The organism is Ammoniphilus resinae (assembly GCF_017873965.1).
Classification (GTDB): Bacteria; Bacillota; Bacilli; order Aneurinibacillales; family RAOX-1; genus Ammoniphilus_A; species Ammoniphilus_A resinae.
In genome coordinates this window covers 57,672-169,696 of the sequence record NZ_JAGGKT010000009.1, presented here as the reverse complement: position 1 = coordinate 169,696, position 112,025 = coordinate 57,672, and the positions used below count along the sequence as shown (strand labels likewise).

The following is a 112,025-nucleotide window of genomic DNA, read 5'->3' as shown; positions in this document are numbered from 1 at the left end:
TCTACCGGCAAGGAAATGACCTTGACTCCCCTTTTTTCCAAGGCCTGGACCTTCGCAGTTTCCTCTGCTGCAGTTGTGGTGGTGTAGATCCAGGTTTCCGCTTCCCCATCTCTGACGACTTTCGCATCGAGGGGTGTCCGTAAGGTCGAATCGAGGACGATCCGAATCGGATTGTTTCCTCCCTGTGGAAGCCGTATGGTTAATTGCGGGTCATCCTTTCGCACCGTTTCCACCCCGACCAAAATGGCTTGGTTGGTATGCCTCATCTGATGCACCTCTTGGCGTGCTTCATCACCCGTGATCCAGCGGCTGCTTCCGGTTTCCGTTGCAATCTTGCCATCTAAGGTCATTGCGGTTTTGAGCGTGACAAAAGGCATTCCAGTGGTAATGAATTTGTTAAAAACCTCGTTCATTAAGTTGGACTGTTGCTCGCAAACCCCTGTCACCACTTCAACCCCGGCGTCACGCAGCATGGCTGCCCCTCTGCCTGCAACGAGGGGATTGGGGTCTAAGGTTGCAATCACAACCTTTGCTACCCCAGCTTTCATTAGCGCTTCCGCACAGGGCGGGGTTCGTCCATAGTGGCTGCAAGGCTCAAGGGTAACATAAACCGTTGCCCCTTTTGCCTTCTCCCCTGCCATTGCGAGGGCATGAACCTCTGCGTGTGGTCCCCCTGCTTTTAGATGGGTGCCGATTCCCACAATTTCGCCATCCTTGACAATGACCGCCCCGACCTTCGGATTCGGTTGAGTCTGTCCTTCGATAGCGCTAGCCCATTGCAAGGCAAGGTCCATATAATATTGGTCGTGTATGTGTACGGTCAAGACCGCTTCAACTCCCTTACAAAATTAAATGCCCTTTCACAATTGTAAAAGGGCATTGATTTTAGCATGGACAAATAAAGTATGGCACATCTCATTTTTGCAGACCCAAATAAACCGGTTAAACTGCAATAAACGGACCGTTCATACTCTCACCATTCACCCTTCTCCCATCCAGACTGTACTGTCGGTTTTGGAATTGCACCAAATCAGCATCGGTTGATCACCTCAGCTCACGGACTAAGGGACTTGTTCTAGCCCCATCACCGCCGGTCGGGAGTTTCACCCTGCCCCGAAGGATTCTATTTAATTGTATCGTCTATCTATTCTACCATGAAAATTTACAGAAAGCCAATACTTGGTCATGCAGATGGAAAGCTTGCTCCTTATGATTAAAAATATTTTTCCAACAATCGGTAAAAACTAAGCAGAGAAAACCCAAATTTTCCAAGCTCCAAGGGAGGTGTTACCAATGATGGAAGAATCCATTGTGGTCTTTGTTCGAGCCGTTATTACTTTTATGACCCTGCTCATCTATACGCGGATTCTTGGTAAACAGCAGATGGGCAATCTATCCTATTTTGATTACATTAACGGGATTGTGATTGGCTCCATCGGAGGAACAGCTGCGACTGACCTCTCTTCCACAGCCTGGGTCCATTGGGTAGGACTTACCACTTTTGTTGGTCTTACCTTCACCTTCCAATACGTAACTTTAAAAAACAGGTTTTTGTCAAAAATGATTGATGCCGAACCAACGGTTGTTGTTCAAGACGGAAAAATTCTTGAGCATAATCTATCAAAAATGAAAATTAAGTATGATGAGCTAACCATGTTGCTGCGGCAAAAAAATATTTTTGACATTACCCAAGTTGCCTACGCGGTGATGGAACCTACGGGAAGTCTGTCTGTTCTACCAAAGGCCCAATACCAACCTGCTACACCACAAGACCTGCAAATCACTGTTAGCCCGGCAAAAATGATGACAGAGGTGATTATTGATGGCTTGTTGATTGAGCAGAATTTACAGCAACGCAAAAAGGATCGCGAGTGGTTAAAGCTGCAACTTCAAGCACAAGGAATTGGTGACGTTAAAGAAGTAGCCTTCGCCGCGATTTTGCCAAATGAGCAGTTGTATGTTGACCGTTTTGAAGATCATATCAAAAAAGAATCGGATATGAGCGATTACAAGGGACCCTTCTAGCCCTAAAGGACACCTACATGGTTTGTAGTGCACAAACCAACAGAAGGAGGAGAAAACATGCCAAGAAAATGGTTAGTATACGCACTCCCGATTTTTATCCTTGTTGTCAGTGTAGCTGTTATGACAGGCGGATATTTTCTGAAAAAACCCTTCGGTGAAGATGATCGCTTAGTGGAGTCTATTCAGCAGTTAGAGAAGGATGTCAGAGAGAAAAAATGGGACCATGCCAAAGAACATGCCGAATACGCCAATAAGGCCTGGCATAAAATCGTCAACCGCATTCAGTTCAGCAGTGAACGGGATTATCTAATTGAAATCAATACGTCTTTGGCGAGAATACGGGGCGGCGTCGAAGCAAAGGATGATAAAGGGATCATGGAGGAGATTTACCTTTTTTATGATCTATGGAAATATTTGGGGAAGTAGCTTGGGTGTTGATTTTCGCGGCTTTTAGCCACTATCCCTTTCTGTCAGAAACAGGAATGATCTGGGAGTTGTCCAAAAGAGACAATTTCTTTTTCGTTCAAAAAAGAAAGGGCGCAAGCACCCTTTCCTGTTTTTCTTACGCATGAACCAATTCGGGCGTCTGCATATGAAGAGGAGGAGGGATCAACCAACCCTTTTCTTTGTTCATGCGAAGTAGTCTTGCCCCAAACTGGACCTTGCTGGCATGGAATTGGACAAACATCGTTGCGATGTCTTCTCGGATGCATTGTCCAATTACGGAGCTACAAGAAACAAGGCCCAAAGCGATGTCTCTTGAGATTGCACCAGCCACTTCCATATCATTAATTCTCGCACCCGGAGGGATATTTTCAATGGAAGCCTCCGGACGGTCAGGTGGGGTAGGCGGTAGAGCGACACCATTTGCCTTTAACAAATTTTCAAGTTGTTCAATTTCTTGTTTGCTACTTCTTAATACATCTTTGATAAAACCCTTGAGATCCGCATCACCCGTATGATTTAGAAATACTTGATAACCTGCATTGAGTGCTTTTGTTGTTAATAAGTACCCCCAGACACCGGACACTTCCCCATAGTGCATTGGCTCATCTTGCGGATTTCCACTTAAAATTCCCATAATCGTCCTCCCAACACTTGATATTGTTTGCATATCCATATGGGTTCACCTTCTTCAATGTTTTCACCCAACAGTAGTATGAGCCGCAAAACAGGAATCCAACGTGACAAAATCCTCCAACACCCTCAAGAAAACGAAAAGGGTACCACTTTAGGCACCCCTTACTTTTTTAAGCGAATCGTTTGTTTTCGTGTCAGCAGTTCGTCCTTTAGGAGGAATCCGCGGAATTCCCAGCTGACGAAAAAGTCTTCCCAGATGACGCAATAGTTGTCTACGCCTATTTGCAGCACAATCCCCCTTGCCCCATCTTTGGAGTAAACGACGCAATCGCCCACATTCAGCATTCGGCTCACCCTAATCGGAAGACAATGCCATGTCCGCCCTTGGGGTATTCCCACTTAATGTTCTCGTGGGGGCAGCCAATCCGACAGCTTCCGCATTCGTGACAGCCTTCATAGCCAACGTGCATGCGTACTTCCTCCCATTTGTAAACCTCGGCCGGGCAAAAGATCGTACAGATCTTATCCGGGCACTGTGTGAGACAGACATCTGAGCTAAGAACATGAAGATGGGATTTCGTATCGGCCTTAAACCTCAGCAAGTACTGCTTTTCCTCAATGGTCACAGCCTTTTTCTCCGCACTCATTACTTCATCACCCTCCAGGCTCGAACTAAATCGCGAGCGATTTTCATTTTTTCACCTGCAGACCCGATGTCCTTCCAAATTTTGTTCTGCTTCTCCTTCTTTGATGATCCATCAACTGTAAACATTTGACTGGCGGCTTGATTCATTAGTGGAATATACTTCTCGAAGTATTGGGGGAACTTATCAAAATGGTGTGTGGCATCTTTGTACTTCTTTAGATCTTTTCCGACAAAGCTGTCCATGAGCTTCATCCGGTAATGGTCAAGCATATTCTCCGAATAATCTCCAGTCATCTTTGCCAATAGAATCGTTTCCGCGGCAAGAATTCCGGATGTCATCGCCATGTTTGATCCCTCGCGATGAATGGCATTGACTAGCTGGGCTGCATCCCCCACTACAATTACACCATTGCCAACGATTTTTGGCATAGAATGGTACCCCCCTTCGGGAATCAAGTGGGCTAAATATTCTTGCGGCTCGCTTCCCTTGATATAGGGCTTGATCATCGGATGGTTTTTCACATATTCGAGAAGTTCATAGGGTTTAATTTTGTGTTTAATCAATCCAGAAAGAAGAGTTCCTACGCCAATACTCAAGGTATCTTTATTGGTATATAAAAAACCTGTGCCTAAAATCCCTTTCGTTGCATCACCGAAAATTTCAATCGTACATCCTTGGTTCGGTTCTAAATTGAAGCGATCCTCGATAATCGCCTTATCTAGTTTCAATATTTCCATCGTAGCCAGCGCGACTTCATTCGGTTTGAATTCCTTATGAAAACCAAGCTGTTTGGCCAACAGTGAATTCACACCATCCGCCAAAACAACGACATCGGCATAGATCTCCCCGTCAGGTCGATCTGTACGTACTCCGATCACACGGCCGTCCTCCACAATACATTCCAATACGACCGTTTCGTTAATGAGCAGCGCCCCTTCTGCTTCGGCCTTCGAAGCGAACCACTGGTCAAACTTAGCCCTTAGCACGGTGAAATTATTGTATGGTTCCTCGGCCCATTCCAACCCCTTATAGCCGAAGGTGAGGGCTGATTCTTTATCAAGCATCATAAACCGCTGCTCTACGATGGGACGCTCTAGTGGGGCCTCTTTATAAAACCCGGGAATAATATCGTCCATCATCTTTCGATAGAGGACACCGCCCATGACGTTTTTCGATCCCGGATATTCGCCGCGTTCAATTAATATAACATTCACACCTGACTTCGCTAGATGATAGGCGCATGATATCCCGGCTGGACCTGCTCCGACGACGATCACATCAAATTTATCAGGCATTCTTAACCTCCTCTGCGGTCAGCACGCGTTTAAACTGTTCAATTAACATCGGCACAATTTCGAAAGCATCTCCGACGATTCCATAGTGACATGAATTAAATATTGGGGCGTCTGGATCTTTATTGATCGCAATAATCAATCCCGAGTTTTGCATCCCAACCAGATGCTGAATCGCTCCAGAAATGCCGATCGCAAAATAGATCTTCGGCGTAACGGTGACACCGGTTTGGCCGACTTGATGATGATGTTCAATCCACCCTGCTTCAACTGCATCCCGGCTGGCACCAACTGTTGCTCCTATCGTTTCGGCAAAGTCATGAATGAGCCCAAAACCCTTGGCATCCCCTAGCCCCTTCCCACCTGCCACAATAATGTCGGCTTCATCAATTCGCACTTGTTTTGTCGCGGATTTAACGATCTCCAACACCTTTGTTCGTACATCCTCTTCCCGAATTGAAATTTTTTCTTCAATAATCTCCCCTTTTCTTCCAGGTATGGGGTTCATTGCTTTCATAATTTTCGGGCGCACCGTGGCCATTTGCGGCCTGTGTTTTTTACAGAGAATTGTAGCCATAATGTTTCCTCCAAAAGCCGGACGGCTTGCCTGTAGTAGTCCAGTATCCGCATCGATATCTAAAATCGTGGTATCTGCCGTCAACCCCGTCGCCAAATCAGTGGCGGCTGCACTAGCCAAGTCCTTACCCGTGGAGGTTGCTCCATACAGAATGATCTCTGGTTTATGTCTGTTTGTGCATTCAATGATCGCACGCATATAGGTTTCAGTTCGGTATAGCTTAAAAATCGGATCATCGTATACATAAACAGCATCTGCCCCATACTCAAAGGCGGTATTTGCCAGTGGTTTCACCCCGTACCCAACCAAAATCCCGGACAATTCCACTCCCCGCTTTTCCGCGAGTCTTTTTCCGGCACCAAGAAGTTCTAATGAAACGGGTACAATCTTCCCATCCTTCACTTCAATAAACACCCAAACACCTGAATACTCTGCAATATTCATGAGGCTCCCCCCTTCACGGCAAAAAGCTCCTTCTTCTGCAGCAGAATGTCCATCAACTGATCGACCTGACTATTTACTGGCCCCTGCAGGATTTCCCCACCTTGTGGCTTTGGCGGAGCCCAGACGGAACCAACAATGGTCGGTGACCCCTTCAGGCCAAGCTGAGTACGATCGACATCTTCCAGGTCGCTCACAGCCCAGATTGTTGGCTGGTAACGGGCTGCCTTAATCAGGTTGGGCATAGGGGAATAGGGAACTTCGTTGATTTCTTTTTCCACGGTTAACAGGCAAGGAAGCGTAGATTTCACCACCTCATACCCGTCCTCAAGCTTCCGATGGACGACTGCCGAACCCCCTTCTTTATCGATCTCCACCACCTTGTTGACCGAGGTTAGAGGCGGGATATCTAATCTTCGGGCGATTCCCGGGCCTACTTGACCTGTATCCCCGTCGATTGTCATTTTTCCACAGATGATCAAGTCAATCGGTCGAATCTGAGAAATCTTATGAAGCGCCTTTGTTAATGCATAACTAGTCGCCAGGGTATCCGCCCCAGCAAAGGCTCGGTCAGATATCATGTACCCTTCATCCGCGCCAATTTCTACACATCTTCGAATCGCTTTTACAGCCGGAGGTGGACCCATCGTTAGAACAGTCACCGTTCCACCGTAGCGCTTTTTCAGTCGCACAGCCTCTTCCACCGCATGGGTATCATACGGATTTAAAATAGCTGGTGCACTTGCCCGGTCAATCGTATTCGTTTTTGGATTCAATTTGGCCACTTTCGTATCTGGTACCTGTTTAATACAAGCAACAACATGAAGCACCCAAGCATCACCCTTTCCCGTTTTCTGTTTCCCAAAGGCTCAGTATGTTTCAATATGAGTTTGTACTTTGGTATTATATAGAAACTTTATTCAACACGGAGTGACTTTAATCACTTTTCTGAATTTATTGATATATTTAATTTTGCCGGTGATTAAAAAGAAGATTTGATGTAAATTTTTAGAAAAGGGGAAATAACATCTTTACAAGATGAATAGTCCGTAATATGATACATCTCATCAGATATAAATTTCTAAACAAGGTCCATAATCGCTTAATCCTGCCTAGGCAGGAACGGGGGAACCAAACAAATGGGGTGAATTTCAATTGAAAGGGGCGACTCTTATCCGTCCTAACCCGTCAGCTAACCTCGTCAGCGTCGTTAAGAGAGGATGATGTCTATTCATTTTGTAAGCTGCCTTAGTTTTAATCTAATAAGGAGGGCGCTTAGCGTGCTAGCGGATGTAAGGAAAGAATTAAAAGAGCTAATGGGGCATTCAGTAGAAGTCCACACCAAACAGGCAACGAAGATTTCTGGAACACTTAGCTGGCTTAGTCCCGATTTTTCAATGGCAGAATTAACATCAAAAGATGGGGAGATTAAAACCGTTACAGATGTACAGATAAAAAGCATAAGAAAAATTAGCTAGAACATAAAAGAAAAAGAGGGACTATCGCCTAGCGTTAGTCCCTCTTTATTTATTTCCCTATTTTAAAAGAGCTTTTTAAAGATACAATGCGGTTAAAGACAATTTTATCCTCTGTTGTATGTTTTGGATCCACATTGAAGTACCCATGTCGGAAAAATTGGAACTTATCCTGCGATTTCGCAGTCTTCATGTTGGGCTCCACAAATCCTTGCAAGACTTCCATCGAATGCTCATTAATATTTTCTAAAAATGACTTTTCCTCATCCTGGTCGTCATCCAAAATGAGCGGTTCATACAATCTAAATTCTGCAGGAATCGACTGCGTAGCCTCTACCCAATGGATGGTTCCTTTTACTTTCCTACCGGTAAAACCTGACCCGCTTTTCGTTTCCGGATCATAGGTACAGTGAATCTCGGTCACCTGACCTAATTCATCCTTGATCACTTCGTTGCATTTCACGAAATAAGCGTGCTTTAAGCGCACCTCATTACCTGGGAATAAACGATGATATCCTTTTGGCGGATCCTCCATAAAATCATCTCGTTCAATATAGATTTCACGAGAAAAAGGAATTTGGCGTGTCCCCATTTCCGGATTTTCCGGGTTGTTTTCGGCCTCCAGCATTTCTACTTGCCCTTCCGGATAATTCGTTATAACAAGCTTCAACGGTTGAATCACACCCATCGTGCGAGGTGCTTTTAGTTTCAAATCCTCACGGATGAAATGCTCAAGCATCTGAGCATCAACCAGACTGTTGCTTTTGGCCACACCAATTTCCCGACAGAATGTACGAATGGCCTCAGGTGTATACCCTTTTCTGCGCAGCCCGGAAATCGTCGGCATCCGTGGGTCATCCCATCCATCTACAACCCCTTCATCAACCAACTGTTTAAGTTTTCTCTTGCTCATTACCATGTTAGTCAAATTCAGACGTGCAAATTCAATTTGCTTTGGTCTGCTTTCCATTTCACATTGTTCAACCACCCAGTTGTAAAATGGGCGTTGATCCTCAAACTCGAGCGTACAAATAGAATGGGTGACCCCTTCAATCGCATCCTCCAAAGGATGTGCAAAAGCATAAAGCGGATAAACACACCATTCATTTCCAGTATTGTGATGGGTCGCATAGGAGATCCGGTAGATCAATGGATCCCGCATATTAATATTAGGTGAAGCCATGTCAATCTTGGCCCTAACTACTTTTTCACCGTCTTTGAACTTGCCCTGTTTCATCTGTTCGAACAATTCCAGGTTTTCTTCAACCGTCCGATTCCGGTAAGGACTCTCTTTTCCTGGTGCTGTTAAAGTCCCGCGATATTCACGAATTTGCTCAGCTGATAGATCGTCCACATAGGCATGTCCCTTTTTAATTAATAAAACCGCACGCTCATATATCTCTGCGAAATAATTGGACGCAAAGCAGAGATTGTCCCAATCATATCCGAGCCATTTTACATCTTCCTTAATCGATTCCACATACTCTGTATCTTCTTTCAAAGGGTTGGTATCATCAAAACGCAAATTCGTTTTCCCTTTAAATTCATCAGCTAATTCAAAGTTTAGAACAATCGACTTGGCATGTCCAATATGCAGATACCCGTTCGGTTCAGGAGGGAACCTCGTAACGATCTGTTGGTAATTTCCGGACTCCAAGTCTTCAACAACTATGTTTTTTATAAAATTTGAGGCAACAGTTTTGTTCTCCATTCCGATTTTCAACCCTCTTTTCATCGAAATCTTAGGCTACTAGTATTTATACCATAATTAAACAGTAATTACCATTTGTCTACTCGCATTGCTGACAGTATCCATAGATTTCAAACTTATGATCTGTAATCGTAAAATCGTCTGGGTCCCCCAGCAATCCATCTAGTGGACACAGTTTTAAGTGCTTTGTCTTCCCGCAGCGAAGGCAAATCAGGTGGTGGTGGTGATCTTTGTGGGCACATGAAAAACGATATTTCCGCTCGTTATTGAATTCTGTTTCTTCGAGAATATGCAGTTCCGTAAAGAGGGAGAGATTGCGATAGATGGTATCAAAACTGATATTGGGATAATCCGGTTTCATATAGTCGAGAATTTCTTTGGCAGACATATACCGCTTTTCCTTGGCAAAAACACGGATCATTTCTTCTCTTTTGCCTGTATACTTATATCCTTGATCCTTCAACAATTCAAGCGCCTGATCCACATCCATGAAACTTCCCCCCTTATGTCACGGTTTATTATTTATTTATATTGAAGGGCAATTTTTAACGTTTCTAGGTTTTTCTGCATTACTGTAAAATAATCCTGCCCTTCGTCCATTTCCTCTTCCGATAAGCTTTCAATAGTATTTAAAGTAAGCGCCTCAGCACCAACCTCACTTTTTACGACCTCAGCAACCTTCCCTGACACGATTGTCTCGAACAATATATAATGAATCTCGCGTTCCTTCGCAAGTTCGACAATCTGCTGCAGCTCTTTTGTGCTTGGCTCATCAGAGGGGGAAAGACCAGAAATAGCAATCTGCTCGAAGCCATAGGCATCAGCAAGATAGCCGAAGGCCGCATGGGAGACCAACATATCTGTTCTATTCGCGTGGGTACGCAGATCCTTGTAGTCCTGATCCAACTCATTGAACTTTATTGTAAGCTCTTCGAAATTCTCTTCGTAATAGGTTTGGTGCGCCGGATCAATTTGAACTAAGGCATTTTTAATTGCCTCGGCCTGCACCTTTGCCCGATTCGGATCAAGCCAAATATGGGGATCGATCCCTTCATGACCATGTTCTGCGGAATGGTCTGATTCATCCCCGAGCACCTTTACCTGCTCACTTGTATTAACGACGATTAGTTTTGATTGGTTCAACGCTGATAAAGCTTTCTCAACCCATCCCTCAAAACCCGCTCCATTATAGATAAAGATTTGTGCCTTATTAAGGTTCATCATGTCCTGGACTGTCGGTTCAAAATCATGCGATTCAACCCCTGGGGGGACAATATTCTCAACATGCGCTTGATTCCCCGCAATTTTTTTTGCAAAATCGTATAACGGATAAATCGTTGTGTAAATTTGGATCGGTTTTTGATCTTGATCCGCGGATACTTGACCTTGCGACGATTCGGGCTCCTCTCCCCCACATCCAGCTAGTAAGAAAATAAATATCGTCGAACAGATCATCAAATTAAAAATTCGAGACATCCGGGTCACCACTCTCCTCAAATCGGAATCATTCCTAAAATAACTATGTGGATTATATCGTAATGATTCCGATTTGTAAACCAGAGGGCCGACAATTCATTATTCCCCGCAACGATGAGGCTTTTCCATGATGAATGCCTTGCATTCTGGACAAACCAGCCCTTCTTCCACCGCTTTTTGATATTCCTCTTTATTTTTTAGAATCTTTTGGCGAGCCTCCTCAGAAAATAACGGAGCATCTGTCAACCGATTAAAACAGTCAATACACAAATAATAATGAGTACGATTTTTCTCGCCGATTTTTTCTATAATGCCCCAACTTTCCAACTCAAAAGAGCTGTAGAAATCACCCTTTTTTTCTTTACAAACCTCACAAATGTGTTCAGTCATCCGTGAAACGCCCCCTCTCATAATTGGTACTATCATTATTCACGAAATACCTGAAGGAAGCAACCAAAGGATCCGCAAAATATTCTCCTACTGTTAGGACAAAATAAAGAAAACTTGTTTATCATTAAAAGGTTGGAAATCACGACCAATAATTAACAAGGGGTTGAGGACATGGACACAATCGGAAGACATCTCGTCATTGATTTATGGGACTGTGATCCGGAACTACTCAAGCGGATTAGCACCGTACAAAAATCCATGGTTGATGCTGCACTGGAAGGTGATGCAGATATTAGGGAAGTGATCTTTCATCAGTTTGAACCAGACGGTGTGAGCGGGGTTGTGGTCATCTCGGAATCCCATTTGACCATTCATACATTTCCAGAGCATGGCTATGCTAGTGTAGATGTTTATACCTGCGGAAATATGGACCCGCATGTTTCAATGAGAGTTGTTGCCGAAAGATTAAAAGCCGGATCCTACGAAATGGTGGAAGTCATTCGCGGCCAAAGACCATTAAAAGTGGAATCCCGGACACCCTTGATCGTGGAAAACGTGCTATCCTAAAAAAAGAGACCTTAAGGCTTACATGGCAAGATTACAGCCATTGGCCTATAGGTCTGTATTTGTTCTAACTGGACTTTTCCAGGTGGAGAACAGGCTATATATGATAAAAAAGTTTGTCATCCATAGAAGAAAAACGGAACTCAGGCTGTCAAACTGAATCGAGCTATACCCGTTCCACTTCATAATTAGCAAGGATTGAAGCCAAATCAGGATAAATCCGAACAAAATAGACAAAGAAAAACGATGCACGGTCAAATTCTCCTTTCCTGTTTATCTTACTTATGTCCATTATACATAATTTCGTCAAAACTAGCACTTGATTTTTGTGGGGTTGCGGGGTTGGGCTTATCCCATTTTGGTCAGAGGGTTGGAGGCTGGGAGTGAGGCTGTACTAGAGAAGGCTTATGAAGATCGATGTGACTCTCCTAATGGGTGGGATCGATCTTCATCGGGCTTATGAAGTTCAATGAGACCCTCCAAATGGGTGGGATCGATCTTCATCGGACTTATGAAGTTCAATGAGACCCTCCAAATGGGTGGGATCGATCTTCATCGGACTTATGAAGTTCAATGAGACCCTCCAAATGGGTGGGATCGACCTTCACCCGACTCACCCTTGCGCCTTCTCAATCTGCCGTGAAGTCTCTCCGCTCTCCTGTGCTCCCCCACTCAAATTCAGTCCAATCACACCAGCGATGATCAGAAGAATAGATATAATTTTCATAAGAGTAACAGGTTCTCTAAACCACCAAATTCCAATTAATGCAATAATCGCTGTCCCTAACCCTGCCCAGATGGCGTAGGCAATGCTTACACTAATATTTTTCAATGCCAAAGTTAATAAGCTTAGGCTTAAACCATAAAAAACAAAGATGAGGACCGTCGGCAGCAGCTTTGAAAAACCTTGTGAAATCTTCATCGCTGTTGTCCCGGATACCTCTGTAAGAATAGCAAGTAATAGATAGACCCAACTCATTGTTTCCCTCCAGAATTTTTAATACCAAAAAGGATAGCATCCTCTGCTACCCCTTTTACAGTATATTCTATGCCTTTTGCGCTAAAACCTTTTCTTTAAATTCGATCCGACGGCGGTGCAGGATTGGCTCGGTGTATCCATTCGGCTGATCATAGCCTTTGAAAACCAAGTCACAAGCTGCCTGGAAAGCAACAGACTGTTCGTAATTTGGAGCCATAGGGCGATAGGCTGCGTCACCAGCGTTTTGCTCATCTACGACTTTGGCCATCCGCTTCATGGTGGCCATGATCTGCTCTTCGGTGCAGATTCCATGATGCAGCCAGTTTGCCATATGCTGACTAGAGATTCGCAGGGTAGCGCGGTCTTCCATAAGTCCGATATTGTTGATATCCGGTACTTTGGAGCAGCCAATGCCTTGCTCTACCCAACGGACAACATAGCCAAGGATTCCTTGTGCATTATTATCCAGTTCCTGCTGAATTTCTTCTGGTCCCCACTGCGGGTTCGCGGCCACTGGAATTTCCAAAATCTCATTCCGGTAATCTTTGATTGCTTCCTTCAGCTTATTTTGTACTTCCACTACATCCACTTGATGATAGTGAAGGGCATGCAGGACAGCTGCTGTTGGGGATGGCACCCATGCTGTATTTCCGCCAGCTTCAAGATGGCCAATTTTCTGCTTCAGCATTTCCTTCATCAAATCAGGCATTGCCCACATTCCTTTACCAATCTGCGCGCGGCCTTGCAACCCACAGTCAAGCCCAATGCTCACGTTGGAACGTTCATAGCTTTGCAACCAAACAGACGACTTCATTTCATTCTTGCGAATCATTGGCCCCGCTTCCATCGAGGTATGCATTTCGTCTCCGGTCCGGTCAAGGAATCCGGTATTAATAAAGACAACTCGGTCTTTAACTTCGCGAATACATGCCTTCAGGTTAAGGGAGGTACGACGTTCTTCATCCATGACCCCGATTTTCAATGTGTTTCTTTCCAATCCGAGCATATCCTCTACACGGTTGAACAGTTCATTGGAGAAGGCGACTTCTGCTGATCCGTGCATTTTCGGTTTTACAATATAGATGGAGCCTTCGGTTGAATTCTGGTAAGGACCATGCTGTAGAATATCATGCTTTCCAATCAAACTAGTAAATACTGCATCCAAGATTCCTTCCGGAACTTCCTGACCATCTTTATCCAAGACGGCATTAATCGTCATCAAATGTCCTACATTACGAACAAACAACAAGGAGCGCCCTGGCAGAGTAATCTCAGATCCATCTACACCTGTATACGTACGATCCGGATTGAGCGTCCTGGTCAACGTTTTGTTTCCCTTAGCAAAGGTAGCGGATAAATCCCCCTTCATCAGTCCGAGCCAGCTTCTATATACAGATACCTTATCCTCAGCATCCACGGCAGCAACAGAATCTTCACAGTCCATAATGGTTGTGATCGCTGCTTCCATCAGGATATCCTTCACACCAGCCGCATCACCCTTTCCAATTGGATGATTGCGGTCAATCTGGATTTCAAAATGCAGTCCGTTATTTTTCAACAAGATAGCTGATGGTGCCTCAGCCTTCCCCTCGTAACCAACGAATTTCGCTGGATCCTGTAATCCTGTTGTTTCTCCACCGCTAAGGGTAACAACTAACTCACCGTTAACGATCGCGTAATTTACTGCATCCTTATGTGAACCCGCAGCTAAAGCTGCCGCTTGATCGAGGAACCCTCTGGCAAACGCAATAACCCTTTCCCCGCGGATCGGGTTATAGCCAGCTCCCCGCTCGGCTCCGTTGTCCTCGTCGATGGCATCTGTTCCATACAACGCATCATAGAGGCTTCCCCAACGGGCATTGGCCGCATTCAAGGCATACCGTGCATTATTAACAGGAACCACCAGCTGTGGTCCAGCTTGTTGGGTTATCGCGTCATCTACATTTTCTGTAGCAATCTGGAAGTCCTCAACGGCTGGCTCCAGATAACCAATCTCTTGCAAAAAGGATTTATATTGATCAAAGTCGAAGTTATTCTTATTATCTTTATGCCATTGGTTTATGGCGTTTTGGATTTCGTCGCGCTTGGCTAATAGCGCCTTGTTTTTTGGTGCCAGTTCATGGATCAGTCGGTCCAAGTCAGCCCAGAATTGCTCCGTTGTCAAACCAGTCCCAGGTATAGCCTCTTGATTGATAAATTGGTAAAGAACAGGAGCAACTTGAAGATGGCCTACTTTTACATAGTCTTTCATTGTATTTCTCCTCTCTCATTTTTCTAATTCTATTATATAATGGATGGAGTTTTAACCAAAATATATATTTCGAATGTGTATTATGCCTTTTGGTTATATCGCTTTAGTTTGATGAAGGGGTCAGACCCCTATGCCGCACTAAAGTACTAAGCGTGACACCATGGCAAGTTAGAAATGGAGGTGGGTAAAGTGGATATTCGGCATTTGGAATACTTCTCTGAGGTGGCGAAACACTTGAGCTTTACAAAAGCAGCAGCAACATTGCATGTTTCCCAACCATCAATCAGTAAAGCAATCAAAAGTATTGAAGAGGAATTAGGGGTTCCATTATTTTATCGATCATCTAGACAACTGGAATTAACAGATGCGGGAAAAGCGGTCTTAATCAATGCCAAGAATGTGTTGGAAACTTTCAACAATCTAACTTCGGAGCTAAACGACATCATGAAATTAAAAAAGGGTGAAATCCGCATCGGTATTCCACCCATTATTGGTGCATCTTTTTTCTCTAAACTAATTAGTCAATATAAAGAATCTTATCCATCCGTCGAGATCACCTTGTCTGAAGTCGGTACAAAAATGATTAAGCAAGGTGTTGAAGAGGGTTCATTGGATATTGGGCTAATCTGTAATTTACCCATTCACGGTGATAGTTTTGAGTTGATTAAATTATTGAAAGATCCACTCCTATTGATTGTCCATAAAGATAACCCATTGGTAAATAAACCACTTCTCGACTTATCTGAATTAAAAAGCGAGTCTTTCATCCTATATCGAAAAGATTTTTCCATTTATGACCGGATTATAGAGGAATGTGCAAAAAGCAACTTTTATCCGAACATTGTTTGCGAAAGCTCGCAAAAAGACCTTATGGTGGAATTGGTAGAAGCTAAAATAGGGGTTGCTTTATTGCCAAGCAAAATTTGCCAGCAATTAAACAACCCTGAGATAAAGGCTATTCCCCTGCATGAATCAAAAATCAACCTGGAGCTAGGAATGATCTGGAAGAAAAATCGGTATCTGCCCTTTACGGTTCGTGAATTTATTGCCGTTGCGGAGCAGTTCTTGTTGCTACAATCATAATCCTTAATTAGAATCCATCCATATAGTTTTTTCAGCAAACGGTTTTCTATGGCGAACAGGTGGTTCGATATCAGGATAGCCCATATAAACAAAGCCAAGTACTTCATCTTCATCGCGCAAACTAAACAATTCTTTCATCTTCGGATGGTAGGCTGGCTTTCCCGTCCGCCAGACTGCCCCTAAACCTAAGGCATGTGCGGTAAGAAGCATATTTTGAATAGCGGCATTGACCGCCGCGAATTCTTCTATTCTTTCAACTCGCGGATTATCGGACGGGGTCACGGCCACGGCAATAATCACTGGGGCACGAAGGGCCTTCTCCTCTTGCTTCCTGATCTTCTCCTGGTTTTCTACTGTTGTCAGATCCTCCATGCCCTCTTCGGCAATCTTACCCAATGTCTTTCCTAAAAGCTTCCTCCCGTCCCCTGTCATAACAAAAAATCTCCACGGTTCTGTAAGATGGTGACAGGGTGCCCATGTTGCAGCCTCTAATACTTTCTCAACCAACTCTATACTAACCGGATCCCGCTTTACCTTCCCGATGCTTCTGCGAGATTTTATGGCATCTATTACGTCCATTGCTGTCACATCCTTTGCAAATGAATCTATTCATAGAATGAATACGATACAGTGAGGCATGATATGCCCCAATTTTTACGTTTCACATTTGGTTTGCTCATGGTAATCTTCTGTGGTTAAATAGGAGGCAAATTCCTTGCTCTCCGCGCGCCGTGCTTTTCGCATCTCTGCCCGTTGTGGCGCTAATTCATGAAGCTTGGTCTCCTCCTTGGTAGTGGGAATAACAGGAGGCACAGGAACCGGTTTATTATTCTCATCTAAAGCTACAAGGGTCAAAAAGGAAGTAGCGGAAATTCGCCGTTCTCCTGTATATAAATTTTCTGCAATGACTTTAACAAAAACCTCCATCGAGGTTCTCCCGGTAGAAACCACGTAGGATTCCAGCATAACGGCATCATTTGGTGTAATCGGGCTTAAAAAATGGACAGAATCTGTTGAAGCCGTGACAACCGTTCGATGACTATGGCGAGTCGCAGAAAGAGAGGCCACATCATCTATGTAGGACATCAATTTGCCGCCAAACAACGTACCATGTGTATTTGTATCCGGTGGTAAAACATGACTCATCTTCACAATACGTGATTCCTTGCAATATTTGGCTTCCATACTTTCTCCTTCAAAATGATGATTATAGGTTAATTTCCCCATTGGCTAGATGTCAAATACATCTTCATTGCAACAGATACAAAAGAACAGAAACCGTCACACTTGAAAATAGCGTGCTAAACATGGCAATCCCAGCAACCATCTCCGGTGTGCGATTGTATTGAAGTGTAATTAGAGTAACCACGACAGCCGTAGGCATTGCCGCTTGAAGAAGCAGGACCTTATGAGCCAGCTCGTTAAAGGGAAACAACATGAGAATAAAATAGGCAAGCAGCGGAGAAATCAAGAGCCTGATACATACTCCCAAGGTGACCCCTTTCATAAATCCGAAGTTTTTGATCATGGCCAACTGCATCCCGAGAATTAACATCAGTAAAGGAATCATTGCTTGGCTGAGCAATTCGATCGGTGTGTAGATTATGGGGTGCAATTCAATTTCCAGAGATTTGCACAGGAACCCAAGGAGGCCCGCGTAAAGAATCGGCATTTTGAACGTTTTCTTTAGGGTTACCCAAATCCCAGAACTATCCTGTGCAGCCAAAAAGACCCCAAAGGAATTTGTCATCATCGATTGAATGACAAAGTAAGCAATCGCCCAATCAAAACCTTCCTGTCCATAAGCCAATAAAATAATCGAGCTGCCGTAATTCCCCCCATTTCCAAAAAGCGAGCCGAGAAGCAACCCGATTTCGGTGCCCTTATCATAACGAAAACACCTCGAAACTAGCAGTGTAAACAAGAGTAAAACAATAATTAAGGCTACCGCAAAAAGAATGATCCATCCAATTTCACGGCTAATATGTGACGTATAAAACGTTTTAAAAACTAGTGCCGGCAGCAGACAATAGAATGCGACATTCGATAAAGAGGCAATATCTGTTTTAAATCTTTTCTTAAGGAAAAATCCGCAGGCAAAAACTATAAAAATAGGCAAAACAATCGATAGAATTTCTAACATGATGTGACCTTCCCGTCGAGCCCTACTACAATCATCGACCTCAATCTGATAAATCAGATTATACGGAAGTGAGTCAATTTGGTCAATTAGCAAAAGAATATCTCCCAGAGAGTTCTTGAATAATCTGTGACAAAAATCACACCTTTCCCTTGAACAATTTGTGACATCTTTCACATTTCATTGTTATTTTTTTTTGCCGGTACTAAGCTAGGGGTAACGACGTCGATCTGAAAGGAAGCTTCTAGAAAAAGAAAGGAGTGGCCTCTATGAAGTGGAATTGGGCTATTTTAAGTTCAATTTTTACTATTATCACCGTGCTTACAGGTTGCAACAATAAATTAATGGTTCTTGACCCCAAAGGGCCTCAGGCTCAAACACAAGCAGATGTGATTATGATATCGATTTGGACGATGTCCATCATCGTTGCTGCGGTTTTTATTCTCCTCGTCATTATGTTGGTTAAATACCGTGCCTCTAAACAGCCGGCAGATTATGAGCCCCCACATATTGAAGGGAGCAAGCTGGTGGAATCCATTTGTATCGGGATTCCGGTGATCATTGTGATTTTTCTCTCTGTGATCACGATCCAATCCAACGAGCAGGTAGAGACCACGCCTAAAGGGTACGAAGGACAAAAACCGCTGGTTGTTTACGCTTCTTCTTCCGACTGGAAATGGCATTTTAGTTACCCTGAAGAAAATATTGAAACTGTCAATTACTTATATATCCCTACCGATCGTCCTTTGGAATTTAAATTATATTCTTACGGACCCATCACTAGTTTTTGGATTCCACAGCTCGGTGGTCAAAAATACGCGATGTCGGATATGGTGAACACCCTCCACCTTGCGGCAGATGTACCGGGCGAATATATGGGAAGAAATGCAAACTTTAGCGGAAAAGGCTTCGCAGAGAATACTTTTGATGTCAAAGCGATGCCGCAGGACGAATTTGAGAAATGGGTAGAAGAAGTCAAGGCAACAGCGAAACCTCTTACTCAAGAAAAATTCGATGAATTATTAGATCCTGGGCACCTGGGACGATTAACGTATACAGGAACCCATTTAGACTTCTCCCCTGCTCCCGAGGGTGAGAATGGGGAACATCATATGATGCCGTCACATACCGAACATTCTGCAATGGCTGAATAAAAATACAGAAAGGAGTCATAACCTATGGAGTTCTTTGAACGTTTTGCCATCCCACATCCAAGTGCACCGATCTATGCCTCAATGGTGGCGATTGGGTTAACTGTGATTGCGATTGTCGCTGGCTTGACCTACTTTAAAAAGTGGGGATATTTATGGCGGGAATGGTTAACAACCGTTGACCATAAACGGATTGGGATTATGTATCTTATTTCTGCTTTGCTGATGCTATTCCGCGGTGGCGTCGATGCGATTATGATGCGTTCGCAAACGGCGATTCCGGAAAACACACTGCTCGATGCACAACACTATAACGAAGTATTCACGACACATGGAATCGTGATGATTATCTTCATGGCGATGCCTTTTATCTACGCCTTAATGAACTTTGTCGTGCCACTGCAAATAGGCGCACGTGACGTAGCTTTCCCTCGGTTGAATGCACTGAGTTTCTGGCTATTCTTTATGGGGGCGATGCTGTTCAACATCTCTTTTGTCATCGGAGGATCTCCTGATGCAGGCTGGACAGCTTATTTTCCTCTAGCGGGTAATGAATTCAGTACTTCTGTTGGAACAAACTATTACGCGCTCGCCCTGCAAATTGCTGGATTGGGTACCTTAATGTCGGGAATTAACTTCATCGTAACGATTTTGAAGATGAGAGCACCCGGGATTACCTTGATGAAAATGCCGATGTTTACCTGGTCTGCCCTAACGGCGAACGTCATTGTTGTTTTCGCTTTCCCGGTATTAACCGTGGCTTTGATCATGATGACCATGGATCGCCTATTCGGCACCCATTTCTTCGCTACCACAAATGGCGGAATGGATATGTTATGGGCAAACCTGTTCTGGGTTTGGGGCCATCCTGAAGTTTACATTCTAATTTTGCCGGCGTTTGGGGTGTATAGTGAGGTTATCTCCACTTTTGCCCGCCGAAACTTGTACGGATATAAATCGATGGTTGCCTCGATGGTAGGGATCTCTTTCCTTTCCTTTCTAGTCTGGACACACCACTTCTTTACCATGGGTCAGGGTGCCTTAACGAACAGCATCTTCTCTGTTACCACCATGGCGATTGCTATCCCAACAGGGATTAAAATATTTAACTGGCTTTTCACGATGTGGAAAGGAAAGATTGAGTTTACGGTTCCGATGCTTTATGCGGTTGGTTTCATTCCGATCTTTACGATCGGTGGGGTAACTGGAGTCATGCTGGCGATGGCAAGTGCAGACTACCAATACCATAACACGATGTTTTTAGTTGCCCACTTCCATTACACGATCATTCCAGGTGTTGTATTTGCGATGATCGCTGGTCTAACCTATTGGTGGCCAAAGATGTTTGGCTTCATGCTCAATGAAAGGATTGGAAAATGGGCGTTCTGGTTTATTGCAATCAGCTTTAATGTAACCTTCTTCCCGATGTTCTTTACCGGGTTGGACGGCCAGGCTCGCCGCATGTATACCTACTCAGAGGCAACTGGATTCGGACCGCTAAATATGCTTTCGTTTATTGGTGCTCTGGGTCTTGCCGTTGGATTTGCTTTAATTGCGTACAACGTCTACTACAGCACACGTTACGCATCAAGAAATATCAGTGCGGATCCATGGGATGCACGTACCCTGGAATGGGCAACACAAAGCCCTGTTCCAGCCTATAACTTTGCGATTACACCACAAGCCAATTCAAGTGAGGCTTTCTGGGATGCAAAGAAAAAGGGGCATGAATTATTTAAAGGGGAAGTTCAAAAGATTCATATGCCAAGTAACAGCGGTGTCCCCTTTATCATGAGTTGTATCTTCTTTATCTGGGGTTTTTCCTTTGTCTTTTCTCTATGGATCCCTGCGATCCTAGCAACGATCGGTATATTTATTTGCATGGCACAGCGTTCCTTTGAAAGGGATCCTGGGTATTACATTTCCGTAAAAGAAATTAAAGAAACTGAATCAAAATTGCGAGGTGCATAAACGATGAAAATAGATCACTCGCTGCCCCTTGAATATGGTACAGATCAAAACCAGCTTAATATTTTAGGTTTTTGGATTTTTCTTGGGGCGGAGATCATGCTCTTCGGTACGCTTTTTGCCTCTTACTTCACCTTGGTGGATCGGACCGGTTCCGGTCCATCGGGGGCAGAGATTTTTGAAATCACGCCTGTTTTAATCGAGACGATCGTCCTGTTAACCAGTAGTTTCGTCATCGGTCTTGGCGTGCATGCCATGCGGATCGGTAGAACCAAAGCGATGATCACCTTCTATGCGATTACTTTACTTCTAGGGCTGACCTTCCTGGGAGTAGAAATTTACGAATTCATGCACTATGTGCATATTGGCGCAGGATTGCAAGTTAGCGCCTTTACTGCGATTCTCTTAACCACCCTCGGGACACACGGTGCACACGTGACATTTGGTTTAGTCTGGGGATTCTTTATTATTCTGCAGGTTAGAAAGCATGGCATTACACCTGAAACAGCGAATAAATCGTTTATTTTCTCATTGTACTGGCATTTCCTAGACGTGGTGTGGATTTTTATCTTCAGCTTCGTCTACTTGAAAGGAATGATGTAATATGATGGAACTATTCCCACGTAAACAGGTTATAGGCTTTGGATTTTCCCTGCTGCTTACGGCCATTGCCCTTGCTGTTTACTTCTTTGATCTATCTTTTACCGCAGGGATGACCATTTTGCTCGTCACCGCTTTCGTGCAGGCAGCCGTTCAGTTGGTTGTATTCATGCATGCTGGGGAAACCGGGGATAAAGGATCTATTTACACGAATATCTATTATTCATTGGCCATCGCGTTAGTTACCGTCTTCGGAACATTACTATGCATGATCTGGGGTTATGTGTAGGGCGATGCATATACAAAGGGTGTCTATCTGAGTATAGGCGCTCTTCTTTTTTTGTTTGGGCTATTTGATCGCGATTGTGGATGATCATCACCATCTCTTCTGAAGCTGAAAAAAATACTCCACATAAAAAAATGAAGACCGAACTCATCACAGTACCTATGCCAATTGCCGCGAAGATGCTGTCATGATATACAAATAAACCGAGGCAAAAAAGGATGATTCCTAGGGTAAGGAGTGAACCACTGATGATCTTCACAATATTCAGGAACTTCTGTTGGAACCCCATTTTACTCACCCTCCTTTTTCTCTATTATTGAGCGTGTTCACAAATTTGTCAAACTTTTTGGCAGACAAAAAAAGAAGGCATCCCCTTTGACCAGGGCGCCTCCTTGATTCACTTATTTATTTGTTACATTACCAGCTGCATCACGATCAACTTTCATACTGGATACAGGAATATAACCAGCTTCGGTTACGACTTCACTTTGGATCTTGTCATCAAGAATGTAATCTAAGAAATCCTTTGTAATTCCAGTAGCTTCACCTTTTGTATACATGTGCTCATATGCCCATACAGGATATTGGTTTGTTTGAATGTTCTCAGGAGTTGGGTCAACACCGTCCAACTTCAGTGCTTTTACGCTATCATTGAGGTAGGAAAGGGCTAAATAGCCAATTGCACCGGGAGTTTCTGCGATAATCTTACGTACCGTACCGGAAGAATCCTCAGTAATTCCTTGTGCTTCTTCATTTTTGTCTAAGGCAAAAGTATAGAATGTTGCACGAGTACCAGAGCTTGAAGGACGGTTAACGAGGGTAATCTTTTGATCTTCTCCCCCAACCTCTTTCCAGTTCGTTACCTTTCCAGTAAATACATCGATTAATTGTTGTTTAGTTAAGTTGTCCACTTTCACGTCTTTACCCACTACTGCTGCCATACCAACGACAGCTACTTTATGATCATTCAATGCTGCCGCATCGATTTCCTTCTTCTCTTCTGCAAAAATATCCGAGTTCCCAATATCTGCCCCACCAGAAGCTACTTGTGATAAACCGGTACCACTTCCGCCACCTTGTACTTGAATGGTAACACCAGTATTCTCACTCATAAAAGATTTTGCAGCCTGCTCAACAAGTGGTTGTAATGCCGTAGAACCAACAGCGGTGATGGATCCACTCTTTGTTTCAGCCTTTGGTTGTTCTGCTTGGCTTGGCGTTTCAGCCGCACCTTGCTGGTTGCTCGCTCCACATCCAGTTAAGGCTGCGCTTAGAATGGTAAGTGCTGTAACAGAAAGTAATGCAAATTTCTTCACTTGTAAATCCCCCTTTAGAAGTTTGTTTCGTATTTGTTGTTCTTAACAATTTTGATTATAAAGAATGGTTGTTGAGATAATATTAATGAACTGTAAACAAATTGTTTAGAGAAATAAACCGCTTTCATTGTGAACGAAGAAAAAAGTGGCTACATGGAGCCACCTTGTTTTACACCTTGAATTTCACGAGAACCTCTTGCAGTCCTTTTGATAAATTGCTTAAATCCTCAGCTGCGGCAGAAATTTCTTCTGTAGACGCACTTTGATTCTGTGCAGCCACTGCTACATATTGCATACTTCCAGCAAATTGCTTTGAAATAGACGCTATATTTTCCATGCTTAGGGCCATGTTTTGTGTTTGTTCACTGACTTTATTAACCACGACTGAAACTCCTGTTGTTTCCACGGTTACCTTCTCGACGGCCTGCACAATCTGCTGAAAGGCATCCCTCGTCTGGTTCACCATGGCTATTCCTTCTGCCAACACACCCGAGCCGCGTGTCATGGATGTCACGGCTTGTTTCGTTTCGTCACGGATTTCTTCAATAATCTCTTGGATTTGATTCGCTGCTTTTTCCGATTGATCAGCTAAACCTCTGATTTCATTGGCAACCACGGCAAACCCCCGACCATTTTCCCCTGCCCGAGCAGCTTCGATGGCCGCATTTAAGGAAAGGAGATTGGTTTGTTTAGCAATCTGACTTATGAGCGCTACAATCTGATCCACACGGTTTGACTTTTCCCCCAACGAGTAAACCATATCCGCTGTTTCTCCAACTGTTTTTTGCACAAGGTTCATTTGTTCAACGGTCTGAATAACAAGTTGATTTCCCGCCGCGGCTCTCTGATTCGCCGTCGTTGTGGAGACCTCAACATGGTCAATAGAAATGGCAGCTTGCTGCATTCCACTCTTAATCTCATCCGAAATATGTGCAGCTTCCGCAGCTGATCTAACTTGTTTCTCGGTTCCACTAGCTACTTCACCCGTAGCAGATTCGATCTCTTCCGATGCCTGTTTGGTTTCATCAGACGTATAGGTTAATTTCCCCGAACATTCGGCAACAAGCTTTGCACTACTATCGATGTGACCGATTAACGTATTCAAACTATCCACCATCTCATTAAATCCCTTTGAAACCGCCTCGATCTCTTTACTGGAATAGCGCAATTGGATTTTGTGCTGCAGGTTCCCCTCAGAAACCCTCTCCATCGCTTGTTTGAGTAGCGCAATCGGCTTCGTCACTTTGCGAATCGTCAAGAATCCCACTAGACATGCGAGAAAAATAGTAATGATCGAAAGTGCGATGGTAAGATTGCGATATTCATTAACGGGTTTTAAATATTCTTGGTCCTTGAGTGCAATGACGTACAAAGCTTCATCTAGTTCAAGCTGATAGGTATAAGAAAGGGTTAATCCATCGATATGCTCAACCCCCTGCTTTTGCTGTGCCATACGGTCGATGATTGCTGGAGGGATAGCTGGCATTTCCGTTTCAAACCCTGCGAACTTTTCAAGCTTCCCATCCTTTGTTATTTTGAATTGCATAGGGTTTAGATCAGTGGTCTTAAATTTGTTTTGGTTTAAGGTTAAGGCATATGAAAGTTTAGAGTTAAACTCTTCGTTAGGTACAGTGGACTTTAAAATCGTGACCTTTTCCTTAATCATTTCAGCAGAAGATTGAAGCTGCTGTTCAATAAAGGATACCGTCAACTGTTTATTCTTCTCGTAGCTTACATAAGCAATGATTGCCGAGGAGGCAATGATCACGAAGATGATCGGTAAGATGAGAATCGTTGACAGGTTAAATTTATGCATAAAGTAGGGTGAAAAATCCTTGAGGCGGTTGGCGTTGAGAAAAAATGACTTGAGCCCCTTGATACGTCTCGGTTTGAGATAGAAAAGCAGTTTTTTATTTTTCATGATTTAACCCCGTTCCCCTGGTGGAAGTTCTTTTTCCTTCATTTAATCCCATAATTGTTAATTTAGTATGTAGATATTGTAAAAAGATGGTGAGGATTTTGGACGATTCGGACTGTAGTGAGTGGGGCTAGCGAGTTTCAGTCCGAATCAGGGGGGTATTCGGACTCTGGGGCGCGGGGCTAGCGAGTTTCAGTCCGAATCAGGGGGGTATTCGGACTCTGGCTGGCGGGGATAGCCGGGTTTAGTCCGAATCAGGGGGGGGATTCGGACTCTGGCTGGCGGGGCCAACCGGGTTCAGTCCGAATCCGGGGGGTATTCGGACTCTAGCAGGCAGGGCCAACCAGGTTCAGTCCGAATCCAAGGGTGATTCGGACTCTGGCAGGCGGGGCCAACCAGGTTCAGTCCGAATCCAAGGGTGATTTGGACTCTGGCAGGCGAGGCCAACCGGGTTCAGTCCGAATCCAAGGGTGATTCGGACTCTGGCAGGCGAGGCCAACCGGGTTCAGTCCGAATCACCCTCATAAAGGCCAGCCCCAAAAAAAAATGTCCTTCACAACTTCCGTGAAGGACATCCCACATTAAAATCGAACTATCTTCCTCTTTTCAAGCGCTCGATCCGATCGTCTAAATCGGGGTGGCTGGCGAAGAGGCTGAGAAATCCTCCCCTTTTCCCGCTGATCTTAAGGGCTGCCACTGACTGTTGTTCTGTATCTACAAACTGAACGGTCTGTTTCAAGGATTGCAGAGCGTGAATCATTTTGTCCTTGCCAGCCAAGTAGGCGCCGCCTGCATCTGCATGGTATTCCCGGTAGCGGGAGAAGGCCATGACAACCATACTGCCTAATATCGAGAACAAAATATCAAAGACGATGACCGCAATAAAATGGACAATGGGTGCAATATCCTCCTTTACGAAGCGAGAAGCAACATATGCGAAAATCCTCGACAAAAACACAACGAAGGTATTAATCACACCTTGCAGCAAAGTCATCGTAACCATGTCGCCGTTGCTAATATGCGCTACCTCGTGGGCTAGTACACCCGAAACGGCATCGCGATCCATTCTTTCCAATAAGCCGCGGGATACTGCTACTAGGGAGCGGTTCTTCGTTGGGCCTGTGGCAAAGGCATTCACCTCAGGAGAATCATAAATCCCCACTTGCGGCATCACCATGATTCCTGCTTTTCGGGAAAGAGCATACACTTCATCAAGCAATTGGCGTTCCGCCGGGTGTAGTGGTCCATTAGGGTCGATCACTTTAACACCCATCACCCATTTTGCCATCATCCTTGACATTGCGAGAGAAATCAACGCACCCGAGAAACCTACAACCGCACTAAAGACTAGTAAAGCACCAAAGTCGATCCCCTGGGAGGTGATATACCCACGCACTCCCAATAGACTGGTAATAATACCAATCGTCACTATGACAAGGATGTTGACTAAGAAAAACAATCCAATTCTTTTAAACATGCTTTTTTCCTCAATTCTTCCTTTTATTGTGCTATCTCTTTTACCTTCTTTGTTTTTACATAACGCCTATTTACAATTGAAATAATAGGTGTACCAATGATCGTTGGCGCAAGCCAAAGAATAAGCGAAGGGATTTCATTAATTAATGGAATTTTTGAGCCATTCACTACGAGCGTTGCCGTAATAATACCAATATAAGAACCCAACATCCCGCTAATGTGTTTCGTCAGCCAATTTTTCCAGCGATACTTTTTTGCTAGATACCCAAAGAGAGCTAACCCGTATGAAAAGAGGGCAATGTAGAATAAATACGCGCTTTCCGACCAATGCATAATGGCCATGACAACGGAGCTAATTAAAATAGCAACATACCCTCCGTGGTAGATTTCCCCCATGATGGTATGCCTTCCTTTTCTTTTTCTTGCAAAGGAAGCGACCGCTCCCGTTATTAAACAGATGGCACCAGAAACTATATGAACAAAAAGAAAAATATTATATAGGCTCATCCCTTTTCCTCCTGCAATGACAATACCAATATTATACAACAGGAAATAGGACAAAAGAACGGGGAAAAAAAGAGTTAGCTATCTTCATGAACATTCTTACACATTTTACCTAGGATTCTTCTCACGTCCTTAAGCTCCTCCTCCGTAATTCCTTTGCAAACTAAACTGTTGAATTCCTCCGTTATCTTTGTAATGGAGTGACCCAGGTTTTCTCCTTCCTCTGTCAAGTACACTTTCAAACTACGCCGGTCGTTCTCCCTGCATTGCCTACGGATAAATCCTTTTTGCTCCAAATTGAACACCATCCGGGCAATGTTTGTTTTATCCTTTTTCAGCTTTTCGGCAATCTCATTTTGCGTAAGCCCATCCTTTTCCCAAAGCAGCATCATAATTAAATTTTGTTCTGGGGCTAGATTGAAAGGGGCAAGTTTGCTTTTAATGTAGTTGGTTAGGGTTAAGTCTGTCTGATGGATAAAAATGCTTATATAATCATAAAAGTTTAATCTCACGTTCGATTCACCTCACATTGGGCTTCCTCTTACAGAATAATGGAAAGGATGCTGTCTTGGCAATTTGAGTTGACAATCTATACATTTCAGTATAATATATTTCCTAAATGGATTGTTGCTATAGCAACGTATTAATAGTGAAAAAGGATTGAAAATTAAACAGAAAAGTTGCTATGACAACTTATTGGAGGGGAACCATAATGGCAAAAGTACTTTTTATCAAAGCAAATAATCGCCCTGTTGAACAGGCTGTTAGTGTAAAGCTATATGAAGCTTTTCTATCTACCTACAAAGAATCTCATTCCGAAGATGAAATTATTGAACTCGACCTATTCAAGGAAAATTTACCCTACTATGACGTTGAAATGATTAATGGAACATTTAAACAAGCACGCGGATTAGAATTAACAGAGAGCGAAAAGAAAGCTGCAGATCTTGTAAATAAATACCTTGATCAGTTCCTAGCTGCAGACAAAATCGTATTCGGTTTTCCGCTCTGGAATTTCACCGTTCCGGCTGTTCTTCACACCTATATTGATTATTTAAGCCAGGCAGGGAAAACTTTCCGCTACACTGCAGAAGGCCCTATTGGTCTGCTGCCAGATAAAAAGATTGCCCTGTTAAATGCACGTGGTGGCGTCTACAGCGAAGGTCCTGCACAATCCTTGGAAATGGCAGTGAACTATGTATCAGCGGCCTTAAATTTCTGGGGTGTAACAGATGTTACAAAAGTGATCGTCGAAGGGCATAATCAGTTCCCTGATCGGGCGGAAGAGATTATTCAAGACGGCATTGAACAAGCAGCAAAAGCGGCAGTAAATTTCTAAAAACCGGGGATTCCCGGTTTTTTTATTTAATAACCCAGCCGATAAATCAAAAAACGCTCATTCGGTTTATCCCCATACAATTCTTTTAAATCGACTTCATTTTTTAGCGAAAATGGGGTGTTACTTTCCAAAAAGTAGATATAGTCCTCTGATGGATAATATAAAATAAGCTCCAATTCTCTTGATGCCTTTTCATAGGAAAGCAAAATATTGTTAATAATCGTCATGAAGATTTGGATTGAAAAGGGATTAAAAAAATAAAAACGATTGTCCGCTGGATGAATAGGATATTCCTCCGCAAGAGAGCAATAAAACTGGATTTCCCCTTTGTTTGTTCTGTGCTTTTTAATATAGCCTTTGTAATTCTCTTCTGCTGCCCGGCAAAATTCCTCATTCATTTCGACACCCACTACAGATGCCTTAAAAAAGTAATGGATATAAAAGTTAAGCCGCCCTTTTCCACATCCAAAGTCAACGACCCGATCTCCAGGTTTAACATCATACTTTTCAAAAAGCTTCTCGAGTGCACTATATGGCGTTGGTTCATAACGGTAATAATGAAGGGACGTTGGAAATCCTATTTGTTCCCCTCTCGTTTTTATGTTGAGCAATTTATCATAGTAATGTTCTTTCATTATGCATTCACCTATCTACATTATACGTTGTAATCGATATCACTTACCAATGAAAAGATGGCGTTTAGAATAAGGTGAAAATAAGGGGAGGCGAATTCAATGTCGCAAGCATTAATGTATAGTGATGGAATCCAAATTATTGTTGATGAGCATGCACCTCTACGGAAACAAATGGGTGAAATCCGTGAGATGGCACTGCAATTAGAAAAGGAGCCCGAACAGCTTAAACAGCTCCATTCTGCTGTAAGTACTTTCACCCAGCAGGTAGAAATCCATTCTAAAGCAGAAGACGAAATCCTTTCTCCACTGCTTGGCAAATATCTCGGGATGGACGCCCCTCCGGTTGCAGGGAATGCAGCGCAGCATCAGGGAGCAAGACGCCTGCTTAAACAATACCAGGATGAATTCAGCAGGTATAGTTCTGGGGATCAATCCCGTCTTTCCTCTATTTCTGAATCTCTAGTTGAAGCAGTAAAGGTTCTTACCGAGCATTTCGATTTTGAAGAGGCTAATTTATTCCCGCTCGCTGAGAGAACTTTATCATCTGTTGATAAAGAAGAGTTATTGGCGAAATTAAAATCCCGCGGTTAAAATGTGTATTGAAGGTGCTTAGGAGTTATTAAGCACCTTTTTTTATTCCTGCCTCCACCAACTCTTTACTTCCTGCAAGGAAAAATCCTTGAATGAACATCAATAATCCAGTTATGATCAGCAGCCATTCAATTTTTACCATATCCGACAGAGGTCCAAACAACAGCATCCCGATAGGCATCATAGAACTTGCAATCATTCCGTAAACGCTAAACACCCTTCCTAAGTAGTCTTCTTCCACTTTTTCCTGTAGCAGAACCATTGAAGGAGTATTAAAAAAAGGCATCGCTAGGCCTGTCAAGCCCATGAAAATGAGGTAGATCCAAAACACAGGGATAATCCCTAGGGCAAAAATACAACCTCCAATTGCAAGAAAAGCCAGGGTCATGGTATGAATTTTATTTTCCAGCCCACCCCAGGAAGCCATGATGACTCCACCGACCATCATTCCCGCGGAAAAAAACACTTCAATTGCTGTCAGCCGCCAAACCTCATCACCAAAGCTGCGTGCGACTTGGAGGGGAGTAAGAATTGCAGCTGGTGAAATGAGAAAGAAGAAAAAGGCGCAAAACAGGAAAAACCGTTTTACATAGGGGTGATTTTTAATATAGGTAAAACCTTGGCGCATATCGTTGAAATAGCTGGTTGTTTGTTTTTGCATGGCTTTTGCATGAACGGGGATTGGCAAAAAGGCAAGCAATGTGAACACGGCAATCGCGGCAGTAATCACGTCGATGAAAAAGATGCTTTCGATAGTAGCCATGGTCATCAATGCCCCGCTCACCATGGGGGAAACCAGCGAAACGAGCGCCTGCATACTTCCATTGAATGCATTCACTTTTGTTAATTTATCTTCGGGCACCAACTGAGGGAGAACCGCCCCCACTGCTGGGGTTTGTACCCCCGTCCCCATTGCACGCACCGCGGACATTACAAAAAGCAGCCAAATATTATCGTACCCCATCAAAAAGAGGATGGCTAACAGTAGCGTGGAAAGCGCAATCGCAGAATCGGATAGGATAATCAGCGTCTTCCGATTGAATCGATCCGCCCAAACTCCAGCAAATGGGGATAAAAAGAAGGCAGGCAAAAAGCCGAAGATGATGTAAATCGTCATCATCGCGCCGGACTGCGTTTGTAACGTGATATACCATAAAATCGCATATTGGACGAGCGAAGAACCAAAAAGCGAGATGGTCTGACTGCCCAAAAAGAGAATCATGTTCTTTTTCCAATCTTTCATCTTCAATCTCCTCATAGATGCACAGAGGGATTCTTCATTGGGTCTTATGAAGACCAATGTGACCCTCGGATTTCGCGAGAATGGTCTTCATCGGGGCTATGATGACCAAACTAACCCTCGGATTCCGCTAGAATGGTCTTCATCGAGCTTGTGATGACCAAACTGACCCTGAGAATCCGTGAGAATGGTCTTCATCGAGCTTGTGATGACCAAACTGACCCTGAGAATTCGTGAGAATGGTCTTCATCGAGCTTATGATGACCAACTGACCCTCGGACTCCGTGAGAACGGTCTTCATCGAGCTTATGATGACCAAACTGACCCTTGGATTCCGTGAGAATGGTCTTCATCGAGCTTATGATGACCAAACTGACCCTTGGATTTCCGTGAGAATGGTCTTCATCCGCGAAATCCGCCTTTTTCATCTTACAGAGTTTGCCAATGCCTAGCCTGTAGCCTTCTTATGAGCAAATCCCGTTATCATCAAACAAGAAAGAAAGGCAACTGTCGTAACAATAATACCTAATACTAGCCCAATCGCATCCATAAAACAATCTTCATCTGGATAAGAAGGTTCCAGTGTCACCAACCAGTAAGCAAACAGAAGGGTCAAAGCACCATAAAAACTGCTTCCGACGAACCCCATTTTCAGACGGTTTCTGTTCGTCCCCTGCCAAGCTTGATTAATAGTGATCCAAAGAAAGATACTCCCGATCACAGCTAAAATTATGATAAGCAAATGAATAAAAGGAATGCTAAGATACGTTACCCCATAAAGGATCAATCCTGTTAAGAAAAACAGGGCGGCATTCATGACGAATAAGAAAACACCCGATAGCCAGTGATTTTGGAACCAATTGGCATTATGTAATTTATGTACTAATGTGTTTTCTCCTAGCGTGTCTATGAGTGGTCTTTTGAACAGCAAAGTGAAAAATACTGTTAGAAGCCCGACGAATAAAAACAAGGTCAAAGTCACGATCATCCCCTCCATCCATCTTGATATTCCAGGATATCCCCTGGTTGGCAGTCCAAAGCCTTACAGATCGCTTCCAACGTTGAAAACCGAATTGCTTTTGCCTTGCCGTTTTTCAAGATCGAAAGATTGGCCATGGTGATTCCTACTCTCTCCGAAAGTTCAGTCACACTCATCTTTCGTTTCGCGAGCATCACATCGATATTTATAATAATTGGCATGTTATCACCTCAAACGGTCAAATCATTTTCTTCTTTTATGTCTAATGCACTTTTTAATAATTTTTGTAGAACAGCAGCAAATACAGCGATCACAAGGGTGGCAAAAAGAATGATAACACCGGCCACCGCTATTCCAGGATGTAACGCGTTGTTTATAGCCAACAATAGAATTCCTGCGACGTATAAGAATATGATGGAACCCGCGCAATTTTTGATATGTCTTAAAAAGATGACTGACCGTTCCGAAAAGGCATTTCCACTCTCAATATCGTTCAGAAGCCTCCATGCTCTGTTAAGTGCTAGAAAAAATGGGATAGCAGTAAGATACAGGCCTATGAGTACTGGTAGTTTCAAGTAGGCATACTCTGGATTCATCGCTGCAGCTTCACTCGCCAACCCGGGAAGCCAAAACGAACAAAAGACAATAACCAGTAAACCAATAATGAAAACGGCGATTTTTAAAAAGGTTGTTGTCCCTTTCTTCATGGGGAGCACCTCACTTGTTGATTTTGATACCTCCTATCTTACCTGTTTTTTTATCGAATATCAATAAATTTTTGTTGTTAATTAGTCGTGGAAATAAAAAAACCCGTTCACCTAGTTGACGAGAACTTCAACTTGATAACGGGAATTTTGTTAATCCAAACATCTTTTTAATATAAAAAGACTGCCTCCAAGGGTTAAGATGGATACAAACTTGCTTGCAAGGATGAGATAAGATGCGGTTTGATGATCTAGGGTGATGTGTGGAAGGATGATGAGGCAATATACGACAAGCAGTCCTACGATGAGGATTGAATAGGCATTCTGAAAAGCCCTGCTTATAATTTCCTCACTTTTCTCCTCTTCCATGTTGGAAAAAATCGTGAATCCATAAGCAGAAACTAAGATTAATAAATAAGTTAATGCAGCAATGAAGAGATGCATGAGTAACAGGCCTCCCTTATTTCACATACATAAAACTCACGTCCTACTTATATTATAGGATGATTTACAAAACAGAACAATGTGCAGGGTAATTATTCACAGATGATTCATAATGTGGGCAGAAGGACTTCTCCTACCAGGTTAATGAAGAGGTCCTTCTTTTTCGATCCACCATCAATCATTTAAACTTCTCTAACTGCCAAAACATCTTTTCTTCTTTCAGAATTTGTTCTTGTCTTTCCCCTAATAAATCAAAATGTGGAAATCCTTCCTGACGATGAATCCACTCTGGTCTGAGTTGATATTTTTCTCCCCATTGAATTAATTTTTGAAGGTTAGAACAGCCTACTTTTGTTACGGTCTTACATCCTGGGAATCGATCATCAATCCAGTAATGTGTTAAAAATGCAATTTCACCTTTTGCAACTTTTTCTTTCCATGCCAAGAGTTCTTTTCTTCTGATTCCAAACGCCATTATCTCTGCTCCTACCTTAAATTCCACTGGCTTATTATCTGAGTTATTTTGATTTGATTCCCGCACCACAAAGAGGGATGATCATTTTTTCTCCTGGTTCCTTTTTATATTTTAGGTAACCTGCGTAATTAGCTGCTGTGGTCACTTCAACATAAAACCCTTTATCAGCAAGTATTTCTCGAGAATTGAGAATCTCCTCCTCTTTTATATCAATAAATGTACCCTTCGTTTCACGTACCGCTTCTAAAATTTGTTTGGAACGAGCTGGTGCGGCAATGGCAATCCCTTCTGCTAAAGTCCCTTGATTTGTAACTGGATCCGCAATCGCATCGTCTTTTTCGTATGCCTTCACAAGAGGTGCACAGTTTGCTGCTTGGATAGCAATGATTTTCGGCATTTTTTCTATTAACTTGTTTTCAAACAACTCTTTGAAACCGTAGTATGCACCCAACACAAGTGTACCATTTCCAACGGGTATAATTAATGAATCTGGGGCTCCTTGTAATTGCTCGTATATTTCATAAGCATATGTTTTTGTTCCTTCATAGAAGTAGGGATTATACACATGACTTGCGTAAAAAACTTTCTCTTCATCTACTGCCTTCTGCGCCGCAGCTGCAATGTCCTCTCGCGTACCATGAATCTCTTTAATCGTTGCACCATGTGCTTTTATTTGAGCGATCTTTTTCGGCGAAGTTTCATCACTTAGATAAATATCGCATGCAATGTTACAACGTGCTGCATACGCGGCAATCGCAGTTCCTGCATTCCCGCTGCTATCTGCAATAACCTTGGATACCCCTAATTCTTTTGCTTTTGTCATTAAAACAGCGGCTCCTCGATCTTTAAAAGATAATGTCGGCATCATATAATCCACTTTTACGTACGTAGTGGGCTCTAGCGGATCGAGAACAATTAAAGGTGACCCACCTTCACCCATTGTCACAGATTCCCACGTTCTAGAATCCTTTGCGAACGGCATGGTTTCAAAATAACGCCATACCGAGTTCGGATAATTATTCCAAGCTGCAACATCAATTTCCGGTGTATCTTTTACTAGATCTAATACGCCGCTACATTCACATCTCCAGATCGTTGGTGTAATATCGTATTTTTTCCCGCAACGGTTACAAATATATTGTTCCATTTTACTATCGATCCCTTCAATCAAATTTTTTCGCAACTAAATATAGGCAATAGCCTCCATTTCAACTTTGAACCCAAAATGCAATTCGTTTGTTGGTACGACAGTACGTGCCGGTTTATGCTCCCCGAAGAATTCTTTATAGACAGCGTCTACTTTGCCCCATAAGCTCGCATCCGGAATGTATAATGTCATCCGTAAGATTTGCTCTTTTTTACTTCCTGCTGCTTTTAAAATCATTTCCACATTTTTTAATGCTTGTAGTGTTTCTTCTTCAATGGTGCCAAATTTCTTTTCACAGGTTATTGGATCAATAGCAAATTGCCCTGAAACATAGACTGTATGATTATGGATGGTTGCTAAAGCATAATGTCCATTTGACTTTAAATTCCCGACTTCAAAAATACTTTTCATAAAATTCTCCTCATAAGACGTATTTTAGATTTCATCCGAAACATTTTTCTTGATTTCATCTAAATAGCTATACACAGTAACTTTGGAAATCCCGAGCTTTTCTGCCACTTTATCTACAGATCCCTTAATTAAAAATATACCTTTTTCATCCATAAACTTGATTAATTTAACTTTCTCTTTTCTTTTTAGATCCTCATTTTCGTAAAGGGCAATGATCCGATCAATTAAATCGTCTGCAATTTCAGCTACATTTTCCATTAACTCGACATCCTCTACTTTTACTGTTTCCTCTTGCTCAACAGATATAAATTCATCTAAAAATCCCTTAAAATGAATCATGCTTTCCAAATTGTAATTCACACAAAGTGCACCGATTACTTTTTCATTGGAATCTCGAATTAATGCAGTAGAGGATTTTATTTCCCTGCCACCCTCGGTAACCGTTTTATAGCCTGCCATATAATCGTCCTCGAATTTAGGCGATAACAGCACCTGCTTCACCAGGTGATCAAAAGCCTGTCCGACTTTTCTTCCCGTTACATGATTATTGATAGCGTAAATAACTGAGTTTTGAGGAACGGTTAAGTCATGAATAACCACTTCGCAGTCCCGCCCAAACGTCTTAGCGATTAGGTTAGCGATTGGAATATATTTTTTTAATTCTTTATTGCTGATGTCCATGATGCTTACACCTTCTTAGATTTTTTTATGAAAAATTCCGAGTCATATTGACTTATATATAAATTTTTATATAATTTAACTAAATAACAGCTTTATTTTTCTATTTTATATATTTTTTTATATGTTTTCAACATGGAATATATACAGATTTATTTTTAAAGATATAAAAAAGGGGCTGAACTGATGAATTTTTTTGAGTTAGACACTCCAGCGCTTTTAATTGATCGAGAAATTATGATGGATAATCTTCGTTCTATGCAAAATTATGCTAATAAATATCAAGTCCTCTTACGTCCGCATACAAAAACCCATAAAATGCCCAGGCTTGCTAAATTGCAAGAAAAACTAGGAGCCACGGGAATTACCGTTGCAAAAGTAGGAGAAGCGGAAGTAATGGCCCAAAACGGTTTGAAAAACATTTTTATTGCCAATGAGATTGTAGGAAAATCCAAAATCGAGCGAATTAGAAACTTAGCGAAGACGATTGATATTTCGTTCGGTATCGATAATATCTATCAAGTATATGAGATTGAAGAAGTGTTTGAAGGAGCAGAAAAGAAAGCTCAAGTTCTGGTTGAAATTGAGGTGGGTGAACAACGCTCCGGCATTATTGAAGAAAGTGATTTCCACACATTATTGGAAGCAGTTAAAGCTTGTAAAAATGTAGAGCTTAGAGGGGTTTTTTCCCATGACGGGCACACTTATAAGGCAGAAAACTGGGATGAATGCAGAAAGCTTTATATGGAAAGTGTTCACCAAACCTTGCACTTTGCAACACTAGCAGAAGAAATGGGACTTAAGCCCAAAGTAGTCAGTATAGGGTCTACCCCACCCTTCATGCTAAATTTTGAAATTCCAAAGGGCATTACTGAAATCAGGCCAGGTACCTATATATTCATGGATTCCTCACAGGCAAACGTGATCGGCACATATAAACGTTGTGCGGCGTCGGTCCTTACAACAGTCATCAGCAAACCTACGAAAGAACGGGTGATTACAGATGTAGGGGCAAAAGGCATCACAGCCCAAACGCGAAGCAAAGGCCTTACAACAACCAAAGGTCTCGGCCGTATTAAGGGATTTGAGGATGTCTATATTCACGGTGTCTTCGATGAACATGCGATCATTTACAATGAAGAATTCCGCAATCAAGTGAATATTGGAGATAAAGTGCAGATTATCCCCAACCATATTTGTCCCGTTTGTAATTTATATGAAAAAGCTTACTTGATATCAGCTGGTGAGGTCGTTGATGAACTAGCAGTTGAATGTCGAGGGAAACTGCAGTAAGTTTTTTGGGTCCAAGTTACAGGTGTTTGCTAGTAAACCAAACCCTTTAACGTGGGGAAACACTCTCCCCTATGATCAGAAGCAAAAATCCCACTCTGTTTAGAGTGGGATTATGATTAACTTTTTACTTTAATCCTCGAAAACCATGTCCATTCTGTTCAAATTGAGCCTTTAGCTCATCAACTGTGATTCCTTTTTCTTCGGCCAGTTTAGTCAATTTTTCCTCGCGTTGTTCTTCCATCTGAGTTTTTAATTCATCAACAGATATCCCTTTCTTGGCAGCCAACTTCTCTAATCTTTCTTGTTGCTTTGCTTCACGTTTCTGCTCCATCTGTGCTTTCAATTCATCGACGGTAATCCCTTGTTCTTGTGCCAACGCTTCTAGTTTAGCCTGTTGATGTGCTTCTCTTTCTTGCTTCATTTGCGAAATAAGTTCGTCAACTGTTATCCCTTTTTCTTCTGCTTGCTTTTCTAACTGGGCTTGGCGTTCTTCTTTCATCTGGGATTTTAGTTCATCAACCGTAATTCCTTTATCCTCAGCAATCTGTTCCAGATTCTTTCCACGGTTCTGCTCCATCTCAGCTTTTAATTGTTCAATAGTAATCCCTTTTGATTTTGCCAACTCTTCCAATTTAGCAGTTCTTTTTTGCTCCATTTGAGCTTTTAACTCGTCAACGGAAATTCCTTGTTCGGCAGCTCGTTCCGCTAATTTAGTCTCACGTTCTTGTTCCCTCTGAGCCTTTAATTCTTCCACGCTAATTCCTTTTTCCTTTGCTACTTCTTCAAGGTTTGCTCCTTTTTTTCCAAAATGTTTTCCGCCATCGAAGTGCTTTTCAATATGTGTTGGAGTTAGTGTGGTTGTTTCTGCAGCAAACGCAGATCCAAATGCACCAAGCGCGAATGCAGCTCCTAAAGTTGTAGCCAAAATTTTCTTTTTGTTAAGCATGTTCATTACCTCCATTATTTTTGATTTGTTGTTGCTTTCGATAATTTTATTCTAGGCGAGCTTAGTGAAAATACAGTGAAAATGAAATAAGAAATTAAAAGAGCAATTCACCCCTTTGGATAAACTGCTCTATACTCTCCTAATCATTTAGCTCTTCTAATTTACCCGTTACAAAGTAAATGACCCACTCAGCTAAATTCGTTGCATGGTCGCCAATTCTCTCTAAGCTATGCGCTACAAACAGAAACTGGGTGGCTTGAAAAACGGTTGACGAATCTTTTTGCATGATTTCCACTAATTCATTGTGGATTTCCTTATAGAGCTTATCAACGGCATCGTCATTCTTGGCAATTTGATAGGCCTTTTCAGTATCCGAATGAATGTAACAATCTAGCGCATCCCGTACCATCGCCTCTGTTAAAGTGGCCATTCGCGGAATATCAATCAGTTGTTTCACATACGCTTGCCCTTTCAGACGAAGGGTTGCTTTTGAAATGGTTACAGCGTTATCCGCCATTCGCTCGAGATCCGTTACAATTTTCAAGACGGTTCCAATTCTTCGTAGATCGCTAGCCATTGGTTGCTGCAAGGCAATCAGGCCAAAGCAGTCCTTTTCAATTTTTAAATTTAAGGCATCAATTTCATCATCATTCTCAATGACCTGCTCAGCAAGTACCGAGTCATGTTCTACTAAAGATTTTACAGATAAATGGATGGCTTGTTCTACCAATGAGCCCATCTTTAACAAATCACTGTGCAGATTATCTAATTTTTCATGAAAGGTGTGGCGACCTGTCATTTTCTTACCTCCCATCTTCACTTAACCGAATCGCCCGGTAATATAGTCTTCTGTTCGTTTCTCTTTAGGAGTTGTAAACAATCTGCTTGTTTTCCCATATTCCACAACCTCTCCATTGAGAAAGAATGCGGTAAAATCAGAAGAACGAGCGGCTTGTTGCATATTATGAGTCACTATGATGACCGTGTAAGATTTCTTTAGTTCTTGAAGAAGCTCTTCCACACTGGCCGTGGAAATAGGATCTAAGGCGGAAGTGGGCTCATCCATTAAAATGATTTCTGGTTCCACTGCAAGAACCCGGCCAATAACCAGTCGCTGTTGTTGTCCGCCCGAGAGTCCTTTGGCAGGCGTGTGAAGTCGATCTTTTACCTCATTCCACAAAGCAGCTTTCTGGAGACTGCTTTCCACGATCTCATCCAGCTTTTTGTGATCCTTTAGCCCATGAATCCGCGGGCCGTAGGCAATGTTATCATAGATCGTCATTGGGAAAGGATTGGGGCGTTGAAAAACCATGCCTACGTTTTTTCTCAGCTGCACGATATCTGTTTGAGGATGATAAATGTCTTCATTATGGATCTTAATATTACCTTCAATTTTTACTCCTTCTATCAGATCATTCATCCGGTTAAGACAGCGGAGAAAAGTAGACTTCCCACAGCCTGAAGGCCCGATTAAAGCTGTCACATGGTTCTTCTCAAATGAAAGATTTATGTTAAAGAGTGCCTGATTATTCCCATAAAATAAATTTAAATGGCTAGCATGGACTACTTGTTTATCCACTTGTTCCTCCGGCATTCGTTCATCCCCCCTTCTATCCAAATCGGCCAGTAATATAATCCTCTGTTTCTTTCCTAGTTGGTTTCGTAAAGATTTGGTTCGTATCATTGAGTTCAATGAGCTCACCCATCAGGAAGAAGGCCGTCTGATCCGATATTCTAGCAGCTTGCTGCATATTGTGTGTGACAATGATAATCGTATAATTGGCTTTTAATTGTTGAATTAATTCCTCAATCTTTGATGTAGATATGGGATCTAAGGCCGAAGCAGGTTCATCCAAAAGAAGGATCTCAGGGTTTAGGGAAAGTGTTCGAGCGATACAAAGTCGCTGCTGCTGACCTCCTGATAACGCAAGCGCTGAATGATGAAGCCGGTCCTTCACTTCATCCCATAATGCAGCTTTTCTTAAAGAACTCTCGACTATTTCATTAAGTTCTTTCCTGTTCGTGACTCCATGAAATCTCGGTCCATAAGCAATATTTTCATAAATGGATTTATAGAAAGGATTAGGCTTCTGAAATACCATGCCAATTCTTTTCCGAAGCAGCCGAACATGCGCCGCTGAATGATTGACATTTTCCCCATCAAACCATATTTCGCCTGTAACTTTTGCCCCTTCAATTAAATCGTTCATTCGATTGAGAGAGCGAAGATAGGTTGATTTTCCACAGCCTGAGGGGCCGATCAGTGCAGTCACTGAATGGCTTGGAAAGTCAATAGATAATTGTTTTACGGCATGTTTCTCGCCATAAAAAACATTAAGATCATTTGTCTTAAGTGCATATTCGTTGCTGACCATCTGCCTCCTCCTTTTAAGATGCTGTCAATCTTCGGTATAACCATTTTCCAAACCAGCGAGCTGCAATATTAAAGACTAGAACGGTAATAACCAGAAGGGCTGAGGCTCCATCTGCTACCTCTCGCACATCGGGAATCAAGCCTTCACTATTGATTTTCCAAATGTGGACGGCAAGCGTTTCCGCTGGTCTAAAAGGGTTCAAGGGTGATGCCGGATCTAGTAGATTCCAATTGGCAAAGTTTAGATTAGGTGATGACATTCCTGCAGTAAAAAGCAGGGCAGCCGCTTCACCAAAAATACGGCCAGCAGCCAAAATTGCACCCGTTAAAATCCCTGGCAGTGCAACAGGTAGCAAAACCTTGCGGATCGTCGCCCAATGAGTGATCCCCAAAGCAAAGCTGGCCTCCTTCTGTTCCCGCGGAACACTGCTTAACGATTCTTCAACAACCCTTACCATCAAGGGAAGGTTAAATACTGTAAGCGCAAAAGCACCAGACAGAATGGAGTACCCCCAGCCCATGGTGTTAACAAACAGCATTAAACCAAAAAGCCCCACAACAATAGATGGAAGGGAGGAAAGCACCTCGATACTTAACCGGATTACGTCCGTCACCTTGTTTTTAGGAGCATATTCAGCCAGATAAATGCCTCCACCTAGTCCCAGTGGAAGGGTAATTAACATAGTGAGGACAAGCAGATATAATGAATTAAAAAGCTGGGGCCCAACTCCTCCTCCTGCTTTCATAAATTCCGGGGAGCTTGTAATAAATTGGAGATCAATCCGCTGAAGGCCATGAAAAAGAATATAGAATAAGAGTCCGAACAGTACAGCTACAATAATCATGGCCATGGCATAAAAAACGCCTGTTGCAATACGATCTTTTGCTTTGGTATTCATATTAGGCTTGCCCCCTTTTGGAGATCCAACGAATAAGCAGTATGAAGATAAGAGTCATAATCAACAGCAAAAGCCCCATCGACCATAGCGCATTATTATAGGCTGAGCCAGGAATTGTATTACCCATATTAAGCGTAATCCCGCTTGTTAACGTGTTGCTTGGGGATAACAGGGATTTTGGAATGGCTGTTGTATTCCCGATCACCATTTGAACAGCAAGTGCTTCACCGAAAGCTCTAGCCATACCTAAAATAATGGCCATCAATAAACCAGGCAAGGACGACCGCAAAACGATAATGTTCCAAATCGTTTGCCACCTTGTTGCCCCTAAGGCCAAGGAGGCTTCTTTTAAATCGCGAGGAACTCGCTTGACCGCATCAACAGAGAGACTTGTAATGGTGGGAAGAATCATAACCGTGAGCACGAGGATCCCTGCCAATATACTAAATCCTACACCTCCGAATGAGTTGCGCAGAAACGGAATAAGTACGCTCAGTCCAATAAATCCGTAGACAACAGATGGAATTCCGACCAGTAATTCAATGACCGGTTGCATGACTTTTTGTCCGATCCGTGGAGAGATTTCCGTCATAAAGATGGCCGTTCCGATTCCTAAAGGAGCAGCAAGTAACGCAGAGCCAACGGTTACAATGAAGGATCCAAGAATAAAAGGAAGAGCGCCAAATTGCCCAGGGGCACCTTCTGGATTCCACTCCGTACCAATCAAGAATTCAACCAAACTCACCCCATTAGAAAAGAAGGTAGCTAATCCTTTCGAAGCGATGAAATAGATGATGGCGAGAGTAGTTAAAATGAGGATGCTTGCACTCACGGTTGTTAAGACCTTCCCTACGCCTTCCTTCCACCAGCTGTCATGTTGTTTTGTTGGCGAACTCAATTATGATCTCTCCCTTCTGAATCCTAGGTGAAGTGAATGGGGGAAGGAGATGGACATTCTCCTTCCGTCACTTTACATTGCCCGCGGCATCCCTTTGTACCTTCATGGAGGTCACCGGGATATAGCCTAATTGACTAACAGTGCCTTGTTGAATCTCTTCCGTCATCATGAAGTCGATAAAGTCTTTAGTTAACCCTGTAGGCTCTCCTTTTGTATACATGTGTTCATAAGCCCAAATGGGATATTTATTATTGGTTACATTTTCTGCAGTTGGGGCCTCGCCGTCTAAACTGATCCCTTTGACTGTTTTTCCATCGATGTAGGAAAAGGCTAGGTAACCAATCGCTCCAGGAGTTTCATTGATGATTTTGCGAACCGTCCCTGAAGAATCTTGGGTGACCCCCTCGGCTTCTTCTTGACCTTTTAGGCCAAATTGAATAAAAGTAGCTCTCGTACCCGAGCTTTTTGGACGATTCACTAGGGTGACTTTTACATCATCTCCCCCGACATCCTTCCAGTTGGTTATTTTACCGGTAAAGATATCAATAAGCTGTTGACTGGTCAGATTATCTACCACAACATTTGGATTTACTGCTGCCGCAATACCCACAACTGCAACTTTGTGATCGACAAGTTGGCTGGCATCAATTCCTTCCTTTTCCTCTGCAAAAATGTCTGAGTTGCCGATTTGCACCGTTCCCTCTGCAACTTGGCTTAACCCCGTTCCGCTGCCTCCTCCTTGTACCTGAATCGTTGACCCTGCATGACTGCTCATGTATACATCGGCAGCTTGCTCAACGAGAGGCTGTAAGGCTGTTGAACCAGAAATCAGGATAGAGCCGCCGGCCCCTTGCTCTGGTTGGTTTGGTGCAGTACCTTCCGCACCTCCTGGGGCTTCATTTCCGCCACATCCGGTAACAGCAAATGTAGTAAGTATTGCTAACAGGAATATAAAAGCCTTTTTCATTAGAAACACCGTTACACCTCCTAATATGCTCCTTAATTTAAATTCAATTGTATCTTTTCCATTACATGTAAAAACAATGCGAGTTATTTGTTGGCCATTTTCACAATAAAAAAACCATGTTTGAATCTGGGATTCCTTTTCGGACTACCCAAACCAAGCATGGTTTTAAATCTTATTATTTATTAGCGGTTAACAAAAGTTAAGGTAATTAAATAAAATGAACAATCATAGCCAAACCAACACCAATGATTGCCCCTATCGCAACATCCAGCGGATAATGAAGGCCTAAATACACTCTTGATAGACCTACAAGAATGGCAATAGGATACGACACTGAAAAAAATCCAGGAAAAATCAAACTAATGGATGTACATAAAGAAAAAATGGCAGTTGTATGACCAGAAGGAAAAGAGTAATCCTTTAGGGGATTGGGACAAACAATTACATTCCGATCTTTTAAATAAGGTCTCGGTCTTGAAAAACTTCTTTTTATGAACTGAACCATCAGATGGCTAATGGTGAGGGAGCATAACCCTTCTATGATCAAATCCACTTTTCCCCCCATCAAAGGAAAAAGCAGTATGAATAACCCAATCGTAAAAACCGCCCCTCCCAAATGGGTAATCGTTGGCATCAGCCAGTCAAGTACTGAGCATTTCAACCTGCGATTAATAAAATAAAGGATTTGGCGATCACTTTCTTCTAACCATGTGACCCAATATCTCATTTCCCCCCCTCCTTTATGATGATTTTACACTAATAAAGTTAAGTTACTTTTAAGCTAAGGTGAAAGATAAAGAGAATTCTTCACGCTATCTTAACTTAGAATTTATAATTATTCGGTATCATTGGAGTACGCATAAATTAAAAAGCTTCATGGGGGTGTGTACGATGAGAAATTTATTACTTCTCTCAGAGCCTTTTGGAGGCGGACATACAAAAGCTGCCGAAGCTACAGCCGCTCTGTTTCCTAGTTGGAATTGCCGTGTTGTTGAATTGGCTTCTTATTTAGATCCTATTCTTGCGAAACATATATCCAAAGGTTACTTGAAAACCGTACAAATGGCCCCTTGGCTGTGGAGAAAAATCTATTCAGGCCAGCCTACAGAAGCAGCATTTATTTCTTATATCTATCGCAAGAAATATGGCTCCAAATTAGCGACTCTTCTTTTCCAAACAAAGCCAGATCTTATCATCACAACACACCCCTTTCCGGCATTAGCCATAAGCTCTTTGAGAAAATACAATGTTCATATCCCTCTGATAGGGATCGTTACTGATTTCCATGTCCATTCAAGCTGGTCTTTAGGTCAATGGGACGTCCTCTGTATTCCAAGTGAAGAAAAACCGGATTGGTTACAGAGTACAAAGAGATTGGTTCTACCAACAGGAATACCCGTTGCACCTGACTTTAAAATGAAACAACCAAAAGCTATAGCAAAAAAACTACTTCAATTAAACGAACAAAAACCTGTTGTCTTATGGATGGGGGGAAGTGAAGGAATTTGCAACAATATGGAATGGATCGCCCCTATTCAAAAAGACCAGGATACACAATGGATTTTTGTCACTGGACATAATCAATCCCTATACCATCATTTGAAAAGTCGGTTTGAACATTTTAACCATATCAAGGTTTATGGTTACGTGGATAATATAACAACGCTTATGGATGCTTCTGATCTTCTGATCTCAAAAGCAGGAGGGATCACCTGCTCGGAAGCCATCCATAAAGAGTTACCCATCGTTTTGATCCCAGGTCTCCCGGGTCAAGAAGAAGAAAATTGTTCTTTCCTATTACGACATGGTTTGGCTGTAACTACGACAACCACCGATATTTTATCAACTGTTCATCGCATATTATGCCAACCCAACCTGCATTCACACACCTTGATCAATATGAAGCGTTATAAGCGTTCCATTGAATCAAACCGGCTCTCCTTTATTTGTGAAGCACTTGCTTCAGAAAGGAAAGTAGGGACTTAATTGATGATGGGGGTTAATCAGTTGAATAATTATGAGCACAAGCTAATCCGTGTAAAATCAATCTATTATTATATGAAGCGGAAAAAATCTGAAGTAAATACCCATGAACTTGCTGATGAGTTTGGTTATTCTACGAAAACGATCGTAAGGGATCTGAGGATTTTAGAATACAATAACCTGGTTGTGAACACAGGGAGAGGTAAATGGTTAGCTGGGTAGCTAATTATAGTGGAGGATTCTGTTTAATAAATGAAAGATCCTGCTGGCAAACAGGCCACCGTTGAAATCATCGATGAAGCAGGAACGGTTCGGTTTAGTAACACATTTGAGCTTGAAGATTAAGAAAGCTTACCTCTAAGCATAGAGAATCTGCACATTCTCTATGCTTTTCGTGTAAAGTTAAACGAAAGGTTTGCTCAAAGATTGCAAACCGAATCTACGTAACAGCTCCCTATCATGAGCTTACATTTCTTTTTCGTTGCTGTAGCATAAAGGACAATCTCTTCTGCATCCGAATATGTTCGGTCTTGGTTTGTGACGACCGCAATGGATATGGAAAGTAGGGGAATTCGCTGTTTTACCCCTAATCGGTCTTCGGCATACACAAACTTTTGCAAAAGGTGTTTTCCGGAGTAAATGGACGGCAGCATTCGATCAAACTCATGAATAATCTTAGCACAGCACTCGTGATAATCATGATGGTAAAGAATAGCCAAAAAATCATCCCCGCCAATGTGCCCCAAGAAACCACCAGCTTCCCTTATTGAATCTTGCAGCAAAAAAGCAGTATTTTTGATCACCTGATCCCCTTTTGCAAACCCATAAAGATCATTGTATGTTTTAAAATAATCTAAATCGATATATAGGGCACTGAATTTTTCTTTGGAGACGACTTCTTTCAATTGTTCTTCTATTAAAAGATTGCCAGGTAAAAAGGTTAATGGGTTTAAATATCTGGCAATTTGGGATTGAAGTTCAGCGAATTTCATCAATAACCGACTAATGCTTACAACCCCCGCATATAATCCATATTTCGTGATAATTACGTAATCATACAGTTCTTCTTCGTTCCTCTTCATGGCCATTCTACTCACTTCAATAATAGAAGTCGTGTAATCAACAACAAGGATATTTTTGTTCATCAATAATTCAATTGATCTCCCAATATATAAATTATATCCGTACAAAGACCCTAACTTTTGATAAAATTGAGTTCTGGTCACGAGCCCTATTGGGACATCATTTTCCACAACCACAATACCTGAACACTTGATGTTTGTTTCGAATATTTGTCTAATTTGCTGATTGGAATCATGGGCATGGACAGTCGGACCAATTTCAACTAATTCTCCTATTAACCCAACCATATGAAGATCTCCTTACGAAAGTTGTCCTTGCTTAAAAGCAAGGATATTTTGATGTGGTCTGCCAAGCGCATATCCTTGCCCTAAATCAACACCTTCTTTTTTTAGAAAAGATAAATCCTTTTTTTGTTCAATTCCTTCTGCAATAACAGACGTATTCGATTGTTTGGCAAAGTTAAGCAGTAAATTCACCATTTTTTGCTGTGCCTCATTTTGGACAATGTTATGAATTAGCGACCGATCCAATTTTATAAATTCTGGTTGTAAATGAACAAGTGTTTTTAAACTGTTATAACCTGACCCAGCGTCATCAATTGCCAGTCGAAAACCTTGGGAACGATAGTTATTCAGTACTTTTTCAAACATGGTAAAGTCAGTGACAGCTTTCCTCTCTGTTAATTCGAAAACAATTTGGTATGGCTTCAAATCAAATTCCTGTAATAACTGAATCGTTTCCCCTGGCCTGTAATTAGAATCAATTAAAACATCCGGATGAATATTAATAAATAATAGTTTTTCTTTTTCACATGGTACTTCTTTTAAATTAGAAGCGTATTTTTTCAACGAAGCATTTCTGCAAAACAACTCAAATAAAAAAACCTGGTTCGTCGTGCCGATATAGTCATAAAATTTCTCTGTGGAGGGGAAATGCTTGGAGAATGGAGGCCGATTTAAGGCTTCATACCCTACAATTTCATCGGTTCGCAAATCAAGTATAGGTTGAAAAAAGGTCGTTAATGTATTTCTTTGCATTATTTTTTTAAGCTCCCGATACCTCAGGATCTCATCTACCTCGCTTATTCGTTTCTTTAACAAAAATGTTATATAGGAAAAAGTATCAGTATTGTTTATCATCTCGGTACTATGATCCATTTCGGACTCCTTATTTGATTAAAATTCGCTATTGTTAGTGTATAAAAGGGATGTTAAGGAAATATGAAGGGATTGTAAATTTTATATTCGTCAAGTGTAATTTGGAGTAAATGAAGCGATGAAAGAGGGACTAATTGACTACAAATAGCGAAAGACCACAAAAAAGGCGCATGAATGACTCACACGCCTACTTGATTTGAAACTACCACCCTTTTCTATTCAAAATCCCCTTAAGCCGTTCGTACTCGGCTTCATCAATTTCACCGTTAATCAGTCGCTGTTGGAGCATGGCCTTGGTATCGAATCGACTATGCTGCCATCCCCCGTATCGAGAAAAGAAAAAAACTTTAAAAATCAAGAAACCAAATAGGAAAATGAAAAATATCCCGAAAGGAAAAAATCCTCCACAACCCCACATTTATAAGACCCTCTTTCGTCATGTATTTTGACAAACCGCCTTCCTTATTTATGATAGAGGGTCTATATAAATAGAATCTAAACCAAATCTAAAAAAAGTATAAATTCCATGCTTATGCTAGATGTGCGGCTTTACTTAAATACTCAGCAGAATAAACGATCTTTTGCGTGGTAATTCCAATTTCTGAAATGATTTGAACAAGATTTTGAACTCCAAAATCCGCCTGTTCTAAAGTATCTATATAGTTTTAAATGGAAAATCTATCTATAATAGAATCATCACATGCAAAAAAGATTGGAGCTGACATATGAAATTTGGTTTTGATATCGATGATACACTCATTAATTTAAGGGAATATGCTTTTCATCTTTATAATAAGAAGTTAAAACAAGATGTATCATTAGATGTTTTTAATGAATTAAAAACACTGGAGATCCATGAGGCATTTGGTTTATCCAAAGAGGAAGGAAATAAATTGTGGAATAGCCTTCTTGAAGAAATTTATTATTCTTCTTGCCCTCCATTCCCTCATGCCGTAGAAACTTTGCAAGAATTAGACAGGCAAGGTCACGAAATTTATTATATTACAGCTAGAGTGAAGGAACATGGAGAACGGACTATGAAATGGTTAAAGGGAAATGACTTTCCTATTCAAGAAGATCACTTCTATTACGGGATGGACGATACAGAAAAGGTTCATGTTATCGAAAAGTTAGGATTGGATTATTACTTTGATGATAAACCTGCTGTCTTAGAAACATTATCTAATCTTAAATTGCAAGTATTCGCTAAGGATACTTCTTATAATCGTCATCTTAAGATTCCACGCATTACCTCGTGGTTGGAATTAAACCAAATCATTAAAGGTGGGGGCAGAATATAGCCACCTTTAATGATTTGGTTTGCCCTTTTATAGCAGCAGCATTTTGAACGGCAAGCTTTATTTACCATTTAAGTCTAGTCATCCGGGCAACAACTCTCCTCCCTTAGATGACCCGCACGCTCAACCTTCGTTTTCAAATAGTTCACGTTAAATTCTGAAACATCGCCCCAAAGCTGTTCCCTTCCTGCAACATTCATTCCTGCATTTTTTAGTGCCGCTAATTTCTTGGGATTGTTGGTAATTAAAGTAACAGGCTTCGTTCGGAGCTTCTTTAGAACCTCGATCGCGTCACTGTAATTTCGTGCATCATCCTTAAAACCAAGTTCGAGGTTTGCATCAACGGTATCGTAGCCATTTTCTTGGAGAACATATGCCATCGCTTTGCTAAACAGCCCAATACCTCTCCCCTCATGATTGGCTAGATAAAACAAAGCGCCATTTCCATGCTCTACGATATGTTTCATAGCTTGTTTTAACTGGTACCCGCAATCGCATCGTTTACTTCCAAAGATGTCCCCAGTATGGCAGATGGAATGAAATCGAATCAATGCTTCATCAGCATTTTGGAAATCACCATAGACTAAAACACTCGATTGCTGCATCTCAGCTAAATTAACTGCTGACAATTTATCGATAATTCTCTGCGGGTCCTCCGTCACCTCTCCGCAATTTAGCCAACAATACCATTGAAAAATAACCGTTTCCCCAAATAAATTCACGGGCAGTTTAATCGGTCCAACAAGGTAAATGGCTCCTTCCTCTCTTTTAATCAATTGGATTTTTTCATTAAGTATTGAAATGACCTTTGGGTCAATCGTTTTCGTAGCCATAGTTGATCCTTCCCCTGTAAATAATGGTTTGATTTTAAAATTTCCTATTTTGGTTAAGAAAACACATGGAAATTCCCTTCATAAGCAGTTTCTTCTTCAAATTGTTCTGCTTGTAGTTTTTCAATTTCCTCTCTTCTTCTATGTTCAAATTCCTTTAGCCTCATGTAGCTGAAATCATTATCCAAACAAGCTTCACTTAGAATTTCACCAAGAGTATCTGCATCTTTCAACGCAGCGCTAACGCCTATTGCCCCTGTTGGACTCATGGTATGTGCCGCATCTCCCAAGATAACCAATCCTTCCTTTACCCAGGTTGAACAGCGGCAACTTTGAACACGCAGGTTTACAAAATCCCTCCAAGATTGAATGTTTTGCCGAACCGTTTCAATCAATTCCGGAAATGCATCCAGGAGTTGTTCGATGAATGGCTCAAACGGTTGTTTGACAAGATGAAAATAAGCACCCTCCTCAATATTCCAACCAATCTGAACAAACCCACCTGTTTGTGTAAATAACGCCAACTGTTTGTGATGAACCAGGGCTAATCTTATCGTTGGCTCCCAACCTACAGGTGCAGGTATTTTTGCCCATAACACATCATACCCATGCTTGATGATTTCCGTAGGGATATCTGCTAGCTTACGAATGGTTGAATATCGTCCATCTGCCCCTATTACACAACGGCAATGAATGGTTATTACTTCCTCATCTCTTTTAGCTTTAACACCGATGTATTTCCCATACCCATTTTTAATCAAATCCGTAAGCCTTGTATTCATTAGAATTTTATAGTTTTCATATTTCTTTGACTCCTCAATGAGGACGTGGAGTAAATTTCCATGTGGAAAATGAATACTTACATCCCCCTCTTCTTCGTCAAGAGGAATCGTTTTGATCCGTCCGTGTTGATAAAAATACTCCACCCGTTTCATTGCTAAAATTCCACGTTCTTTTATCTTCTCAAATAATTTATATTTTTTTAGGACTTGAACGGCATCTGAATTTAAATGTTCTCCCCTAAATTGCTTTTCAACCCCTCCATATCGCTCAATAAGGATTGTTGAAATACCACGGCTTGCTAAGATAAATCCTAATAATGCTCCTGCTGGTCCGGCGCCGACAATACAAACATCTGTATGTAAATCCACATTCTCACCACCTGATAAAAAGATGGCTGCCATTACTGAGCAGCCATACCGAATTTAATTCTTGATAAATCCAATGGATTATCCTTATTATAATTGTTCCAGGTTGTCGTTTAGCTTATTGATCTTTTTTTACTTCAGCTCTAATTCTTACCTGTTTATATGAAGGATACGGGAGTACACTTGGAACTTGTATAAGGATTGCACGAGTCCCCTCTTTACTTACTGATTCAACTTTTAAAGTTCTAAGTTCATCTGCATCACAAACCACAAAAAACTCCGAATCCACCAATTTTGTTTCATTTTCAAAAGTCCATTTTGACTGCCCTTCTACAACTAGTCCTGCAATCGAATAACCAGTGGGAATCACACAATCGAAAGTGCTTCCACCCGGGATTTGAACATCCCACATTTTTGTATCTGCCACCAAATGAATAGGTGAATGATCACCAAGGATCGTTTTAATTGAAATCCCATCCTCAGATTCCGTTGGTAATTCATGGTTTTCATAATCCACATAGGTCGGTGTAGCGTAGTTGGCTTCTCCCATGTAGGGTTCAAACCAAATTTGAAATCCGGATGTTCCCTTTTCATATCTTTCGGAATGTTGTACCCCACTGCCGGTTTGCATGACTTGTAAACCACCAGTATGAATAGTTCTTTCATTCCCGAGTGTATCTTGATGATGGACGGTTCCCTTTAAAAGATATGAAATAATCTCAAATCCTCGATGAGGATGAAGAGGGAGATGCGCATCTTCTTCTGCCTGAAACCAAGCCCAATAAAAAAGTGTTCCTACTCGATCTACGGCTGACCCTTCACCGGGAAATCCAATGGGCTTTTGTTCTTTCAATTTTCCTTCATCAAACTGGCCCGATGCCTGTTGATCTTTTGTAAAAATACGGATAGACATCACAATCACCCTTTCTGTGAAAACATCACTCCATTATTTTTTAGTTCTCAAATTTATGATGCGTACACCAAGGCGACCATTTTAATGGTTTCAAAAATTTTTTAAGGTAAATCAATTAACATCAATTTCGCATTTGTATTTGCATCTATTTTCAATTCCGTAACATCAGTAATTCTAGCTGAATCGCGTTTTTTCAGTTTTGTTTGCTCGTTTAATGTTAGATCTCCTTCAATCACAAATAAGAAGATTTTGCGATTTGCCTCTTGGGTAAAAGAGAGAGTTTTTCCTGCGTCTAACTCTGACAGATATAGCGTCAAATCTTGATGGATGGAGGCTACCTGTTCAGATTGAACACGATTGGAAACCACGGGAAGCAAATGATTCTTCAGGGCCTTTTGGTCATAAGCTTTTTGTTCATAAGACGGGGTTAGACCATTTTTCTCTGGCATAAACCAAAGCTGTAAAAAGTTAACCTCCTCTGTATTCGAAGGGTTGTATTCCGAGTGGACGACACCCGTTCCCGCTGTCATTCGTTGGATTTCACCAACATGAAGGATCTCTGATCCACCAGTACTATCCTCATGCTTTAGCTGACCACTTAAGACAATGGAAACAATCTCCATCTCGCGGTGAGGGTGTGCTCCAAACCCATTGCCAGCTGCTACAAAATCATCATTCAATACTCGAAGAGGGCCAAAGCTCATGTTATTTGGATCATAGTAATCGGCAAATGAGAAACTATGAGATGTTTTTAACCATCCGTGGTTCGCTGTATATCTAGATTCTGCTGAAAATATTCTAATCATGTTAAAACCTCCTGTGTTATACATTTATTATTTCCATTGCACATGGTTCTCTTCCCTTTATATCAATGCACCAATTTTCTTATATACTAACCCTTTATTATAACTAACTTTATGTTAGAATCATACTTCGTTACACTTACTTATGTCAAGTACCTTTTAATTAATTATAAAATAGAGGAGTTAAAATGAAAGACTTTAATCCCAAACTCAAATCAAGCTAATTTTTTTACCTATTCATTTGAACGATCAACACTCTTTTATCCATTTAACCCTATCCATTCTTACTTCTTCTTGTTATAATAATTGTCGTAAAAAGTAGGTGATGGAGTTCACCTTTTAACCGCCTTATGGCTAATGACTCCTGCTAAGCGCAATTCTTGGCAGGAGTCTTTTTCTTTTATAACAACAAACAAAAAGGAGTAGAATACGATGAATAACACTATTATTTTTGGTCATCAAAATCCAGACACCGATTCCATTTGTTCGGCAATCGCCTATTCAACGTTAAAAAACAAACTTGGTCATCAATGTGAGCCAATTCGTTTAGGATTGATTAATCCTGAAACACAGTTTGTATTAGATTATTTTGCTGTTAAGGCACCACGGCTCCTTCATCATGTTTCTAAAGAAGCAGAAAATGCAATTTTAGTCGATCATAATGAACCACAACAAAGTGCCATTGATATTAATGAAATTCGTATAGTAGAGGTAATTGATCACCATCGTATTTCAAACTTTGAATCAAAGGAGCCTTTATACTTTCGCATTGAACCAGTAGGCTGTACAGCTACGATTTTAAATAAACTGTATAAAGAAAACCAAATAGAGATTGACAAAAAAACTGCTGGGTTAATGGTATCGGCTATCATCTCTGATACATTATTATTTAAATCTCCGACTTGTACAAAAGAAGATATCGATGCCGCTCATGAATTAAGTAAAATTGCCGAAGTTAGTCTAGAAAAGTATGGGTTAGACATGCTGAAATCTGGCGCTAATTTGAAGGATAAAACTGTTGAGGAAATTATATCAATGGATGCAAAAGAGTTTCAAATGGGGACTAGTACTGTCGAGATTGCCCAAGTCAACGTAGTGGATACAAGCGAAATCCTACCATATAAAGATAATCTTGAGCAAACTATTTTATCAGAAATAAAAGAAAAGAATTTGGATCTATTTGTATTAATTGTTACCGATATTCTAACTAACAATTCTTTAATTTTAGCTCTCGGAGAAAAACAGAAAAAAGTAGAACAAGCATTTCATATTACATTAACACAAAACTTAGCAACTCTAAAAGGAGTTGTATCAAGAAAAAAACAAGTTGTTCCGCCGCTAACTCATGTTTTTCAAGAATAAAATGGAGCAATTAACGGATCCTCGACCGGCTCCCAAAGAATAAGAAAAGCTTCCTCTAAAGGGGTATCCCTCTTTAAAGGAAGCTTTCCATGCATCATATTACTCCACCGTTACGCTCTTGGCCAAGTTGCGTGGTTTATCCACGTCGTTTCCTAGTGCCAAGGAGGTGTAGTAGGACAATAATTGTAATGGAATGACGGATAGAGCGGGTGTGAACAATGATACTGTAGATGGGACGGAGATGACTTCGTCTGTTGACTTGTGTAATTCGGTATCTCCTGCCAGCGCAATCCCCAATACATGTGCACCACGCGCTGTAACTTCTTTGATATTGCTGATCATTTTTTCATATAGCTCATCTTGTGTTGCTAACGCGATCACAGGGATATTCTCCTCGATTAGTGCAAGCGTTCCATGCTTGAGTTCCCCTGCCGGATAAGCTTCGGAGTGGATATAGGAAATTTCTTTTAGCTTCAGTGAGCCTTCTAGGGCAACGGCATAATCGATACCACGGCCGATGTAGAATAAGCTTTTGTGATCCTTGATTGAATCGGCAAAGGTCCGGATGTTCTCACTATAGCTCAGTACTTCCTCAGCCTGTTCAGGGAGCTTCTCGAGCGCTTCAATCAATGAAATGCGCTCCCCTTCCTCGATGGTTTCTCTGACCTGTGCCAGATATATACCAAGCAAATAGAAGGCAACGAGCTGTGAAGTATAGGCTTTCGTGGAAGCCACGGCGATTTCCGGGCCTGCCATGGTCGCAATAACATCATCGGCATCACGGGCAATCGAACTTCCTACCACGTTCGTGATTGCCAAAACCTTGGCCCCCAACCGTCTTGCCTCACGCAATGCAGCCAACGTATCTGCCGTTTCCCCTGACTGACTGACGACGATAACCAAGGTTTTCTCCGTTACGATCGGTCTCCGGTATCGAAACTCGGAAGCCACATCCACTTCAACTGGAATTCGAGCGAGATCTTCGATTACATATTTTCCAACGAGGCCTGCATGATAAGCAGTACCACAAGCAACGATAAAGATCTTATCGATCTGCATTAACTGCTCGGAGGTTAGGCTCAGTCCTTCAAAGATGACCTTCTTTCCCTTTTCGTCAATCCGACCTGTCATCGTATTACGAAATGCGCGTGGCTGCTCATGAATTTCCTTCAACATGAAGTGGTCATATCCTTCTTTTTCAGCTTGCACCAAATCCCAGTCCACGTGGAAAAGCTCCCGGGAGATCATTTTCCCTGTCATAGCATCCATCAGGGTAACACCGTCTGCAGTCAAAACAGCCATTTCCCCGTCTTCTAAGATATAAATATCTCGGGTATACTCTATAAGGGCTGGAATATCTGAACCAATAAAGTTGCCATTCTCCCCGACACCGATAATTAACGGGCTTGCTAAACGTACCGCAACCAGTTTATCTGGTTCATATTCGGAGACAACCCCTAGCGCGTATGCACCACGCATTTTCTTAATGGCTTTTTGAACGGTGGAGACAAGGCTTCCATCCCAAAGATCAGCAAGCAAATGGGCGATGACTTCTGTGTCTGTTTCTGACGTGAAGCGAACGCCTTTGGCACTAAGTTCTTCTTTTATGTCCAAATAGTTCTCGATAATCCCATTATGCACAACCGCAAATTTCCCCGATTGGTCTGTGTGAGGATGTGAATTTTCATTGGAAGGACGGCCGTGTGTTGCCCAACGGGTATGACCAATTCCAATCGAGCCATGAAGAGGTGCATTCTGCAACTGGTTTTCCAGTACAGCCAGGCGGCCCTCGGATTTTTTCACAGTAATTAGTTCCCCATTGCAGACTGCAATCCCAGCGGAGTCATATCCGCGGTATTCCAGTTTACCTAAACCAGATAATAAAATAGGCTGAGCCTCATCTTTTCCTATATATCCAACAATTCCGCACATATTTTCATTCTCCCCTATGACGGGGGTACGTCTTCCTATCCATGACGGGATCGTACCCCCGTCATTCCATTTTTGTCTGATCGTATGAAGCTTTTGTTCGTTCGGTCACCCGAACGTTTTGTAGCTCCACTTTTCGGTATCGATCTTTTACCGGGAGGCATCCGCCGAATTCATCGATAAACCTCCACCTCGTCAACTATCCTTTTTTGTTCACGATTCCAAAGGGATAGTCCTGGCGCTTTTATTATTCCATGAACCAATAGGAATTAATCCTCACCCCCTATATGCGAATTATCATAACATAGTCGATGATTATAAGCCAATCATCTTTTATCAATATATGTGGAAAGCGTATTGCAAGTTCAAACATAGAAAAGAAAAAAGCCTTGTCACAGTTTATGGACAAGGCGAATTCCTTCTTAAACTAATTCCGCTTTAACAATTTCCACAATCTGATCTACGAACGTCTGCAATTCGTCCTCGTCAGGACCTTCTGCCATGACTCTGACAATGGGCTCGGTACCAGAAGGGCGAACAAGAACCCGGCCGCTGTCGCCAAGTGCATCCTCTACGGATTGGATGGCTGCAGCAATTTTTTCATTGCCCTCTAGCTTCGATTTATCCTCCACACGAACATTCACAAGGATCTGCGGAAACTTTCTCATCTTGGAAGCAAGCTTAGAAAGCGGCTTTCCTTCTGCTTTCATTACATCCAACAGTTGAATGCCTGTTAACATGCCATCCCCTGTAGTATTATGGTCCAACAAGATAATATGGCCCGATTGTTCCCCGCCAAGATTAAATCCGCCTTTTTTCATTTCTTCCATGACATAACGGTCGCCTACTTTGGTTTGTTTGGTTTCCAAACCAGCTTCCTCAATGGCCTTATAGAATCCGATATTGCTCATCACCGTAGAAACCACGGTATTTTGCTTTAACCGCATATTTTTTGCCATCGACTCGGCCAAAATAAATAGGATATGATCTCCGTCCACAATATTCCCTTTTTCATCAACAGCGATCAATCGGTCAGCATCCCCATCAAATGAAAGTCCAACATCAGCCTTATGCTCAAGTACAGCCTCCTGCAATTTTTCAGGATGTGTGGATCCACACTGATCGTTAATATTCAAACCATCCGGATTATTGGCAAGGATTACGGTGTCCGCATCAAGGTCACAGAATAGCTGGGGTGCTAAAGAGGAGACCGCTCCATTGGCACAATCCAATACTACTTTTAATCCTTCAAATCGGTTTTTAACCGATGTTTTCAGGTAAGATATATATTTCAATCCACCTTCCCGGTAATCCATGATTGCACCAATATCTGCCCCTATTGGACGCGGCAACTGATCTGTTTCTGCCTCCAAAAGAGCTTCGATCTCAGCTTCCATTTCATCGGAGAGCTTAAAACCATCTCCCCCAAAAAACTTAATCCCGTTATCCGCAACAGGATTGTGTGAGGCAGAGATCATGACACCGGCATCCGCACTAAGCGCACGAGTCAAATAAGCAACTCCGGGGGTCGAGATTACCCCTAAGCGCATGACCTCGACACCGATAGAGAGAAGCCCGGCACTTAGGGCCCCTTCGAGCATCGGGCCAGAGATTCGCGTATCCCGTCCAATAATCACCTTTGGTCGACCTTCTTTTTTATCCTTGGTTAGCACATAACCGCCGCACCTTCCAAGCTGAAAGGCAAGCTCAGGTGTTAATTCCTTGTTTGCTATTCCTCTGACACCGTCAGTACCAAAAAATTTTCCCATTGCTATATTCTCCTTTTTAAAAGCCTCTGTCATTCCATTTTCCTTACCATATACTAAGCCTTAACCCTCTGTTTGGTTTCCCTCAATTTTCAAAGTTGCTTTTAATTCCGTAGTATCAACCGTTATAAAAGGAGGCAAGTTCATGTTTATTTCCACTTCATGCTCTCCTTCCGGAAGATTGCTTACATCCACATACAGCTCGATGTCATCTTCCCTTAGCTCGTCCAGTTTATCAATAGCCCCTTTGACTGTTAAAGAAATGGTACCATTATCAGGATCTGTAATCACTGCTTGAAGATCTTTTCCTAACCCGTTCACATGAATTGGAACATTTTCAAACGTTCTCTCTCCTGCTCTCGAGACTCGAACCTCCACCTCAATAAATTCCGGGTCGGTTTTGATGATATTAGGAACACTCGGAACCTTTAGTTGCAAATACCGATCTTCTCTTAAGGTAGAAAGGTCAATTTTCGGACCTGGGAAGTAATTCATCTTTTCAATTACTTCTACTGGCCCGTAAACGGTTATTTTATCTGTTTTTAATTGAATGTCATCGATGCTCACGCCCGGTGGCGGCTCATTTATATACTCAAGCTTCATCGGTAAAACCTTGTAAGGACTTGTAATCGGAACGGTAACCTCCACAACAGCCGGATTAATTTCTGCATCCAGCTGGACACCTTTGCTATTTACGGCCCGCAGCGGAACAGTTGCCTTGACAAGTTCTTTCGCTCCCTCTACATGAATCACAGCCTGTACGGCAGCGACCTCCTTCATTTTACTCTCTGGCAACGTAATGTGAACCTTCTTCGGCTTAATAATCGCCTCACCTTTGGTGTAACCATCAGGAATCTTACCAACAAATTCAGGTGTCACTTCTTTTTCAATCATATGCTTTTCTTCCAGGGTGACATCAACCCGCTGTGGAATGATCTGTACTGTCAAGTCTTTGGGAAAGCCTTTGGCTTGTACAGGAACCGTATGGGTCCCCTTGCCCACGTTGCTCAAGTCGACGTAAACCTCATAATCCGATGGTGTAATATTTCGGCTAAGCGCTACTGGCGTTCCTTTTAGTTCAACTGTCACTGATTTAGGTATTTTGACAAGTACATAGTGCTCCTGATCAAACTTGGCTGTTAAACTCACTTCACTAATTCGATACGTTTCAATGGCTTGCTTATATTCCTGGGGCGGATTATTTAACCCCCCATTAACGACATACCATAGGCCTATAGCCAGAAAAAGGGCGACTACCTTGACAACATTGTTATTTCGCAGCCATTTATCCATTTTTCTTCCCCCTACGTTGCCAAATTGAACCATTGGTTTTTGGCGGAGGTTGTAATTCCAACATTAAAAATTCCCGTAATTGATCCTCGCTTAAATCCCGACTCAGCTCGCTATTTTTTGCCACCGATACTTGTCCAGTCTCCTCAGAGACAATAATAGAGAGGGCGTCCGATACCTCGCTCATCCCAATTCCGGCTCGATGACGCGTTCCTAATTCCTTGTTAATCATCGGGTTTTCGGAAAGCGGTAAATAACATCCTGCAGCCATAATTAAATCTTGGCGAACAATGACAGCCCCATCATGAAGCGGAGTATTAGGAATAAAGATGTTAATTAGTAATTCCGAACTGACTTTTCCGTTGATTGCTATGCCCGTCTCAACATAATCAGAAAGACCTGTTTCTTTCTCAACAACAATGAGCGCCCCGATTCTCCTTTTCGCCATATACTGGACAGATTTGACGATATCTCCTACGACTTGCAGAGCCACTTGCTCTTCGGCCTGGTTACTGCGGGAAAAGAGTCTTCCTCTACCAAGCTGTTCAAGGGCCCGCCTTAACTCAGGCTGGAAAATAATAAGAATAGCCAACACACCAATATTCAGGGCCTGAGACATTAACCATTGCAAGGTCCTTAATTCGAAATATGTACTCAAGAGCCAAGTAGCAACAATAACAATAATACCTTTAAACAATTGAATCGCTCGAGTACCCCGAAGAACCATGATTAATTTGTAAATCAAGTAGGTAACAAGAAGAATATCGATGGCGTCACTAAGGTAATCCAATAAATTTGGTATCGGCCCCATTTAGTAATCCCCCATCTTTTTATCTTTAGATAATAGTATACACGATCCTTGAAAGAGTACAAAAGAGTATGCATACCTTTTTTGGGTCAACAGAAAAGACACGGCTTTCCGTGCCCCTATGTTTATTTATATTTTTAGTAGGTTAAGTTCATAACCGTTTGTTTCAAGTTATACCATACCCATTCCACTGCTTGTGAAATTTCCTCTTTTTCTCCGGTAATATGGCCTGTAGACGCTAAATAAATATGTCCGTCAATGGCCACTACATTCCCTTCAACTGTTCCTTCGACCTTTATGTCACCGTTTCTGATTACAATATCCCCTGCAACCGTTTGATTTACCGGTACAATCACTATATTTTTATCGGAATTAATTTGCAAATGTTCAGGGCCAGGAGTTGTTAGCAAGAACTGCTTATCATCAGCCCAGAGGGAATACGAACTGCCAGCCATAAGTAAAATAAACAGGGACGCAGCCACTAATAAAGGATGGCGATGCAATCTTTTTTTCCATACTTGCAACATGGTATCCTTGGGTAATTGTGCCATTACTTTTTCGGTGAAATTTTCCGGGGCATATACATGTGAAGCACTTTGAAGGAAAACAATGACCTGCCGTAACCCATGAAAGTGTGTTCTGCAATCCACGCATTGACAAAGATGTTGTTTTAATTCCGATTGCTCATGCTCTGTAAGATCTTCGTCCAAATAACTGTGAATTAACTCGTTTGCCTGATGACAATTCATTACGGATGCCTCCCTCCATGCGATCTTTCAAAATTCAGATTAAAAATTGAGCTTTTTTTTCAAAGCTTCCCTCCCTCGATGTATTCGAGTTTTAATCGTTGTGATGGGAAGCTTCAACGCCTCACTAATTTCATTTAGTGATAAGTCCTCTAAATATCTGAGAATCATAATGGAACGGTACTTAGGCGAAAGCGAATCAATCGCCTTTTGAACCTGTCCATGGAATTCCCCCTCCAACAGCTTATCCTCAGGGCCGAGATCGGGATCTGCCAAACGATCATGCCAATCCACCCCTTCCGCTCCCTCCATTGTCTTATCAAGGGAATATACAGACTGCTTCCGTTTACGCAAAAGATCAATACAGAGGTTGGTCGCAATCCGGTAGATCCAAGTGGAAAATTTATAATTAGGATCATAATTTTCCAGATTGGCGTATACGCGGATAAAGGTTTCCTGCGCGATATCTTCTGCTTCTTGGGCATTCCCAAGCATGCGGTAGGCCACGTGATAAATTTTATCCTTGTACAGCTCCACCAGTTCCGGAAACGCGTCGCGATCCCCTTTTTTAATTCTTTTTATCAGCTTTTCTTCTATTGAGACCATTTGGTGCTCCTTACCCCTTTTATCTCTTAGGGTTCTATGTGAGTATACGATGGGTCAATCAAAAAAGTTTCAAAAACAATAAAGAATATACCTTTCTAAGCCCCTATGAGGGGAAGGTATATTCTGCCATCATCTATTTTATTATAACAATTTATCCCCAAAGGCGGAACATAATAATGCGACCGCCACCTTCGCTGTTTTATTCTGTACATCAAGGATCGGGTTGACCTCTACAAATTCAGCGGAGGTTAAAATATCTGCTTCTGCAAGCATTTCCATCGCCAGATGACTTTCACGATAACTTATTCCTCCAATCACAGGGGTACCAACCCCCGGACAATCATGTGGATCGAGTCCGTCCAAATCAAGGCTTAAATGAACACCGTCTGTCCCCCTGGATACAATCTCGAGGGCCTCTTCCATTACTCGAGGCATCCCCAAGCGGTCGATTTCGTGCATTGTGTAGACTTTGATTCCTAACTGTTTAATCAACTTTCGCTCACCTGGATCCAGATCTCTGGCTCCGATAATCACTACATTTTCAGGCTTAATCTTGGCTTGGTTTCCATAAATATGAATCAGGTTGGGGTGTCCAATGCCAAGCGAAACAGCAAGCGACATCCCGTGGATATTCCCCGATGGAGAGGTCTCCCCTGTATTAATATCACCGTGTGCGTCAAACCAAATTACGCCCATATTCTTTTTATGCTTGGCCAGACCCGCAATCGTACCGATCGCAATGCTATGATCCCCACCAAGCACAAGGGGGAATCGTCCTCTTCCCATTTCCCGATCAACGGCCTCGGCGAGCTTTTCATTTACTTTCGCGATTTCATCCAGGTATTTTAAATTATCATGAATAATCGGATAGGATTCCGGCGTTGGTACACTAAGATCCCCAATATCTTCGATCTGGTAGCCAATAGACTCTAAACGTCTTTTTACCCCCGCATAACGAATGGCACTCGGCCCCATATCCACTCCTCGACGGTCTGCTCCCAAATCCATGGGAACTCCAATGATCGAAATGTTTGTATTCAATGTTTCTTTTCCTCCCTCAGCATGCGTACTTTTTTTGTAGCTTTTCCCTTCCTGTGTTTCGGCACTCTGCAAACAGATGATTATAATTTATGAAAGTAAAATACATGATGACTCCAGCTTAGGGCAAAAGTATAAAGTGACACAAATTAAATTACTGTGTTAGGAGGCCCTGTCATGGGTGAAGAAATCAGGAAAAGGCTGCTAGACTGTGTGGGTGAATCGATTGAAGTCCGAACCAACCAGAACGCAAAAATTTGCGGAAAGCTTAGTTGGCTTAGTCCAGATTGCTGTATGGCAGAGGTCACTTTAAAAAACGGTCAGATTGAAACTTTGATGGATGATCGGATTAAAACGATTAAAATTAAAACGATGAAACGGTTACCCGTACGTTAGAAAAAGTTTTGTTCCTTAATTAAACAGAAAACGAGAAATAGTCTTGCTGATGGCTCTCTAGAGGATGGCCAAGCAAGACTTTTTCTTTTTCAACTTATTGCTGTTCGTTCTGTGCTCTTGTTTTATTTCGTACATACTTCATTAGTTCCTTCGGAGAGGCAAGCCTTCCGTACATCCGAAAAATAATGGCGTATCTTTCTTCCATGGCCTTTTTGACAACCCCATCTATCCGCTTATCCCCTAAGTCCAACATGAGTTCTTCCATTTCGCGCCGGAGCATATACTCCAGTTCTTGGCACTCTTTTTCACTAAAAAGAAATCCTAACATGGTGAAATCCAACTCCTGGAAATTAGAATGTGAAATTATCATTCCTAAAGTTTCCCATTCTTATTCATGACACCATCTGATCCCCTAGAAAAGAGTTAATGAGCAACGGAGTTACGGTGCTCTCGATCACAGCCGCCAAAAGCAATAGCACAACAATAGCCCCAACGATATAAGGAAGTTCGTTTAAACTCGTTTTGAAATCATCCACTAGCCTCGATCTTCTGCTATTATTGGCTAAATTCGCCAACATCCGGATAATTAAAATCCCATATTTCATCCCGATAGATGCAGCTACAATGACGGCAAAGAGTTCGAAAATACCATGAGGAAGAATACCCAAGAAGAACACAGAAAATGGATTAATTCCTTTTAAAGCCGAAATTTTGAGCATAAAACCGAGTAGTATCCCATTGGAAAGCAAAGCAAGAGCCGGGTAAAAACCGAGGAAAATCCCCAAACCAAGCATGGACAAGGAAGCCAGTAGGTTATTTTGAAAGATCACCCAAAAGGTATAGAGTGGACTGTTATTCTCATTGATTTTACGGGCAATCTGTTCTAATTCCTTCATCAACTCGGATGCCATCTTCTGAATTTCCTCTGCATTTAAATATCCAATTAAAATACTAATAAGAAAAATCCCCGTGCCGAGTAAAATAAATTTCGAATTCCTCTTTACGATTCGGACACCTTTTCCCAAAACAGACATCATTTATTTTTTCACCTCATCTTTTCCGTTCCATATTTATCTGCGTAAAATTTTATTCTAACCCTGCATATCCTTGTCTACCCCGCATACATTTTTGGTAGTGGACAAAGATAGGAGGTGCAAACAGATGAAATTCTATTGGGTACTCAATGGTAAAAGGTTTAAGCAGTACTTCGTCATCGTTGTGGCAGCAATTTTTGCGATTGGTATAGCCTATGCTGAAAAACAAAATGTTGCTGTATTCACCTTTGAAAAGGGACCTGCCGCGATCTACAAGGTGGAAACGGATCAAAAAAAGCTCGCCTTAACCTTTGACATTAGCTGGGGGGAACAGCGGGCTGAACCGATCTTGGAAGTGTTAAAAGAAAAAGGGGTTAAAAAGGCAACTTTTTTCTTGTCTGCTGAATGGAGTAAAGAAAACCCAGAGATTGTCAAAAAAATTAAGGATGCAGGCTTTGAGATTGGATCACATGGATACAAGCATATCAATTATACCCGGTTAACTGACGAGGAGATCAGGGACCAAATCAAACGGGCAGATCAAATCCTGCAGGAGGTGACCGGGAAAAAGCCCACACTCCTCCGCACCCCGAACGGTGATATTGATAAAAGGGTCTTGCGCATAGCCGATGAGTTGAATTATACCGTCATACAGTGGGATACCGATTCTAAGGACTGGTTAAATCCCGGTGTCGATACCATTGTACAGAATGTATTAAAAAAGGCCCATCCGGGTGACATTATTTTGCTGCATGCTAGTGACTCCAGCAAACAAACCCATCTTGCCTTGCCGAAGATTATCGACACTCTGAAAGGAAAAGGCTATGAGTTTGCTACCGTGTCTGAATTAATTGCCGATACCAAGGTGAAATCGAAAACCGTTGATTGATGGTCAAGCTCCCTTTCCGGGGGCTTTTTTCTGTGTTAAACGATGTAACTGCATGACTTGCCATGAATTACAAAGAAGCAATGGGATGAGCATATAATACATCGAGAGAAGATTATTCTCACGAAGTGCGGGAATCCACTCCACTACCGTCACCACAAAAATTAGAAAAACGGTGGGAACAGCTGCCCGGCTATTGGTTTGCTTCACCTTAAAAAAGGCAATGATCAAGGAATATACCAAAATTCCCAAAGGAAGCCAGATGAAGGAAAAGAGGCTCGCCTCATCTCCAAACAATTGATAACGAAAATAGACCAGATCAAAGAAGGTGAAAGCGATTAATACCACTTGTACGGGTGACCATAAGCTTCGAAACAACCCTAGGCCAAAATTATGAATGGCTAAATAGGCGAAAAAGCCCATCTGTGAGATTAAGCTAAACAACATGCCTGCACCGAGATGACCAATTAATCCTACCATTATATTTAATGTTCCCATTCCCCATAAATTCCGTTCAAGTAGAAGTCCCAAAATTAGGGATGTAACCGCCCCAACCATTAAAGTACTGAAAAAAAGATAAAGCCATCTCTTCAAATTCAAGGCGTCGTCCTCCTTCTTGCGTATAACGATATGATTGTACCAGTGATCCTCACAAAATTCCAGTCCATCCACATACCCCCTTGGATATTTGCCCGTTCCTAGCCCACCCTAAGAAAAAAGCCCTGGGGGGATAAGCGAATGTCCAACACAATGAAGGTTGTATTTTCTTTATGCCTGTTCTTCCTCGTAACTGCCTGCGGCGGTGGAGGCGGACAGCAGCAGGGAAAGGCCTCACCAGATTACAAAGAAGTTAAATCGATGGTTATTGACATTTTGAAAACTGACGAGGGGAAGAAAGCAGTTAAAGAAACCGTAAAAAAGGAATCGATGTCACTGGATGGCGTCAAAATTCAGTCCTCTGTTGAAAAAGCATTAACAGACCCGAAAAATCAAGAAGGATTTAAGGAAATGATGAAGGATCCGAAAGTGGCAGCAGCCTTTGCCAAAGCAATCCAGGATGAACATAAGAAATTATTAAAGGAAATGATGAAAGATCCGGAATATCAACAGCTGTTTATTAAAACGCTGAAAGATCCAAAGGCGCAGGAGAACCTGCTGCACGCCATGAACACTCCTTCTTATAAACAGCAAACCATGTCGGTAATGAAAGATGCGATACAAAGCCCAATGTTTCGCATGGAACTAATTGACCTCATGATGGAAGCGCAGAAAGAAATGATGAAACCTGAGAAGAAGGAAAAAGGAAAGGGCAGTAATCAATCCGGTGGTGCTGGAGGGAGTGGTGGTGCCGGCGGCGGTGGCGGGGCAGCGCAATGATAAAAAAGCTAGGCATTCGCCTAGCTTTTTTTTATGATGTTCTGTGCTAAGTCCATATAGATGGAACCAATTTTCGAATCCTGTTCATATACGGATGGAGCGGAATTCGGATCGTTCAGATCATAATCTGGTTGTCCTAGTGGAATTTGCGCTAAAATTTCTGTGTTTAGTTCTTGCGCAAGCTTTTCACCGCCACCCTTGCCAAAGATCGATTGTTTATGGCCGCAATCATCGCATTCAAAGTAGGACATGTTTTCTACAACACCAAGGATTTCATGCCCTGTTTTAATCGCCATAGAACCTGCTCTAGCTGCAACAAAAGCTGCTGTAGCATGCGGTGTGGTAACAACAATTTCCTTACTCTGCGGGATCATTTGGTGGACATCAAGTGCCACGTCCCCTGTTCCTGGAGGAAGGTCTAAAAGCAGGTAGTCCAATTCCCCCCAATGGATTTCTGAAAAGAAGTTACGAAGCATCTTCCCTAGCATTGGACCACGCCATATGACAGGTGAATTATCTTCTACGAAAAAGCCCATAGAAATCACCTTTACCCCGTAACGCTGTACAGGTAGGACAACGTTGTCAATCACGGTTGGACGTTGATCGATTCCCATCATATCAGGGACACTGAATCCGTAGATATCTGCATCGATAATCCCTACACGTTTGCCTAAACGAGCCAATGCTGTAGCCAGATTGACTGTTACGGTTGATTTCCCTACGCCGCCTTTTCCGCTGGTAACCGCAATAAAGGTAACCCCGGATTCCTTAGATAAAAGAGGTGATAATGCTCCTGCTGCTGCAGGCTGACCGCCTCTTAATTTTGCTGTAAGGGCAGCGCGCTCTTCGTCTGTCATCGAACCGAAACGGACATGGACTTCTGTTGCTCCGAGCGCTTTAATTGCATTTTCCACGTCTTCTTGAATCTTTACTTTTAACGGACATCCTTGAATGGTTAAAATCACATCTAGGCTGACCTTTGTTCCGTCTATTTGAATATTGCGAACCATATTAAGCTCGACAACACTTTTATGAAGCTCTGGATCCTCCACCCCACGCAAAGCCTCTAAAATTTGCTCGTTCGTAATCATGGTTTTTCCCTCTTCCCCTAATGAAATTTGTCCCAAAATTTATTATAACATAACTAGTCGATAATAAACTTTGAATCGGGTACAGTTTCACCTGAATAATATCGAAGAATTCCCTGATAGATCGCATTAGCCATACTCTTTTGATATTCTTTATCAGACAATTTCGCTGCTTCACCTGGGTTAGACAGGAAGCCAACTTCCACTAAGGCCGAAGGCATGCTGACATTATTTAAGATGTACATATCCTTCTTTTTCTTGGCATGGCGATCCGTATTTTTAAGATTTGTTTTAATTTCATCCTGAATGAGGAAAGCAAGCAAAGCGTTCTCTTTCAGCAGTGGATTATAAAAGGTTTGTGCACCATACCAACGAGGCGAAGGGATCGCATTCAAGTGGATGCTGACCGTGAGATCTGCTCCGCTTTCATTGATTAATTTAACTCTTCTATGGATATCCTCTCGTTTCATTTGTCGTAATTTCCCCGTTGCTAAATCCTCGTCGGTTTCTCTTGTCATAATGACTAGTGCCCCTGCTTGTTGAAGGAATTCCCTTAAGTAGAGGGAGATCGTGAGGGCAACATCCTTTTCAATGATCCCACTCTTGCTAACGGCACCGCCATCAAACCCACCATGCCCCGGATCTACCGCAATAATGGCTCCAGAAATCGGCAAAGACCAGGCTGTCCAGGTTTCATTCTTGGGGAACTCATAAGTAAAGATTGAAACTAACAAAAGGAATGCAGCGAGCCAAAGCATCGCTGTTCGTTTTTTGGCCATCTCGACACCACCCGTCCAAGTTTGTCCTTACCATACTATGGGACAAAGGGTCGGGATATGACATGAAGGTGTTACATCAAGCGAAGTTTCCGCTGTTTTTCTCCATAGATAACTCCCTTACGGAACCACTGGTTGCTAAGATCTTCCGCGATGATCGTGATGGAGTAAATATCTCCTTCGCGAAGGTACTGATACAATTGATGCTTTCCTCCAAGTTCAGCTAATTTACTGTGTAGGTCGGTGGCGAATACTTCCTCGATTCCCTCGATGGATTTACCATCAAGCCTTAACTTGCTTGCTTCTATTCCCATCGCAAAGGAATCAATCACCGTGTCTCCCAAGTATTCTTCGGCAACGAATTTCTGTAAAAAAGAAAGGTGATGGATACTGTCTTTTACTACTTTATTGTAGTAATCGTTTAGTTCCTTATTGTTGATCCCATGCATAGCCTTCTTTTTTAATATGCTGTTGCGGTCTGCTGCTTTTTGTTCCAATGAAATGACATTGTTATCCATGTTGTTATCACCTAGTCATGCTTTTCTTCCCATTGTGTCATCTTCAGATGGAATTCATACATTTAGAAATTAAGTTCCTATAAAAAGAAAAGATAGCTGGATGTTTCCAGCTATCTTTCAGTAGATATCTAATTATTCTTTTAGATCTTCAATGGAGTTAATATCCATGTATTTTGGAACGACTAATCCGAGCTTTGTACCTTGGAGGTTTGGTCCTAGATCTTCAAACTTCCCTTCGTATTCAGCGTAGTAGTCAGCGTGAGTGGTTGGCAACCATGCACCTACTATGGCATCACCACTTCCGTCTGCTACACCAGCCCACATTGGACCTGCGTCAACCTGAATTAACTTCACTTTATATCCTACACTTTCAAGTACATTTGCTATGACATTTGAGCTAGCAATGACATCATCCCATGCTACATAAAGAATCTTAAGCTCTTCGCCGTCAACCTTGTTAACCCCTTCAGTCCAAGTGCTAACTAATTCTTGATTTTCGCTTACCCATTTTGTTGCTGCATCAGCTGGTTCGCTGCCTTCTTGAATTAAATTCATGACTGCTTCTATATCTTTTGGCTCCCATTTAAATTGATCAAGAAGCTTATAAGCATCAGGTTTTTCTTCTTTTAATCCTTGACGAACAATGGTGTTAACATCCTCTGCACCACCATAGACACCTTTTGGATCTTCTAAGTATTTTAAGTCAAATTTTGCAAACTTCCAGTGCGGACTCCATCCTGTGACAATGATGGGCTCTTTTTTGTCATAGGCTTTTTTCAGCGCTGCGGTCATAGCAGCACCGGAACCCTCTACGACTTTCCACTTATCTAATCCGTATTCTGGCAATACTTTATCGATCGTTATTTTCATTAACCCAGCACCTGGATCAATTCCTATAATTTTGTAATCAACTTGTTCACCTACAGATGCAGTTGTAGCTTCTGATTCTGCAGAGGTTGATCCAGCTGAATCAGTTGATCCACCTTTTTCGGATCCTCCACACGCCGCCAAACCTAGCGTTAATGCTATTGCTGATGTGATCCCTACTAATTTTTTTAACATTACATTGTTCCCCCTTGTTTCTTCTTACCAATATTTTGTGTGATGCGGTCTAGTAAAATCGCGATGACGACGATTGCTAAACCAGCTTCAAACCCAACACCTGTTTTGATTTGCGTAACGGCACGATAAACCTCTGTACCGAGTCCAGGAGCCCCAACCATGGATGCTATGACCACCATGGATAAAGCTAGCATGATACTTTGATTAATCCCTGCCATGATCGTTGGCATGGCTAACGGCAGTTGCACCTTTAGTAGCCTTTGCTTGGTTGTGGAGCCAAAGGCTTCTGTCGCTTCAATTAAATCTGCCGGCACCTGCTTAATCCCAAGTATGGTTAAACGAATGGTTGGTGGCATTGCAAATATGACGGATGCAACAACCCCTGGTACCACCCCTATACTAAAGAAAAAGATGGCGGGAAGTAAGTAAACGAAAGCCGGCATGGTTTGCATAAAATCAAGTATAGGTATCACTACCTGCCTTACTCTTTCACTTTGTGATGCCCAAATTCCAACTGGAATTCCAATCAAGATGGAAATCAATACGGCGGTCAATACAAGAGCCAGCGTTTCTAGCATGTGTTCCCAATAACCTAAATTATCAATGAGTAAAAGACCAAGTAATGAAAATATAGCAATTCTCCAATTACAAACCTTCCAAGCCAATAAACTGATCAGAATAATTAACAGAATAGAAGGTATGAAGCCTAAACCTGAAACAATTCCTTCAACAAAAAGTCCAACCCCATCGGATATGCCATCGAACAATCCACCAAAGGTAGCAGTCATCCAATCAACTAAAACATCGATCCATTTTGCTATAGGAAGTTTCGGTAACATGCCCTCCATATCACATCACCTCCTTAGCTGGTGCCACTTCTGGTGCAGCAACCTCATTTACAGATACAGAAACCTCGTTTATATATTGTTCATTACCCGTAAGAGCACCGAGAACAGCACCTTTAATGAGAATTCCTTTTAAACGGTTCTTTTCATCTGTAACCGCAACAGGAATGGTCGACGACGATACGATATCGAACAAATCGATTAATAATGTTTCGGTTCCAACCACATTAATATCCTTGTCTAGAAAGTCCTTTAACGACTGATTCTTTTCTGCTGCTTCTAAAGCATCTTTAGCGGTAATGGCGCCGAGAAGAATCTGTTGTTTATCCACAACATAGATCGATGAAATTCCTAGGTCCTTCATTAATTTTAGTGCGACACGCGGACCTTTATCAATTTGAACGGTCTCGGCACGCCTCATAACATGACCGGCAGTGAGCACCTTGGAAAGATCTACGTCCTCTACGAATCTCTCAACATATTCATTGGAAGGATGCATTAATATTTCTTCAGGTGTTCCTATTTGTACGATGTTACCATCCTTCATCAGGGCAATTCTGTCACCAATACGAAGGGCCTCATCTAAATCATGGGTAATAAAAACGATCGTTTTTTCCATAGTGGATTGTAATTCTAGCAACTCATCCTGCATATCTTTTCGAATCAACGGATCCAATGCGCTAAAAGCTTCGTCCATTAAAAGTATGTCAGGATCATTTGCCAGTGCTCTCGCCAGTCCTACACGTTGCTGCATTCCACCACTTAGTTGACTAGGGTATTGATTTTCATATCCCTTAAGTCCGACTAATTCTAAAGCTTCTAATGCCTTTTTACTTCGATTGGACTTTTCAACACCTTGAATTTCTAAACCATACTCTGTATTCTCAAGCACAGTTCTATGAGGAAACAAGGCAAACTTTTGAAAAACCATACTAATTTTCTTTCTTCTAACTTCCCTTAATTCTTCCTTACTCATCTTTACTACATCTTTACCATCAATAAAAACTTGCCCGATCGTCGGTTCAATTAGGCGATTAAGCAATCGGACTAAAGTGGACTTACCACTTCCAGATAAACCCATAATGACGAATATTTCGCCTGGCCTTACTTCAAATGATGCTCGATTAACTCCAACTGTTGAGCCCGTTTCCTTTAAGATCTGTTCCTTTGATTTTCCTTCATTAAGTAACTGTAAGGCCTTCTTTGATGATTTCCCAAAAATCTTGGTTACATCACTAACCTTTATCTTTATATGGTTTTCTTCCATTCTTTCACCCCGTTTAATTTGGCGCTTATGACCTTAATCCATTATATCCTGTTAAATTGTTCTAGTTCAAAGGGTATATACCGTCATTATCGTTTGTATTTTACGTACAGAAATAACTGTACAAACCAATTGACAAATTTACTTATAAATCCTCTAATATCCTCCTGATTCCATAATGAAAGGAACCTTTACGTTTCTTTCATGAATATGTAGGCTAGAATTTGAATAGTGGTGAAAACTTATATAGGATGTGACAGATTTGAAAGACCATGAAATATTAGAAAGAACCAGGACTATAGTTATAGATGCCATTGCTCAAAATATGCATCTTTATGGAATCACCGCCTCGGCTGGACGGTTATACGGTCTCCTCTTTTTTTCAGATAAACCACTTACACTGGATGAAATGAAAGAAGCGCTTGGGATGAGTAAAACAAGTATGAGTGTTGCGGTTCGCAGTTTACTTGATTTAAATATGGTGGAGAAGGTTTGGGTGAAGGGTGAAAGGAAGGATTTATACGCAATTAAAGATGATTGGTATGAGTGCTTTTTTGACTACTTCACCATTAAATGGCAGACAGCCATCGCAATGAATAGCAGTGCGATGGAAAAGTCCATCGCTAAGTTACAGAAGCTTATTGCTGAGCCGGAGACCTCCGAGGAAATTCGTGAGCAAGCCTTCATAGATATTAAAAAACTAGAAGAAAGGCTTGATTATTACGATTGGCAAAACAGACTCATCGACAGCTTCGAGACAAAGGAAATTCTAAACTTTGTACCCATTGAAAAGAAAAAGGATTAGGACGAATAACTAAACAGGCCTTACATCTGTTAAGATAAGGCTTGTTTTGTCGTTAACAAAAGAATCTTGTAATAAAAATTAAATTACGAAAAAATTATATGGCTCTACCCATTCTTGATATACCTGTAATCAAATGCAGTTCTTAGCCATAAAAAAGACCCCCAACCCATAAAGGTTGAGAGTCTTGTGTCGTTGATAATTAACGCTTGGAGAACTGAGGTGCGCGACGAGCTGCTTTAAGACCGTATTTCTTACGCTCTTTCATACGAGGGTCGCGAGTTAAGAAGCCAGCTCTCTTAAGAGAACCACGACTCTCAGGATCAGCTTGCAATAATGCACGAGAGATCCCGTGGCGAATTGCTCCAGCTTGTCCAGTTGTTCCACCACCACGAACGTTAACAAGCACATCATACTTGCCAACAGTTTCAGTTAATACAAGTGGTTGCTTAACAATTAATTTTAATACTTCTAAACCACCGAAGTAGTCATCCATCTCACGCTTGTTAATGACAACGCGTCCGTCACCAGGTACAAGGCGCACACGTGCTACAGAGTGCTTGCGACGTCCAGTTCCATAATATTGTACTTGTGCCACGAAATGAAACCTCCTTTAATACTTAACCGCGAATTTCCAGTACTTCTGGTTTTTGAGCTTCATGTGGATGCTGAGCTCCTGCATATACCTTAAGCTTAGTAGCAAGTTGACGACCAAGACGATTCTTAGGAAGCATCCCCTTAACAGCCAATTCCAACATTCTTTCAGGTTTCTTAGCAATCATTTCAGCTGCAGTGAATGTTTTCAATCCGCCCGGATGTAAGCTATGGAAGTAATACTTCTTATCGCTCATCTTTTTACCAGTTAATCTAATCTTCTCTGCATTGATGATGATGACGAAATCACCAGTATCAACATGTGGTGTAAATTCAGGCTTGTTCTTACCACGAATAATTGACGCTACTTGACTTGCAAGACGACCAAGTGTCTGGCCTTCCGCATCAACAACATACCATTTGCGTTCTACTTCATTAGGCTTAGCCATATATGTGGTACGCATCGATTTCCCTCCTAGTCTTTCAGTAAATCATTGTTTTAAAAAATATCGTCTGAACATCTATTCTAAATCCCGGGGAACGTGGGAAACGGAATTTATGAATAACCAAAGAATATCTTACTTCAATTACGAATCAGAGTCAAGAAAAAAACAACGGCTCCCGGCGTTTTTTAATATTTAACTTCCCAGAGTGTCAATCCTTGCGCTGGTGCCGTCGGACCAGCAGCGGTGCGGTCGCAAGCCTCCAGGATGTCCCGGACACGATCCGGTTCCCACTCCCCTGTACCAACTTTTACTAGCGTTCCTGTCATGATCCGAACCATATTATACAAGAACCCATTGCCTCGAAAAGTCAGCCATACCCTTCCCTCGTCGTGTTCTTCTAAGGAAATATCATAGATTTCCCGAACCTTGTCTTCAACATCTGTTTTAATCGAACAAAAAGAGGTGAAATCATGTTCCCCAATCAGATAGTTTGCCGCAGAGCGCATAGCCTCGAGGTTTAAATCGTAAGGTACATGCCAGGCATACTTACGGTGAAAAACATCGGGAAAAGGACGATTCATAAGAGAATACCGATAGATCTTCTCCTTTACATCAAACCGAGCATGAAAATCGTCGGGAACCTCCTCAGCTTCCCATACGACAATATCATTGGGGAGTTTTGTGACAAAGGCATAGGGCCATTTATGAACAGGAATAGAACAAGCGGTACGAAAGTGAAACACTTGTCCTCGCGCGTGCACTCCGGCATCTGTCCGCCCCGAAGCATAGATCGTCGTCCGTTCCTTTGCTATCTGCTCAATCGCCTCTTCAATCAGCTGCTGAACGGTCAAAGCATTGCTCTGAACCTGGTAACCGGCATAGTCTGTTCCGTCATAGCTGACCTTACATTTAATTTTACGATACGTCTTTACCATCACAATCCCTCACCATTGCCGGATTAAAAAGAAAAGCACCACCATTAAAATAACAAGTACAAGAAATACGCCATCTGTCCTCGACCAAGCCAGTTCCCTCAATTTGGTCCGTCCGATCGCTCCACGGTATCCCCTAGCTTCCATAGCTAGAGCTAGCTCCTCCGCTCGTCGAAAGGCACTGACAAACAGCGGAATTAGCAGAGGAACGAGCGCCTGTGTCCGCTTAACCAAACCCCCACTATCGAAATAGGCTCCTCGCGACATCTGCGCTTTCATAATCTTATCCATCTCCTCAAGCAAGGTGGGAATAAAACGTAGGGAGATCGACATCATCATCGCCAAATCATGGGCTGGAAAATTAAACCTTGCAAGCGGCTGTAAAAGTCGTTCAATCCCATCTGTCAGATCAAGCGGTGAAGTTGTCAAGGTAAGCAAAGAAGCCATGATAATTAAAACGATCAGACGGACAGAGATTAAAATCGCCTGTCTAAGTCCTTCCTCGTATACGCTAAACCATTTCCATTCCCAAACAAGGCTTCCACCCTTCGTCATGAAAATATGAACGAGTACTGTCAATAAGATCAGCCAAATAATAGGTTTCAGGGAACGAAAAAGATATGAAAGCGATATTCTTGATGCAAAGAGGGACAACAGGGTAAAGCAGATTAGAAAAATATAAGTCCTCGGTTCATCCGCAAAAAAAATCAGGACAACAAACAAAAGCGTGAATAATAACTTAGAACGCGGGTCAAGTCGGTGCACAAAGGAGTCACCTGGTATAAACTGACCAATGGGGATGCGGGATAAAAAATTCATCTTTTCCCCCCTTTGCTCATGGCTCTCTTCCGCAATTCCTTTTCCAATTCCTCGATCTGAAAAATGTTAGTTGGAAGAGGAGACTCCAAATTTTTATTCAGTTCCATAATAAACTGGGTGATCTCCGGTAAATCCAACCCCATCTCCTGTAGCTCGACATCTTTGGAAAACACTTCTGTTGGTGTTCCATCAAGCACGATGCCCCCGTCCTTCATGACTATAATCCGATCGGCATAACGGGCTGCATCCTCCATATTATGTGTCACGAGAATGGTCGTCCATTTTTCTGCTTTATGGAGCTTGTATAACCTCTGCAGAATTTCGCGTTTCCCCTGTGGATCAAGGCCAGCTGTCGGCTCATCCAACACGACCATCTCAGGCTTCAGGGCCAACACTCCAGCCATCGCCACTCTGCGCATCTGTCCACCACTTAGAGCTAGTGGGGATTGATCTTTGAAGGCATCATAGTCGAGTCCGACGAAGGCCATCGCTTCCTTTACACGGGTGTGAACAAGCTCTGGGGGGAAATCAAAATTCGTAGGACCAAAGGCAATATCTTTTTCAACAGTTTCCTCGAACAACTGATATTCAGGGTACTGAAACAACAGCCCAACTTTTCTACGGAGGTCCCTCAGGGGCGCTTTTCCTTTGGGGGTAATTTTCACATTACCCACTATGATTTCGCCTGAAGTGGGTTTCAACAATCCATTGAAGTGCTGAATCAACGTTGATTTTCCCGAACCAGTCTGGCCGATAATCGCGGTAAAGCTTCCGGAAGGAAGTTGCAAATCAATTGGACCAAGGGCATGCCGTTCAAAAGGGGTCCCCTGTGCATATGTATGTTTCAGACCATTCACAGTAATTTCCATAGGCATTCCACCAGTTCTTCTCTTTGCCAGATCCCTTCAGGGACCGGAACCCCTTTCTCACGCAAGCGATGGGCCATCTCAACGGAAAAAGGAACATCAAGTTTTCTATTTTTAAGCTTGTCTATATGTTGAAAGACCTCTTGTGGAGAACCTTGTAAAGCAATTTCCCCATGATCCATGACAATGACCCGGTCAGCCTGCAGCGATTCTTCCAAATCATGTGTAATACCCACGATGGTAAAACCCTCGTCATGCAAAGCTTTCGTCGTCGCCAATAATTCTTTACGGCCCATTGGATCGAGCATTGAAGTGCTCTCATCAAATACGATCACCTTGGGACGCATGGCCAGGATGCCTGCAATCGCCACACGCTGCTTCTGCCCGCCGGATAAGCGATGAGGCTCATAATCCTTAAAGGATGTCATCGATACCTGCTGCAGGGCCAAATCAATCCGTTGGATCATTTCCTCTCGCGGCAGACCCATATTTTCCAGGCCAAATGCCACATCGTCATAGACCGTTGGCGCGACAAACTGGTTATCGGGGTTTTGAAAGACAATGCCTACTGTCTGACGAATCTTCCAGATCTCTGAAGAGTTTTTCGTATCCAGGCCGCTCACCTGAACCTCTCCTTCGGAAGGCAGCAATAAACCATTCATCATTTTCGCCAAAGTGGATTTTCCTGAACCGTTGTGGCCAATGATTGTTAAGAATTCTCCAGAGTGGATTGTCAAGTCGATGTTTTTAAGAACCATGTCTTTCTCAGGATAGGCAAAACTAACATTATTGAAGATAATTAAGGGATCCATGGTTTCTTCCTTCGATTAAACGGAGCATTTCCGCTTATTTGTTAAGACCGGACTTAAATCCGGCAAATAGACGGAGAAATTCCGGTTATTAGAGACAATTGGCAGCAAAAAAGGCCCTTTTACCAAATTAACCGGAAAAACTCCGCCTATTTCAAGCAGAATTTACGTTTCAGACCAATTAGTCGGATAAACTCCGCTTAAATGCAAAAAAAAAAGGGTACAGAATCAGAATCTAGGAAAAACCAAGATTCTGCCCCACCCTTTTCTCCAGACATTATACAAGCTCCAAATATACCATAGGTGCACCGTCTCCACGGCGAGGCCCAAGCTTAAGAATACGAGTATATCCTCCATTACGCTCAGCATAACGTGGAGCAATATCTGCAAACAATTTTTGGATTGCATCCTGTCCGCTTTCAACATCCGCTACTTCGTTACGAACAAAAGCAGAAACTTGACGACGAGCGTGCAAATCCCCACGCTTAGCTAAAGTGATTAGCTTCTCAGCAATGCTTCTCAATTCTTTTGCCTTTGTTTCAGTCGTTTCAATACGCTCATTTATAAACAAATCCGTCACTAAATCACGGAACAATGCTTTACGAGCGGAAGATCTGCGGCCTACTTTAGAATATGCCATTTAGATTCCCTCCCCTTAACACAACGTTATTAATCATCATTTCGTAAAGAAAGACCAAGCTCGGCAAGCTTTTCTTGAACTTCCTCTAAGGATTTGCGTCCAAGATTGCGCACCTTCATCATGTCTTCTTCAGATTTCAATGTTAGTTCTTGAACTGTATTTATCCCAGCACGCTTCAAGCAATTATAAGAACGAACAGAAAGGTCTAGTTCTTCAATAGTCATTTCTAGAACTTTTTCCTTCTTATCCTCTTCTTTTTCAACCATGATTTCGGCTTCCTTAGCTTCATCTGTTAAACCGACAAACAGGTTTAGGTGTTCAGTCATGATTTTTGCGCCAAGGCTAACCGCTTCTTCAGGTCGAATGCTTCCGTCTGTCCAGACTTCCAGCGTTAGCTTATCGTAGTTCGTCACTTGACCAACACGAGTATTCTCCACCTGGTAGTTGACGCGTGAGATCGGCGTATAGATAGAGTCGATAGGAATGACACCAATTGGTTGATCAAGATCCTTGTTTTGATCCGCAGCAACATATCCACGGCCACGATCGGCTTTCAAACGAATATGCAGGCGGGCATCGTCCTCTAATGTGGCAATGTAAAGATCCGGGTTAAGAATTTCCACATCGCTATCCGCACGGATATCACCAGCTGTAACCATTCCGCCGCCTTCAGCATCAATCTCAAGATACTTCACCTCATCAGAATGAATCTTGATGGAGAGCTTCTTCAGATTCAGAATGATCTGCGTGGTGTCTTCGACAACACCTTCAATGGTAGAAAATTCATGCAAAACGCCATCAATTTGAACACTGGTGACAGCTGCACCAGGCAAAGATGAAAGCAATATGCGACGTAAGGAGTTCCCTAATGTTGTTCCATAACCACGTTCAAGCGGTTCAACTACGAACTTTCCATAGGTTGCATCTGAATTTACTTCTACTATTTCTATTTTAGGCTTTTCGATTTCGATCATATACAAACCCTCCTTCAAACGTCGAAAATTCCGGTAGCGAAATTTAAGGGACCTTCAAAGGCTCACCAGAACCTTTGTAGGCAAGTGATCCAGACAAATCCCCACAACCGGAATTCCCCTTCAGCGGTTACCAAGTATCGCAACCCAAGCTTGATTACCCGTTCATATGATTTTTGTGCGCACAAAAATGCACTCCTTGAAACCATTATTGACAGGTAATACTATCTTTAAACTACAAACTTGCGAAAAACCGCGAGATTAGACACGACGACGTTTTGGCGGACGGCAACCGTTATGAGGAATAGGAGTCACGTCTTTAATCATGTTGACTTCCAATCCAGCGGCTTGTAAAGAACGGATAGCAGCTTCGCGACCAGATCCTGGTCCCTTTACAGTAACCTCAACAGCCTTCATACCGTGTTCCATTGCTGTTTTAGCAGCTTGTTCAGCAGCCATTTGTGCAGCAAACGGAGTGCTCTTACGAGATCCTTTGAAACCTAGTCCACCTGCACTAGCCCAAGAGATAGTGTTCCCATGAGGGTCAGTGATGGTAACGATAGTGTTATTGAAAGTAGAGCGAATATGCGCTACACCGGACTCAATATTTTTTCTGTCACGACGTTTGGTACGAGTAACAGCAGTCTTTCTTTTAGCCAAGTTTTACGACCTCCCTTACTTCTTCTTATTCGCGATGGTACGACGAGGACCTTTGCGAGTTCTTGCATTCGTCTTTGTACGTTGTCCACGAACTGGCAAGCCACGACGATGACGAACGCCACGGAAAGAACCAATCTCGATCAAACGCTTGATGTTTAGAGAGATTTCACGACGAAGATCCCCTTCAACCTTCAAGTTTTTATCGATATATTCACGAAGCTTACCAATTTCATCTTCAGTAAGATCGCGCACACGAGTTTGTTCGCTAATTCCAGTGGTCTCCAAAATCTTTCTTGCAGTATTACGTCCGATACCAAAAATGTAAGTTAAACCAACTTCCACACGCTTTTCACGTGGCAAGTCAACTCCCGCGATACGGGCCATGGTGCGACACCTCCTTTGAATTACCCTTGTCTTTGCTTATGCTTTGGATTTTCACAAATAACCATTACTTTCCCTTTGCGGCGAATGATTTTGCATTTTTCGCAAATGGGCTTTACGGATGGTCTTACTTTCACGTTAATAACCTCCTCTGTTGCTTCTGCCGCAACCTTGCGTAACTCCTTATCAATTCCACTACAACTCTTGAGAATCTAGCTCTAATCTTATTTAAAGCGATAAGTGATCCGTCCTCTAGTCAAATCGTAGGGCGATAACTCAACTGTGACTTTGTCTCCAGGAAGAATTCGTATGAAGTGCATGCGGATCTTCCCTGAAACATGCGCTAGTACTTTATGACCGTTCTCCAGTTCAACACGAAACATGGCATTCGGCAGCGGTTCAATAACCGTACCTTCTACTTCAATTACATCATCTTTAGCCATAGGCACTACACTCCTTTGCTTTGTATTTCGAGCATCTCTTCTGCAAATTTATTCATAGCGTATCGCAGCTTGCTGTTTGTCACTCGTCCTGTATCCAACAGGCTTTTGCGAACATCCTGGGATACAAAATCGATAAACTTCAAGTGAAGGACATTCTTCTTTTTCGGACGGTCAAATTTGCGTTTATCCCCATCAGCGAGCCAGACAAATTTATCATCGGATTGCTTAACTACAATCGCATATTTGTCTTTGTCTCGTCCTTGGGTGATTTGCACTACCTGCCCAATCCAAGAAGGTCGCACTTCAGAATCTTTCACCATAGATCACCTACGCTAGGCCTTCGTCAAGATTTCATAACCATCTTCCGTAATCGCAATCGTATGCTCATAATGGGCACACAAGGAATCGTCAACCGTAACAACAGTCCAATTATCCTGTAGAGTGCGCACATATCTTTCACCTGCATTGACCATCGGCTCCACTGCCAACACCATTCCGGGCTTTAACTTGGGCCCTCTGCCGGGTGGTCCGTAATTCGCAATTTGCGGGTCTTCATGCAGATGACGTCCAATACCGTGTCCAACATATTCTCTTACGATGGAGAAACCTGCTTCTTCTACGTAAGATTGAATCGCGTGGGAGATATCAGACAAACGAGAACCCGGAAGAGCTTGCTCCAGCCCCTTGTACAGTGACTGTTCTGTAACATCCATAAGCCGTTTGGCGTCGTCCGTTATCGAACCCACTGCATAAGTCCACGCAGAATCTCCATGATATCCGTGTACTTCTGCTCCGATATCAAGCGTAACAATATCGCCGTCTTGAAGCACACGTTTGCCAGGGATGCCGTGAACCAATTCCTCGTTCACAGAAATACAAATGCTTCCGGAGAATCCACCATAGCCTTTAAAGGATGGAATTGCACCCATACCTCGGATGAATTTTTCAGCCGTTTCATCCAGTTCCTTGGTTGTGACACCCGGTTTCAAATGCTTAGCCAGTTCTTGATGAGTTAAGGCAACGATACGACCAGCCTCTCGCATTATCTCCAGCTCAGCTTTCGACTTGCAAATGATCATTACGCTTGACCTCTCAATAGAGAAGTTATATCTTCAAAAACCGTGCCAATCTCTTGTTCTCCATTAATATTTCTTAAGAGACCTTTGTCCTCATAATACTTCAATAATGGAACGGATTGTTCGATGTTTACATCCAAACGAGTGGCAACCGTTTTTTCATTATCATCATCTCGCTGATAGAGTTCTCCACCACATTTGTCACATTTCCCTTCCTCTTTTGGAGGGTTAAAGATGACATGGTATGTCGATCCACACTGGCGGCAAATTCGACGTCCAGTTAATCTGGCAAGAAGAGATTCTCTATTGACATCAATATTGATGACATGATCAATTTTTCGTCCGAGCTCTTGTAATGTTTGGTCTAATGCTTCAGCTTGCGCTACAGTTCTTGGAAAACCATCCAAAAGAAAACCTGTACTACAATCAGCTTTTCCTAAGCGTTCCCGAACAATACCAATGACCACATGATCCGGAACAAGCTGCCCCGCATCCATATAAGTCTTAGCCAGTTTACCCATTTCCGTTTCTTCTTTCACTGCCGCACGAAACATATCACCTGTAGAGATGTGAGGGATTTTAAATTCCTCTACGATCCGTTCGGCTTGTGTACCTTTTCCAGCACCAGGTAGTCCCATCAATAAGATGTTCACTCTGTATCCCCGTCCTTCTTTAAAGATAACGCAACTACTTAATAAAGCCCTTATAATGACGCTTTATCAATTGACTGTCGATTTGTTTCATCGTATCTAATACTACACCAATTACTATCAGTAAGGAAGTTCCACCAATCTGTACGGACTGCGGTAAATTACTCAACGTAGTGAAAACGACAGGGAGCACGGAAACCGCAGCTAAGAATATGGATCCTACCAACGTAAGACGGTTTAGAGTACGAGTGATAAATTCAACCGTTGCTTTACCCGGACGAATACCAGGAATATATCCTCCGTTTTTCTTCATATTGTCTGCCATTTGCATCGGATTGATCTGTACAAATGTGTAGAAATAAGTGAATCCAATAATCAATAAAACATAGAGGAGCATTCCTATTGGAGCGCGGTAATCAAAGTTTCTGATGATCCAATCTGCAATCTGATTTCCAGCCCAAAAGTTAGCAACTGTCGGCGGAAAAACAATCAGTGAAATTGCGAAGATCACGGGCATTACCCCTGCTGCATTAACCTTTAACGGAATATGAGTGGATTGTCCCCCGTACATTCTGCGTCCCACTACACGTTTCGCATACTGCACAGGAACTTTCCGAATCCCTTGTTGAATATAGATAACTCCAACAACAATGGCAATAAGAACTAATAGAATGACGAGTAATTTAACGATGTGGAGGAAGATCGCTTCCCCTGCATTGTGAAATTCAGCAGCATAGATGGAACGAACACCATCCGGAATACTGGCGACGATCCCCGCCGTGATGATAATGGAGATCCCATTACCAATCCCATATTCCGTAATTTGTTCACCCAACCACATGAGAAAAGCAGTTCCAGCCGTCAAAGTTAGAGCAATCAAAGCATAGGTCGTAAATGATGGATCTACGACAAGTCCAGGATAGAGTCGATTAAACCCAATCGACAATCCAATGGCTTGAATTAATCCAAGAAGTACTGTTCCATACCTTGTAAATTGTCCAATCTTTCGGCGACCTGCTTCACCTTCTTTAGACCATTGTGTAAACCGTGGCACTACATCCATCGATAACAACTGCATAATAATCGATGCGGTAATATAGGGCATAATCCCCATCGCAAAAACTGAAAAGTTCTTTAATGCACCACCGGAAAACGTATTGAGAAACCCGAAGATATTATTTTGTTCTCCGAAGGCTTCTAATGCCGATACGTTAATATTAGGAACCGGGACGAAACTCCCAATCCTAAAGACGACGAGCATCAAGAGGGTGAAAATCACCTTCCGACGCAAGTCGCCGACTTTCAAAATATTTGAGATGGTGGAAAACATTAAATCACCTCAGTTTTACCGCCAGCAGCCTCAATCTTTTCAACGGCAGTTTGAGAGAATTTGTTGGCCTTAACAGTTAAGGATACGTTGATTTCTCCGTTGCCTAGAATTTTTACTCCGTCATTCAAGCTGCTAATTACTCCTGTTTCCAAAAGTAATTCTGGAGTAACTTCTGTATTCGCCTCAAAGCGATTTAACGCGTCGAGATTAACAATCGTATATTCTACGCGGTTCGGATTGGTAAATCCACGCTTTGGCAAACGGCGATACAATGGATTTTGTCCACCCTCAAATCCTGGACGAACTCCACCACCGGAACGTGCGTTTTGACCTTTGTGACCACGTCCTGCAGTTTTACCCCATCCAGAACTAGTTCCGCGACCTACACGCTTGCGTTCCTTACGGGATCCTTCGGCTGGCTTCAATTCATGTAGTTTCATGGTCGCACCTCCTCTTACGAATCTTAATCTATATTACGCTTGTTCTTTTACTTCAACTAAGTGACTTACTTTTTCAACCATCCCGCGTGTTGCGGCGTTGTCTTCTTTGACAACGGTTTGATGGAGTTTACGAAGACCTAATGCTTGAACGGTAGCTTTTTGATCCTGTGTGCGACCAATTAAGCTTCTTTTGAGGGTGATTTGCAATTTTGCCATGTTATATCCCTCCTATTTTAGAATTTCAGCTACTGTCTTACCGCGTAATTTTGCAACTTGCTCAGGTGTTTTTAAGCGGCTAAGACCCTCGAGGGTAGCATTCACCATGTTGATTGGGTTGTTTGTTCCAAGTGATTTCGTTAAGATATCACCTACACCAGATAATTCAAGTACCGCACGAACTGGTCCGCCTGCGATAACTCCAGTACCAGGCGCTGCAGGCTTGATCAATACATGACCAGCTCCGAAACGTCCGGAAATCTGATGAGGAATGGTAGTCCCTCTCAATGGAATTTTAATTAGATTTTTCTTTGCATCATCAATTGCTTTACGGATTGCGTCAGGTACTTCAGAGGCTTTCCCCATTCCAGCGCCTACATGTCCGTTGCGATCTCCAACTACTACAAGTGCACTAAAGCTAAAGCGACGTCCGCCTTTTACTACTTTAGCTACACGGTTAATCGCTACAACTTTTTCTTCTAGTTCCAAACCGGTAGGATCGATACGCATATATGTCCCTCCTTTATTTCAGCATTAAAACTTAAGTCCAGCTTCACGGGCAGCTTCAGCTAGAGCCTGCACACGTCCATGATACAGGTAACCTCCACGGTCAAAGACAACTTCTTCGATTCCCTTTTCTTGCGCTCTTTTTGCTACTAATGACCCAACGGATTTAGCAGCTTCAACGTTTCCGCCGTTTGCAATATTTCCTTTTACCTCTGGATCTACTGTAGAAGCAGATACAAGAGTAGTTCCGGTTGCATCATCGATTACTTGCGCATAGATGTGCTTGGAGGAACGGAATACGTTCAAACGAGGACGTACAGCAGTTCCTTGTAACTTGTTACGAACGCGAAGATGTCTCTTCTTTCTGATCTTATTTTTATCTTGTTTCGTAATCATCTGTAGTCACTCCTTTCTTAGGCGGCCTTAGCCTTACTTCTTCTTACCAGTTTTACCTTCTTTACGGCGTACTCGTTCGCCTTGATAACGAATCCCTTTGCCTTTGTAAGGTTCAGGCAGACGCACAGAACGAATTTCTGCAGCCATTTGACCTACACGTTCTTTGTTAATCCCTTTTACAACGATTTGAGTTGGAGCTGGAACTTCAAACTCAATTCCTTCTTCAGGTAAGATCTCAACAGGGTGTGATTTACCAACACTTAACGTTAATTTATTACCGGACTTCGCAGCACGATATCCAACCCCTACCATTTCAAGGGTTTTAGCATAACCATTGGTTACACCTTCAACCATGTTTGCGACAACGCTACGAGTTGTTCCGTGCAAGGCACGGTGCACCTTGTTGTCAGAAGGACGTTCAACAGTCAACTCACCTTCTGCCACGTTGATCGTTAAATCTTTGCTGAATTGTCTGGAAAGCTGACCTTTCGGCCCTTTCACTGTTACGAAGTTATCATCAACAGTAACGGTTACCCCTGCAGGGATCGTTACTGGTTTTTTACCAATACGTGACATTCACTACACCTCCGTTCTGGTTGTATCTAAATTACCAAACGTACGCTAATACTTCTCCGCCCACTTGTGCCTGACGAGCAGCTTTGTCAGTTACAACACCTTGACTGGTGGAAAGAATCGCGATTCCAAGTCCGCCAAGTACACGAGGTACTTCACTTCCCTTCGCATAAACGCGAAGCCCTGGCTTACTAATTCTTTTTAGTCCAGTAATTACAGGTTCGCTGTCCGGACCATATTTCAAAAATACACGGATAATACCTTGCTTGTTATCGTCGATAAACTCTACATCACGCACGAAACCTTCGTCCTTAAGGATTCTGGCAATTTCCTTCTTCACATTGGAAGCAGGTAATTCAAGCTTTTCGTGACGAGCCATATTCGCATTACGGATGCGAGTTAGCATATCAGCAATAGGATCTGTCATGGTCATATCTAAAAACCTCCTTCCCTAAATCGGGGTTTACCAACTAGCTTTTTTCACTCCAGGAAGTTGGCCTTTGTAAGCCAATTCGCGGAAGCAGATACGGCAAAGTTTAAATTTACGCAGTACGGAATGTGGACGTCCACAACGCTCGCAGCGAGTATACGCACGAACTTGGTACTTCGGATTCCGTTGTTGCTTGATTACCATTGCTTTTTTTGCCACTGTTTTCCCTCCTCATTTGAGAAATTGGGATCTATTTTCTGAAAGGCATGCCCAATTGAGTTAATAATTCACGAGCCTCTTCATCTGTCTTTGCAGTCGTTACAAATACGATGTCCATTCCACGGATTTGATCTACCTTATCATAATCAATCTCCGGGAAGATTAGTTGTTCTTTAAGACCTAATGTGTAGTTTCCACGTCCGTCGAAAGCCTTATCAGATACTCCGCGGAAGTCACGTACACGTGGTAAAGATACATTAAATAACTTATCAACGAAGTAGAACATGCGGTCACCGCGTAGGGTTACCTTTGCACCGATTGGCATTCCTTCACGAAGACGGAAGCCTGCGATCGATTTCTTCGCACGAGTTACAACTGGTTTTTGACCAGCGATTGCTTGTAAGTCAGCAACAGCACCATCTAATACTTTAGGATTGGCAACTGCAGCTCCAACACCCATGTTGATGACAATCTTTTCAAGCTTAGGCACTTCCATGATATTTTTATATCCGAACTTTGCCATCAATGCTGGAACAACTTTATCCTTATATACATCATACAATCTAGATGCCATTTATTGGCCCTCCTTTCTCACCTGACTACTTATCGATCACTTCGCCAGATTTTTTCGCGTAACGCACTTTTTTACCATTCTCTAAAACTTTGTATCCGATGCGAGTTGGTTCATCGCTCTTTGGATCTACAATCATCACGTTGGATGCATGGATTGCTGCTTCTTTCGTAATGATACCGCCTTGTGGATTGGTAGGGTTTGGCTTGGTGTGTTTCTTCACCATGTTAACTCCTTCAACAAGCACGCGGTTTGTCTTTGGAAAAGCAGCAAGAATACGTCCTTTTTTGCCTTTATCTTTCCCAGTGATTACTACTACAGTATCACCAGTTTTCACATGAAGTTTATTTTGAGACATGAGGGCACCTCCTTGTCATTCAAGCTTTCAATTTCTATGAATTATAGAACTTCAGGAGCAAGTGAAACGATCTTCATGAAGTCCTTTTCGCGTAGTTCACGAGCAACAGGTCCGAAAATACGAGTACCACGAGGGCTCTTGTCGTCTCTTACGATTACTGCTGCATTCTGATCAAATTTGATATAAGAACCATCTGTACGACGGGAACCAAACTTAGAACGTACTACTACCGCCTTAACTACATCACCCTTCTTGACAACGCCACCGGGTGTAGCGGATTTTACAGAACAAACAATAATATCACCGATGTTAGCGGTCTTACGGCCTGTTCCACCTAAAACCTTAATACACATTAATTCTTTTGCACCAGAGTTATCTGCTACAGCTAAACGCGTTTGCGCTTGTATCATCTATAGTCCCTCCTTTCGGATCTAAAAGTAATCCGGTCAAGTTAGATAATTACCGCTTCTTCAACAATCTTCACTAGACGGAAGCGCTTATCCTTGGATAACGGACGAGTTTCCATAATAAGAACACGGTCGCCAATCTTAGCTTGGTTGTTTTCATCATGTGCCTTAAACTTCTTGGAATACTTTACACGCTTACCGTATAGAGGATGCTTTTTATAGGTTTCAACTAAAACCACGATGGTTTTATCCATTTTATCGCTAACGACTTTACCTACTAGTTCTTTACGAGCATTACGTTCCACTTTTGAAAGACCTCCTCTCTTTACGATTAACCGATTCCTAATTCACGTTCACGAAGAACGGTTTTCGCCTTGGCGATCGACTTGCGTACCTTGCTGATACTTGCAGGGTTATCAAGTTGTCCTGTAGCCAATTGGAAGCGGAGGTTAAAAAGCTCTTCTTTCAAAGAATTAACCTTTTGTTCGATCTCTGCAGTGGTTAAATTGCGGAAGTCTTTAGCTTTCATTTGCTTCACCACCCACTTCTTCTCGTTTAACAAATTTACATTTGATCGGAAGCTTATGCATAGCTAGGCGCATAGCTTCGCGAGCTGTTTCTTCAGGTACACCAGCAAGTTCAAACAATACCTTGCCAGGTTTAACTGCAGCTACCCAAGATTCAGGAGAACCTTTACCACTACCCATACGAACTTCAAGAGGTTTCTTTGTTAGTGGCTTATCTGGGAATATTTTGATCCATACTTTACCGCCACGACGAATGAAACGTGTCATGGCAATACGAGCAGCCTCGATTTGACGGTTTGTAATATAAGCCGGCTCGAGAGCTTGTAGACCATACTCACCAAAAGCAACGGTTGTACCGCCTTTGGCAATACCTTTCAGATCAATATGATGCTGCTTACGGTGTTTTACGCGCTTAGGTATCAACATGATTACTGCTCTCCTTCCTCAGCGGATTTCTTCGCTTTGGTTGGAAGTACTTCGCCACGATAGATCCATACTTTTACCCCAATGCGACCATAGGTAGTATGAGCTTCAGCTGTTCCATAGTCGATGTCCGCACGAAGTGTGTGTAGAGGAACAGTTCCTTCACTATAGCCTTCGGAACGCGCGATATCAGCTCCACCCAATCGTCCACTTACCATAGTTTTGATTCCTTTTGCTCCAGATCTCATTGTTCTTTGAAGAGCTTGCTTCTGGGCACGACGGAATGATACACGATTTTCTAATTGACGAGCAATATTTTCTGCAACAAGTGTTGCGTTCGTATCCGCATTCTTAATTTCAGTGATATTGATGTGAACACGTTTGCTGGTCATTTGTGTAAGGGTTTTACGAAGATTTTCAACTTCGGAACCACCCTTACCGATTACCATACCAGGTTTTGCTGTATGGATATTTACATTCAAGCGATTCGCTGCGCGTTCGATTTCGATGGAAGCAACCGCTGCATCTTTCAAACGATTCTTTAAGAAGTCGCGAACCTGGATGTCTTCATGAAGAAGATTAGCGTATTCTTTGTCATTCGCATACCATTTTGATTCCCAGTCACGAATGATTCCGACGCGTAATCCAATCGGGTTTACTTTCTGACCCATACTTTATCCCTCCTTATTTCTCGGATACAACTACTGTGATGTGGCTAGTACGCTTGTTGATTCTGCTTGCGCGACCCATCGCACGAGGACGGAAACGCTTCAGAGTAGCCCCTTCATCCACAAAGATTTTTTCGATAACCAAAGAATTTGGCTCCAATTCGTAATTGTGTTCAGCATTTGCGATCGCAGATTTCAAAACTTTTTCAACTACTGGTGAAGCTGCCTTCGGCGTGTGAGCAAGTATAGCAAGAGCTTCGCCCACTTGCTTACCTCTGATCAAGTCCACCACCAGACGAACTTTACGAGGAGCAATGCGGATGTTTCTTACAATAGCTTTCGCTTCCATGACTGAACCTCCTCTCTTACCTTGTCGGAATTAATTAGCGTTTCTTCGTTTTCTTCTCATCATAGTCATGACCTTTGTACGTACGAGTTGGTGCGAATTCACCCAACTTGTGTCCAACCATATCCTCCGATACATATACAGGCACATGCTTACGTCCATCATAAACCGCAAAAGTATGACCTATAAATTGCGGGAAAATTGTAGAACGACGAGACCAAGTTTTGATAACTTTCTTATCTCCCTTTGCGTCTTGCTCTTCTACCTTCTTCATTAGGTGATCATCAACAAAAGGCCCTTTTTTCAGGCTGCGTCCCATAGTAGAACCTCCCTTCGTAACACACGTACGGCCCTTCCGAACCGTACCCATATCAGATTATTTTTTACGTCTGCGAACGATATATTTCGATGATTCTTTTTTGCTGTTGCGAGTCTTCGCACCAAGAGTTGGTTTACCCCAAGGAGATAATGGGGATTTGCGTCCGATTGGCGCGCGTCCTTCACCACCACCATGTGGGTGATCTACTGGGTTCATAACAGAACCACGAACAGTTGGTCTGTTACCTAACCAACGATTACGACCGGCTTTACCGATGTTGATCAATTCGTGATCAAGATTACCAACTTGACCGATCGTAGCGCGGCACTCAAGACGAACTTTGCGAATCTCTCCGGATGTTAAACGGATGATTGCATATTCTCCGTCACGACCTAGCAATTGAGCAGATGCTCCAGCAGAACGAACCATCTGTCCGCCTTTTCCAGGCTTCAATTCGATATTGTGAATGGTTGTACCAACAGGCATGTTAGCAAGTGGTAGTGCATTCCCTACTTTAATATCCGCATCTGGACCTGACTCGATTACATCTCCAACTTTCAAACCTTGAGGAGCAATGATGTAACGCTTCTCACCATCTGCATAGTTGATTAATGCGATGTTTGCTGTACGATTTGGATCGTATTCGATTGTTGCAACACGCCCAGGGATACCATCCTTAGTACGTTTGAAATCGATAATACGGTATTGGCGCTTATGTCCGCCGGCTTGGTGACGCACGGTGATTTTTCCTTGATTATTTCTACCTGCCTTCTTGTTCAACGGAGCAAGAAGGGATTTTTCGGGTTGATCTGTAGTGATTTCTTCGAAGGTAGAAACAGTCATTTGACGGCGTCCAGCTGACGTTGGTTTATACTTCTTGATACCCATTCGGTTTTCCCTCCTTCGTAAAGATGATCGGCTTAGCCTTCAAAGAATTCCAATGGCTTGCTGTCACTGGAAAGCTTAACGATTGCTTTCTTCCAATCCTTGCGCTTCCCAACGTAGCGACCCATACGCTTCGGCTTACCTTTTACATTAATTGTATTAACTGATTCGACTGTTACATCGAAGATACTTTCGATGGCTTGTTTTACTTCAGTCTTGTTAGACTTTGGAGCGACTTCAAATACATATTTGTTGTCAGCCATCATTTCTGTTGTTCTTTCAGTGATAATTGGGCGCAGGATAACATCGCGAGCCTCTTTCATTATCCAAGCACCTCCTCTACTTTAGCTACTGCATCTTTCGTGATGATCAGCTTATCGTGCTTCAACACGTCAAGAACGTTGATTCCTTCAGCAGTAACAAATTTAACCCCAGGAATATTGCGTGCAGATAGAGCTACGTTTTCAGCGAAATCACCAGTAACAACAAGCGCTTTGCTAGCTACGTTCAAACTCTTTAATACTGCAGTCATTTCCTTTGTTTTTGGTGCTTCAAATTGCAAACCTTCAAGCACTAGAATTTCTTCATTCTTCACCTTGGAGGATAATGCAGATTTGATCGCTAAACGACGTACTTTCTTAGGAAGCTTGTAAGCATAGCTTCTTGGAGTAGGTCCAAAAACTGTTCCGCCGCCTACCCATTGTGGTGACCGGATACTACCTTGACGTGCACGACCGGTACCTTTTTGTTTCCAAGGTTTACGTCCACCACCACTTACTTCAGAGCGAGTTTTGGTATCGTGTGTTCCTTGGCGCATAGATGATTGTTGCATAACTACTGCATCATGAAGCACGTGTTGGTTCGGTTCAATTCCGAATACAGCATCTGCTAATTCGATCTCCCCTACTTGTGCTCCGGTTTGATTATATAGAGCTACCTTTGGCATAGCGTGATCCTCCTTCCCTTAATTATTGACCGCTTTTTACAGTGGATTTCACAAGTACATAACCGTTGTTTGGCCCAGGGATTGCACCTTTCACCAACAACAAGTTGCGTTCTGTATCCACTTTTACTACTTCAAGGTTTTGTACGGTTACTTTCGCAGTTCCCATACGACCCGGTAATTTCATACCTTTGAATACACGGTTTGCAGCGATAGAACCCATAGAACCTGGTCCACGGTGGTATCTAGAACCGTGTGCCATTGGTCCTCTTGAATGGTTGTGACGCTTGATTGAACCGGCGAACCCTTTACCTTTGGAAGTTCCGGTTACATCAACCTTTTCTCCCTCAGCAAATAGATCAGCTTTGATTTCTTGTCCAACCTCAAAGCCTTCCATTCCGCGTATCTCGCGTACGAAGCGCTTAGGTGTTGTGTTAGCTTTCTTTGCATGTCCTTCTTCAGGCTTTACAGCACGCGTAGCCTTCTTGTCATCATAACCCAACTGAACTGACTCATAGCCATCCACTTCATTGTTCTTCTTTTGTAGAACAACGTTAGGACCAGCTTCGATTACAGTTACAGGAATAACTTGACCTTCAGCAGTAAAAACTTGAGTCATTCCCAACTTTTTTCCTAAGATTCCTTTAGACATGTTTGCCACCTCCTGATCAGTAAATGTCGTTTATATAGTCGATCATTCAATTTTAAAATTAAAGTTTGATTTCGATGTCTACACCAGATGGTAAATCCAAACGCATTAATGCATCCACAGTTTGAGGCGTTGGATTAACGATATCAATCAAACGCTTATGGGTACGCATCTCGAATTGTTCACGAGAATCTTTGTACTTGTGCACCGCACGAAGGATAGTGTAAACCGCCTTCTCTGTAGGTAGAGGAATCGGTCCAGACACCTCTGCTCCAGAACGCTTTGCAGTTTCAACGATTTTTTCAGCGGATTGATCAAGTACTCTGTGATCATATGCCTTTAGACGGATACGAATTTTTTGTTTTGCCATTTTAGTCCCTCCTTTTCGCCCATTTTTTAAACGGACAATTCTCCACGAAAATTACCCTGGCATCAGTCCCGATCGCCTCATCCATGACAATGCGCCCGGGCGTGTCAGCAACCTCCCGCTTCATCGCGTCCATTGACCAACATTCAACATTATATTAAAATGCCCAATCAAAAGCAAGCACTTTTTATACATTTCATTGATTTTTGTTGGTCACATCCAGCGAGTCTAACACTAGATCTAAGTTTCGTAATGAAAAACCTGTATTAGAATATCGGAAAATCACATAAAAAGCAACCCTTAAAAAGAAAAGACTTCCGATTGGAAGTCTTTTACGTTCAGAGGATATCTTTACTAGTCGCTTAACTAATTCGCTGCTGCCATGGATTTCAGCCACGTCCGCTCGTTTTCCTGGCGTTTTGTGAAACCATTTTCATCTAGAGACTCCAGGAACGGAATTAAGTATTTCCGAGATAATCCCAATAGTTCCTTTACTTGAGGTGTGGAGAAAGGCTGGTTAGCAGGCAACTGCTTCTGCAAAGATTTCACCGTCTCGTTGTAAGCTGCTGCATAGACAATGAAATCCGGTCCCATCTTGACCCAATCACCCTGGTCCAAGAGGTACGTTTTTATTTCTGTGATTTCCGCCGGTTTGATACCTGCTTTGCCTGCAATCTCTTCCCAGCTTGGAACTGTGATTCCTTCCTTCTTAAGGGTAGATAGGATTTTTTCTACGGTTGGCTTCACCCTGTCCGGAAGGCTCGGCTGGTGTGCCTTCAGTTTCACACTTTCATCTGTTTCTTCTATAATACTATTTTGCAGCCAAGCGTTGGTCAGTTCTCTCCACAACCGATCATTCAGTTTAGAGAAGAGTTTACTGCGTAGCTCCGACTTCTTCATTCCCTGACGCATCGGATATTGCTGGTGATACTTCATCAGGGTGGTTTTTAGCTTGTCTGTCCAATCCTTTAATACATCATCCAAGACAATCGTCTCGCCAAAACGGTGAATCTTTCCTTCCTTAATGAAGATTGCCAGCAGCTGTTCTAGACGACTCTCTCCGAAAGCTAGATTAAAATCAATTTCTTCTGTCGTCGCAAAGCCCTGTTCAGAGAGGACATATTGGAGCATCGACCACTCGTCCCCTTCTTTGAGTAGTTGTAAGAGTTGAACGGACTTTTCTCCAAATTTGCGCTGTACACCGTAAGGCGACAAGACCCTCCCACCACCTAACGTCGTGGTCGGAGACAGGCGCCTAAGGATGAACGGATCTCCCGGTTTTGCAATGATCTCTTCTTCAAGCTGGAGTTGACAGAGCACCTCTTCCCCTGGCTGCAGTTCATTCCGATCATAAAAGACGATCTTCCCCATGACCTCCGAAGTGGCGATATGAAGGCGGATCCTTGTCCGCTGTTTCAAGGGGAATTCCAGGTCAGACAGCATTTCAAATTTGATATCGACTCGGTCACTTTTTTTAAAGTAATCCGGTTTGGTGAGCGTAAACCCGCGTTCCATTTCCTTGAAGTCAATCCCGCTTAGATTGATCGCAGTACGTTGGCCGGCGTAGGCTGTTGTAACTTGCTGATGGTGGACGTGCAGCTGTCTCACCTTCACCGTTTCCCCTAATGGGAACACTTCCACCGTATCTCCTTCAGATACCATTCCTTCATATATAGTCCCCGTCACGACAGCCCCTGCCCCTTTTTTCGTAAACACACGGTCCACCGGCATACGGAAAGGCTGGTCTATATCCCGCTCAGGAATCGCGGACAGAGTATGCTCGATGACTTTGGTAAGTTCATCTAGCCCATCTCCTGTGTGTGAACTCACTGGAATAATAGGAGCTTCGGCAAGGAAGCTCCCCTCTACCCAATCCTTCACCTCTTCCTCCACCAACTGTAGCCATTCCTCGTCCACTAGATCTTTCTTTGTGAGGACAATAATCCCCCGTTCGATTCCGAGAAAACGAAGGATATCGAAGTGCTCCTTCGTCTGCGGCATAACCCCTTCATCGGCCGCAATGACTAGGATCACCAAATCGATCCCCGCTGCCCCTGCGATCATCTGCCGAATAAACCGTTCATGCCCAGGGACATCGACTACACTTACCCGTCCCCCATTCGTCAAGGTAAGCGGGGCAAATCCCAGTTCAATTGAAACCCCACGCTCTTTTTCTTCTTTCAATCGATCCGTATCCACACCTGTCAACTTCTTCGTTAAACTCGTCTTCCCATGGTCGATATGCCCGGCTATCCCTAAAGTATAATGCTGTTCAATCATTTCGTATTCCTTTCCTTGATCTATATCTATTTGATTAAGGCCGATTCTTCATGCATGGTGAAAATTGAATAAATTTTTCTTTAACGATTCCATTATAGCCCAAGTCTACGGAATTTTCTCGTGTGGGGGCATATTTAGAGTGAGGTTTTGCAAGTGGATTATGCGGGAGATCTTTGATCTAGGCACTTTAATTTGAAGCCAGGCAGGAATTGATTTTGCGTGAATGAGGGGTGAAAAGGAGGGTTGGTAAAATTTTTGAGTAAAATGAAATGATTTGTCCCGTTTTTTTGCTTATAAGATCTCAATGGAGCTAATTAATAAAATTTTGGTTATTTTATCGGGGTATTATAAGCATTTTTTCTGCTTACGAAGGGGTTTGGCATTCACTTTTATTTAAAAATGCGCATCTTTGCCTTTTCATTAATATCACAGGTCAAAAAAATCGATATCTAGGTCACAAAATTCAAGGTTTAGGTCACGGGAAATAGAGTCTAGGTCACAGGAAATGAAGTTCTGCTCATCTTGGTGTAATGATTACAAGTAAATACCCAAAAGGGTATGCATGCGCTTCCTAGGTTAACTTTGTTTCGCTATCTGACCAATATCCCCACGGTTCAGCCACAAAAGCAGAAACCCTATTTGAAATACTTTCCCCTTGATTTTCGAAGATAGATCTGATAAATTTTATTAGGTCAACCATAGTAATAGATCTCTTAGATCTCTTTCTAATGGGAGTTGATGGGGTCCTGGTGGCCTCCCCGGTCTTCAAAACCGAGTGTGACGTCCGTGAGGCGTCAGGTGGGTTCGATTCCCACCTTCTCCCGCCAAACTAATGATATCAAGGGTTTGCAACACTACATAGTACAATTACTTTATCCAACATGCACAAGGAAGTTAGACCAATTATTAAATACAAAAGTGAAGTAAAATATGTAACCAATTGGCGCTTCAGCCAGTTGGTTTTTTTGTTGAAACCAGTAATCGTTAATCACGAGATGTTATGACCAACTCTGTAATGTTTGCCGGACTGATACTGCATCTTGCTTTTTAGGATTTAAGAGACTCACAGCTCCGGCTAAAACCATCGAGCAGGCACGCCCTCTGATTAGTGAATATATTCACTATTAATTATGATGTGTATTCAGCTTAAAACAAAGCGAGGCGCCACTGAAAACGGCGCCCCACTTCATAATTCTTCCTATTTCTACGACAAGATCTTTTATTCCTGTCTATTTGCTCGGGTTCACTTCATTTCAATCTGACAGCCCTTTCTTACTGGCATTATTGTTATGGGCTTACCAAGGGAGCTGGCCGACTATCATCGTCAACAGATGTTGTTTCATCAGCTGCTGATTGATCATCGGTTGTTGTTTCATCAGTTGCTGGTTGATCATCAGCTGTTGCTTCATCAGTTGCTGGTTGATCATCAGCTGTTGCTTCATCAGTTGCTGTTTGATCATCGGATGCTGTTTCGTCAGTTGCTGGTTGGTCATCAGATGTTGTTTCATCAGTTGCTGATTGATCCCACACTATATAGCATTCATGAATCTGTTTGTTGCCCTTAGTGTCGACATAAACCTGATATGGTCCCACCTGATAGACGTCTGCCGCGTTGTTATTGATTAGGATCTCATCAGTGAAATCCTCCGTCGAATCATCGGAGTATAATTCCGTAACGGTAACTGTCAGTTTGTTCTGCTTACCATTGATTTTCTCTACCGTAGCCGACGGTGTCGCACTTTCGACAGTGACGGCAGGGAGAATGACCGCGCCTAGTATTTCGAAACCATCATAGACAACGACTGCATAGTTCGCGTCAGCGTCAACATCTCTGCCTTTAACGCTGATCGTCGCTTTGCCGTTTGCGAATGTCGCGGAAGCCACTGAAACGCCGTTCTTTTTCAAAACCGCTTCGGAACCGTCAGGGACATCCGCCGTGACAGGGATATTGGCGTCACGCTCACCCACGATACGCTCCACTGGGGAGAGCCTTATTTCCGCGCCTAGACTCGTTAAGTCTTCGTTCTTATAATCGGACACATACTCAAAAAGCTTAACACGGCTAACGGGCGCATAGTCCTCCAGAGGACCTGTGCCTCCTTGGCCGACGAAACCATTTTCGGTACCGTGCAGTGCATAAGTTTCATTGCTGGAACCAGTATAGAGAAATAGCGTCGTTTCGCCGGTATCGGGGTCTATCCCCGTGTTAAACCATACCGCTCGATCTAATGCACTATCCCCAATCGTTGTGTCTGTGCGTAAAGGAGCCGTATTGTCGCCGTTGCTTAAATCCCGCCACATAATAGAGGGGGCGACAAGGCCGCCGTGAACCAGACTTAACATGGTGTATCCAGTATATCCGTTCGCACTTGTGTATGGTCCCGGATCGGGACTGGTTCTCTTTGTAAAGATAAATCTCGTATTGTCCTGGATCAGCTCCGGCGCTACAATCCTGTCATCAACAATGGTAACAGGTGTACCCGCAAGCCCTCGTTTGGCGTTGGTTATACCGTCGGTTGCCGAGACGGATGGTACGTTCATATTGGTCAGTGCCTGACCTGAGTTGACGGAGACAACCATATAAGTCTTACCGGATTCAATCGTTTTGGCCAATCTCCAGTAATTTTCCGGAGTATTAAAGTCTGTCACACGCGCCGGAATAATCGGAGCCCAGTTCTGATCCCATAGAAATTTCTTCAACGTCAATGTTTTTAAATCATCAGCGTTTATACTACTATCTGTATGAATAGTGAGCGTGCCACTTGTATGTTTTGGTAAGGGCTGGAATTCCTTACTGTTGAGCATTGCCAGTTTACTGCCGCCCAGGTCTTCGACTACCGGTTCTTCATTGTAAACCTCATCTGTAACAGTTGGTTCTACGTTGTAAACCTTATCGGTAACAGTGGGTTCAGAATTATAGAACGCCTGAAACAGTTTGAATTCGGTTTCACCGTCGCTAAAGCGGATATTGACGGATGAGCGGTAGCCCGTATCCGCATAGTTTTGGTCTTTCTCCCATTCGGCAGTCATATGCCCGAAGTTTACCGTATACGTCGTCGCACTATTCGGGGAATCCTTCCAGGCTATTTTTACCGTGGCCACGGCTGGCTTACCGGCACTCACCGCGCCGTTTGCCGGGTTGAGCTTCACGCTGACATCAACATCATCGTCGGGGTAATCGTATGCGACGTTCGCGGCAGAGAAATCAATATTTGACACGTCCTTTGGTACGTTAACATCAAACTCGGTTTTACCTTTGACATTGAAAACATCACCACCGAATGCAAACGACGTGAGCTTTGGCGGCAGCACATTGAGCCCAAGATAGGCCTCCGGATTTACTATGGCCCAATATGCCTCTTTTGGTGCACGATTGGAGTCGAACGGCAGCGGGTAACCTGTACTGCGCCAGCTATTGTTATCGGACACGCCCCAGAATGTAACGCGTGCTATATGTTCGGAGTACTTCTTATATAGCGTGAACAGTTTGGCGTACAATACCGCTTGCTCCTTCAATTGCGCCTCGGTAGGGCGAACATCGGCTGACGTGCCATTAAATTGTACGTCGAGTTCGGTTATGCTGATCTCACACCCGGTTTCACTATAGATCTTTAAAACTTCCTCTAAATTATTTACATTGAGTCTGAGGTTGTAATGCCCCTGTATCCCGATGCCCTCGATCAGTTTCCTGCCGTTTGCCTCAGGGTGTTCATTCGCGTACCTTTCGTTGAGCTCCTTGACCATGGAGGCAATCGCGATTGCTTTGTTGGGGAGTTCTTCATCGTTAAAGTCATTGTAATACAGAGTTGCGTCCGGGGCAGCCTCACGCGCGAACAAGAAGGCATCGTAGACATAATCCCACCCGTTTCCGCCGTTTGCGTAAGCTGCAAACCATTTGGACGGCCGCTCCATCGGATTAATCCCGGAACGAAGCGCGTTTCGCCAGTCGGTCGGATTTTCCGGATTATCCCTCATGGCTTCGTTCACAACGTCCCAGGCGTCGAGCTTATATGGACCCTGACTATAGTGCCCGGCGATTGTCGAAATATACCTTTGCAAACTAGCCCTTGCCTCGGTATAACTCTGACCACTTGGCGGCCAGCCAGCCGACTGGTTATGCCACGCTAGCGTGTGTCCAATCATATAGAAGCCATCGGCTTTGACTTGTGTTAACATGTTGTCGGCTGATGTGAATGACGGATCACCAGTTGCGTTTCGCCATATGGAATCCGGCTTGGTAGCGTTTTCGGGCGTCAGCGCGTTATAGTGGAACTTCATAAAATCATACTTCTCTGCATCGGTTAAGTCGCGCGGGCTAACCGTGTTACCGATAAGGAAGTAGTCCTTGTAGACTTCTTTCAGCGACATAACCTCTGCTGCTGAAGTGTCCGGATCTGTCTCATTGACACCCTCTGCCGCTGATGCATTCATGACCGGCGTAGCAGTAAAAGAACCGAAGGAAAAAACCAGTGCTAAAAAATACGTCAGTAGGTTTTTAGCTTTTTTCTTCAAATAAGATCATTCCTTTCATAACTTTGATTCCTTTTTTGTTTGTTAAATAAGTTTCGCCAAGTATTTTTAATTACCTGTAAAATTTGAATTGTAAACAAAAATTGAATCCTTTGCACCAAATAAAAAAGAGCCATTGGTACATTAGCACCAATAGCTCTTGAGTTCGGAGTCCGGACTTTTTTATTTTAATATCCCTTCTTTATATCGAGAGTTTCGGGAAGATTTATCATACTTACCTTTTCCCCCTTTACCAGCGGATTCTTTATTCCCTTTATGATTTCTTCTTGGTTTTCCTTCAAACTTTAATTTAGGTTTACTCGCAAAGCGTGGTGCTTCGGCGGTTAATTGGACAGGCACATCCTTCTCATCCTTCGTTAGCATCTTTAAGGCAACAGACACTAACGTAATGGAATCGTAACGATCCAGCAGTTCACTCGCAGTTTCCTTAAAAGGAGCGTATTGTTGCTCTTCTACCAATTGAACCATTTTCTCCATTGCCATTCTCTGTTTGGATTCCATGGCCTCTGCGACAGTCGGAACCGTTTTGCGCTGAATATTTCCTTTCGAGGCTTTTTCGATACTCCGAATCTGGCCTATTTCTCTAGGTGTTACAAAAGTAATAGCTAATCCTTTTTTACCCGCTCGGCCTGTTCTGCCAATACGGTGAACATAACTTTCGGGGTCTTGAGGGATGTCGAAATTGTAAACATGGGTAACTCCAGAAACGTCTATTCCCCGGGCAGCAACGTCTGTAGCGACTAAAATATCAATGTTTCCCTCACGAAATTTACTCATAACTACATCACGCTGTCTTTGATTTAAATCCCCATGCAGTCCATCGGCAAGATAACCTCTCTTATTTAAACCATCACTAAGTTCATCCACCCGTCTTTTCGTTCTTCCAAAAATCACGGCTAACTCGGGGTTATCCACATCCAATAAACGGCATAGAACATCAAACTTATCCCGTTCGTTTACCTCATAATAAACTTGCTGAACTGTTGGAGCGGTTACTTCCTTCGCTTTCATCTGTAAATGCTCTGGATTTCTCATGAATTTTTCAGCTAAATTTTGAATGGGCTTCGGCATCGTCGCGGAAAACAGCAAAGTTTGTTTGTTTTCCGGTGTCTCTTTAAGAATTCGTTCGATATCCTCTAAAAAACCCATATCTAACATTTCATCTGCTTCATCCAATACAGCCATAGAGATACGATCTAAACGAAGTGTTCTACGTTGGATATGGTCAAGAAGTCTGCCTGGTGTTCCGGTTATAATGTGAGGTCTTTTTTTCAATGCCTGGATTTGGCGATCGATAGACTGCCCCCCATAAATGGGTAAAGCACGGATCCCCATATATTTAGCCAAGCGATTAATTTCCTCTGAAACTTGAATAGCTAATTCTCTTGTCGGGGCAATGACAATCGCTTGAACGTGTTCTTTACTGGTGTCCACTTTCTCTAAGATCGGTATGGCAAAGGCAGCGGTTTTCCCTGTACCCGTTTGTGCTTGACCGATAATATCTTTCCCCGTTAATGCTACTGGAATGGCTTTCTCTTGAATGGGGGAAGCTTCCTCAAACCCCATATCAGTAATTGCTCTTTGGATGGGTCCACTAATACCCAACTGATCAAATGTTTTCATACTATAAAACCCTCTTCTCTGTACTTATATTTTTTTATCATTAACTAAATATCTGTTTGAAATTCATCCTATCTTAATTCGGATAAGAAAGAAGTGATTTCACAAAACAAAAAACCACTTTATGCTACATCAAAGTGGTTTCTGTTTGATTTAACAATTGCGCTGCCTCATATTTATCAATTCCTTTTACCACTACAATTTCACTAATTAGCATTTGTTTAGCGGTATCCAACATGGTTTTGTCTTCTAAACCAAGCCTTTTTTTACTTTTTAAGGTCATTAAATCTAAGATGACTTGCACACCCTCATAAATATTGCCACTTTTCATTTTATCAGTATTTATGCGTTGCCTTTGTTGGTATGAAAAAGTTGAAGAAGATTCTCTCCCCTGTTGAAACATGGCTATTGCATCATCCAAAATCTCTAGACCGACGACCTCACGTATTTCTAAGTGATCTGTTTTTCCTACAGGTATCATAACCTGGAGGTTCCTCAAGGTCATGTTTATAATATAATAAGACTCTTTTTCACCCAGGATTTCCTTTTCTTGAATGCCTTCTACAATCCCAGCTCCATGTAAAGGATAAAAAATCTTTTCTCCCACTATAAACATAATCTACCCCCTTGACTGAATGTTCTATATGAATGACAAAATCAAGATATTACCTTAATCCTTCCTGTACAAAAAATATCAAAACAACGAAAGCCCTACCTCTCTTTCATCCTTACGGCTCCAACGACCGTGCCAGTGTGAATTGAAATTTCAAAACGATGTGAAGTCAATTAGAAAGTAATCAGAAGTGATAAAAGGATGTGATGTATAAAAGAGGTATCGAAGTGGAAAGCCCCTATGATTAAAATGGACCATAGGGGGGCTGTCTAATCAATCATCTTAAAGCTTAGTCACGTTAGAAGCCTGCGCACCGCGCTGACCTTGAACAACTTCAAACTGCACACGTTGCCCTTCTTCTAAGGATTTAAACCCTTCACTAACGATTCCGCTGAAATGTACGAAAACGTCATCCCCATCTTCTCTTTCAATAAAGCCAAACCCTTTTTCCGCATTAAACCATTTAACCGTTCCTGTTTGCATGTAAAAACCTCCAATTTTTAATTTAAATATGCTTTTCTATTTGAAACAAAAATAAAAAATTCACATATTAAAAAGAGCGATCATTATCGAAGTGATAACCCTTTTTGATATGTGAATTTCACATTGGAATTATACTTTGAAATTGGCAGATACTATAATTAATACTATACCATGTATTTCTTCCCAAAGCAAAGTTAAAAAATACATACTTCCTTTTTCTATTTTTCCATCCTCTTACTATTAATCTAATATGGGAGGACGGGTGAGTTCCTCCCTATCCACTGCATAAATGTTTGGACTGCAATTCGACTTTTCGTGCTCAATTCTGGTTTAATGCTGACCCTCTTGGAATACCAATGAATTTAATTTTTATGCTGCCAAACTTGGGCAAAATGACCCGATCTTTAAAAAAGCATGGGCAGCCATCATTTTCCCTAAACCCATCTAATCATATTGTAATATCTCATATATTCCTTCTTGAGTGGATGGTCAGAATTCCAAGGTTTCTTATCACCTGTAAAATGAATAATTGCCGGAGTGATGGAACTTCCAGTGGAGTGGCGGAGAGTTGTGTAATTCCATTTAGGATCTAGTTTGAGCCATTTGTCGTATAAAATTGCATTCATAGCATCTTGGTCAGGAAAACGAATTTTCCCCGGGTTCCTTTTCACATAATCTATAACTTGATTTGCAGCTTTGTATTGCCTCCATTTACTCAAGTTCATTAAAAGCACTCCACTATTGAAATAACTGTAAGGTCTTGGAATTGATAATGCCCTAATCCGACTGGACGAAACGCTTGGTAGGTTTTCAACTGCAGCCAAAAAGTAATTATCGAGATCAATTTCCCACAAAGCTGTAATATCTTTTTTAACAATCAGGTCACAATCTAAATAGATAACCTTTTTTATATTTTTGTCCAGCAAATTAGGTATGGATAACCGATAATAGGATTCTTTGCTAATATAATCTATTAGTTTTAAGCTACTGTAATTTTTTTCACTTATACTTTTAAAAATTGGGACTAGGTTATAATTTTTTAACAAATGAATGAAATTGGATTGATTTTGTTTCGATAAAGTACTTGAGATTATATAAATTTTAATATCATAGTCAGATTTCTTATTTTCCAGAAGGGACTTCAGCATGACCCCTAAGGGCAGAGCATACGCATCATTCGTTGCTGTTACAAGCTGTATCGCTTTCACTTTGAAACCACCGCCTTTATTATTTCATATAGTTTATGTAGAGTTTAGGTCTTTTGAAATAGTTCATAATACTAACTTGTTGCCAAAGCCTCTTAAAAAGATGGTTATATCAATCAGCACTATAGAAACCCTTATTGAATAAAATAGTAGAAACTAAACAGGCCAGGGTTTTTCGGTGGTTATATTAATTTAAGTAGTATGCCAATATCTAGGGTTGTATAAAAAGGAATGACACGAAACATGATCATTCTAAAGTATGAGGAGAATAGAAATGAGTAGAATTAATATTGTAACTGCTGCTGATGACCGGTATGCTGGATATTTAGCAGTTATGTTATTTTCATTATTGGAAAATAAAAGTTCTTCAATGCCTGTTACGATTTATATTATTGACAGTCAAATCTCCCTTGAGAATAAAACTCTCCTAAACAACATTATCAAAAAATTCAATTGCGAAATCATCTATTTGACTCTCGACTCTACCATTTATGAAAATTTCAAGACTTTAAGACATATTACAAAAGAAACCTATTTTCGCATCTCTATTCCAGAACTATTGGATAAAAGTATTGAAAAAACTATTTATTTGGACAGTGATCTCATTGTAAAGGAAGATATTACTTTATTATGGAATCATCATGTCGATCATTATTTCCTTGGTGCGGTTAAGGATGCTTATTTAAGAAAGTCACGAAATTCCTACCTCTCCATTCCGAAGGATTCTGATTACTTTAATGCTGGCGTATTGGTCCTAAACTTAAAAAGATGGCGAGAATTCAACATAACCAAAAAAATTATTGACTTCATTAAAAATAATTCTGAAAAAATCGTATTCCCCAGTCAGGACCCAATGAATGCCGTTCTTCATGATGCATGGCTCCCTCTTAACGAAAAGTGGAATTATCAACCTTATCTTCATAAAACCAGCCCTCTAGTAAAGCCATCCATAATTCACTACTGCGGTTCTGACAAACCTTGGAATTCAAACCATCCACTTCGTCACTATTATATAGAATATGCCGAAAAGGTCTTTCCTTCTTCGCATTTCGAAAGCCTTCTCACCAAGAAGGTTCGTAAACGCCGAAGACGCAAACGCAGACGTAGACTATAAAGAGAAGCCATTTCTATACGAGGTCTGAAAAAACCCGCTATTTTAGAATTAAAAATGATTACAGAAAAACGAGCCTCTAGAATCACTTCTAAGGCTTACTTTTCGTCAATTAACTTTCCTGCACCTATTTAATCATATTGTAATACCTCAAATATTCTTTCTTAAGAGGATGGTCAGAGTCCCAGGGTTTTTTATCTCCCGTAAAATGGATAATTGCAGGAACAATGGGACTTCCCAAAGAGTGGCGTTCAGTTGTGTAATTCCATCTCGAATCCAATTTAAGCCATTTATCATATAAGATAGCATTCATTGCATCTTGGTCCGGAAAGCGAATTTTCCCTAGGTTTTTTTTTACATAATCTATAATTTGATTTGCAATTTTATCTTGCCTCCATTTACGTAAGTTCATTATAAGAACTCCACTATTGAAATAACTGTAAGGCTTGGGGATGGATAATGCTCTGATCCGGCCGGACGCAAAACTTGGTAAGGTTTCAACTGCAGCTAGATAGTGATTTTCGACATTAATTTCCCAAAGCTCGGTAATATCTTCTTTCACAATCAGATCACAGTCTAAATAGATTGCCTTTTCTATACTCTTTTCCAATAAATCTGGTATGGATAATCGATAATAGGCTTCTTTGCTAATGTAATCCATTAATTTTAAGGAACTGTAGTTTTCATCACCAATACTCTTAAAAATCGGGACTAGGTTATAATTCTTTAACAAATGAATAAAATTGGATTGATTTTGTTTTGATAGGGTACTTGAGATTATATAAATTTTAATGTCATAATCAGATTTCTTATTCTCCAAAAGAGACTTCAGCATGACCCCTAAAGGCTGGGCATACCTATCATTTGTAGCTGTTACAACCTGTATCGCTTTCACTTTAATCCACCGCCTTTATTATTTTATATAATTTATGCGAGACTTAGATTTTGTGAAATAGTTTATACTCCCAACTTGTTAGTTAAGAGTTCGCAATATACCCTAACCTCTTAAAAAGATAGGTATATCAATCAGCAATTTGGTAGCTTTTATTGAATAGGATAGTACAAGATTATATAAGGTAGATAAATAATGTAGCTTTTATTTTGGAGGGAGGAAAGATGGATTTAAATACTCGGTTTAAGAAACTTGTGGGTTATGAGTTAAACTTACAGAATCCCAAGACTTTCAATGAAAAGATGCAATGGATGAAGCTAAACGGTAATTTAGAGGCGTTTTCTATTTATGTAGATAAGTATGAAGTTCGTCAATTTGTGAAAGAAAAAGTTGGAGATGATTACCTTATTCCTTTAATAGGCGTCTATCAACAAGTTGACGATATCAACCTATTGTCTTTGCCCAATTCATTTGTCATGAAAGCAACCAACGGATCTGGCATGAATGTTATTGTCCCTGATAAACAGTCACTAAATTGGGATATGGCAAGGAAAAAATTACAGAATTGGATTACCATGAATTATTACCTTTCCTCGGGAGAGCCTTGTTATAAACCTTTAAAAGGACAAATTGTCATTGAAGAATTTATAAAAGATTTGTCTGGTGACTTGAAGGATTATAAATTTTTCTGTTTCCACGGAGAACCTACGTATGTCCAAGTTGTTTCCCACAAGCGAGTGCGTAGGAGTGCTATTTATGATTTAAACTGGAATAAGTTGAAGGTCCGATATGCGAATAGATTATTAAAAAGGCCTGTACCGAAACCGAAACCGCTTGATAAAATGGTTCAAATCGCTTCAACGCTTGCAAAAGATTTCCCCTTTGTCCGAGTGGACCTGTATTATACGAATGATCGGATTTACTTTGGTGAATTAACATTTGTTCCAAACAGTGGCCTTAAACCATTTAAACCTGTAAAGTATGACAGAATTTTCGGCGATCATATTGATTTGTGCAGGTGTGAAAAGTGAGCGGGATTAATATTGTAACTGCTGCAAACGACCGATATGCCGGACATTTAGCAGTTATGCTGTATTCATTATTGAAAAATAAAATATCTCCACTTCCAGTCACTATCTATATTATTGATAGTCAAATCTCCTCCCAAAATAAGTCCCTCCTGAACAACACTGTTGAAAAATTCGATTCAAAAATCATCTATTTGACTATCAACTCTACCATTTATGAACGATTTAAGACCTTTAAACATATTTCGAAAGAAACCTATTATCGAATATCCATCCCGGATCTTTTGGATAGAGATATTGAAAAAGCTATCTATTTGGATAGTGATCTTGTTGTGGTAGAGGATATTACTGCATTATGGAATCATACTATCGATTCATTTTTTATTGGTGCCGTCAAGGATGCTGGTTTAAAAAGGTCACGAAATTCCGAACTCTTCATTCCAAAAAATTCTAACTACTTTAATGCTGGTGTATTAATTCTAAACTTAAATAAATGGCGGGAATTTAACATAACTAACAAAATTATTAACTTCATTAAAGATAATTCAGAGAGGATCGTGTACCCCATTCAAGATCCAATGAATGCCATTCTTCATGATCAGTGGCTCATTCTTGATAAAAGGTGGAATTATCAACCTTATCTTCATAAGAGAAACCCTCAGATAAAGCCAGCCATAATTCACTACTGCGGACCTAAAAAACCTTGGAATTCATGGCATCCACTTCGTCACTATTATTTAGAATACGCGGATAAGGTCTTTACCCCTTCACATTTTAAAAGCCTCTTCTCCGGGAAAGTTTTGAATCGTCTAAGACGGGGACTATAGTTCTTAAAAAGAAGCACACTTGTTGCTTCTTTTTTCAGTTGTTTCAACTTTATATTTATTTTTTCATTTCAAATTTTACTTGCACCCAATATAAGTATGCGATATATTGCATATATAAGAAGACAAAAGAAGGACGGTTCACATGCCAATACCGAAAAATTTTTCTTCACCAATTCGTATGTCTGCAAAAGAACGAGCTTTATCGCAAATTCAAAGCTGGATCATTGATGGAACACTACAACCAGGGGAAAAATTGATCGATGCAGAACTAGCTGAAGCTCTGGGTGTAAGCAGGACGCCGATCAGGGAGGCTTTTCAACTTTTGGAGGTTCAGGGTTTTGTTTCGATGCATCCGGGGAAAGAAACAAGGGTGACCAACCTAGATAAGGAGGATATTCTAAAAATCTATCCGATCCTTGCGTCCCTTTATACTTTAGCTGCTGAATATGCAGCGAAAGTAATTCTTCCAGAGCAAATTGAAATGTTGAAAGAAATCAATCTTCAATTTGGAAATGCTGTCGAAAATGAGCAACCTTTTCAGGCCATGGAACTCGATGAACAGTTTCACAATTTTATTATTGAAGTATCCGAAAATCCATATATTGCTTCATTCAGCTCTTCTTTGCAGATGCACATTGGGAGATTTAGTTATGTCTTTTTAAAACAGCCCCCTGCAGCTACTCTTGCCTCTGTGAAAGGGCATGATTCCATCATTTTATCTTTACAAAATCACGATGCAGAAAAAGCCTCTATGATTATGAAGCGACATATATTAAAAGCCATGCAGGAACTATATGCACTGCTTTAAATAGATGAAGGAACAGACGTTTAAACTCAACTTGGCAAATACAAAAAAAGTAGGTGAATTCCTTTTGGTTTCTGCTATGAAAAGCCCATATTTCTTTGCAACTTTGACAGCTATCTTTATGGGACATAATATGGTTTTAATTAAGTCGTTATTATTTACCATTGATCCCTTAATCCTTGCTTTTTTGCGAATGTTTCTTGTAGCTATTACCTTAGCAATCATATGTTACATTGGCTTTGGTTTGGTTCGCCCGAATAAGCAACAATGGATTTCTTTACTTGTCATAAGCTTCTTAGGCGTTTTCCTGCACCAAATCACATTAGCGTTGGGGCTAGCCTATTCTCAAACGACAAATAGCGCACTAATCATGGGACTAAACCCGTTAACCTCTACTCTTCTTGGTGCTTTGATGTTAAAAGAGGTTCTCTTTCGCCGCCATTATATAGGTATATTCCTTGGCTTTATCGGTATTTGTTTTATCGTGTTTCGAGATTTTTCTTCCTTTTCTTTTTCTATCGGGGATATTCTCATCTTTATTTCAATGGCCACCCAGGCGTTAAGTTTTGTTTATATTCGTAGATTGGCCAATTCCATGCATGTCATTCCGATCACAGCTTACATGTATATCTTAGGATCTATCATGCTTCTTGTCGTTCCGGTCACTCGAGATATGGGTGTTGTACTGACCTTTGCAGGTTTCACTTGGATTAAAATTATGCTATCTTCCGTCGTTCTGACTGCCTTTGCTTTTATATTATGGAATAATTGTATTCAACAGTTAGGAGTCGGGGCGTCATCGATCTTCCTAAACTTAAATACGGTCACGGCTTTATTTGGAGCTGTTGTCTACCTGGGTGAAGAATTATTGTTACAACATATTTTGGGCTTTTTGTTTATAAGTGCGGGAATTGGGATTGCGACACACCATAAGAAGGGTAAGAAGGAGAAACGCCCAAGTACAATAATTGAGCAAAGTGTTTAATTAATGGAAAGCGGGGCTATATTGGCCGTGTTGTAGGAATAAATTTTATGAAGACCATATCGCACCTAGTTGACCGGGAAAACAGTCTTCATCCGGGTTATGAAGACCATAATGAACCTCGGATTTTGTGAAAATGGTCTTCATCAAGGCTATGATGACCAAAACACACCTCGGATTCTGTGAAAATGGTCTTCATCGATAATTGGAGCGGAGTTTGTAAGAATTACGGTAAAAAACCAGCAACTCATCTAATCACTAATCATCATCTTCCGTCCAAAGAATACCGATCCTATCCTCATCCATCACCACGACTCCCGTATCAAATGTGGAGGCTGTGACAGGAATCCATCCCCTAATCCTAAGGAACCCAGTCTTCTCCTCGAAATCTCCATTCGTATAGTATTTTGCATCGAAATGAAACTGGTTTAAAAAATACCTCCCTAACTGATCGGCTAAGGGCTTGGATTTCAACTTTATATCATAGGCCATATCCACAGACAATATGTATTCTAAAATTCTTCCAGCCGTCTTTCGATCAACTTCCTTCCATCTTCCTTTTATTCTATCCGAATTAAGACCAACCTCTTGTAAAAATTGCTCTTTCACCTCCACTACCCTTCCAACTTGATTAATATCCTTCATCCTACACGTAACGTCCCCGGAATCTCTATTGCTGACCAATACTTTCTCAAATTCTTCAAAGTCATTAAACATATTTAAACAATCCACCTTTTATCCTAATATAAAGAATATAACATATGATTATCTTAAAAAGAGACGAGGTCATCCCATGTATATTCCTTCACACTTTCAGATCGAAGATAAAAAAGTCGCTTACGACATTATCAATGAACAAAGTTTTGCAACGCTGTTTTCACAACACGATGGAATCCCTTTCGCGACACATCTACCTTTACTTTTGGATCAGGAGAACCAGTATTTATATGGGCACTTTGCTCGATCGAATCCTCAGTGGAAGGATATTAGTCATCAAATGGTCTTGGCTATTTTTCATGGTCCACATTGCTACATCTCCCCTTCCTGGTATGAATCCAATCTATCCGTTCCAACGTGGAACTATGTAACGGTTCATGTATACGGCGAGGTAGAGCTAATTCAGGATGAAAAAGAGCTGGTGGATTCCTTGCAGAAAATGGTATTGAAGTACGAGATCCCGGAAAGTTCGTATCAGTGGCAAGAGATCGATGCTGACTATCTGGCTCGGATGTATAGGGGGATACAAGGTTTCAAAATAAAAATCAGCAAGATCGAAGGAAAAGCTAAGTTAAGTCAGAACCAGCCCAAGACACGTCAGGAATTAGTAATTAAGCAGCTAGAACAAATCCCAAATATTAACGAACAGAAAATTTTATCACTAATGAAAGCAAACCTAAGAAAATAATTGTCAAATTTTCAACATCATCATACTTTGTAACTTTCATCACAACCTCTTTTCCCTCCCCCGACTATGATGGAGTTGTAAGAGATTTCCTTACTCAAGGGAGGTTGATGATCATGATGTATTCTAAAATTCTAGTTCCTTATGATGGTTCTGAAGAAAGCAAGAAAGCATTGGAAATGGCAAAAACACTGTTAAAGCAGGATGAGACCATAGAATTAGTCATTCTTAATGTAGTGACAATCCTCACGAATCCCTATTACACTGCCTATGGCTATTTTGATGATCCTTTACGAGAAGAGCATCTAAAAGCCGCAAAGAAAGCTCTTGAAGAGGTAGGGAGAAGTCTAAAAGACCTGCCAAATAAGACGCAAACCTTTGTGGAGGAAGGAAACCCGGCTCTTGCCATCGTTGATTTTGTGAAGGAAAATGGTGTGGATTTGATCGTCATGGGAAGCCGTGGACTTGGTGGAATCAAGGAAATGTTCCTTGGCAGTGTGAGTCATTATGTCGTCCAAAAATCACCTTGCCCAGTGTTTATTATGAAATAGTAGTGTAAAACAAAACCTCCCAGTATCGGCAAGGTCGATCCGGGAGGTTTTCAGGTTTAATTCCGAGATTGGATTTTACCCAACAAATCTATTGTTTGATTCACGACATCACGCACTATTTCTTCTGCTGTTTTGCTTTTACTCAACCTTACACCTTGCCCCGCCCACAAAGACATACAATCTGTTTGATTTTGTTTTCCGGCGGCGCTTCTAATATCTTTCGACAAGGCATTTTGGACCGGATAACTTGGGATGATCTCCGCGTGCTGTTCCATCTCGCTAATAAATTTATTCTTTATGCCTCTTGCCGGTTTTCCAGAAAAAGAACGGGTCAACACTGTACTTTGTTCATTGCTGCCTAGGATGGCCCGTTTATGTTCGGCATGCGCCCCACTTTCTGGGCAGGTAAGAAAGGCGGTTCCCATTTGTACACCCTCTGCTCCCAAAGCAAGCGAGGCCAACAATCCGCGCCCATCCATGATCCCACCTGAAGCAATCACGGGGACTTTGACATGATCCACCATTTGTGGAATCAAAGCCATCGTGCCGATTAGCGAATCTTCAAATTCCCCGCCGAACGTACCTCGATGCCCTCCGGCCTCACTACCCTGCCCGACGATCGCATCTACTCCCCTTGCCTCCAATTCAATGGCTTCATTCACAGTCGTCGCTGTTCCAATGATGATCGTTTGATTTCTTTTTAATGCTTGAAGAATTTCCGTTGAAGGGATCCCGAAGGTAAAACTAAAGATTGGAACTTTCTCTTCCAGAACGACCTCCAGCTGATCTTCAAAGGATTCGGTAAACTTGGTAATTTGTGATTCAACAATCCCTAGTTGATCGCGAAATTTTTTCATCACCTGATTGACACGTTGTACCTTCGATAAGGCTTGTTCATCAATAGGTTCAGGAATAAACAAGTTGACCGCAAACGGTCGATTGGTGTGCTGGCGAATTTCCTTAATCGCTTCTCTCATTTGCAGCGGGGACATGTAACCGGCACCTAACGTTCCTAATCCCCCAGCATTGCAAACGGCAGAGACCAGTGACGGTGTCGTCGTTCCACCCGCCATTCCCGCCTGAATAATCGGAAAATCAATCCCCAGCAGCTCTGTTAATTTTGTTGATAAAGTCATTGTCCTAACACCTTCCTCCCTTTATATTTGTGGATAACTCTGTGTATGTATTTCTAGCATCGGTAATAATAAAACATCGACATAAAAAGGTGATTATTCCATGCATTTTGATCTACAACATATCATACACGATTATGGGTATACAGGCATTGCTGGTGCGCTATTTCTTGAGATGATTGGAATCCCATTTCCAGGTGAAACGCTGTTGACGCTTTCCGGGATCGAGTGGTCAAAAGGAACCTTTTCCTTACTTCCCCTGCTTGTTATTGCCATTGTAAGTAACATCTTAGGTTCCACCGTTGCTTTTCTTATTGGGCGGTCATTTGGTCACACCCTTATTTTCAGATACGGTAAAGCGATTGGATTAACCCATGAACGATTCGAAAAGGCGGAAGCCAGATTCAATAAATCCCCTGTTATTTTATTAATATTTGCCAAATTTATTGCGGGAGTTCGGGTACTTGTTGCTTACTTAGCTGGGATAAACCAAATGAGTTTTGTTAAATTCTCTGTTTATAACG

138 protein-coding genes, 1 tRNA gene, 1 pseudogene and 3 riboswitches (2 of these 143 cut by a window edge) are annotated in these 112,025 nt (G+C 42.1%); of the genes and pseudogenes, 31 read left to right on the top strand and 109 right to left on the bottom strand.

The window, feature by feature from the left end; genetic code table 11:
- Positions 1-824, bottom strand: the 5' portion of a protein-coding gene (gene ribD / locus J2Z37_RS15375) for a bifunctional diaminohydroxyphosphoribosylaminopyrimidine deaminase/5-amino-6-(5-phosphoribosylamino)uracil reductase RibD (RefSeq protein ID WP_342453842.1). Its footprint begins 298 nt before the window's first position; the window shows 824 of its 1,122 coding nt (coding positions 1-824); the start codon lies at positions 822-824; its stop codon lies off the left edge, out of view.
- Between the two features lie 155 nt (positions 825-979).
- Positions 980-1,125, bottom strand: a riboswitch (FMN riboswitch).
- Between the two features lie 168 nt (positions 1,126-1,293).
- On the opposite strand from ribD, the gene J2Z37_RS15370 reads away from it, so the two are divergent.
- Together J2Z37_RS15370 and J2Z37_RS15365 are read left to right on the top strand one after the other, a co-directional pair.
- Positions 1,294-2,025: a DUF421 domain-containing protein gene (locus J2Z37_RS15370; RefSeq protein WP_209811166.1), complete on the top strand. Its 732-nt coding sequence runs from the start codon at positions 1,294-1,296 to the stop codon at positions 2,023-2,025.
- A 57-nt stretch (positions 2,026-2,082) separates the two neighbouring features.
- Entirely contained in the window at positions 2,083-2,451 is a 369-nt protein-coding gene (locus tag J2Z37_RS15365; RefSeq protein WP_209811165.1) for a DUF4363 family protein, read from the top strand.
- Positions 2,452-2,587: 136 nt separating this feature from the next.
- On the opposite strand, the gene J2Z37_RS15360 is transcribed toward J2Z37_RS15365, so the two are convergent.
- From J2Z37_RS15360 to J2Z37_RS15335, 6 genes are all read right to left on the bottom strand, one after another.
- Positions 2,588-3,106 carry a DUF3231 family protein gene (locus J2Z37_RS15360; protein WP_209811164.1) on the bottom strand — a complete coding sequence of 173 codons (519 nt, stop codon included), beginning with the start codon at positions 3,104-3,106 and terminating at the stop codon, positions 2,588-2,590.
- A 161-nt stretch (positions 3,107-3,267) separates the two neighbouring features.
- Positions 3,268-3,450 carry a hypothetical protein gene (locus J2Z37_RS15355; RefSeq protein ID WP_209811163.1) on the bottom strand — a complete coding sequence of 61 codons (183 nt, stop codon included), beginning with the start codon at positions 3,448-3,450 and terminating at the stop codon, positions 3,268-3,270.
- Between the two features lie 5 nt (positions 3,451-3,455).
- A complete protein-coding gene (locus J2Z37_RS15350) occupies positions 3,456-3,752 on the bottom strand; it encodes a ferredoxin family protein (RefSeq protein WP_209811162.1) in 297 nt (98 codons plus the stop codon).
- Complete coding sequence (locus J2Z37_RS15345) at positions 3,752-5,047, bottom strand: FAD-dependent oxidoreductase (RefSeq protein ID WP_209811161.1); 1,296 nt, start codon at positions 5,045-5,047, stop codon at positions 3,752-3,754. The genes J2Z37_RS15350 and J2Z37_RS15345 overlap by 1 nt, the downstream gene beginning before the upstream one ends.
- Positions 5,040-6,065: an electron transfer flavoprotein subunit alpha/FixB family protein gene (locus tag J2Z37_RS15340; protein ID WP_209811160.1), complete on the bottom strand. Its 1,026-nt coding sequence runs from the start codon at positions 6,063-6,065 to the stop codon at positions 5,040-5,042. Before J2Z37_RS15340 ends, J2Z37_RS15345 begins: the two co-directional genes overlap by 8 nt.
- Entirely contained in the window at positions 6,062-6,892 is an 831-nt protein-coding gene (locus J2Z37_RS15335) for an electron transfer flavoprotein subunit beta/FixA family protein (RefSeq protein ID WP_209811159.1), read from the bottom strand. The genes J2Z37_RS15340 and J2Z37_RS15335 overlap by 4 nt, the downstream gene beginning before the upstream one ends.
- Positions 6,893-7,151: 259 nt before the next feature.
- Positions 7,152-7,286, top strand: a riboswitch (cyclic di-AMP (ydaO/yuaA leader).
- A 56-nt stretch (positions 7,287-7,342) separates the two neighbouring features.
- Here J2Z37_RS15335 and J2Z37_RS15330 point away from each other — a divergent pair.
- Positions 7,343-7,540, top strand: a complete 198-nt coding sequence (locus tag J2Z37_RS15330) for a hypothetical protein (protein ID WP_209811158.1) — start codon at positions 7,343-7,345, stop codon at positions 7,538-7,540.
- A gap of 49 nt (positions 7,541-7,589) precedes the next feature.
- Here J2Z37_RS15330 and J2Z37_RS15325 read toward each other — a convergent pair whose 3' ends face one another.
- From J2Z37_RS15325 to J2Z37_RS15310, 4 genes are all read right to left on the bottom strand, one after another.
- Entirely contained in the window at positions 7,590-9,248 is a 1,659-nt protein-coding gene (locus J2Z37_RS15325) for a glutamine--tRNA ligase/YqeY domain fusion protein (protein WP_209811157.1), read from the bottom strand.
- Positions 9,249-9,327: 79 nt separating this feature from the next.
- On the bottom strand, positions 9,328-9,738 hold the full coding sequence (locus J2Z37_RS15320; RefSeq protein ID WP_209811156.1) for a Fur family transcriptional regulator: 411 nt from the start codon (positions 9,736-9,738) through the stop codon (positions 9,328-9,330).
- 32 nt (positions 9,739-9,770) lie between these two features.
- Positions 9,771-10,724: a metal ABC transporter substrate-binding protein gene (locus J2Z37_RS15315; protein WP_209811155.1), complete on the bottom strand. Its 954-nt coding sequence runs from the start codon at positions 10,722-10,724 to the stop codon at positions 9,771-9,773.
- 99 nt (positions 10,725-10,823) lie between these two features.
- Positions 10,824-11,114: a hypothetical protein gene (locus tag J2Z37_RS15310; protein WP_209811154.1), complete on the bottom strand. Its 291-nt coding sequence runs from the start codon at positions 11,112-11,114 to the stop codon at positions 10,824-10,826.
- 171 nt (positions 11,115-11,285) lie between these two features.
- Between J2Z37_RS15310 and speD the strand changes: the two genes are divergently transcribed.
- Positions 11,286-11,681, top strand: a complete 396-nt coding sequence (gene speD / locus J2Z37_RS15305; RefSeq protein ID WP_209811153.1) for an adenosylmethionine decarboxylase — start codon at positions 11,286-11,288, stop codon at positions 11,679-11,681.
- Positions 11,682-11,844: 163 nt separating this feature from the next.
- Here speD and J2Z37_RS25870 read toward each other — a convergent pair whose 3' ends face one another.
- The 3 genes from J2Z37_RS25870 to J2Z37_RS15295 all read right to left on the bottom strand — a co-directional run bounded on the left by J2Z37_RS25870 (position 11,845) and on the right by J2Z37_RS15295 (position 14,908).
- On the bottom strand, positions 11,845-11,970 hold the full coding sequence (locus J2Z37_RS25870; protein WP_280922222.1) for a hypothetical protein: 126 nt from the start codon (positions 11,968-11,970) through the stop codon (positions 11,845-11,847).
- Between the two features lie 321 nt (positions 11,971-12,291).
- Positions 12,292-12,657 (bottom strand): DMT family transporter, encoded by a 366-nt coding sequence (locus tag J2Z37_RS15300; protein WP_209811152.1) that lies wholly within the window; start codon positions 12,655-12,657, stop codon positions 12,292-12,294.
- 67 nt (positions 12,658-12,724) lie between these two features.
- Positions 12,725-14,908, bottom strand: a complete 2,184-nt coding sequence (locus J2Z37_RS15295) for a malate synthase G (RefSeq protein WP_209811151.1) — start codon at positions 14,906-14,908, stop codon at positions 12,725-12,727.
- 189 nt (positions 14,909-15,097) lie between these two features.
- Between J2Z37_RS15295 and J2Z37_RS15290 the strand changes: the two genes are divergently transcribed.
- Positions 15,098-15,991, top strand: coding sequence for a LysR family transcriptional regulator (locus J2Z37_RS15290; protein ID WP_209811150.1), 894 nt, complete (start codon positions 15,098-15,100; stop codon positions 15,989-15,991).
- A 3-nt stretch (positions 15,992-15,994) separates the two neighbouring features.
- Here the strand turns inward: J2Z37_RS15290 and J2Z37_RS15285 are convergent, their stop codons facing one another.
- The 3 genes from J2Z37_RS15285 to J2Z37_RS15275 form a co-directional block, all read right to left on the bottom strand.
- The gene (locus J2Z37_RS15285; RefSeq protein WP_209811149.1) at positions 15,995-16,570 is read right to left on the bottom strand and encodes a nitroreductase family protein; all 576 of its coding nucleotides are present in this window, start codon (positions 16,568-16,570) and stop codon (positions 15,995-15,997) included.
- 75 nt (positions 16,571-16,645) lie between these two features.
- Positions 16,646-17,218 (bottom strand): acyl-CoA thioesterase, encoded by a 573-nt coding sequence (locus J2Z37_RS15280; protein ID WP_425340327.1) that lies wholly within the window; start codon positions 17,216-17,218, stop codon positions 16,646-16,648.
- Between the two features lie 22 nt (positions 17,219-17,240).
- Positions 17,241-18,227, bottom strand: a complete 987-nt coding sequence (locus tag J2Z37_RS15275) for an AEC family transporter (RefSeq protein WP_209811148.1) — start codon at positions 18,225-18,227, stop codon at positions 17,241-17,243.
- A gap of 173 nt (positions 18,228-18,400) precedes the next feature.
- Between J2Z37_RS15275 and qoxA the strand changes: the two genes are divergently transcribed.
- From qoxA to qoxD, 4 genes are read left to right on the top strand one after another with little or no spacing between them, the layout of a single operon-like run.
- Complete coding sequence (gene qoxA / locus J2Z37_RS15270) at positions 18,401-19,285, top strand: cytochrome aa3 quinol oxidase subunit II (RefSeq protein ID WP_209811147.1); 885 nt, start codon at positions 18,401-18,403, stop codon at positions 19,283-19,285.
- Between the two features lie 24 nt (positions 19,286-19,309).
- Entirely contained in the window at positions 19,310-21,253 is a 1,944-nt protein-coding gene (gene qoxB, locus J2Z37_RS15265) for a cytochrome aa3 quinol oxidase subunit I (protein WP_209811146.1), read from the top strand.
- A 3-nt stretch (positions 21,254-21,256) separates the two neighbouring features.
- Complete coding sequence (qoxC, locus tag J2Z37_RS15260) at positions 21,257-21,853, top strand: cytochrome aa3 quinol oxidase subunit III (RefSeq protein WP_209811145.1); 597 nt, start codon at positions 21,257-21,259, stop codon at positions 21,851-21,853.
- 1 nt (position 21,854) lies between these two features.
- Entirely contained in the window at positions 21,855-22,139 is a 285-nt protein-coding gene (gene qoxD, locus J2Z37_RS15255; RefSeq protein WP_209811144.1) for a cytochrome aa3 quinol oxidase subunit IV, read from the top strand.
- Between the two features lie 398 nt (positions 22,140-22,537).
- Here the strand turns inward: qoxD and J2Z37_RS15250 are convergent, their stop codons facing one another.
- From J2Z37_RS15250 to J2Z37_RS15230, 5 genes are all read right to left on the bottom strand, one after another.
- Positions 22,538-23,452 carry a phosphate ABC transporter substrate-binding protein PstS family protein gene (locus tag J2Z37_RS15250; protein WP_209811143.1) on the bottom strand — a complete coding sequence of 305 codons (915 nt, stop codon included), beginning with the start codon at positions 23,450-23,452 and terminating at the stop codon, positions 22,538-22,540.
- A 169-nt stretch (positions 23,453-23,621) separates the two neighbouring features.
- Positions 23,622-25,373 carry a methyl-accepting chemotaxis protein gene (locus J2Z37_RS15245; RefSeq protein WP_209811142.1) on the bottom strand — a complete coding sequence of 584 codons (1,752 nt, stop codon included), beginning with the start codon at positions 25,371-25,373 and terminating at the stop codon, positions 23,622-23,624.
- Between the two features lie 589 nt (positions 25,374-25,962).
- Positions 25,963-26,847, bottom strand: coding sequence for a protease HtpX (gene htpX, locus J2Z37_RS15240; RefSeq protein ID WP_209811141.1), 885 nt, complete (start codon positions 26,845-26,847; stop codon positions 25,963-25,965).
- A gap of 23 nt (positions 26,848-26,870) precedes the next feature.
- Entirely contained in the window at positions 26,871-27,353 is a 483-nt protein-coding gene (locus J2Z37_RS15235; protein ID WP_209811140.1) for a DUF2306 domain-containing protein, read from the bottom strand.
- Between the two features lie 74 nt (positions 27,354-27,427).
- A complete protein-coding gene (locus J2Z37_RS15230; protein ID WP_209811139.1) occupies positions 27,428-27,862 on the bottom strand; it encodes a MarR family winged helix-turn-helix transcriptional regulator in 435 nt (144 codons plus the stop codon).
- A 200-nt stretch (positions 27,863-28,062) separates the two neighbouring features.
- On the opposite strand from J2Z37_RS15230, the gene J2Z37_RS15225 reads away from it, so the two are divergent.
- Positions 28,063-28,689: an FMN-dependent NADH-azoreductase gene (locus tag J2Z37_RS15225; RefSeq protein ID WP_209811138.1), complete on the top strand. Its 627-nt coding sequence runs from the start codon at positions 28,063-28,065 to the stop codon at positions 28,687-28,689.
- Positions 28,690-28,715: 26 nt separating this feature from the next.
- On the opposite strand, the gene J2Z37_RS15220 is transcribed toward J2Z37_RS15225, so the two are convergent.
- A complete protein-coding gene (locus J2Z37_RS15220) occupies positions 28,716-29,324 on the bottom strand; it encodes an SAM-dependent methyltransferase (RefSeq protein ID WP_209811137.1) in 609 nt (202 codons plus the stop codon).
- A 99-nt stretch (positions 29,325-29,423) separates the two neighbouring features.
- On the opposite strand from J2Z37_RS15220, the gene J2Z37_RS15215 reads away from it, so the two are divergent.
- A complete protein-coding gene (locus J2Z37_RS15215) occupies positions 29,424-29,915 on the top strand; it encodes a hemerythrin domain-containing protein (protein ID WP_209811136.1) in 492 nt (163 codons plus the stop codon).
- 28 nt (positions 29,916-29,943) lie between these two features.
- Here J2Z37_RS15215 and J2Z37_RS15210 read toward each other — a convergent pair whose 3' ends face one another.
- Positions 29,944-31,158 (bottom strand): MFS transporter, encoded by a 1,215-nt coding sequence (locus J2Z37_RS15210; protein WP_209811135.1) that lies wholly within the window; start codon positions 31,156-31,158, stop codon positions 29,944-29,946.
- A 202-nt stretch (positions 31,159-31,360) separates the two neighbouring features.
- Between J2Z37_RS15210 and J2Z37_RS25865 the strand changes: the two genes are divergently transcribed.
- Entirely contained in the window at positions 31,361-31,495 is a 135-nt protein-coding gene (locus tag J2Z37_RS25865) for a hypothetical protein (protein ID WP_280922221.1), read from the top strand.
- Positions 31,464-31,607, top strand: a complete 144-nt coding sequence (locus tag J2Z37_RS15205) for a hypothetical protein (protein ID WP_209811134.1) — start codon at positions 31,464-31,466, stop codon at positions 31,605-31,607. The genes J2Z37_RS25865 and J2Z37_RS15205 overlap by 32 nt, the downstream gene beginning before the upstream one ends.
- Here J2Z37_RS15205 and J2Z37_RS15200 read toward each other — a convergent pair.
- The 8 genes from J2Z37_RS15200 to J2Z37_RS15165 all read right to left on the bottom strand — a co-directional run bounded on the left by J2Z37_RS15200 (position 31,604) and on the right by J2Z37_RS15165 (position 35,996).
- A complete protein-coding gene (locus J2Z37_RS15200) occupies positions 31,604-32,137 on the bottom strand; it encodes a hypothetical protein (RefSeq protein WP_209811133.1) in 534 nt (177 codons plus the stop codon). The two genes, J2Z37_RS15205 and J2Z37_RS15200, sit on opposite strands and share 4 nt — an antisense overlap.
- Before the next feature lie 2 nt (positions 32,138-32,139).
- Complete coding sequence (locus tag J2Z37_RS15195; RefSeq protein WP_209811132.1) at positions 32,140-32,355, bottom strand: helix-turn-helix domain-containing protein; 216 nt, start codon at positions 32,353-32,355, stop codon at positions 32,140-32,142.
- 9 nt (positions 32,356-32,364) lie between these two features.
- Positions 32,365-32,841, bottom strand: a complete 477-nt coding sequence (locus J2Z37_RS15190) for a DUF2975 domain-containing protein (protein WP_209811131.1) — start codon at positions 32,839-32,841, stop codon at positions 32,365-32,367.
- Positions 32,842-32,991: 150 nt separating this feature from the next.
- Complete coding sequence (locus J2Z37_RS15185) at positions 32,992-33,282, bottom strand: hypothetical protein (protein WP_209811130.1); 291 nt, start codon at positions 33,280-33,282, stop codon at positions 32,992-32,994.
- Positions 33,283-33,460: 178 nt separating this feature from the next.
- Entirely contained in the window at positions 33,461-33,757 is a 297-nt protein-coding gene (locus tag J2Z37_RS15180; protein ID WP_209811197.1) for a hypothetical protein, read from the bottom strand.
- 43 nt (positions 33,758-33,800) lie between these two features.
- Entirely contained in the window at positions 33,801-34,904 is a 1,104-nt protein-coding gene (locus J2Z37_RS15175) for a threonine synthase (protein ID WP_209811196.1), read from the bottom strand.
- A 36-nt stretch (positions 34,905-34,940) separates the two neighbouring features.
- Positions 34,941-35,315, bottom strand: a complete 375-nt coding sequence (locus J2Z37_RS15170) for a RidA family protein (protein ID WP_209811129.1) — start codon at positions 35,313-35,315, stop codon at positions 34,941-34,943.
- Positions 35,316-35,339: 24 nt separating this feature from the next.
- Complete coding sequence (locus J2Z37_RS15165; protein ID WP_209811128.1) at positions 35,340-35,996, bottom strand: helix-turn-helix transcriptional regulator; 657 nt, start codon at positions 35,994-35,996, stop codon at positions 35,340-35,342.
- 183 nt (positions 35,997-36,179) lie between these two features.
- Between J2Z37_RS15165 and J2Z37_RS15160 the strand changes: the two genes are divergently transcribed.
- Positions 36,180-37,286 (top strand): D-TA family PLP-dependent enzyme, encoded by a 1,107-nt coding sequence (locus tag J2Z37_RS15160; RefSeq protein ID WP_209811127.1) that lies wholly within the window; start codon positions 36,180-36,182, stop codon positions 37,284-37,286.
- A 124-nt stretch (positions 37,287-37,410) separates the two neighbouring features.
- On the opposite strand, the gene J2Z37_RS15155 is transcribed toward J2Z37_RS15160, so the two are convergent.
- The 8 genes and pseudogenes from J2Z37_RS15155 to J2Z37_RS15120 form a co-directional block, all read right to left on the bottom strand.
- Positions 37,411-38,232 (bottom strand): hypothetical protein, encoded by an 822-nt coding sequence (locus J2Z37_RS15155; RefSeq protein WP_209811126.1) that lies wholly within the window; start codon positions 38,230-38,232, stop codon positions 37,411-37,413.
- Positions 38,233-38,371: 139 nt separating this feature from the next.
- Positions 38,372-39,031, bottom strand: coding sequence for a phosphate signaling complex protein PhoU (phoU, locus tag J2Z37_RS15150; RefSeq protein WP_209811125.1), 660 nt, complete (start codon positions 39,029-39,031; stop codon positions 38,372-38,374).
- A 21-nt stretch (positions 39,032-39,052) separates the two neighbouring features.
- Positions 39,053-39,784, bottom strand: a pseudogene (gene pstB, locus J2Z37_RS15145) (phosphate ABC transporter ATP-binding protein PstB); the annotation flags it as partial.
- Between the two features lie 58 nt (positions 39,785-39,842).
- Positions 39,843-40,607 carry a phosphate ABC transporter ATP-binding protein PstB gene (pstB, locus tag J2Z37_RS15140; protein ID WP_209811123.1) on the bottom strand — a complete coding sequence of 255 codons (765 nt, stop codon included), beginning with the start codon at positions 40,605-40,607 and terminating at the stop codon, positions 39,843-39,845.
- A 13-nt stretch (positions 40,608-40,620) separates the two neighbouring features.
- Positions 40,621-41,505 carry a phosphate ABC transporter permease PstA gene (gene pstA / locus J2Z37_RS15135; RefSeq protein WP_209811122.1) on the bottom strand — a complete coding sequence of 295 codons (885 nt, stop codon included), beginning with the start codon at positions 41,503-41,505 and terminating at the stop codon, positions 40,621-40,623.
- Position 41,506: 1 nt separating this feature from the next.
- A complete protein-coding gene (gene pstC, locus J2Z37_RS15130) occupies positions 41,507-42,403 on the bottom strand; it encodes a phosphate ABC transporter permease subunit PstC (protein WP_209811121.1) in 897 nt (298 codons plus the stop codon).
- Between the two features lie 67 nt (positions 42,404-42,470).
- Entirely contained in the window at positions 42,471-43,370 is a 900-nt protein-coding gene (locus J2Z37_RS15125; protein ID WP_209811195.1) for a phosphate ABC transporter substrate-binding protein, read from the bottom strand.
- 208 nt (positions 43,371-43,578) lie between these two features.
- A complete protein-coding gene (locus J2Z37_RS15120) occupies positions 43,579-44,097 on the bottom strand; it encodes a phosphatase PAP2 family protein (RefSeq protein WP_209811120.1) in 519 nt (172 codons plus the stop codon).
- Between the two features lie 164 nt (positions 44,098-44,261).
- On the opposite strand from J2Z37_RS15120, the gene J2Z37_RS15115 reads away from it, so the two are divergent.
- Positions 44,262-45,356, top strand: a complete 1,095-nt coding sequence (locus J2Z37_RS15115; RefSeq protein ID WP_209811119.1) for an MGDG synthase family glycosyltransferase — start codon at positions 44,262-44,264, stop codon at positions 45,354-45,356.
- 21 nt (positions 45,357-45,377) lie between these two features.
- A complete protein-coding gene (locus tag J2Z37_RS15110; RefSeq protein WP_280922220.1) occupies positions 45,378-45,575 on the top strand; it encodes an HTH domain-containing protein in 198 nt (65 codons plus the stop codon).
- A 197-nt stretch (positions 45,576-45,772) separates the two neighbouring features.
- On the opposite strand, the gene J2Z37_RS15105 is transcribed toward J2Z37_RS15110, so the two are convergent.
- The 3 genes from J2Z37_RS15105 to J2Z37_RS15095 form a co-directional block, all read right to left on the bottom strand.
- Positions 45,773-46,723 (bottom strand): GGDEF domain-containing protein, encoded by a 951-nt coding sequence (locus J2Z37_RS15105; protein ID WP_209811118.1) that lies wholly within the window; start codon positions 46,721-46,723, stop codon positions 45,773-45,775.
- Between the two features lie 12 nt (positions 46,724-46,735).
- On the bottom strand, positions 46,736-47,575 hold the full coding sequence (locus J2Z37_RS15100) for an EAL domain-containing protein (RefSeq protein ID WP_280922224.1): 840 nt from the start codon (positions 47,573-47,575) through the stop codon (positions 46,736-46,738).
- Between the two features lie 220 nt (positions 47,576-47,795).
- Entirely contained in the window at positions 47,796-47,951 is a 156-nt protein-coding gene (locus J2Z37_RS15095; RefSeq protein WP_209811116.1) for an SHOCT domain-containing protein, read from the bottom strand.
- 367 nt (positions 47,952-48,318) lie between these two features.
- Here J2Z37_RS15095 and J2Z37_RS15090 point away from each other — a divergent pair, with 367 nt between their 5' ends.
- Positions 48,319-48,894: a 5' nucleotidase, NT5C type gene (locus tag J2Z37_RS15090; protein WP_209811115.1), complete on the top strand. Its 576-nt coding sequence runs from the start codon at positions 48,319-48,321 to the stop codon at positions 48,892-48,894.
- Between the two features lie 74 nt (positions 48,895-48,968).
- Here J2Z37_RS15090 and J2Z37_RS15085 read toward each other — a convergent pair whose 3' ends face one another.
- The 4 genes from J2Z37_RS15085 to J2Z37_RS15070 form a co-directional block, all read right to left on the bottom strand.
- Positions 48,969-49,724: a GTP cyclohydrolase II gene (locus J2Z37_RS15085; RefSeq protein WP_209811114.1), complete on the bottom strand. Its 756-nt coding sequence runs from the start codon at positions 49,722-49,724 to the stop codon at positions 48,969-48,971.
- A gap of 53 nt (positions 49,725-49,777) precedes the next feature.
- Complete coding sequence (locus tag J2Z37_RS15080; RefSeq protein WP_209811113.1) at positions 49,778-50,872, bottom strand: FAD-dependent monooxygenase; 1,095 nt, start codon at positions 50,870-50,872, stop codon at positions 49,778-49,780.
- 115 nt (positions 50,873-50,987) lie between these two features.
- Complete coding sequence (locus J2Z37_RS15075; protein WP_209811112.1) at positions 50,988-51,782, bottom strand: pirin family protein; 795 nt, start codon at positions 51,780-51,782, stop codon at positions 50,988-50,990.
- A gap of 101 nt (positions 51,783-51,883) precedes the next feature.
- Positions 51,884-52,588 (bottom strand): pirin family protein, encoded by a 705-nt coding sequence (locus J2Z37_RS15070; protein WP_209811111.1) that lies wholly within the window; start codon positions 52,586-52,588, stop codon positions 51,884-51,886.
- A 309-nt stretch (positions 52,589-52,897) separates the two neighbouring features.
- Positions 52,898-52,959, top strand: a riboswitch (Fluoride riboswitch).
- A gap of 58 nt (positions 52,960-53,017) precedes the next feature.
- Here J2Z37_RS15070 and J2Z37_RS15065 point away from each other — a divergent pair.
- Positions 53,018-53,947, top strand: coding sequence for a manganese-dependent inorganic pyrophosphatase (locus J2Z37_RS15065; RefSeq protein WP_209811110.1), 930 nt, complete (start codon positions 53,018-53,020; stop codon positions 53,945-53,947).
- Positions 53,948-54,046: 99 nt separating this feature from the next.
- Here J2Z37_RS15065 and glmS read toward each other — a convergent pair whose 3' ends face one another.
- The 7 genes from glmS to rocF all read right to left on the bottom strand — a co-directional run bounded on the left by glmS (position 54,047) and on the right by rocF (position 62,133).
- The gene (gene glmS / locus J2Z37_RS15060; protein WP_209811109.1) at positions 54,047-55,879 is read right to left on the bottom strand and encodes a glutamine--fructose-6-phosphate transaminase (isomerizing); all 1,833 of its coding nucleotides are present in this window, start codon (positions 55,877-55,879) and stop codon (positions 54,047-54,049) included.
- Between the two features lie 419 nt (positions 55,880-56,298).
- Positions 56,299-57,645: a phosphoglucosamine mutase gene (gene glmM / locus J2Z37_RS15055; RefSeq protein ID WP_209811108.1), complete on the bottom strand. Its 1,347-nt coding sequence runs from the start codon at positions 57,643-57,645 to the stop codon at positions 56,299-56,301.
- 60 nt (positions 57,646-57,705) lie between these two features.
- A complete protein-coding gene (locus tag J2Z37_RS15050) occupies positions 57,706-58,935 on the bottom strand; it encodes a CdaR family protein (protein ID WP_209811107.1) in 1,230 nt (409 codons plus the stop codon).
- Positions 58,928-59,743, bottom strand: a complete 816-nt coding sequence (gene cdaA, locus J2Z37_RS15045) for a diadenylate cyclase CdaA (protein ID WP_209811106.1) — start codon at positions 59,741-59,743, stop codon at positions 58,928-58,930. The genes J2Z37_RS15050 and cdaA overlap by 8 nt, the downstream gene beginning before the upstream one ends.
- Before the next feature lie 134 nt (positions 59,744-59,877).
- A complete protein-coding gene (locus J2Z37_RS15040; protein WP_209811105.1) occupies positions 59,878-60,489 on the bottom strand; it encodes a zf-HC2 domain-containing protein in 612 nt (203 codons plus the stop codon).
- 39 nt (positions 60,490-60,528) lie between these two features.
- Entirely contained in the window at positions 60,529-61,092 is a 564-nt protein-coding gene (gene sigW / locus J2Z37_RS15035) for an RNA polymerase sigma factor SigW (protein WP_209811104.1), read from the bottom strand.
- Between the two features lie 141 nt (positions 61,093-61,233).
- Entirely contained in the window at positions 61,234-62,133 is a 900-nt protein-coding gene (gene rocF / locus J2Z37_RS15030) for an arginase (RefSeq protein ID WP_209811103.1), read from the bottom strand.
- Between the two features lie 174 nt (positions 62,134-62,307).
- Between rocF and J2Z37_RS15025 the strand changes: the two genes are divergently transcribed.
- Entirely contained in the window at positions 62,308-62,526 is a 219-nt protein-coding gene (locus J2Z37_RS15025; RefSeq protein ID WP_209811102.1) for a hypothetical protein, read from the top strand.
- A 94-nt stretch (positions 62,527-62,620) separates the two neighbouring features.
- Here J2Z37_RS15025 and J2Z37_RS15020 read toward each other — a convergent pair whose 3' ends face one another.
- Together J2Z37_RS15020 and J2Z37_RS15015 are read right to left on the bottom strand one after the other, a co-directional pair.
- A complete protein-coding gene (locus J2Z37_RS15020; RefSeq protein WP_209811101.1) occupies positions 62,621-62,854 on the bottom strand; it encodes a hypothetical protein in 234 nt (77 codons plus the stop codon).
- A gap of 64 nt (positions 62,855-62,918) precedes the next feature.
- Positions 62,919-63,563, bottom strand: coding sequence for a stage II sporulation protein M (locus tag J2Z37_RS15015; protein WP_209811100.1), 645 nt, complete (start codon positions 63,561-63,563; stop codon positions 62,919-62,921).
- Positions 63,564-63,687: 124 nt separating this feature from the next.
- Here J2Z37_RS15015 and pdaB point away from each other — a divergent pair, with 124 nt between their 5' ends.
- Complete coding sequence (gene pdaB, locus J2Z37_RS15010) at positions 63,688-64,449, top strand: polysaccharide deacetylase family sporulation protein PdaB (protein WP_209811099.1); 762 nt, start codon at positions 63,688-63,690, stop codon at positions 64,447-64,449.
- Positions 64,450-64,452: 3 nt separating this feature from the next.
- On the opposite strand, the gene J2Z37_RS15005 is transcribed toward pdaB, so the two are convergent.
- A complete protein-coding gene (locus tag J2Z37_RS15005) occupies positions 64,453-65,046 on the bottom strand; it encodes a KinB-signaling pathway activation protein (RefSeq protein ID WP_209811098.1) in 594 nt (197 codons plus the stop codon).
- A gap of 138 nt (positions 65,047-65,184) precedes the next feature.
- Between J2Z37_RS15005 and gerD the strand changes: the two genes are divergently transcribed.
- A complete protein-coding gene (gene gerD / locus J2Z37_RS15000; RefSeq protein ID WP_209811097.1) occupies positions 65,185-65,823 on the top strand; it encodes a spore germination lipoprotein GerD in 639 nt (212 codons plus the stop codon).
- 20 nt (positions 65,824-65,843) lie between these two features.
- On the opposite strand, the gene J2Z37_RS14995 is transcribed toward gerD, so the two are convergent.
- From J2Z37_RS14995 to proV, 6 genes are all read right to left on the bottom strand, one after another.
- Positions 65,844-66,914 (bottom strand): Mrp/NBP35 family ATP-binding protein, encoded by a 1,071-nt coding sequence (locus tag J2Z37_RS14995; RefSeq protein ID WP_209811096.1) that lies wholly within the window; start codon positions 66,912-66,914, stop codon positions 65,844-65,846.
- A 53-nt stretch (positions 66,915-66,967) separates the two neighbouring features.
- Positions 66,968-67,690: an N-acetylmuramoyl-L-alanine amidase CwlD gene (gene cwlD, locus J2Z37_RS14990; RefSeq protein WP_209811095.1), complete on the bottom strand. Its 723-nt coding sequence runs from the start codon at positions 67,688-67,690 to the stop codon at positions 66,968-66,970.
- 71 nt (positions 67,691-67,761) lie between these two features.
- Positions 67,762-68,205 (bottom strand): DUF2521 family protein, encoded by a 444-nt coding sequence (locus J2Z37_RS14985; protein ID WP_209811094.1) that lies wholly within the window; start codon positions 68,203-68,205, stop codon positions 67,762-67,764.
- Between the two features lie 132 nt (positions 68,206-68,337).
- Complete coding sequence (locus J2Z37_RS14980) at positions 68,338-69,267, bottom strand: glycine betaine ABC transporter substrate-binding protein (RefSeq protein ID WP_209811093.1); 930 nt, start codon at positions 69,265-69,267, stop codon at positions 68,338-68,340.
- Entirely contained in the window at positions 69,267-70,106 is an 840-nt protein-coding gene (locus J2Z37_RS14975) for an ABC transporter permease (RefSeq protein ID WP_425340329.1), read from the bottom strand. The genes J2Z37_RS14980 and J2Z37_RS14975 overlap by 1 nt, the downstream gene beginning before the upstream one ends.
- A 10-nt stretch (positions 70,107-70,116) precedes the next feature.
- Positions 70,117-71,379, bottom strand: coding sequence for a glycine betaine/L-proline ABC transporter ATP-binding protein ProV (proV, locus tag J2Z37_RS14970; protein ID WP_209811091.1), 1,263 nt, complete (start codon positions 71,377-71,379; stop codon positions 70,117-70,119).
- Between the two features lie 250 nt (positions 71,380-71,629).
- Between proV and J2Z37_RS14965 the strand changes: the two genes are divergently transcribed.
- On the top strand, positions 71,630-72,181 hold the full coding sequence (locus tag J2Z37_RS14965) for a GbsR/MarR family transcriptional regulator (protein ID WP_342453841.1): 552 nt from the start codon (positions 71,630-71,632) through the stop codon (positions 72,179-72,181).
- A 199-nt stretch (positions 72,182-72,380) separates the two neighbouring features.
- On the opposite strand, the gene rpsI is transcribed toward J2Z37_RS14965, so the two are convergent.
- The 38 genes from rpsI to selB form a co-directional block, all read right to left on the bottom strand.
- On the bottom strand, positions 72,381-72,776 hold the full coding sequence (gene rpsI / locus J2Z37_RS14960; RefSeq protein WP_209811089.1) for a 30S ribosomal protein S9: 396 nt from the start codon (positions 72,774-72,776) through the stop codon (positions 72,381-72,383).
- Between the two features lie 22 nt (positions 72,777-72,798).
- The gene (gene rplM / locus J2Z37_RS14955; protein WP_209811088.1) at positions 72,799-73,236 is read right to left on the bottom strand and encodes a 50S ribosomal protein L13; all 438 of its coding nucleotides are present in this window, start codon (positions 73,234-73,236) and stop codon (positions 72,799-72,801) included.
- A 167-nt stretch (positions 73,237-73,403) separates the two neighbouring features.
- Entirely contained in the window at positions 73,404-74,153 is a 750-nt protein-coding gene (gene truA, locus J2Z37_RS14950) for a tRNA pseudouridine(38-40) synthase TruA (RefSeq protein ID WP_209811087.1), read from the bottom strand.
- A gap of 9 nt (positions 74,154-74,162) precedes the next feature.
- Positions 74,163-74,969 (bottom strand): energy-coupling factor transporter transmembrane component T family protein, encoded by an 807-nt coding sequence (locus J2Z37_RS14945; RefSeq protein ID WP_209811086.1) that lies wholly within the window; start codon positions 74,967-74,969, stop codon positions 74,163-74,165.
- The gene (locus J2Z37_RS14940; RefSeq protein ID WP_209811085.1) at positions 74,966-75,838 is read right to left on the bottom strand and encodes an energy-coupling factor transporter ATPase; all 873 of its coding nucleotides are present in this window, start codon (positions 75,836-75,838) and stop codon (positions 74,966-74,968) included. Before J2Z37_RS14940 ends, J2Z37_RS14945 begins: the two co-directional genes overlap by 4 nt.
- Positions 75,823-76,647, bottom strand: a complete 825-nt coding sequence (locus tag J2Z37_RS14935) for an energy-coupling factor transporter ATPase (RefSeq protein ID WP_209811084.1) — start codon at positions 76,645-76,647, stop codon at positions 75,823-75,825. The genes J2Z37_RS14940 and J2Z37_RS14935 overlap by 16 nt, the downstream gene beginning before the upstream one ends.
- Before the next feature lie 274 nt (positions 76,648-76,921).
- Positions 76,922-77,284 (bottom strand): 50S ribosomal protein L17, encoded by a 363-nt coding sequence (gene rplQ / locus J2Z37_RS14930; protein ID WP_209811083.1) that lies wholly within the window; start codon positions 77,282-77,284, stop codon positions 76,922-76,924.
- A 29-nt stretch (positions 77,285-77,313) separates the two neighbouring features.
- Positions 77,314-78,258, bottom strand: coding sequence for a DNA-directed RNA polymerase subunit alpha (locus J2Z37_RS14925; protein ID WP_209811082.1), 945 nt, complete (start codon positions 78,256-78,258; stop codon positions 77,314-77,316).
- Positions 78,259-78,516: 258 nt separating this feature from the next.
- Positions 78,517-78,915: a 30S ribosomal protein S11 gene (gene rpsK, locus J2Z37_RS14920; protein WP_209811081.1), complete on the bottom strand. Its 399-nt coding sequence runs from the start codon at positions 78,913-78,915 to the stop codon at positions 78,517-78,519.
- A 15-nt stretch (positions 78,916-78,930) separates the two neighbouring features.
- Positions 78,931-79,299: a 30S ribosomal protein S13 gene (gene rpsM / locus J2Z37_RS14915; RefSeq protein WP_209811080.1), complete on the bottom strand. Its 369-nt coding sequence runs from the start codon at positions 79,297-79,299 to the stop codon at positions 78,931-78,933.
- 20 nt (positions 79,300-79,319) lie between these two features.
- Positions 79,320-79,433, bottom strand: coding sequence for a 50S ribosomal protein L36 (rpmJ, locus tag J2Z37_RS14910; protein ID WP_057900126.1), 114 nt, complete (start codon positions 79,431-79,433; stop codon positions 79,320-79,322).
- An 87-nt stretch (positions 79,434-79,520) separates the two neighbouring features.
- Entirely contained in the window at positions 79,521-79,739 is a 219-nt protein-coding gene (infA, locus tag J2Z37_RS14905; RefSeq protein ID WP_209811079.1) for a translation initiation factor IF-1, read from the bottom strand.
- A gap of 5 nt (positions 79,740-79,744) precedes the next feature.
- Positions 79,745-80,056 (bottom strand): KOW motif-containing protein, encoded by a 312-nt coding sequence (locus tag J2Z37_RS14900; RefSeq protein ID WP_342453838.1) that lies wholly within the window; start codon positions 80,054-80,056, stop codon positions 79,745-79,747.
- A gap of 15 nt (positions 80,057-80,071) precedes the next feature.
- Positions 80,072-80,818, bottom strand: coding sequence for a type I methionyl aminopeptidase (gene map, locus J2Z37_RS14895; protein WP_209811077.1), 747 nt, complete (start codon positions 80,816-80,818; stop codon positions 80,072-80,074).
- Positions 80,818-81,468, bottom strand: a complete 651-nt coding sequence (locus tag J2Z37_RS14890) for an adenylate kinase (RefSeq protein WP_209811076.1) — start codon at positions 81,466-81,468, stop codon at positions 80,818-80,820. Before J2Z37_RS14890 ends, map begins: the two co-directional genes overlap by 1 nt.
- Positions 81,469-81,502: 34 nt before the next feature.
- The gene (secY, locus tag J2Z37_RS14885; protein WP_209811075.1) at positions 81,503-82,795 is read right to left on the bottom strand and encodes a preprotein translocase subunit SecY; all 1,293 of its coding nucleotides are present in this window, start codon (positions 82,793-82,795) and stop codon (positions 81,503-81,505) included.
- Positions 82,795-83,235, bottom strand: a complete 441-nt coding sequence (gene rplO / locus J2Z37_RS14880) for a 50S ribosomal protein L15 (protein WP_209811074.1) — start codon at positions 83,233-83,235, stop codon at positions 82,795-82,797. Before rplO ends, secY begins: the two co-directional genes overlap by 1 nt.
- 33 nt (positions 83,236-83,268) lie before the next feature.
- Positions 83,269-83,451 (bottom strand): 50S ribosomal protein L30, encoded by a 183-nt coding sequence (gene rpmD / locus J2Z37_RS14875; protein ID WP_209811073.1) that lies wholly within the window; start codon positions 83,449-83,451, stop codon positions 83,269-83,271.
- A gap of 12 nt (positions 83,452-83,463) precedes the next feature.
- On the bottom strand, positions 83,464-83,961 hold the full coding sequence (rpsE, locus tag J2Z37_RS14870) for a 30S ribosomal protein S5 (protein WP_209811072.1): 498 nt from the start codon (positions 83,959-83,961) through the stop codon (positions 83,464-83,466).
- 24 nt (positions 83,962-83,985) lie between these two features.
- Complete coding sequence (gene rplR, locus J2Z37_RS14865) at positions 83,986-84,354, bottom strand: 50S ribosomal protein L18 (protein ID WP_209811071.1); 369 nt, start codon at positions 84,352-84,354, stop codon at positions 83,986-83,988.
- 33 nt (positions 84,355-84,387) lie between these two features.
- A complete protein-coding gene (gene rplF, locus J2Z37_RS14860; RefSeq protein ID WP_209811070.1) occupies positions 84,388-84,930 on the bottom strand; it encodes a 50S ribosomal protein L6 in 543 nt (180 codons plus the stop codon).
- 31 nt (positions 84,931-84,961) lie between these two features.
- Positions 84,962-85,360, bottom strand: a complete 399-nt coding sequence (gene rpsH / locus J2Z37_RS14855) for a 30S ribosomal protein S8 (RefSeq protein ID WP_209811069.1) — start codon at positions 85,358-85,360, stop codon at positions 84,962-84,964.
- A 30-nt stretch (positions 85,361-85,390) separates the two neighbouring features.
- The gene (locus J2Z37_RS14850) at positions 85,391-85,576 is read right to left on the bottom strand and encodes a type Z 30S ribosomal protein S14 (RefSeq protein WP_209811068.1); all 186 of its coding nucleotides are present in this window, start codon (positions 85,574-85,576) and stop codon (positions 85,391-85,393) included.
- Positions 85,577-85,607: 31 nt separating this feature from the next.
- Positions 85,608-86,150 (bottom strand): 50S ribosomal protein L5, encoded by a 543-nt coding sequence (gene rplE, locus J2Z37_RS14845; RefSeq protein ID WP_209811067.1) that lies wholly within the window; start codon positions 86,148-86,150, stop codon positions 85,608-85,610.
- A 25-nt stretch (positions 86,151-86,175) separates the two neighbouring features.
- Positions 86,176-86,505 (bottom strand): 50S ribosomal protein L24, encoded by a 330-nt coding sequence (gene rplX, locus J2Z37_RS14840; RefSeq protein WP_209811066.1) that lies wholly within the window; start codon positions 86,503-86,505, stop codon positions 86,176-86,178.
- A 41-nt stretch (positions 86,506-86,546) separates the two neighbouring features.
- Positions 86,547-86,915, bottom strand: a complete 369-nt coding sequence (rplN, locus tag J2Z37_RS14835) for a 50S ribosomal protein L14 (protein ID WP_209811065.1) — start codon at positions 86,913-86,915, stop codon at positions 86,547-86,549.
- Positions 86,916-86,956: 41 nt separating this feature from the next.
- Complete coding sequence (rpsQ, locus tag J2Z37_RS14830; protein WP_342453836.1) at positions 86,957-87,217, bottom strand: 30S ribosomal protein S17; 261 nt, start codon at positions 87,215-87,217, stop codon at positions 86,957-86,959.
- Between the two features lie 26 nt (positions 87,218-87,243).
- Positions 87,244-87,441, bottom strand: coding sequence for a 50S ribosomal protein L29 (gene rpmC / locus J2Z37_RS14825; RefSeq protein WP_209811064.1), 198 nt, complete (start codon positions 87,439-87,441; stop codon positions 87,244-87,246).
- Positions 87,431-87,865: a 50S ribosomal protein L16 gene (gene rplP / locus J2Z37_RS14820; RefSeq protein ID WP_209811063.1), complete on the bottom strand. Its 435-nt coding sequence runs from the start codon at positions 87,863-87,865 to the stop codon at positions 87,431-87,433. The genes rpmC and rplP overlap by 11 nt, the downstream gene beginning before the upstream one ends.
- A gap of 2 nt (positions 87,866-87,867) precedes the next feature.
- Positions 87,868-88,533, bottom strand: coding sequence for a 30S ribosomal protein S3 (gene rpsC / locus J2Z37_RS14815; protein WP_209811062.1), 666 nt, complete (start codon positions 88,531-88,533; stop codon positions 87,868-87,870).
- A gap of 13 nt (positions 88,534-88,546) precedes the next feature.
- Positions 88,547-88,879: a 50S ribosomal protein L22 gene (rplV, locus tag J2Z37_RS14810; RefSeq protein ID WP_209811061.1), complete on the bottom strand. Its 333-nt coding sequence runs from the start codon at positions 88,877-88,879 to the stop codon at positions 88,547-88,549.
- Between the two features lie 34 nt (positions 88,880-88,913).
- Positions 88,914-89,195 carry a 30S ribosomal protein S19 gene (gene rpsS / locus J2Z37_RS14805; protein WP_209811060.1) on the bottom strand — a complete coding sequence of 94 codons (282 nt, stop codon included), beginning with the start codon at positions 89,193-89,195 and terminating at the stop codon, positions 88,914-88,916.
- A gap of 57 nt (positions 89,196-89,252) precedes the next feature.
- Entirely contained in the window at positions 89,253-90,083 is an 831-nt protein-coding gene (gene rplB / locus J2Z37_RS14800) for a 50S ribosomal protein L2 (protein WP_209811059.1), read from the bottom strand.
- Positions 90,084-90,115: 32 nt separating this feature from the next.
- Positions 90,116-90,403: a 50S ribosomal protein L23 gene (gene rplW / locus J2Z37_RS14795; RefSeq protein ID WP_209811058.1), complete on the bottom strand. Its 288-nt coding sequence runs from the start codon at positions 90,401-90,403 to the stop codon at positions 90,116-90,118.
- Positions 90,403-91,026: a 50S ribosomal protein L4 gene (gene rplD / locus J2Z37_RS14790; RefSeq protein ID WP_209811057.1), complete on the bottom strand. Its 624-nt coding sequence runs from the start codon at positions 91,024-91,026 to the stop codon at positions 90,403-90,405. The genes rplW and rplD overlap by 1 nt, the downstream gene beginning before the upstream one ends.
- 22 nt (positions 91,027-91,048) lie before the next feature.
- Positions 91,049-91,675: a 50S ribosomal protein L3 gene (gene rplC, locus J2Z37_RS14785; protein WP_209811056.1), complete on the bottom strand. Its 627-nt coding sequence runs from the start codon at positions 91,673-91,675 to the stop codon at positions 91,049-91,051.
- Positions 91,676-91,733: 58 nt separating this feature from the next.
- Positions 91,734-92,042, bottom strand: coding sequence for a 30S ribosomal protein S10 (gene rpsJ, locus J2Z37_RS14780; RefSeq protein WP_209811055.1), 309 nt, complete (start codon positions 92,040-92,042; stop codon positions 91,734-91,736).
- A gap of 363 nt (positions 92,043-92,405) precedes the next feature.
- Positions 92,406-94,319 carry a selenocysteine-specific translation elongation factor gene (selB, locus tag J2Z37_RS14775; RefSeq protein ID WP_209811054.1) on the bottom strand — a complete coding sequence of 638 codons (1,914 nt, stop codon included), beginning with the start codon at positions 94,317-94,319 and terminating at the stop codon, positions 92,406-92,408.
- A 730-nt stretch (positions 94,320-95,049) separates the two neighbouring features.
- On the opposite strand from selB, the gene J2Z37_RS14770 reads away from it, so the two are divergent.
- A tRNA-Sec gene (locus J2Z37_RS14770) sits at positions 95,050-95,146 on the top strand.
- Positions 95,147-95,606: 460 nt separating this feature from the next.
- Here J2Z37_RS14770 and J2Z37_RS14765 read toward each other — a convergent pair.
- The 5 genes from J2Z37_RS14765 to J2Z37_RS14745 form a co-directional block, all read right to left on the bottom strand.
- Complete coding sequence (locus J2Z37_RS14765) at positions 95,607-98,831, bottom strand: endo-1,4-beta-xylanase (RefSeq protein WP_209811053.1); 3,225 nt, start codon at positions 98,829-98,831, stop codon at positions 95,607-95,609.
- 180 nt (positions 98,832-99,011) lie between these two features.
- Positions 99,012-100,472: a degradosome RNA helicase CshA gene (gene cshA, locus J2Z37_RS14760; protein WP_209811052.1), complete on the bottom strand. Its 1,461-nt coding sequence runs from the start codon at positions 100,470-100,472 to the stop codon at positions 99,012-99,014.
- A gap of 124 nt (positions 100,473-100,596) precedes the next feature.
- Positions 100,597-101,085 (bottom strand): CarD family transcriptional regulator, encoded by a 489-nt coding sequence (locus J2Z37_RS14755; RefSeq protein ID WP_209811051.1) that lies wholly within the window; start codon positions 101,083-101,085, stop codon positions 100,597-100,599.
- 279 nt (positions 101,086-101,364) lie between these two features.
- Positions 101,365-101,565 (bottom strand): cold-shock protein, encoded by a 201-nt coding sequence (locus tag J2Z37_RS14750; protein ID WP_209811050.1) that lies wholly within the window; start codon positions 101,563-101,565, stop codon positions 101,365-101,367.
- Between the two features lie 434 nt (positions 101,566-101,999).
- On the bottom strand, positions 102,000-102,773 hold the full coding sequence (locus tag J2Z37_RS14745) for a glycosyltransferase family 8 protein (protein ID WP_209811049.1): 774 nt from the start codon (positions 102,771-102,773) through the stop codon (positions 102,000-102,002).
- A 271-nt stretch (positions 102,774-103,044) separates the two neighbouring features.
- On the opposite strand from J2Z37_RS14745, the gene J2Z37_RS14740 reads away from it, so the two are divergent.
- Positions 103,045-103,884 (top strand): glycosyltransferase family 8 protein, encoded by an 840-nt coding sequence (locus J2Z37_RS14740; RefSeq protein WP_209811048.1) that lies wholly within the window; start codon positions 103,045-103,047, stop codon positions 103,882-103,884.
- Between the two features lie 124 nt (positions 103,885-104,008).
- On the opposite strand, the gene J2Z37_RS14735 is transcribed toward J2Z37_RS14740, so the two are convergent.
- Positions 104,009-104,776 (bottom strand): glycosyltransferase family 8 protein, encoded by a 768-nt coding sequence (locus J2Z37_RS14735; protein ID WP_209811047.1) that lies wholly within the window; start codon positions 104,774-104,776, stop codon positions 104,009-104,011.
- A gap of 221 nt (positions 104,777-104,997) precedes the next feature.
- On the opposite strand from J2Z37_RS14735, the gene J2Z37_RS14730 reads away from it, so the two are divergent.
- The 4 genes from J2Z37_RS14730 (at position 104,998) to J2Z37_RS14715 (ending at position 108,418) form a co-directional block, all read left to right on the top strand.
- A complete protein-coding gene (locus tag J2Z37_RS14730; protein ID WP_209811046.1) occupies positions 104,998-105,804 on the top strand; it encodes an ATP-grasp fold amidoligase family protein in 807 nt (268 codons plus the stop codon).
- Positions 105,801-106,628 carry a glycosyltransferase family 8 protein gene (locus J2Z37_RS14725; protein WP_209811045.1) on the top strand — a complete coding sequence of 276 codons (828 nt, stop codon included), beginning with the start codon at positions 105,801-105,803 and terminating at the stop codon, positions 106,626-106,628. Before J2Z37_RS14730 ends, J2Z37_RS14725 begins: the two co-directional genes overlap by 4 nt.
- 142 nt (positions 106,629-106,770) lie before the next feature.
- Positions 106,771-107,436: a GntR family transcriptional regulator gene (locus J2Z37_RS14720; protein WP_209811044.1), complete on the top strand. Its 666-nt coding sequence runs from the start codon at positions 106,771-106,773 to the stop codon at positions 107,434-107,436.
- Between the two features lie 4 nt (positions 107,437-107,440).
- Positions 107,441-108,418: a DMT family transporter gene (locus J2Z37_RS14715; protein WP_209811043.1), complete on the top strand. Its 978-nt coding sequence runs from the start codon at positions 107,441-107,443 to the stop codon at positions 108,416-108,418.
- A 255-nt stretch (positions 108,419-108,673) separates the two neighbouring features.
- Here J2Z37_RS14715 and J2Z37_RS14710 read toward each other — a convergent pair whose 3' ends face one another.
- Positions 108,674-109,132, bottom strand: coding sequence for a hypothetical protein (locus J2Z37_RS14710; protein ID WP_209811042.1), 459 nt, complete (start codon positions 109,130-109,132; stop codon positions 108,674-108,676).
- A gap of 76 nt (positions 109,133-109,208) precedes the next feature.
- Here J2Z37_RS14710 and J2Z37_RS14705 point away from each other — a divergent pair, with 76 nt between their 5' ends.
- Positions 109,209-109,820, top strand: coding sequence for an FMN-binding negative transcriptional regulator (locus J2Z37_RS14705; protein WP_209811041.1), 612 nt, complete (start codon positions 109,209-109,211; stop codon positions 109,818-109,820).
- A gap of 113 nt (positions 109,821-109,933) precedes the next feature.
- Entirely contained in the window at positions 109,934-110,368 is a 435-nt protein-coding gene (locus J2Z37_RS14700) for a universal stress protein (RefSeq protein ID WP_245203826.1), read from the top strand.
- A 56-nt stretch (positions 110,369-110,424) separates the two neighbouring features.
- Here the strand turns inward: J2Z37_RS14700 and J2Z37_RS14695 are convergent, their stop codons facing one another.
- The gene (locus tag J2Z37_RS14695; RefSeq protein WP_209811040.1) at positions 110,425-111,504 is read right to left on the bottom strand and encodes an NAD(P)H-dependent flavin oxidoreductase; all 1,080 of its coding nucleotides are present in this window, start codon (positions 111,502-111,504) and stop codon (positions 110,425-110,427) included.
- Positions 111,505-111,604: 100 nt separating this feature from the next.
- Here J2Z37_RS14695 and J2Z37_RS14690 point away from each other — a divergent pair, with 100 nt between their 5' ends.
- On the top strand, positions 111,605-112,025 hold the 5' portion of the coding sequence (locus tag J2Z37_RS14690; RefSeq protein WP_209811039.1) for a DedA family protein. Its footprint extends 170 nt past the window's final position; 421 of the gene's 591 nt are visible here — the first part of the coding sequence; it begins with the start codon at positions 111,605-111,607; its stop codon lies beyond the right edge, outside the window.

Coding starts and splice junctions, on each gene's coding strand:
- J2Z37_RS14700 (WP_245203826.1), top strand. CDS start 109,934: ATGATGTATTCTAAAATTCTAGTTCCTTATGATGGTTCTGAAGAAAGC.
- J2Z37_RS15215 (WP_209811136.1), top strand. CDS start 29,424: ATGTCGCAAGCATTAATGTATAGTGATGGAATCCAAATTATTGTTGAT.
- J2Z37_RS15115 (WP_209811119.1), top strand. CDS start 44,262: ATGAGAAATTTATTACTTCTCTCAGAGCCTTTTGGAGGCGGACATACA.
- J2Z37_RS14755 (WP_209811051.1), bottom strand. CDS start 101,085: ATGTTTATAGTGGGAGAAAAGATTTTTTATCCTTTACATGGAGCTGGG.
- J2Z37_RS15205 (WP_209811134.1), top strand. CDS start 31,464: ATGATGACCAAACTGACCCTTGGATTCCGTGAGAATGGTCTTCATCGA.
- rplC (WP_209811056.1), bottom strand. CDS start 91,675: ATGTCTAAAGGAATCTTAGGAAAAAAGTTGGGAATGACTCAAGTTTTT.
- J2Z37_RS15070 (WP_209811111.1), bottom strand. CDS start 52,588: ATGATTAGAATATTTTCAGCAGAATCTAGATATACAGCGAACCACGGA.
- J2Z37_RS15100 (WP_280922224.1), bottom strand. CDS start 47,575: ATGATAAACAATACTGATACTTTTTCCTATATAACATTTTTGTTAAAG.
- rplM (WP_209811088.1), bottom strand. CDS start 73,236: ATGCGTACCACATATATGGCTAAGCCTAATGAAGTAGAACGCAAATGG.
- J2Z37_RS15195 (WP_209811132.1), bottom strand. CDS start 32,355: ATGCCAATTATTATAAATATCGATGTGATGCTCGCGAAACGAAAGATG.
- rpmC (WP_209811064.1), bottom strand. CDS start 87,441: ATGAAAGCTAAAGACTTCCGCAATTTAACCACTGCAGAGATCGAACAA.
- J2Z37_RS15020 (WP_209811101.1), bottom strand. CDS start 62,854: ATGTTAGGATTTCTTTTTAGTGAAAAAGAGTGCCAAGAACTGGAGTAT.
- cshA (WP_209811052.1), bottom strand. CDS start 100,472: ATGAAAACATTTGATCAGTTGGGTATTAGTGGACCCATCCAAAGAGCA.
- rplR (WP_209811071.1), bottom strand. CDS start 84,354: ATGATTACGAAACAAGATAAAAATAAGATCAGAAAGAAGAGACATCTT.
- phoU (WP_209811125.1), bottom strand. CDS start 39,031: ATGACAGGTCGCCACACCTTTCATGAAAAATTAGATAATCTGCACAGT.
- J2Z37_RS15340 (WP_209811160.1), bottom strand. CDS start 6,065: ATGAATATTGCAGAGTATTCAGGTGTTTGGGTGTTTATTGAAGTGAAG.
- J2Z37_RS15320 (WP_209811156.1), bottom strand. CDS start 9,738: ATGGATGTGGATCAGGCGCTTGAATTGTTGAAGGATCAAGGATATAAG.
- J2Z37_RS15370 (WP_209811166.1), top strand. CDS start 1,294: ATGATGGAAGAATCCATTGTGGTCTTTGTTCGAGCCGTTATTACTTTT.
- J2Z37_RS15345 (WP_209811161.1), bottom strand. CDS start 5,047: ATGCCTGATAAATTTGATGTGATCGTCGTCGGAGCAGGTCCAGCCGGG.
- J2Z37_RS15360 (WP_209811164.1), bottom strand. CDS start 3,106: ATGGGAATTTTAAGTGGAAATCCGCAAGATGAGCCAATGCACTATGGG.
- J2Z37_RS15310 (WP_209811154.1), bottom strand. CDS start 11,114: ATGACTGAACACATTTGTGAGGTTTGTAAAGAAAAAAAGGGTGATTTC.
- rplV (WP_209811061.1), bottom strand. CDS start 88,879: ATGGAAGCGAAAGCTATTGTAAGAAACATCCGCATTGCTCCTCGTAAA.
- J2Z37_RS15050 (WP_209811107.1), bottom strand. CDS start 58,935: ATGGATAAATGGCTGCGAAATAACAATGTTGTCAAGGTAGTCGCCCTT.
- cwlD (WP_209811095.1), bottom strand. CDS start 67,690: ATGGCCAAAAAACGAACAGCGATGCTTTGGCTCGCTGCATTCCTTTTG.
- pstA (WP_209811122.1), bottom strand. CDS start 41,505: ATGAATACCAAAGCAAAAGATCGTATTGCAACAGGCGTTTTTTATGCC.
- qoxD (WP_209811144.1), top strand. CDS start 21,855: ATGATGGAACTATTCCCACGTAAACAGGTTATAGGCTTTGGATTTTCC.
- J2Z37_RS15355 (WP_209811163.1), bottom strand. CDS start 3,450: ATGCTGAATGTGGGCGATTGCGTCGTTTACTCCAAAGATGGGGCAAGG.
- pdaB (WP_209811099.1), top strand. CDS start 63,688: ATGAAATTCTATTGGGTACTCAATGGTAAAAGGTTTAAGCAGTACTTC.
- glmM (WP_209811108.1), bottom strand. CDS start 57,645: ATGGGAAAATTTTTTGGTACTGACGGTGTCAGAGGAATAGCAAACAAG.
- J2Z37_RS15300 (WP_209811152.1), bottom strand. CDS start 12,657: ATGAGTTGGGTCTATCTATTACTTGCTATTCTTACAGAGGTATCCGGG.
- pstB (WP_209811123.1), bottom strand. CDS start 40,607: ATGGTCAGCAACGAATATGCACTTAAGACAAATGATCTTAATGTTTTT.
- rplD (WP_209811057.1), bottom strand. CDS start 91,026: ATGCCAAAGGTAGCTCTATATAATCAAACCGGAGCACAAGTAGGGGAG.
- sigW (WP_209811104.1), bottom strand. CDS start 61,092: ATGGTCTCAATAGAAGAAAAGCTGATAAAAAGAATTAAAAAAGGGGAT.
- J2Z37_RS14720 (WP_209811044.1), top strand. CDS start 106,771: ATGCCAATACCGAAAAATTTTTCTTCACCAATTCGTATGTCTGCAAAA.
- J2Z37_RS15325 (WP_209811157.1), bottom strand. CDS start 9,248: ATGGAGAACAAAACTGTTGCCTCAAATTTTATAAAAAACATAGTTGTT.
- glmS (WP_209811109.1), bottom strand. CDS start 55,879: ATGTGCGGAATTGTTGGATATATAGGAAAAGATGAGGCTCAGCCTATT.
- rpmD (WP_209811073.1), bottom strand. CDS start 83,451: ATGGCAAAATTGCAAATCACCCTCAAAAGAAGCTTAATTGGTCGCACA.
- J2Z37_RS15315 (WP_209811155.1), bottom strand. CDS start 10,724: ATGTCTCGAATTTTTAATTTGATGATCTGTTCGACGATATTTATTTTC.
- J2Z37_RS15210 (WP_209811135.1), bottom strand. CDS start 31,158: ATGAAAGATTGGAAAAAGAACATGATTCTCTTTTTGGGCAGTCAGACC.
- J2Z37_RS14975 (WP_425340329.1), bottom strand. CDS start 70,106: ATGTTACCGAAACTTCCTATAGCAAAATGGATCGATGTTTTAGTTGAT.
- J2Z37_RS15025 (WP_209811102.1), top strand. CDS start 62,308: ATGGGTGAAGAAATCAGGAAAAGGCTGCTAGACTGTGTGGGTGAATCG.
- J2Z37_RS15165 (WP_209811128.1), bottom strand. CDS start 35,996: ATGGACATCAGCAATAAAGAATTAAAAAAATATATTCCAATCGCTAAC.
- J2Z37_RS15225 (WP_209811138.1), top strand. CDS start 28,063: ATGGCAAAAGTACTTTTTATCAAAGCAAATAATCGCCCTGTTGAACAG.
- J2Z37_RS15245 (WP_209811142.1), bottom strand. CDS start 25,373: ATGAAAAATAAAAAACTGCTTTTCTATCTCAAACCGAGACGTATCAAG.
- J2Z37_RS15285 (WP_209811149.1), bottom strand. CDS start 16,570: ATGGACGTAATAGATGCCATAAAATCTCGCAGAAGCATCGGGAAGGTA.
- J2Z37_RS15350 (WP_209811162.1), bottom strand. CDS start 3,752: ATGAGTGCGGAGAAAAAGGCTGTGACCATTGAGGAAAAGCAGTACTTG.
- J2Z37_RS15185 (WP_209811130.1), bottom strand. CDS start 33,282: ATGCATCTCTTCATTGCTGCATTAACTTATTTATTAATCTTAGTTTCT.
- rpsJ (WP_209811055.1), bottom strand. CDS start 92,042: ATGGCAAAACAAAAAATTCGTATCCGTCTAAAGGCATATGATCACAGA.
- rpsE (WP_209811072.1), bottom strand. CDS start 83,961: ATGCGTATCGATCCTACCGGTTTGGAACTAGAAGAAAAAGTTGTAGCG.
- J2Z37_RS14995 (WP_209811096.1), bottom strand. CDS start 66,914: ATGATTACGAACGAGCAAATTTTAGAGGCTTTGCGTGGGGTGGAGGAT.
- selB (WP_209811054.1), bottom strand. CDS start 94,319: ATGATTGAACAGCATTATACTTTAGGGATAGCCGGGCATATCGACCAT.
- rplX (WP_209811066.1), bottom strand. CDS start 86,505: ATGTCTCAAAATAAACTTCATGTGAAAACTGGTGATACTGTAGTAGTA.
- J2Z37_RS15075 (WP_209811112.1), bottom strand. CDS start 51,782: ATGTCTATCCGTATTTTTACAAAAGATCAACAGGCATCGGGCCAGTTT.
- J2Z37_RS14695 (WP_209811040.1), bottom strand. CDS start 111,504: ATGACTTTATCAACAAAATTAACAGAGCTGCTGGGGATTGATTTTCCG.
- htpX (WP_209811141.1), bottom strand. CDS start 26,847: ATGTTTAAAAGAATTGGATTGTTTTTCTTAGTCAACATCCTTGTCATA.
- J2Z37_RS14710 (WP_209811042.1), bottom strand. CDS start 109,132: ATGTTTAATGACTTTGAAGAATTTGAGAAAGTATTGGTCAGCAATAGA.
- J2Z37_RS15040 (WP_209811105.1), bottom strand. CDS start 60,489: ATGAATTGTCATCAGGCAAACGAGTTAATTCACAGTTATTTGGACGAA.
- rplF (WP_209811070.1), bottom strand. CDS start 84,930: ATGTCACGTATTGGTAAAAAACCAGTAACGATCCCTGCAGGGGTAACC.
- J2Z37_RS15190 (WP_209811131.1), bottom strand. CDS start 32,841: ATGAAGAAAGGGACAACAACCTTTTTAAAAATCGCCGTTTTCATTATT.
- map (WP_209811077.1), bottom strand. CDS start 80,818: ATGATCATTTGCAAGTCGAAAGCTGAGCTGGAGATAATGCGAGAGGCT.
- J2Z37_RS15235 (WP_209811140.1), bottom strand. CDS start 27,353: ATGAGCCTATATAATATTTTTCTTTTTGTTCATATAGTTTCTGGTGCC.
- J2Z37_RS14705 (WP_209811041.1), top strand. CDS start 109,209: ATGTATATTCCTTCACACTTTCAGATCGAAGATAAAAAAGTCGCTTAC.
- qoxA (WP_209811147.1), top strand. CDS start 18,401: ATGAAGTGGAATTGGGCTATTTTAAGTTCAATTTTTACTATTATCACC.
- rplO (WP_209811074.1), bottom strand. CDS start 83,235: ATGAAACTACATGAATTGAAGCCAGCCGAAGGATCCCGTAAGGAACGC.
- J2Z37_RS15105 (WP_209811118.1), bottom strand. CDS start 46,723: ATGGTTGGGTTAATAGGAGAATTAGTTGAAATTGGTCCGACTGTCCAT.
- rplB (WP_209811059.1), bottom strand. CDS start 90,083: ATGGGTATCAAGAAGTATAAACCAACGTCAGCTGGACGCCGTCAAATG.
- J2Z37_RS14925 (WP_209811082.1), bottom strand. CDS start 78,258: ATGATCGAAATCGAAAAGCCTAAAATAGAAATAGTAGAAGTAAATTCA.
- cdaA (WP_209811106.1), bottom strand. CDS start 59,743: ATGGGGCCGATACCAAATTTATTGGATTACCTTAGTGACGCCATCGAT.
- speD (WP_209811153.1), top strand. CDS start 11,286: ATGGACACAATCGGAAGACATCTCGTCATTGATTTATGGGACTGTGAT.
- proV (WP_209811091.1), bottom strand. CDS start 71,379: ATGGAAGAAAACCATATAAAGATAAAGGTTAGTGATGTAACCAAGATT.
- J2Z37_RS14980 (WP_209811093.1), bottom strand. CDS start 69,267: ATGTTAAAAAAATTAGTAGGGATCACATCAGCAATAGCATTAACGCTA.
- J2Z37_RS14985 (WP_209811094.1), bottom strand. CDS start 68,205: ATGGATAACAATGTCATTTCATTGGAACAAAAAGCAGCAGACCGCAAC.
- J2Z37_RS15125 (WP_209811195.1), bottom strand. CDS start 43,370: ATGAAAAAGGCTTTTATATTCCTGTTAGCAATACTTACTACATTTGCT.
- qoxC (WP_209811145.1), top strand. CDS start 21,257: ATGAAAATAGATCACTCGCTGCCCCTTGAATATGGTACAGATCAAAAC.
- rplP (WP_209811063.1), bottom strand. CDS start 87,865: ATGTTGATACCTAAGCGCGTAAAACACCGTAAGCAGCATCATATTGAT.
- J2Z37_RS15085 (WP_209811114.1), bottom strand. CDS start 49,724: ATGGCTACGAAAACGATTGACCCAAAGGTCATTTCAATACTTAATGAA.
- rplE (WP_209811067.1), bottom strand. CDS start 86,150: ATGGCATCTAGATTGTATGATGTATATAAGGATAAAGTTGTTCCAGCA.
- J2Z37_RS14945 (WP_209811086.1), bottom strand. CDS start 74,969: ATGAATTTTTTATCCCGCATCCCCATTGGTCAGTTTATACCAGGTGAC.
- infA (WP_209811079.1), bottom strand. CDS start 79,739: ATGGCTAAAGATGATGTAATTGAAGTAGAAGGTACGGTTATTGAACCG.
- rpsM (WP_209811080.1), bottom strand. CDS start 79,299: ATGGCCCGTATCGCGGGAGTTGACTTGCCACGTGAAAAGCGTGTGGAA.
- J2Z37_RS14750 (WP_209811050.1), bottom strand. CDS start 101,565: ATGCAAACAGGAACGGTTAAATGGTTTAATGCGGAAAAAGGGTTTGGC.
- J2Z37_RS15160 (WP_209811127.1), top strand. CDS start 36,180: ATGAATTTTTTTGAGTTAGACACTCCAGCGCTTTTAATTGATCGAGAA.
- qoxB (WP_209811146.1), top strand. CDS start 19,310: ATGGAGTTCTTTGAACGTTTTGCCATCCCACATCCAAGTGCACCGATC.
- J2Z37_RS15295 (WP_209811151.1), bottom strand. CDS start 14,908: ATGAAAGACTATGTAAAAGTAGGCCATCTTCAAGTTGCTCCTGTTCTT.
- rpsC (WP_209811062.1), bottom strand. CDS start 88,533: ATGGGTCAGAAAGTAAACCCGATTGGATTACGCGTCGGAATCATTCGT.
- J2Z37_RS15175 (WP_209811196.1), bottom strand. CDS start 34,904: ATGGAACAATATATTTGTAACCGTTGCGGGAAAAAATACGATATTACA.
- J2Z37_RS14730 (WP_209811046.1), top strand. CDS start 104,998: ATGGATTTAAATACTCGGTTTAAGAAACTTGTGGGTTATGAGTTAAAC.
- J2Z37_RS15220 (WP_209811137.1), bottom strand. CDS start 29,324: ATGAAAGAACATTACTATGATAAATTGCTCAACATAAAAACGAGAGGG.
- J2Z37_RS15120 (WP_209811120.1), bottom strand. CDS start 44,097: ATGAGATATTGGGTCACATGGTTAGAAGAAAGTGATCGCCAAATCCTT.
- rpsS (WP_209811060.1), bottom strand. CDS start 89,195: ATGGGACGCAGCCTGAAAAAAGGGCCTTTTGTTGATGATCACCTAATG.
- J2Z37_RS15180 (WP_209811197.1), bottom strand. CDS start 33,757: ATGGCGTTTGGAATCAGAAGAAAAGAACTCTTGGCATGGAAAGAAAAA.
- rplN (WP_209811065.1), bottom strand. CDS start 86,915: ATGATACAAGCGCAAACGCGTTTAGCTGTAGCAGATAACTCTGGTGCA.
- J2Z37_RS15170 (WP_209811129.1), bottom strand. CDS start 35,315: ATGAAAAGTATTTTTGAAGTCGGGAATTTAAAGTCAAATGGACATTAT.
- J2Z37_RS15155 (WP_209811126.1), bottom strand. CDS start 38,232: ATGCTTAACAAAAAGAAAATTTTGGCTACAACTTTAGGAGCTGCATTC.
- J2Z37_RS25870 (WP_280922222.1), bottom strand. CDS start 11,970: ATGGACATAAGTAAGATAAACAGGAAAGGAGAATTTGACCGTGCATCG.
- J2Z37_RS14940 (WP_209811085.1), bottom strand. CDS start 75,838: ATGGAAATTACTGTGAATGGTCTGAAACATACATATGCACAGGGGACC.
- secY (WP_209811075.1), bottom strand. CDS start 82,795: ATGTTTTCCACCATCTCAAATATTTTGAAAGTCGGCGACTTGCGTCGG.
- rpsH (WP_209811069.1), bottom strand. CDS start 85,360: ATGACCATGACAGATCCTATTGCTGATATGCTAACTCGCATCCGTAAT.
- J2Z37_RS14715 (WP_209811043.1), top strand. CDS start 107,441: ATGAAGGAACAGACGTTTAAACTCAACTTGGCAAATACAAAAAAAGTA.
- J2Z37_RS14740 (WP_209811048.1), top strand. CDS start 103,045: ATGAGTAGAATTAATATTGTAACTGCTGCTGATGACCGGTATGCTGGA.
- truA (WP_209811087.1), bottom strand. CDS start 74,153: ATGGTAAAGACGTATCGTAAAATTAAATGTAAGGTCAGCTATGACGGA.
- J2Z37_RS15090 (WP_209811115.1), top strand. CDS start 48,319: ATGAAATTTGGTTTTGATATCGATGATACACTCATTAATTTAAGGGAA.
- J2Z37_RS15065 (WP_209811110.1), top strand. CDS start 53,018: ATGAATAACACTATTATTTTTGGTCATCAAAATCCAGACACCGATTCC.
- J2Z37_RS15365 (WP_209811165.1), top strand. CDS start 2,083: ATGCCAAGAAAATGGTTAGTATACGCACTCCCGATTTTTATCCTTGTT.
- J2Z37_RS15280 (WP_425340327.1), bottom strand. CDS start 17,218: ATGGGGAAATTAACCTATAATCATCATTTTGAAGGAGAAAGTATGGAA.
- J2Z37_RS15015 (WP_209811100.1), bottom strand. CDS start 63,563: ATGATGTCTGTTTTGGGAAAAGGTGTCCGAATCGTAAAGAGGAATTCG.
- rplW (WP_209811058.1), bottom strand. CDS start 90,403: ATGAAAGAGGCTCGCGATGTTATCCTGCGCCCAATTATCACTGAAAGA.
- J2Z37_RS14935 (WP_209811084.1), bottom strand. CDS start 76,647: ATGGATCCCTTAATTATCTTCAATAATGTTAGTTTTGCCTATCCTGAG.
- rplQ (WP_209811083.1), bottom strand. CDS start 77,284: ATGGCATATTCTAAAGTAGGCCGCAGATCTTCCGCTCGTAAAGCATTG.
- gerD (WP_209811097.1), top strand. CDS start 65,185: ATGTCCAACACAATGAAGGTTGTATTTTCTTTATGCCTGTTCTTCCTC.